Source organism: Eikenella corrodens, from assembly GCF_003990355.1.
Lineage (GTDB): Bacteria > Pseudomonadota > Gammaproteobacteria > Burkholderiales > Neisseriaceae > Eikenella > Eikenella corrodens_B.
The window spans coordinates 2,322,524-2,435,941 of sequence record NZ_CP034670.1 but is presented as its reverse complement, the minus strand read 5'-3'; the positions used below and the strand labels follow the sequence as shown (position 1 = coordinate 2,435,941).

The following is a 113,418-nucleotide window of genomic DNA, read 5'->3' as shown; positions in this document are numbered from 1 at the left end:
CACGTGCCGCGACAGGGCAAACAGCAGCGTGATGCCGCACAGGGTGGAGGCCAGCATCATGGCGGGCATGATGCGCGCGCTGCCGTCGTGCAGCTGGGTGGTGAGGAAGCCCACGGCGGCGGCAATCAGCACTTGGCTGGAAATCAGCACGCCGTTGGCGCTGCCGCCTTCGGCTTTGAAATAGCCCATAAAGCAGGCCTGGGTGTTGGCCACCACCAGCCCCTGCGTGCCCACCGACACCATCACCAACGGGGCAAACAGCCACAAGGGCGGCACGGCTATAGATTGGGAGAGCAGCATCAGCAGGAAGTTGGCGCAAAACTGCACGGCGATGCCGATGAGCAGGATATTGGCCGGCTCGCTGCCGCTTTTCAGCCGCCAGGCGGTGATGCGGTTGAAGAAAATCATGGTCACGATATTGAGGCCGAACAGCAGGGTGTAGCAGCCGTTACTCAGGCCGTAGAACTTCATATACACCGAAGGCGATTCGGTGAGGAACACAAACATGGAGGAAAAGCTGAATGACTGGAAAAACAGAAACCCGAGCGATTGCGGCTTGCCAAATACGCTGCGGTAGCCCGTGAAAATAATCGAGAGCGGCGAACCCGCCGGCTTGGCGGCGGGGCGGTTGGCCGGCAGGAAACGCCATTGCAACAGCCACACCAATGCGGCATAGCCCAGCAGGAAGCCGAACACCGCGCGCCAGCCGCCGATTATCTGCATCAGCCAGCCCACCATCGGCGCCAAAATTGGCGCCGCCATCATAATCACGCCAATCAGCGCAAACATCTGCGCCGCGCGGCGGCCTTCGTAGTGGTCGCGCACAATCGCCCCGCCGCTCACCGCCACCGTGCCCGCGCCAAAGGCCTGCAACATACGCAGCAGCATCAGCTGCGGCAGGGTTTGCAGCAAAATCAGCCCTAAGCTGGCCACAAGGTACACCCCCAGCCCGGCCAGCACCACCGGCCGCCGCCCTTTAAAATCGGAAAACACCCCGCCCAGCAGCACGCCTGCCGACTGCCCCACCAGAAAAATACTCAGGCTTTGCTGAATATCGGTTTCGCCCACGCCCAAGCTGGCCGCCATCGCCGGCACGGCGGGCAGATAGGTATCAATCGAAAACGGCATCACCGCCGCCATTGCGGCCAAAAGCAGCGCCATTTGTTTATCGGAAAGGCGGGAAGGAGCAGGAGAGTTCATCAGAATTAACGCAATAAAAAATTAAGAAAAATCAGCGGATAAAATAATAGGCCACATAGCCGCCGAATGCGGCCAACGGCAACAATTGCAGCAAAGCGCACCGCTTGGCTGCCGCATCCTGGCGCAAATGCGCCGACACCAATGCAAACAGCACATATTTCAGCAAAAACACACAGGCGCAGCACATCACCACCCCGTGCAGCAAATAGCCCGTGGCATCGTGCGCCGGATTCAGCGCAAACCACAAGGCCAGCAACAGCGGCAGCAGGCACACGGCCAGCCAGCTTTTCAGATGAGAGGACATAAAGATTCCTTTTGATGTGGGCTTAAAGGCTACCTGAAAAAGAATAGGTAGCCCGACCGCCTATATGCGCCAATGATAACGCTTTTTCTGCTCGCGGTAGTGTTCGCGGTCGAACCGCATACTGCGCAATCCCGAATCGCCATACCAGCCGGAATGTGCCAGGCGAAACGCCATCAGCAACGAGAACAAGGTAAAACCTACCCGCTGCCACCCGCTCCCGCCGACAAAGCCCAGCGCAAACGCCGCCGCAGCAGCCAACAACAGCAGCGTGCAGGAGAAAGCCAGCAGGCGGCGCAGCCATTTCCAAGCCGTGGCCAGCACGATTTCTGTGGCGCTGGCCTGGTGGGATTGGCGGGATTCGAAGTACCACACCAAACCACAAGGCAGCGAAAAGGCCAGCCAAAACAACCAGCCGTCGAGCTTGGCAAACCCACCGCCGGAGCTCACGATCACCGCTATTGCGGCGGGTGCCATCAGATGAGGGAACAGTTTGCGCATGGTATTTCTCCGATTAGGCTACCTGAAAACAGCCAATGCCCGTTTTATAGTGAATTAACAAAAACCAGTACGGCGTTGGCTCGCCTTGCCGTAACGTGTGTACTGTCTGCGGCTCGCCGCCTTGTCCTGATTTTTGTTAATCCACTATAACTGCGTGGCAGTCCTGCTTTCAGGTAGCCTCAATTATATCCCCGATTGCCCGAGCCGATTGGTTATTCGATTGGACAAGCTATATAATTCCGCCAGTTTCACTGCACCCCCCGCCCGTTATGAGCCTGATTACCCACCTGCGTCCGGCACGCATCCAAGATTGCGAGCACATCTACAACGCCCACCAATACGCCGTGCGCTACACCTGCGCCCGCAACTACAGTGAAGCCGTGCTGCAAGCCTGGCTTGCCCTGCTCAGCCCCGACAGCTACCTCGACACCCTCGAAGACGAACGCAAGCTCTTGTGGGTGATCGAATTTAAGCACCACATCCAAGGCTTTTTCCAGCTTAATCTGCAAGAATCCCAGCTCGATGCCCTGTATGTGCACCCCTTCGTGCAGCGCCAAGGCCTCGGCACCGCCCTGCTCGGCCGCGCCGAAGAGCTGGCCTGCCAACACGGGCTGGGCATGCTCAAGCTCTACGCCTCGCTCAATTCCGAACCGTTCTACCTGCTCAACGGCTACCGCCCCCTTGGCGAAGCCATGCTGCCGCTGAATCAAGAAATCGGCATCGAATGCCGGCTGATGCGCAAGCTGCTCACCGACTGCCGTTAATATTTCATCATCCCAAACAAGGATATAAAATGAAAAAACGCCTTCTCGCCGCCCTCTTGGGCAGCTTCCTGCTCGCCGGCTGCCTGCCCAAACCCACCGTGCTCACCATGGATCAAATCCGCCGCATGGACTACGGCAGCTACCCGCGCAACCACGAACAACTCATCAAGCGCCACCTCGCCCAAACCCTGATCGACCCTAATTCCGTGATGTACGGCGGCTTCTCCCGGCCGCGGAAATATCTACAAGTGCATAAAAACCAATATGTCGCCGCCGGGCAGATCAGCTACTACCCCTCCTATATGGTGTGTGCCCGCGTGAATGCCAAAAACAGCTACGGCGGCTACACCGGCTGGCAGACTCATGCCTTCTTCATCAAGAACGGAGAAGTGATCAACAGCGACCAAAACCCCTTAAAATGCGACAGCCAAGACGAAATCGTGTTGGATATCGAAGCACTCGCCAATGTGGAAGTGCAGCCGTAAACCGCATACAGGCTACCTGAAACCGCCCGCAGCTTTCAGGTAGCCTGCTCCTCCCGCTGAAAGAACCGCCATGAAAATCCCGCCATTCCTGATTGCCCTGCTCGCCCTCCCCGCCTGCACCTATCTCGACGGCCCAAACGGGCGGTTCTTCTCGCTCGATCTGCCTGTGGAAACCACACACACCGTGCACAAAACCGTGCGCGTGGACGCCGTCCCGGGCACCACCGTCATCATGAGCGAAAGCTCCCCGCTTGATGGCTACTACCGCCCCGTGCCCAACAACGGCCGCCGCACCCTGCTGCGCCAGGCCGCCGACAACTCCTGCCTCAGCCTCGAACGCAGCGGCATGCCCGCCTACCTGGTCAGCCAGCCCTGCCACGGGCGCAACAACCAGCAATTCATGTTCGACGGCCCGCGCCTCAACATCAACGGCTTGTGCGCCGAAGCCACCGGCGACGCCGGCAGCCCCGTCATCGCCACCGCCTGCCAAAACAGCCGCAGCCAGCATTGGATTGCCGAGGGCAGCCACATCCGCAGCGCCGCCAACGGCCTGTGCTTGGACGGCAGCGGCGGTGCGGTTCGCCTGCAATATTGCAACAATAGCATGGGGCAGCGGTTTTACCGATAGCTTGGTGGAGGATGGCATGGAAATATAAAAGGCTACCTGAAAAACCGTATGGGCATAAATGTTTATGCTACAGCTGTTTTTCCCATGCTACACTTGTATAACTTTTATTCTAAAGGGTTAAAAAATGGCTGTTTCGATTAAACTGAAAAGGCGCTGGGATGTTTATACAACCTTGGAAGAAATATTGTCGGTTACCCAAAACCTAAGTGTCTCGCCGTTCGGTTTGACGGAAGAAGGCTTACAAGACTTTCGCGGGATTAAGCTGATAGGGAAAATAGAAGAAGTTTCTATTCCTGCACAGGGTGGAACAAGGTGGATAACCAAAACAGAAAATATTCATGCCTCCCTGTCTTATGCCGACTTCTCAGGCTCGCTGTGGCAGGATTTTGCGATTGAAGAAACCGAGGGTTTCACCGCCGTGATCGACCACGTTATTTTTGACGAAAGCGTGTTTGATTTAAGCACACCTGCTATTTGCGGACGTGGCGCTACTTTCTTGTCGTGTAGTTTTGCAGGCTGCAAATACAAATGCGGGAAGTTTATGAGGGCTACATTAAAGAACTGCCGCTTTAACCAAATCAAAAAAAATATCCGTTTGTATTTCAGCTGCGAACTATTGGAAAATTGTTTCTTTAGCGGAGAGATCCACAAGGCGCTTTATTTGGTCTTCCAATCTGAAAAACTGTACCTTTGAAGGGCTGTTATACGACTGCTCTTTTCACGGGGTAGAAAAGATAGGAAACCTGCGTGAAGGCGAGATTATACCGCCTGAAAAAGTGAATAACAGAATGGACGGCGTGGATTTTTCTAAAGCGGATATCATCATGTGCAACTTTTGGTCATTTTGTTATTTGGATAAAGTGAAACCCTCAAAAAATAATTGCATATTTAAGGTAACCGATGAATTTTACAAGTGTTTGCTCACTGCTATTGAAGGCAGTGATAGCCCCTTAAAAGAAGGGTTGATAGGAAAGGCAAAATTATTCTACGCTCCACATAACACAACCCCTTACGAAGTGGCACATCCCGATAATCTTTCATTCAAACACCCGGAAGAAGCAGAACTGAGCCAAGCAATTTACGATTTTGTCTGCCGAGCCGCTGAAGCTACGGGATGTCGGATCTATTAATAAAGCGTAGTCCGCCTGTGTAGTAGGTAGCAACTGCATTTTTTACCCGTCGGGCAAAAATACAGTTGCTACTTTTGCTTGCTGTTATTTGGACGGTGTGTAGGGTGCGTGCGGAACGCACGCACGCGGGTTCTGTTGAATTCCACGCTTTCAGGTAGCCTTTCCCCTTTCAGGTAGCCTTTCCCCTTTCAGGCTACCTGAAAAGCCGTAGATCGGATTCTCAAGTCCGACCTACGGCTGCTTCATTAAGCAAGCGTAGTGTGGCAACAAGTTGCCGGCTTTGTGCAAGCCATATAAAGGCTACCTGAAAAAACGTAGGATGGTTTTCAGGTAGCCTTTTTACCGCTGCGGGCACTTAGTGCCGGTAGTTGATTTGGATATTACCGCGCACGGGCGATACCGGCCGCCAGTTGCCGGTGCAGATGGTGGAGCCGGCGCTGGTGTGGCAGTTGCGGTGTTCGGTGTAGCCGATGCCGCCCCGGCTGTATTGCTCGGTGGTTTGGATTTCGCCGCCGCCGTATTGGTTGGAGCCGTTGTAGAAATAGTAGCTGCGGCTGGGGTAGTAGCCGGAGTAGTTGTCGTAGCCGCCGTAGTAGTAATCGGCGGAGGGGTTGATTTGCAGGCTGATTTGGGCGCTGGTTTCGGCTGCTGCGGCGGCGCTGAAGAGGGTGGCGCAGAGGAGGAACAGAGTTCGCATAATGGGTCTCCCGAAAGGTGGCGGGTGGAAACGTTCGGCCTGCTTCGTGCCTATATCTTGTCTTCGGGCGCAGGTTGGAACGATAATTGCTATGTTAATTATAGCGGGCGCGCACGGCGCTTTGCCGATGGCGGTATTGCCATTATAGCGCTGATTTCTTCTAAGCAGCTGTTTGTTTACACAGCATTTTCATTCAATTTCCTTTTTCAGGTAGCCTTATGCCGAACCAGCCCACCATCCTTTGCCGCGAACTGAGCCTGCTGGCGTTCAACCGCCGCGTGCTGGCGCAGGCGCGGGACGAAGGCGTGCCGCTTTTGGAGCGGTTGCGCTTTTTGTGCATCGTTTCTTCTAATTTAGACGAATTTTTCGAAGTGCGCATGGCCTGGCTGAAGAAGGAAAGCCAGCTCAACCCGCACACGCTCCTAGATAACGGCACCACGCCCGCCGAAACCATGGCGGCCGCGGCGGCCGAGGCCAAAAAATTAATTCAGGAGCAATACGAGCTGTTCAATAAGGAGCTGATTCCCGCGCTGCGCCAAGAGGGCATTTTCTTCTATCCGCGCCGCCAGTGGACGGATCAGCAGCGCGCCTGGATTGAAAGCTATTTCGACCGCGAGCTGTTGCCCATCCTCACCCCGCTGGGGCTCGATCCGGCGCACCCTTTCCCGCGCCTGCTCAACAAGTCGCTCAACTTCGTGGTATCGCTTTCCGGCAAAGACGCTTTCGGCCGCGCTTCCGGCATGGCCGTGGTGCAGGCGCCGCGCATTTTGCCGCGCGTGGTGAAACTGCCGGAAGAGCTCAGCGAAGGGCACGGTTTCGTGCTGCTTTCCTCCATTTTGCATGCTTATGTGCACAAGCTCTTCCCCGGCATGGATGTGGAGGGCTGCTACCAATTCCGCCTCACGCGCAACAGCGAGCTCACGGTGGACGAAGAAGACCTCACCAACCTGCGCGCCGCCGTGCAAACCGAGTTGCGCGAGCGGCAGTATGGCGACGAAGTGCGGCTGGAAGTGGCCGACAACTGCCCGCCGCATGTGGCCGAATTCCTGCTCGCGCAATGCAATTTGAGCCCGAACGAGCTCTACCAAGTGGTCGGCCCCGTGAATTTGGTGCGGCTGATGGCCGTGCCCGATATGGTGGACCGGCCCGATTTGAAGTTTGCCCCCTTCTCGCCCGGCCTGCCCAAAGACGTGCGCAAAGACCAGCCCATGCCCGAAGTGCTCAAACAGCACGACGTGCTGCTGCACCACCCCTACCAATCCATCGCCCCCACCGTGCGCTTTATCCAAGAAGCCGCTGCCGACCCGGATGTGGTGGCCATCAAGATGACCATCTATCGCACCGGTACCCATTCCGACCTCGCCCGCGCCCTGATTGCTGCCGCCAATGCGGGCAAACAGGTAACCGTGGTGGTGGAACTGATGGCGCGGTTCGACGAAGAAAACAACGTCAACTGGGCGCGACGTCTGGAGAGCGCAGGCGCGCATGTGGTGTACGGCGTGTTCGGCTACAAAGTGCACGCTAAAATGGCGCTGGTTATCCGCCGCGAAGGGGGCTACCTGAAACGCTATGCCCATCTCGGCACCGGCAACTACCACCAAGGCACTTCCCGCATCTACACCGACTTCGGCCTTCTCACCGCCGACGAAGCCATCACCGCCGACGTGAACGCCATCTTTATGGAAATCACCGGCTTAGGCCAACCCATGCGGCTCAACAAGCTTTATCAAAGCCCCTTCACCCTCAGTCCCATGTTGCTGGAGCGCATTGCCGCCGAAACCGCCGAAGCCCGCGCCGGCCGCCCCGCCCGCATCATTGCCAAGATGAATTCGCTGATCGAGCCCGGCATCATCCGCGCCCTATATGAAGCCAGCCGGGCAGGCGTGCAGATAGATTTAATCGTGCGCGGCATGTGCACCCTGCGCCCCGGCGTGCCCGGCCTTTCCGAAAACATCCGCGTGCGCTCCATCATCGGCCGCCTGCTCGAACACTCCCGCGTGTTCTACTTCCACAGTGGCGGGCGCGAAGAGCTCTTCATCGCCAGCGCCGACTGGATGGGGCGCAACTTCTTCCGCCGCATCGAAATCTGCACCCCCGTGGAAAACCCGGCCATCAAACAGCGCATCATGCGCGAAGCCCTCACCCTCGCCCTGGCCGACAACCGCAAAGCCTGGCTGATGCAGCCCGACGGCAGCTATGTCCGCGCCACCGCGCAGGAAGGGGAAGAAGGACTGGATATGCAGGAAACGCTGTTGAACGAATATCGGCGCTGATAACACGGAAGCTAAAGAGGCTGCCTGAAAGTTTCAGGTAGCCTCTTATGGTGGTGTTTTATTTTTAACTGGTTTGTAGCTAAAAAATTAATTCTTATTATAGTGGATTAAAATAAAAATGAGACAAGGCGGCGAGCCGCAAGGCGTACAGGTGGTACATCAAGGCGAGCCAACGCTGTATCATTGCGATTTTAATCCACTATATATGGAGTTGTTCATATAAGCATGTCTAAGTAATGATGCCTATACTTGAGCTAAATATTATGGATATAAATTATTTTTCAACCTCATCTTTAATATTGACGGGATTATTTATTTTTTCATTGTTTGTTTCTTCGCGCCTTTTAAGTAAGATGAATCTTATGGATGGGGATGCTGCCCGTAGAAACTCTCCACTGGATGGGTTGCGTGGCGTTTTGGCCTCAGCTGTAGTTGTTCATCATTTTTATATTAATTATATTATGTATACAACGGGTGAGTGGGTGCGACCAACAACGCAAATATTAAATAATTTTGGAGCAGTGTCCGTATCATTTTTCTTTTTAATTACTGGGTATTTATTTTTTTCTAAAGTACAGAAAGGTGATATTTTATGGAGGCAACTTTATTTGTCTAGAGTTCGTCGTATTGTGCCGTTGTATTTGTTTGTATTTATTTTTATTGTATTGGTAACTTTATATTTTAGGCCGCTAACGTTAGAAAATCTACCTGGTTTCTTTAAATGGTTGCGCCGATGGCTCTTGTTTCTTGGTGGTAATTTTGAAGATTTTCCAAGTGGCATAGTAATTGCAGGGGTTAATTGGACATTGATTTATGAATGGGGATTCTATTTTTCATTACCAATCTGGTATGTATTGTGGCATAGAAGATTATTTTCAAAATGGTATATAGTATTGCCATTATCGTTGTTAGTGTTTCTGTATATATGGAAACGAACAGATTATCATGCGTATTTTTTATTTTTGTTGGCATTACCATCTGTATATTTTAAAGAAAGAATTCGGGAGATATTAGATAGAAAAACAATATTATTTGATATTTTTCAAGTAACCTTGCTGATACTTATTATTGTATTTTCTAATGGATATACTGTAATTCAGATGGTAGGTACGGCTATACTTTTTTCTTTTATTGCTAATGGGTATAGTTATGGAGAAGTTTTGAATAATAATGGTTTGCGGAAGCTGGGGGAAGTTAGTTACAGCATATATCTCACGCATGGAATAATATTATATGCGTTAAGAAGTTATATGCATAATGGCAAAATACAGATTGGGATTAATGCATTTTCATTGGTATTCCCAATAATTTTTACCTTAGTAATATTAATATCTATCGCTACTTATAGATTCATAGAATATCCTTTTATTTGTAAACGTAAATTGGGGTAGGACAATACTTTCGCAATGATGTGCTTGTGTGCTAGGACTATCGGAAATCCCACACTCCCCACTCGACGAATTTTCAGGTAGCCTTCCCTTCCCGCTATAATCCTGTATTTCTTCCTAATCCTACACTCCCCATGACCCAGCCCAGCCCCGAATACACCGCCCAGCTGCAACAAAAAGCAGGCTACCTGAAACAGCGTTTTGCCGAATTTTCCCCGCCGGAGTGGCAGGTGTTTGCTTCGCCTGAAAAGCATTACCGGATGCGTGCCGAATTTCGGGTTTGGCACGATGGCGACAGCATCAGCTATGCCATGTTCGAGCCCGGGCAGAAGGCCGGTTCGGCCTCGTTGCGCCGGATTGATTCCTTGCCTGCCGCTTCTGCCGCGATTAATGCTGTGATGCCCCGGCTGTTGGCTGCCGTGCAGGCCGATCCGCTGTTGCGGGAACGGTGGTATCAGTGTGAATTTTTGTCCACCCTGAGCGGCGATATGCTGGTGGGCATGATTTATCACAAGCGGCTGTGCGGGCAATGGCAGGCTGCGGCGGCGCGATTGCAGCGCGAATTGGGCATCATGATTATCGGCCGCAGCCGCGGGCAGAAGCTGGTGTTGGCGCAGGATTTCGTTACCGAACGCCTGCATGCCGACGGGCGCGATTGGTTCTACCGCCAATACGAAGGCGGCTTCAGCCAGCCGAATGCGCCGGTGTGCCAAAAAATGCTGGATTGGGCCTGCGGCGCGGCGGCGGGGTTGGGCGGCGATTTGCTGGAGCTTTATTGCGGCAACGGCAATTTCACCCTGCCGCTGGCGCGTTATTTCCGCCGCGTGCTGGCCACGGAGTTGTCGAAAACTTCGGTGCAGGCGGCGCAGTGGAATATTGAGGCTAACGGCGCGGCCAACATCCGCCTGGCGCGGCTTTCCGCCGAAGAGTTCACCCAGGCCTACCAAGGCGTGCGCACCTTCCGCCGCCTGCAGGAGCAGGGCATCGGGCTGGCGGATTACGCGTTTTCCACCGTGTTTGTCGATCCGCCGCGCGCCGGCATAGACGATGCCACCCTGCGCCTGCTGCAGAATTTCGACAACATCATCTACGTTTCCTGCAATCCGGAAACCCTGCACGCCAACCTCGCCACGCTCACACAAACCCACCGCATCGAACGCGCCGCGCTGTTCGACCAATTCCCGTTTACGCCGCATATCGAGAGCGGGGTATTGCTGCGGCGGCGGTAGGGCTGTTGCGGCAAAAGGCTACCTGAAAAGGAGAAATCTTTTTCAGGTAGCCTTTTTGATATGGCGGGGTGTGGTTGTTTGCAAGGCGGGATGCTGCATGATTGAGAAGTTAAAGAGCAAATGGGCGGACACCGAACACGGGGCAATCGGCGCGGGCTGGAGAAAGGCTACCTGAAAACGTAGCGAAGCGAAGCTAAAACGTCGTGCAGGAAAGTTCTGTGCAGCTAAATTTTCAGGTAGCCTTTTTATAGTGGATTAACAAAAATCAGGAAAAGGTGGCGAGCCGCAGACGGTACACACGTTACGGCAAGGCGAGCCAACGCCGTACTGGTTTTTGTTAATCCACCATATCTTTATCGGGAACGATTAGGATGCTGCGGCATTGGCTTGTTGCCTTGCCCTATGCTGATTTTCATCCGCTAGGGCGGATTCGGATTTGAAGTGCAACTTTCCCTAACAGAAAAAGGCCGGTATGCGGTAGCATACGGCCTTTCCTGCAAGAAAGATTGCCATGGGCTACACACAACTGACCCAAGACGAACGATACCCTATCCAATACCTGTCACGCCACTGCACCGTCACCGAAATCGCCAAACAGCTTAACCGCCACAAAAGCACCATCAGCCGCGAAATCAGGCGGCACCGCACACAAGGGCAGCAATACAGCGCCGAACAAGCCCAACGGCAAAGCCGGCTGACCAAACAGCGTCGGCGAAAACCCTATAAGCTCCACTCGCAGCTAATCCAATACATCCACACCCTTATCCGCCGCAAACTCAGTCCCGAACAAGTATGCGCCTACCTGCGCAAACACCACCAAATCACACTCCATCACAGCACCGTTTACCGCCACCTTCGCCAAGACAAAAGCAACGGCGGCACTTTGTGGCAACATCTCAGAATATGCAGCAAACCCTACCGCAAACGCTACGGCAGTACCCGGGCCGGAGGCAAAGTACCCGACCGCGTCGGCATAGAAAACAGACCCGCCATCGTCGACCAAAAATCCCGCATCGGCGATTGGGAGGCCGATACCATCGTCGGCAAGGATCAAAAGAGTGCATTATTGACCTTGGTCGAACGCACTACCCGCTACACCATCATCTGCAAATTAAAGAATTTAAAAGCCAAAGACACTGCCCGGGCAGCCGTTAGGGCATTAAAGGCGCATAAAGGCAGGGTGCACACCATCACCACAGATAACGGCAAAGAATTCTACCAACACACCAAAATAGCCAAGGCATTGAAGGCGGAAACCTATTTTTGCCGTCCTTATCATTCTTGGGAAAAAGGGCTGAATGAAAACACCAACGGACTCATCCGGCAATACTTCCCCAAACAAACCGATTTCCGAAACATCAGTGATCGGGAGATACACAGGGTTCAAGATGAGTTAAACCACCGGCCAAGAAAAACACTTGGCTACGAAACGCCAAGTGTTTTATTCTTAAATCTGTTCCAACCGCTGGTGTCCGAGTGTTGCACTTGAAATCCGAATCCAAGTAGCGTGTGTGCGGGGTTATGCCAAGTCAAAGCAGCCGACGGTTTCGACGTGGGCGGTTTGGGGGAACGTATTGACGATGCCGGCGTTGCGGAATTGGTAGCCTTTGCCCACGAGTACGGCGGCATCGCGGGTGAAGGTGGCGGGGTTGCAGGAAACGTATACGATGCGGCGGGGGAGGTAGGGGGCGTGCAGGGCTTGGACGAGGGCGTAGGCGCCGCTGCGGGGCGGGTCGAGCAGGATTTTGTCGAAATAGCCCCAGCCGGCGACGGTGTGTTCGGTGGTTTGGAAGAGGTCGGCACTGTGGAACTGGGCGCGTTCGGCGAGGTGGTTGAGGCGGGCGTTTTGGCTGGCGCGCTCGGTGAGCGCGGGCGAGCCTTCGATGCCGATGACTTGTGCGCCGGCGGCGGCGATGGGGAGGCTGAAGTTGCCGAGGCCGCAGAAAAGGTCGGCGATGCGTTCGCCGGGTTGGGGTTGCAGCAGCTGGATGGCGCGGGCAACGAGCAGGGCGTTGGCGTCGGGGTTGACTTGGGTGAAGTCGCCGGGGCGGTAGGGGAGGGTGAGGGCGTATTCGGGCAGGCTGTAGCTGAGTTGGGGGCTGTCTGGCAGGAGGGGTTGGGCGGGCCGGTGTGGGGTTTGCAGCCAGATGTGCCAGTTGGCGGGCAGGCTTTGGGCGTGTTGGATGAGGTGGGTGCGGGCGGCTTTGGGGAGGTGTTCGGTGTGTAGGGTGAGGCTGTTGGCGGCGGGGCTGTGGTGCACTTCGATGGTTCGGACGGGGGTGTGCAGGCGGTTTAGCTGCTGGATCAGGGCGCGGGTGTTGCCCAGTTGGTTGGCAAGCTGGGGGGCGAGGATGGGGCATTGTCGGATATCGACAATGCGGTGGCTGCTGCGGCTTTGGAAGCCGAGGATGGTGCGGCCTTGGCTGTGGTGGGCGCTGAGGCGGGCGCGGTGGCGGTAGCCCCAGGCTTGGCCGTAGATGGGGGGCAGGAGGTATTGGGGGCGGACTTTGCCGAGGCGTTGGAGTTGGTCTTCGAGGATGCGTTGTTTGTAGGCTACCTGAACGTTGCTGTGGACGTGTTGGAGGGTGCAGCCGCCGCATTGGTTGTAGTGGGGGCAGGCGGGGGTGGTGCGGTAGGGTGAGGGGGTGAGGATGCGGGTGGCTTGTGCTTCGTCGTGGTGTTTTTTGCTGCGGGTGATTTGATAGGCAACGGTTTCTTGGGGCAGGGCGCCGGTGATGAAGGTGGTTTTGCCGTGGATGCGGGCTACGCCGCGGCCTTCGTGGTCAATACTGTGGATGGTGGCGGTGTTCATGGTGTGGGGTGTGGATAGATTGAGGCTATATGAAAGCGGGATTGGGGTTTCAGGTAGCCTCTGTCGATTATTCGTGGTCGCCAATTTGTGGCGGAGCCTCTTCCTGGCTGGGGATGCGGTAGCTTTCGTCGGCCCAGGTGCCCAGGTCGATCATTTTGCAGCGTTGGCTGCAGAAGGGGCGGTAGGGGCTGTTTTCGTTCCAGAGTACGGGCTTCTGGCAGGTGGGGCAGGATACGGTGGGCTGGGTCATGGTTTGTCGGCAATGGGGTCGAAGCTGCACATTTTGAGCTGGAAGGGGATGTCGGTGTCGATCTGCTTTCCGCGCGGGCTGTCTTGGGTGGCTTGGGTGAAGCGGATGTGGGTGAAGTATTTGTTGGCGGAAATCTCGGGCAGGGTGTGGTGGGATTGGGCCACATCTACGGTGAGCATGTGGATGTTGTTGCCGAGCTTGGTGTTTTGATAGTTGCCTTGGCGGGCGAGGCATTCAAGGCGGATGCTGTTGCGGCGCAGGATGCGCAGCAGCAGGGAGATGGCGTCGCCGGTGGGGGTGAGGGAGCGAATCCAGCAGCCGAGGTCGGCCACGCGCTGCTCGAAGGGCAGTTGCAGCCAGTAGTGATAGGAGGGGAGGTCGAAGGGGCTGGTGCCGCCGGACACGAGCATGCGCTGCTTTACGCCCATGAGCCATTCGTTTTCGCGCAGGTGTTGGCCGAATTTTTGCTGTACTTCTTGCAGATTTTGGGTGGCTTGATAGAGGTCGTCTTGCTCGGGGGTAGAGTCGTATTGCTCGCGTTCGGCCTGGGAAATCTGCTGGCGTTGGCGTTCGAGCTCTTGCAGGATGTCGAGCTTGAGTTCGGCGCGGGAGGCGCAATCCATGATTTCGAACAGGGTGCCGAGGGCGGCGTGGTGGGCCCAAGGTTCCGGATGGCTGACGGTGGTGTCGAAGCGGGAAAAGAGGTGCTCGAGGCGCAGGAAGTTGCGGATGCGTTCGGACAAAGGGTGTTCGAAGGTGATGATGGCGGACATGGTTCAACTACCGAATAATTGTTGGTAAATAAGGTGTTGCCGCTCCACGGCGGCGGCAAGCCCGGACAGGCCGGCTTCGTTGCTGATGATATCGTCGGCAATACGGCGGCGCTGTTGGCGGCCTGCTTGAACGGTAAGGATGCCTTTAATCATATCACGGGAGAGGCCGCTGCGTTCAATGGTGCGGCAGATTTGCGTTTCTTCACTGCAATCGATAACGAGGATGCGCCGGAGAATGCTTTGAAAAACAGGTTGCTCGGCAAGCAGGGGGATTTCGATGATGCCGTAGGCGGCTTGGGGGTATTGCTGCTGTTGCGCCCGGATTTCGGCGAGAATCAGCGGATGGAGGATGCTTTCAAGCTTGGCTTTGGCATCGGAGGATTGGAAAACGAGTTGGCGCAGGGCGGCGCGCTTGAGGCTACCTGAAAAATCGAATACGGCCTCGCCAAAGGCGGCACGGATGGCGGGGAGGGCAGCTCCGCCATCTGCGGTAAGGGCGCGGGAGACGGCATCGGCATCAATCAGCGGCACGCCGTGTTGGGCAAACAGGCGGGCAGCGGTCGATTTGCCGCTGCCGATGCCGCCGGTGAGGCCGACCCAGGCGGTCATATCAGATGAATCCGGATTTGTGCAGCCACCATTGGATGCCTTGCAGGATATAGCTGTTGGCAGCGAAAACCAGCCAGCCGGCAATGGCGAGCGCGGGGCCGAAGGCAATGGGCTGGCCTTTGGCGGCACGCATCACCAAGGCGGCAACCAGGCCAACCAAGGCGGCCACGAAAACAATAACGGGCAGGGTGCTAACGCCGAGCCAGGCACCCAGTGCGGCGAGTAGTTTGAAGTCGCCATAACCCATGCCTTCCTTGCCGGTGATGAGTTTGAACAGGTGGTACAGCAGCCAGAGGCTCAAATAGCCGACCACGGCGCCGAGCAGGGCTGAAGGCAGGCTGACGAAGCCGACCTGCCAGTTAAACAGCAGACCGAGCCAAATCAGGGGCAGGGTGAGCTGGTCGGGCAAGAGCTGGGTGTCGGCATCGATAAAGGTGAGGGCAACCAGCACGGCGGTGAACACGAGGCCGCCAAGGGTGAGCCAAGTGTAGCTGTAGCGCCAGGCGACGATGCCAAAGAGGATGCCGGTGAGCAGCTCGACGGCGGGGTAGCGCCAGCCGATTGGGGTGTGGCAGCTATGGCAGCGGCCGCGCAGCAGCAGATAGCTGATGATGGGGATGTTTTGCCACGGCTTCACCGGGCTGCCGCATTTGGGGCAGCGCGAGGGCGGGGTGCTGATGTTGAATGGTTTTTGGTCTTCTTCGTCCAGCGGCAGTTCGAGATGCTGTTTGGCCGCGATGCGCCATTGTTTCTCGAGCATGACCGGCAGGCGGTAGATAACCACGTTGAGAAAGCTGCCCACCAGCAGGCCGAGCAGGACGGCGAAGGGGATGTAGATTTCGGGATCAAGATTGGTCATAGGTGTGGTGCAGGTATGTTTTCAGGTAGCCTGAGGGAGGCTACCTGAAAGGTAAGATAGTTAAAGACAAGAGGATTTGGCTGTGAGGATATTAGCCAACTACGCTACCCAGGTTGAACAGTGGCAGGTACATGGACACTAGAATTACACCAATGATACTGCCCAAAACCACCATAATAATCGGTTCCATCAAGGAGGAAAGGGTAGCAACGGCAATATCCACTTCTTCCTCATAGAATTCGGCTGCTTTGTTGAGCATGTCGTCCAGCGAGCCGGATTCTTCACCAATGGAGGCCATTTGCAAAACCATATTGGGGAACAAGTCGGTTGAGCCCATGGCAGTGGTTAATGAGCTACCTTGGTTCACTTGGTTACGGATGCTTTTAGTAGCCTCTTCATAAATGATGTTGCCTGATGCACCGCCTACGGAATCTAGCGCCTCTACTAGCGGTACGCCGGCAGTAAACAGGGTAGCGGTGGTACGAGCCCATCGGGCAATTGTGCCTTTTTCCACGATGTTGCCGAAGATAGGCATTTTGAGCAAGAGGGCATCGATACGTTTTTGCAGTTCGAAGGAGCGTTTATGCCATTGAATGAAAGCCACTACGGCACCAATCATCGCGATGATTACGATCCAGCCGTATGCAACCATAAAGTCAGAAATACCCATCATGAATTGGGTTAGTGCCGGCATTTCGGCGTTCATGCCGTCATATACCTTTTTAAATTCTGGTAATACGAACATCATCATGATGATAACCAATATAATGGCTACTACCACTACTGCAATCGGATAGGTAAGCGCACTTTTGATTTTCTTTTTGATGGCCTGGGTTTTTTCCATATAGGTGGCCAGTTTATCCAGCAGGTTTTCCAGTACACCGCCTGCCTCACCGGCATCCACCAGGTTGCAATAGAAGTCATCAAAATATTTCGGATGCTTGCGGAATGCATTGGCCATAGAGGTACCTTGTTCGATGTCGTTGCGCACTTCCATCAAGAGCTTGGTCATGGAGGCGTTGGAGTGGCCTTTGGCTACAATATCAAACGCCTGCATCACCGGTAGGCCTGCTTTCATCATAGTGGATAGCTGGCGGGTGAATACGGTAATGTCGCCCTGGGTGATTTTCTTTTCGCGAACTTTTTTCTTTTTATGCAGGCTGATAACCTTGATTCGGCGGCGGGCAAGTTTGGCACGTGCGTCCTGCTCGTCTTTGGCAACTACCTCGCCACGGACGATTTGCTCGGACTCTAGGTGCCGGCCTTCAAATTCGTAGCTGGTTCCCGCCACTTTTTTATTGGATTGGTTTCGTTTGTTTGTAGCCATGATGATTCCCTTTTAAATGAAACGATCTTTATTAGTCGTTAGTGCTGGCAAGGATTTCTTCTAAGGTGGTAATACCTTGCATTGCTTTTAAAATACCGGCTCGGCGCAGGTCCACCAATCCATCAGCGTAGGCTTGTTGAGCAATATCCACTTCGGTACCGTTATTGATGATGATTTTCTGCATGGCATCGGTAACCGGCATGATTTCATATACACCGGCTCGTCCTTTGAAACCTTTTCCTCTGCACCGGTCACAACCCACTTGACGGTATAACTGCCAGGCGTCCTTGGCTAAGTCTTCTTCAGTGAAGCCGACCTTCAGTAAAGCTTCAGCTGGCGGACGCTCGATCGGTTGTTTGCAGGTACACAGCCGCCGCACCAAACGCTGCGCCATAATCAGATTAACCGAGCTAGCAATATTGAACGGTGCTACCCCCATGTTCAACATACGGGATAGTGTGGCCGGAGCATTATTGGTATGCAGGGTAGAGAACACCATGTGGCCGGTTTGCGCGGCTTTAATGGCAATATCGGCAGTTTCCAAGTCGCGAATCTCACCCACCATGATGATGTCCGGGTCTTGACGCAGGAATGCTTTCAATGCTGCAGCAAATGTCATGCCCTGTTTATCGTTTACGTTTACCTGATTGATACCGGGCAAGTTAATCTCGGCCGGGTCTTCGGCGGTGGAGATGTTTACACTGTCGGTATTCAAGATGTTTAGACAGGTATACAGCGACACGGTTTTACCCGAACCGGTCGGGCCGGTAACCAGCACCATGCCGTATGGGCGGTGGATGGCCTCCAGTAGTAATTCTTTTTGGAAAGGTTCGAAACCCAGTTGGTCGATATTCAACGTGGCAGCATCTGAATTCAGAATACGCATTACAATTTTTTCGCCGAATAGTGTAGGCAGCGTATTTACACGAAAGTCGATCGGCTTTTGGTTTTTATGGAACTGGATCTGGATACGGCCGTCCTGCGGTATGCGTTTTTCGGAAATGTCCATTTTCGACATTACCTTGATACGCGAAGCAATCTGCCCGCGGATGTTGAGCGGAGGCTGCACCACTTCGCGCAATTGACCGTCAGTACGGAATCGGATGCGTGCCATTTCTTCATAAAACTCAAAATGGATATCTGAGGCGCCGGTATTTAGGGCATCAGACAGCACTTTGTGAATGAATTTGGCAATCGGGCCGTCTTCTGATTCGCCGTCCAGTAATATTGGTTTGCCATCCGGATTCTCGGAAATTTCATCTAGGATGGCAGTGGAGGCTTGGCTGGCGAATTCCAGCAATCTATCCAGCTGCTCGTCATTGACCAGCACCAAATCGACGGACAAACCACTGGGAAAAACCAATTGTTGGTATATTTGCAACAGTGTGGGGTTGGATACACCTAAAAACAGTTTTTGCCCACGCTTGAATAAAGGGACACAACGGTACTCCAGCATCTGGGTATCATTAATGACATCCTGTACCAGCATCGAACGCGAGTAGCGGGATAAATCCATCATCGGATAATGGAACAATTTAGCCAGCAGCAACAGTAAATCTTTTTGTTGGATAATGCCTGCCTCAGCTAGCATAGGAATGATATTTTTGTTTTGATTAATGTTTTCTCGGTATTTTTCAACCTGATCCTGCCCAATCAACTTATTTTGAAACAGGACACGCAATAGTCCGACGCTCATATGTTTGCCTAAGTAAAGTAGAACGGAGTTTAAAATTTCGGGCGGATATTTGCCTTTAGGATATCGCCCGCAAGGCCCGCATTTAGTAAGAATGCTTTTACACTATTATAGTTTAAGGTGTGATTATAAGTTAAATCATGGTAAGAATACATCGTTTATGGAAAAGTGGTTATTTCCTGTGGCTAGCTGGCTATGTTGGTGTGCGTGAGAAAATAGAGTAAGAGTTTTGGCTGTGTGGTGTGTATTTAGCCTATTTCCCAGTGGTCGATGTGCAGTTGTAATTCATATTGGTTGCGCCATTGGTTGGCAACGGGGCGGTATACCGTGTGGATTTTGGCCGGAAGCTCTTCGGTGCAGCGGAAAAACATGGCTTCTACAGTGTGTCCGCCACAATTTAGGCCGGCTTTTTTATGACCGTTGCCTACTACCCGCTGCCACAATACTTCAAATTGGTTGTAGAAACATGGGGGTTGAAAGCCTTGTCCCCATACCTGCTTGGACAGCGTTTCGGCAGTATGCAGGGAAATTTCTTCCGGGCTCAGGCTGCCGTCGGTGAGGAAGGTGCGGGTGAGTGCGTCTTGATCCAGCAGTTCGGTTAGTACGCTTTCGAAAGCTTGTTGGAAGTGGGGAAAATCCTGCTCACGAATGGTGAGGCCGGCAGCCATAGCGTGGCCGCCGAATTTTAGAATTAGCTCGGGATGGCGTTTGGATACCAAGTCGATGGCATCGCGCAGATGTAATGAGGGAATGGAACGGCCGGAGCCGCGCAGTTCGCCATTGTCTGTGGGGGCAAACACGATGGTGGGCCGATGGAAACGGTCTTTGAGCCGGCCGGCCACGATACCAACCACGCCTTGGTGCCAATCGGGATGGAAGGCGGTAATGCCCAGGCTGTTGCCAACGATAATTTGATCGGCCAGGGCAAGGGCTTCCTGCAGCATGTTTTGTTCGATTTCCTGCCGCGCACGGTTCAGTTCGTTTAGCTGTTCGGCCAGTTCGGCGGCGGTGGCCGGGTCTTCGGCCAACAGGCAGGCAATACCGATTTCCATGTTTTCCAAACGGCCGGCGGCATTGATGCGCGGGCCGATGGTAAAGCCCAAGTCAAACGGCTTGGCCTGCCGCATGTCGCGTTGGGCTACCTGAAAAAGCGCCTGAATGCCGGGTCGGGTTTTGCCAATCTGCATTCGTTTAAGCCCCTGGCTAACCAAGATTCGGTTGTTGTAGTCCAATGTCACTACATCGGCCACAGTGCCCAAAGCCACCAAGTCTAAAAGTTCGGCCAAATTGGGTTCAGGTAGCCTGTGCGGATTGAACCATTGCTGTGTGCGCAGCAGGGCGCGCAGAGCAGTTAATACATAGAAGATTACGCCTACGCCGGCCAGATTCTTGCTGGCAAAGGCGCATCCCGGTTGATTGGGGTTAACGATGATGCATTCAGGTAGCGTGTCGCCTGGCAAGTGATGGTCGGTGATGATCACGTCCATGCCCAATGCTTGGGCGCGGGCTACACCGGCAGTGCTGGAAATGCCGTTATCTACGGTCAAGAGTAGCTGAGTGCCTCGTTCGGCAGCCAGATCGGCCAGTTGCGGGGTGAGGCCGTAGCCGTGTTTGAAACGGTCCGGCACTAAAAACTCCACCCGCGCACCCATGCGGCGCAAGCCTAAAATACCTACAGCACAGGCTGTGGCGCCATCGGCATCGTAGTCGGCCACAATTAAAATTCGCTCTTGCTCCCGGATCGCGCGAGCCAGCCGTTCGGCGGCAGCATCAATATTTTTCAGCGATTGATAGGGCAGCAGGCTGGCTAAATGGTTATGCAGCTCGGCGGGGGAGCGGACGTTGCGGGCTGCAAACAAACGTGCCAGCAAGGGCGGGGTGCCGGCGGCCAGTAGGGCCTGTTCGGCTTCGGGGTCGGCTTGGCGGGTATGGATAACGGCGTTCATAAAGCCATAGTGCGTGGTAAAGTAAATTATTTATTATATCTCAAACTGGTGTGTCGAGAGTTTTCCGGCTGTTGAAAAGAGAAAATTAGAAAAGTTTTTTCACTTTTGTAACAGTGTGTTGATATTTTATCGTAAATTTTTTGCAAGATAATGCTTGCAATGGTGTGGAGAGTTTGGTTTAATGCGCATCTTCTAGTGCTGTGCACGAAAACATGGGTGATTAGCTCAGTTGGTAGAGCGTCTGCCTTACAAGCAGAATGTCGGCGGTTCGACTCCGTCATCACCCACCATTTTTTTGCGCGCGGTGGTAGCTCAGTTGGTTAGAGTACCGGCCTGTCACGCCGGTGGTCGCGGGTTCGAGTCCCGTCCACCGCGCCATTTATCATTCAAACCCCTCTGCTGAAAAGCAGAGGGGTTTTAGCATTTCTGGTTTTAATATTCCATGTATCACTGCCGTGAAAAGCCGCTTGGTTTTATGGTATATTCGCCGTGGCCGGATAATGGGTTGGATTGCTTTTTATAGTATTTTCAAATCAATATGATGCAAAGGCTGCCCGCTTGGTTGCGCTGCTATTTGGAAGCAGCTATAGCCAGTTGGTTTTAATTTAGACATTTAACAAACTTCAGGAGTTACATGATGGAATTTCGCATTGAAAAAGATACCATGGGAGAAGTAAAGGTGCCGGCCAACCGGTATTGGGGCGCGCAAACCGAGCGCTCGCGCAACAACTTCAAAATCGGCCCGGCTGCTTCCATGCCGCATGAAATCATTGAAGCCTTTGCCTATTTGAAAAAAGCTGCCGCTTTTGCCAATGCCGACTTGGGCGTGCTGCCTGCTGAGAAGCGCGATCTGATTGCCGCCGCCTGCGACGAAATTCTAGCACACAAGCTGGACGAGGAGTTTCCACTGGTGATTTGGCAAACTGGCTCCGGCACACAGTCCAACATGAATTTGAACGAAGTCATTTCCAACCACGCCCATGTGTTGGGCGGCGGCAAGTTGGGCGAGAAAAGCACCATCCATCCCAACGACGACGTAAACAAATCCCAGTCTTCCAACGACACTTATCCCACCGCCATGCACATTGCCGCCTATCAGAAAGTTGTGCGGCACACCCTGCCCGCCGTTAAGCGCCTGCAGAAGACCTTGGCTGCCAAAGCCGAGGCATTTGCCGACGTGGTGAAAATCGGCCGTACCCATCTGATGGATGCCACCCCGCTCACCCTCGGCCAAGAATTTTCCGCCTACGCCGCCCAGTTGGACTACGGCATCCGCGCCTTGGAAAACACCCTGCCGCATCTGGCAGGACTGGCACTCGGCGGCACTGCAGTCGGCACGGGCTTGAACACGCCCAAGGGGTATGACGTGAAAGTGGCCGAATACATTGCCAAATTCACCGGCCTGCCTTTCGTTACCGCACCGAACAAATTCGAAGCATTGGCCACGCACGACGCGATTGTGGAAACCCACGGCGCATTGAAGCAGTTGGCCGTGTCGCTTTACAAAATCGCCAACGACATCCGCCTTCTGGCCTCCGGCCCGCGTTCCGGCATCGGCGAAATTCTGATTCCCGAGAATGAGCCCGGCTCTTCCATTATGCCCGGCAAAGTGAACCCCACCCAATGCGAAGCCCTCACCATGGTGTGCGCCCAAGTGTTGGGCAACGATGTGACGATTTCCTTCTCCGGCACACAGGGCCAGTTCCAGCTTAATGTGTTCAAACCCGTGATGGCGGCGAATTTCCTGCAATCGGCGCAGCTTTTGGCTGATGCCTGCATCTCGTTTGACGAACATTGTGCAGCCGACATTGAACCTAACCTGCCGCGCATCAAACAACAGCTCGACAACTCCCTGATGCTGGTTACCGCGTTGAACACCAAAATCGGCTACGAAAACGCTGCCAAAATCGCCAAAGCCGCCCACAAAAACGACACCACCCTGCGCGAAGAAGCCGTGAAATCCGGCCTGCTCACCAGCGAGCAGTTTGACGAATGGGTGCGCCCTGCCGATATGGTGGGCAGCTTGAAATAAGGTTGGTGGGGAAGAAAGAAGCGCATATTGGAAACAGTATGCGCTTTATTTCGTTTGCCGTTTGCAAGGCAAGAAGGCTACCTGAAAAATATTGCTTGGTTTCAGGCAGCCTTTCCATGCGGTGCGGCGGTAGGTTGGATACCGGCATCCAACAAAACCTTCAACGCCCCCGCCGTTGGAATCCGTTGCCGCGATGCTTGAAATGTCGGATTCGAGAATCTGGCCTCTGGTTTTTCAGGTAGCCCGAAAAGGAGAAAGGCTACCTGAAAAATATTTGTTCGGCTTTCAGGTAGCCTTTCCCGTTACGCAAAAAAGCTGCCCATTCAGGCAGCTTTTCTGTTTTTTGTACCGGATTAGCGGCGGCGTTGCTGGCGGTTGCCGCGAGTCGGAGCGGCGGCTTGGCGGCTCACTTGGCAGTTTTCCAGAACGGTTGAGAGGTTTACCGGGTTGCCGGCATTATCCAAACTCTGTGCCTGCAGCAGGCCGATGGCGTTGGTGGCGGCCACATTGGCGGGGGTGGCTTTGCCGGTTACCCAAATCACGCCGTTGCCGTAGTAGCTGTTTTGTTGCTCGCCGAGCGAGTCGTTGAGCACGCGCCACAGGCCGGGGGAAACTTTATCGTTGATTTTCAGCTGCGCCACCACCAAGGTGCCGCTCTTGATGCCGTACATGGCGCCCACTTTTTGCTGCTGGCCGTTGCCTGCTTGGCAGGTGTAGTGTACTTCCACGGTTTTTTCGATGTTGTCCACCTGGGCTACCTGAATTTTGCCGATGGCAGCGGTGGCTTCATCGCTCTGTTGTGCCTGTTGCTGGGTTTGCGGCTGGTTGCCTTCAGGGGCTTTGCTGCTGGAGCAGGCGCTCAGTGCCAATACGGCGATGGCGGCGGGGATGACTAATTTGCTGTTCATTGGGAACTCCTTAAATTGGTTGGAAAACGCGCTGCGGCAAACTTTTTGGCCGGCACGAACAGGCGGCATTGTAACAAAAGCCCGCCCTGCTTGCCCGCCTGTTCATGTTAATAAACATCAAATCATGTGGCGACAAGGCCTTAGCCGAACTTTTTGGGCTGCTTGGAGGCTACCTGAAAAATCTGCTGCGTATCTAAATCCAGCGCGGTGAGTTCGCCGCCCCACAGCGCGCCGGTGTCGATGGCGGCCACGCTTTCGCCGCGATAGAGGCCGAGTGCCGACCAATGGCCGAATACGGTTTGATAACCAAGGGTTTGCCGCCCGGACGCGCGGAACCAAGGCATGAGGTCGGATGGCATTTCGGGCAGGGTGGCTTTGTAGTCGAAATCCATGCGGCCGTCGCAGTACAGGGCGCGCATGCGGGTGAACACGTTGGTGGCAAAGCGCAGGCGTTCGGTTTCGTTATCGGCGCGGTCGGTATCGGGCGTGTTGCCATACATATGGGTGAAAAACCAATAGGGGCGGCTTTGCAGGGCGGCGGCCACTTCGGCGGCGCGGCTTTGTGCTTCTTCGGCCGTCCATTGCGGCCAAATGCCGGCGTGCACGATCAGGTTGTTGCCGTGTTGCAGCATCAGGGGCTGGTGCAGCAGCCAATCGAGCAGCGCTTGGCGGTCGGGGGCGGCGAGGATGTCGCCCACGGTATCGCTGCGCTTGAGTTTGCCGTGGCCGTGGGCAATGGCTAAAAGATGTAGGTCGTGGTTGCCGAGCACGGTGCGGATGCTGCTTTCGTGCTGTTTGATGTAGCGCAGGCAGTCGAGGGATTGGGGGCCGCGGTTGACGAGGTCGCCCACCAGCCAGAGGGTGTCGTTGCCGTGGCTGAAGCCGATGCGGGCGAGCAGTTCTTGGAATTCGGCGAAACAGCCTTGCAGGTCGCCGATTGCGTAGTGTGCCATGATGTTTGTGTTAGGGGTTATTTATAGCGGGTTGGGTAAAACGAAAGGCTACCTGAAACGCAAGCTGCAACAGTTTTCAGGTAGCCTTCTATATGCTTAGGCGTTCAGTACCACCACGCCTTCCACTTCCACCAGCACGCCTTTGGGCAGGGCGGACACCTGCACGGCGGCGCGGGCGGGGAAGGGTTCGCGGCAGTATTCGCCCATGATTTGGTTGAAGGTGGCGAAATTGGAAAGGTCGGTGAGGTAGGCATTGAGTTTCACCACATCATCAAAGCTGCCACCAGCGGCTTCAATCACGGCTTTGAGGTTTTCAAACACTTGACGGGTCTGTTCGGCAAAGCCGCCTTCCACCACCTGCATAGTGGCGGGCACCAGCGGAATCTGGCCGCTCAAATAAATGGTGTTACCGGCGCGCACGGCTTGGGAATAAGCGCCGATGGCGGCGGGGGCGCGGTCGGTATGGATGATGGTTTTGGCCATGATGAAACTCCTTTGTGTCGGTTGTTGGAAAGAGGCCTGATTATATCGCCAACACAGGGGGCAAACCAAACCGCAGCCGCAGCGCATACAAAAGGCTACCTGAAATCTTATAGTGGATTAACAAAAATCAGGACAAGGCGGCGAGCCGCAGACAGTACACACGTTACGGCAAGGCGAGACAACGCTGTACTGTTTTTTGTTAATCCACTATAGCTTCACAGAAACTTGCAAAGCTAAATTTTCAGGTAGCCTTTCTCTTATTGCTAAACCGCATCAACCCCGCAACCATGGCGGATTAGCGGCAACAGCGCGCTCGGCGGCGGGGCAGTCTTCACTGTGCGCACCTTTCAGGTAGCCTGTGCTCACCAAAAATTCGCGCACGATTTCGGGGCCGGTGAATTTGAAGGTACGGCGGAACAGCTTCACCCAATCGGCCAACGGCTGCGGGTGGTGGCCGTCTAGCCAGTTTTTGAACGAACCGAATGCCTGTTGCAGCTGCAAGATTTGCTGCGCATTGTGGATAGCGGCATTGATTTTCAGACGGTTGCGGATCACTTTCGCGTCGGCCAGCAGGCGTTGGCGGTCGGCCTCGCCGAAGGCGGCCACGGCAGCGATGTTAAAGTCGGCGTAGGCAGTGCGCAGGCCGGCGGCGCGTTGCAAAATCAGCGTCCAGCTCAAGCCGGCTTGGTTGATTTCGAGCAGCAGGCGGCCGAAGAGTTCGTTGTCGTCTTCGATGGGGAAGCCGTAGAGACGGTCGTGATAATGCTTGTTGGGATCGAGGCTGTCGGCGGGCAGACCGTTGGCAAGGGCGCAGTAGCTGTTCATGCGGCTAGTTTTTCAAGAAGGCAAAAGCGGGCGAGCCGATAAAGTACACCAGCACAACATAAGTGCCCACGGCATTCAGCGCCACGCTAAACCAAAAAGCGCGCACAAAGCGGATATTGGCGGTGTGTTGCTGATAACGCATCTGCGCCAACAGGCCGCCGGGCCAGCCGCCGAGCATGGCCAACAGGTGCAGTACACCGTCGGGCACGCGGGTGCGGCCGCTTTGGGCGCTGCGCTTATCCGTGCGGTAGAGGATAAGCAACAGGCAGCTGGCCAGCAAATAGGCCGCAGCCAGCGGCAGGGAAATAAAGGACACCGCTGCAAGGAACAGCAAAATAAACGTGCCGCCGAGCAGGCTTTCGCTGAAACCGCCGCCCAAAATCGTGCCCGAAGAAGGGCTTTCACGGTCGGCCCAGCCCAACTCGTAGCCTTGCGGAATCACACGGGTGGCCACCCATTCGCCGCGCCGCCTCCCCAGCACGAAGCTCACCTGCTGGTGGTTGGCCGGGCTTTTATCGCGGAACACAAAGGCCGATTGCGGGAAAAACACCCGCGCTTTGATGGACTTAACCTTGATATAGCCCGATTTTTCCTCTTCGTTCCAGCGCACCACCTTGCCCACATAGGTTTCGCCATTTACCAATTTATCTTGCCGTTTGGCCTGCTTGCGCTCCTTATGCAGCGCCTCTTCTTCTTCCGGGCTGCGCCGCTGCAGGCTGGACGTGGCAGCATCTTCCGCGCTGTCGAGCAGCCAATAGCCGCTAACAGGGTGGCTCTGCAACACACCGCGCAACACATCGCCCGGCTCGGGGGAAAGGTCGGTGGCGGCAAAAAGGTCGCCCACCAAAAACACGCTCAACGGCGGCTCGTCGCCATTGTTTACCACATCGGCCACACCGGTGCGTTCTGCAGCATCCCACACCCGCACCGCAGCATCCACAATCCGCCCCTCGCGCCACTTGCGCCCCGGTTCGGCAGCATCCTCACCGCCAACAGCCGCCGCTTGCGCAGAAATTTCCGCCAACACGGCAGCCTGCGACTCAGCCACTACTGTGGCAAGGGTTTCAATCGCAGCAGGCTCAATCTCAACCCCATCGGGCAAAGCTTGCAGCGCAATTTCGGGCAATTCGTTTTCGGTGTTCATGGCGGGCGGAGAATAGGATTTGGAAAAAGAGAAAGGCTACCTGAAAAGCACCCGCCTGCCAAGCAGCAGGCGGGTGTGGAGGGAATTTGCAGGTAATCTGTTGCAAGTATCGGCAAGAGAGCGAAGATGCCTCATCAAAAAGGCTACCTGAAACGGAGATTTGCAGTTTCAGGTAGCCTTTTAGACGATCTTGCAGACGATGATGCTGGCCACGTTTACCACCTACGCTATGGTTTAAATACCTTATTTCGATGCCACTCAAAATATTTTTCGCTGTCAGGGTGGATTTCTAATACCACATCAAGAGAGATACCAAGTCGGAACAAGTTTTTTTCAGAAAGCCTTTTACTAATACGAATTTTGCCATCAGATTCAAACGTAATCAGCCCACTATCAAACAAGGCATCAATATTCGGAGCAAGCATCAAGCCGTTGTACTGGTCAAGCCGTTCGTTATCATCATTGCAGTCACACCAAGGTTTGATATGGCTGGCAATCAGCAATTCTGGCATATCTACACCGCTGATGGGGCATTGCGGATACCGTTTCAATACGCCGTTTCTGAATTCGCCTTGACCTCTGCGGGTGGTAATCAGGCGTTGGATTTCAGTTTTAGTTTCTTCAGTTGATGCAGATTCTAAGCGTTGGTTAAGCTCATCTAGATCATCTTCTAAGGATTGTTGAGAGGCTACCTGAAAAGTAGGAGTGTATTCTCCCATACATGTTTTGCATGGAGTTAGGGCTTTGCGGTGCTCCTGCCAAGAATAGGCTTCCAGTTCGGCAATAGAATTAGAACAGACCTTGTAATAGTTTTGAGTAGTGTAATTTATCGTTTTATCACTGCTAACGTGATGGCATTTGGCAGCATGAATCATTGGGTACAAATGGTAATGGCTAAGCGCAATATTTAATACATAACCATCAGGATTTGTTGCCAGCCACTTGAAATACTCCACATCATTGGGCTCATTCTTAAAAACTTTCAACACAGTCATACCATTTCCTTTTCGGTTTTACCTGTTGGACATCAATGCTAGACATACTACCCCCCTGTACCTTTTCAGCCAGCCTCTCCCCCTTTCGTTACCATCCCCATCTTCAACCTTCTCAACACACTCTTCACCGTCTTAATTCTCATCTCCACATCCTCCATCTGAGCCGTAAACTTCAATTTATCCGCCCCGGCCAGCCGGTAGTTTCTATCGCTCCGAATCAGCAGGATGATTTCTGTCGGGTCGATTTGGTGGTGTTTGCCGAAGGTAACGGTAACGGCTTCGCTGGTGGCGTCGATGGCGTCTATGCCCAATTCTTTTGCGGCGAGCCGCAGGTGGTGGCTTTCGATGAGGGTTTTGACGGGTTGTTCGGGCAGGCCGAAGCGGTCGACGAGTTCTTCGTGTATGGCGTTGATTTGCTGCACGGTTTCGCAGACGGCGAGGCGTTTGTAGAGGACGAGCCGTTCGTGGATGTCGGGGCAGTAGCTTTCGGGCAGCAGGGCGGGGCTGTGCAGTTTGATTTCGGTGGTGATGCCCAATGGTGCGTCGAGGTCGGGCTGGCGGCCTTTTTTGAGGTCGCGCACGGCTTGTTTGAGCATTTCGGTGTAGAGCGTGAAGCCGACCTGTATCATTTCGCCGGACTGACCTTCGCCGAGGATTTCGCCTGCGCCGCGGATTTCCAGATCCTGCATGGCGAGGGTGAAACCTGCGCCGAGTTCGTCTGCCGCCGCGATGGCGTCGAGGCGTTTTTCTGCGTCTTTGGTGATGTATTCGGACGTGAGCAGGTAGGCGTAGGCTTGGTGGTGGCTGCGGCCGACGCGACCGCGAAGCTGGTGCAGTTGCGCCAGCCCGAATTTGTCGGCGCGGTTGATGATGATGGTGTTGGCGTTGGGGATGTCGATGCCGGTTTCGATGATGGTGGAACAGAGCAATACATTGAATCTTTGCTGCAAAAAGTCGCGCATGACTTGCTCCAGCTCGCGCTCGCGCAGTTGTCCGTGCGCCACGCCGATGCGGGCTTCGGGCAGCAGGGTTTCCAGCCGCTCGCGCATATTCTCAATCGTATCTACTTCATTGTGCAGGAAAAATACCTGCCCGCCGCGTTTGAGTTCGCGCAATACGGCTTCGCGCACGCTGCCTTCGCTGAACGGTTTGACAAAGGTTTTGACGGCGAGGCGGCGGCTGGGCGCAGTGGTAATCAGCGAGAAGTCGCGCAGGCCTTCGAGCGCCATGCTGAGGGTGCGCGGAATCGGCGTGGCGGTCATGGTGAGGATATCGACATTGGCACGCAGGCGTTTGAGCTGCTCTTTCTGGCGCACGCCAAAGCGGTGTTCTTCATCAATAATCACTAAGCCTAAGTTTTTGAATTTTATGTCGTCCTGAACCAATTTGTGCGTACCGATAACGATATCGACCGTGCCGTCCGCCATGCCTTCCAGCGCGGCTTTGGTGGCTTTGCTGTTGTTGAAACGCGAAAGGCTGGCGACTTTCACGGGGAAATCGGCGAAGCGGTCGGCGAAGTTTTGCGCGTGCTGCTCGACCAGAAGCGTGGTCGGGGCGAGTACGGCGACCTGTTTGCCGCCCATCACCGCCACAAACGCGGCGCGCAGGGCGACTTCGGTTTTGCCGAAGCCGACATCACCGCACACGAGGCGGTCCATCGGCTTCGCCTGTGTCAAATCTTTAATCACGGCGGCGATGGCGGCGGCCTGGTCTTTGGTTTCCTCGTAGCCGAAGCCGTCGGCAAACGCCTGATAGTCCAACTCGTTGATTTCAAACTTGTGTCCCGATTGGGCGGCGCGTTGGGCGTAGAGATTGAGCAACTCGGCGGCGGTGTCGCGCGCTTTTTCGGCAGCTTTGCGCTTCGCTTTGTTCCACGCGCCGCTGCCAAGCTTGTGCAGGGCGACGTTTTCATGCGCCTGGCCGGAGTAGCGGCTGATTAAATGCAGTTGCGAAACAGGGATATAGAGCTGCGCCTCGTTGGCGTATTCGAGTTGCAGCATTTCATCTTCGCCCATCAGCACCAGCCCGCGATACCGCCCGATGCCGTGTTCTTCGTGCACCACGGGATCACCGATGCTGATTTCCGCCAAATCGCGCAGGCTACCGTCCGACACGGCGGTGTGTTTCTTGCGGCGGCTGTGGACGCGCGAACGGGCAACGTATTGATACAGCTCGGATTCGGTAATGACGGCAAGGTGCAGGCTGCTTTCGGCGGAAATTTCGTTTGGGAAGGCGGGCGTTTTGCCCTCTCCCCAGCCCTCCCCCACGGGGGAGGGGGCGGGTTGCTGCCCGATTGAAGGGTGCAGGCTGCTTTCGGCGTTGGGGCTACCTGAAAGTTTATCCGCACCGTTTTCAGGTAGCCTTTCGGTGTGCAGGCTGCTTTCTGTTTTAGCTTCGCAGAAACCCGTTGCACCCGTTTTCAGGTAGCCTGAAGCCTTTGAGGTTTCAGCACTTTGTCCCCTCTCCTGCGGGAGAGGATTAGGGAGAGGGCTTGCTGCGGCGGCAGAAATTTCGGTTTGGGGCGCGGACGTGTTGCCCTCTCCCCAGCCCTCCCTCACGGGGGAGGGGGCAGATTGCTGCCCGATTGAAGGGTGCAGGCTGCTTTGTGCGTTGAGGCTGCCTGAAAACTCAGGTGCGGTGTTTTCAGGCTGCCTTTCGGCACGATTAAGCAGTACCAATTCAGCAGCTTGGCTTCCGCTTTCATAATGCACATGCAGAGGACGGGAATCACCTGATACGGCAAACTCGGCCAACACGCCATGCCTCGGTGTGTAGGCAAGGGTTTCGTCTAACCGGTAGGCAGACGAACCCTGCCCGAACACCAGCACAATCCGTCCTTCCCTGTTACCGACACGCACCCGATCGCCAAGCCTTATCTGGCTGCCATCAGCATAGCGGATGGTGTTTTCAGGCTGCCTTTCGTCTGCATTGAGGCTACCTGAAAATCCGTCCGCAGCCTTTTCAGGCTGCCCGCCCAATTGGAAGCCTTCTGCCAAGGGCGTAACCGTGATGCACAGCGGCGCGTTGTCATCTAAAAACGCCTGCCAACCGGCTACAGGTTTGGGTTTCAGGCCGTGCTGGGCGAAGAAGCCGAGCATGGTTTCGCGCCGGCCGGCGCTTTCGGCGCACAGTAAAATACGGCCGCCAAAGGCTGCCTGAAAATCTTGCAACGCAGCCAGCGGCTGTTCGGATTGGCGGTTTACCGCCACATCGGGCAAAGCGTGGGGCGAGGCGGCGGAAAGATCGGGCCAGATTTGCGGATAGGCTTTCAGGCTACCTGAAAATCGGTCGGCAGCAAGATACAAATGCTGCGGGTGCAGAGGCGGATAGCTTGGGTCGCCCTGCGCCAGCGCGTAACGCGATTTAATTTCGCCTTCGAAGCGCACGGCTTCGGCGTGCACATCGCCCACGCATACGGCCAGAGCGTTTTCGCCGATGTAGTCGAACAGGCTGGCGCAGCCGTCTTCAAAAAACAGCGGCAGATAATATTCCACGCCCGCGCCGAACTGTCCCTTGCCCACGGCTTGGTACACGGTCGCCTCGTTCGGATTGCTTGGAATTTCCTCGCGGAAACGGTTGCGGAAGATTTTTTGCGCGTCGGCATCGGTGGGAAACTCGTGCGCGGGCAGCAGACGGATTTCGGACACGGGCGCGAGTGTGCGCTGCGTATCCGGGTCGAAGGTTTTGATGCTGTCGATTTCATTGTCAAATAAATCAATGCGATAGGGGAAATCCGCGCCCATGGGGAACAGGTCCACAATCCCGCCGCGCACAGCAAATTCGCCCGCCGCCACCACGTTGGACACGGCGGCATAACCCGCTTCCACCAGGTTTTCGCGCAGCCTGTCCAAATCCAGCATCTGTCCCGTTTTCAGCCAAAACGTGCGCCCCATCAGGAAAGACGGCGGCGCAAGCCGCTGCATGGCGGTGGACACGGGCGCGAACAGCACGTCCGCCGCGCCGTTTTTAAGCTGCCACAGCACGGAAAGCCGCTCGGACACCAAATCCTGATGCGGCGAGAAGCGCTCGTAAGGCAGCGTTTCCCAATCGGGCAGGAACAGCGCGTTGTCCTGCGGGCGGAAGAATTGCCACGCGGTTTGCAGGCGCAGCGCGGTTTCGGCATCGGGCGTGAGCACGAGCTTGAGCGGTTTTTCCGGCAGGGCGGAGGTAAGGAAATAAGGCAGGCTGCCGGCGGAAAGCTGCGGCCAGCGGGACTTTTGTGCGGGTTTGGGCAGAGGAAGATTCATAGTGTACCGACATAAGGGGCGCGGCAGCCTGAAGCAAGTTCGGGCTGCCGAGTGTTTATCGTTATCCAAATAGAAACAATATGGCATTGGCTCACTGCACGGCCTGGTTTCTATTTTGAGCAACTGTTGTTTGGATTGATGAAAAAACGGATTTTAGCAGATTAAGGCTACCTGAAACTTTAGTTTCGTAGCAATTCACACCACTTATTCTCACTGCGTTGCAGCTTGCGTTTTAGCTTCGCAGAAACTTAGCCTTGGCTACGCCAAGACATCGTTTTAACTTCGTTGAAGCTAGCACTTTCAGGTAGTCTTTATATACCGCGCCCAAGGCGGCTAATCCACCGCCACTTCCACCGGTTGTGCATTCAGCGCGGCGAGCGCGGGGGCGGGGGCAACGGTTACAAACAGGCCGCGGCCGCCGCCGTTGATATACATCAGCGGCAAATCCCAGATGCTGCGCTCGGCATACACCGGCAGTGCGGTGCGGCAGCCGAAGGGGCTGGTGCCGCCCACAAAATAGCCCGTCCATTTATGCGCCTGATCGTGCGCGGCCAGCTCCACGTGTTTCATGCCGAGCTGGCGGGCGAGGTTGCGGGTGGAGATTTGGCGGTCGCCGTGCATCAGCACAATCAGGCCTTTTTTGTGTTCGTTAATCAACACGATGGTTTTGACGATTTGGTGTTCGTCGATGCCGAGGCACTCGGCGGAATGCGCCGTGCCGCCGTGCTCTTCATAGGGATACTGCATGGCGGTGTGCTCGATTTTGTGCGCGCGCAGAAAACGGATTGCGGGGGTAACGGGATGGTGGGGTTTACTCATGAAAGGCTACCTGAAAGTGCTAGCTTCAACGAAGTTAAAACGATGTCTTGGCGTAGCCAAGGCTAAGTTTCTGCGAAGCTAAGGTGCAAGCTGCAACGCATTGACGAATAAATGAAGCGGCAACAAAATTAAAATGGAAAATAGCTATGGCGTATGAATCAAATGGTTTCAGGTAGCCTGCCGTTTGCCGTGAGGCTACCTGAAAATTATTTGGCAAACGGCAGCCAGCGCCGCGCCAGCACATACATCACCACCCCGCCCACGGCGAACAGGGCAAACACGATGCCCTTTTTGCGCGCGTTCGGGCACAGCCAATACACGGCCAGGCTGAAGCTGAAAAACAGCAGCGACACCACCCACACCAGCTGTTTGTCTTTAAAGCGGTTGAGGGTGTAGCTTTCGGTAAGCATCACATACAGCTGCCAGAATCCGGCAAAGCAAATGCACAGCACGCCGGCGGGCAGGAAAATCAGGCCGAGGTCTTGATGGGTCATGGTGTGGGTTCTTTGAAAAATTGGCGCAGGCAGCATTATAAGGCTACCTGAAAACGGAGCGAAGCGGAGTTTCTGCGAAGCTAAAACGGAGCGGAACGAAGTCTTAACAGCTTACAATAAGACAATATGTCTAAAATTAACCCTGTTTTGCCCGTAAAACAGCCAATTCTAAATTTCTTGTCTAAAAAAGCTGCCAAATTGTCAAAATTCGGGTAGTATTGCCACCCGATACGACAGCGCCTCCCACCCTATTCCCGCTATGCCCGCCCGCCGGCAGCGGCCACAAGCCCGCCAGCCCGCCGCACCGCATACCGGCCGCGCCGTCCGCCCCGTTTAACCGAATCCAAAAAAGGAATCCACATGCAAGTTTACTACGATAAAGACGCCGACCTCTCCCTGATCAAAGGCAAAACCGTAGCCATCATCGGCTACGGTTCGCAAGGCCATGCCCATGCCGCCAACCTGAAAGACTCCGGCGTAAACGTGATTGTCGGCCTGCGCCAAGGCGGCTCCTGGAACAAAGCCCAAGCTGCCGGTTTCGACGTGCGCAGCGTGGCCGATGCCACCAAAGCCGCCGATTTGGTGATGATCCTGCTGCCGGATGAAAACCAGCCCGCCGTATACCGTGCTGAAATCGAGCCCAACCTCAAGCAGGGCGCCGTATTGGCCTTTGCCCACGGCTTCAACGTGCACTACAACCAAATCGTGCCGCGCGCCGACTTGGACGTGGTGATGGTTGCCCCCAAAGGCCCCGGCCACACCGTGCGCAGCGAATTCCTCAAAGGCGGCGGCGTGCCCTCGCTGATTGCCGTGTATCAGGATAAAAGCGGCAAAGCCCGCGACATCGCTCTCTCCTACGCTGCAGCCAACGGCGGCACCAAAGGCGGCGTCATCGAAACCAACTTCCGCGAAGAAACCGAAACCGACCTGTTCGGCGAACAGGCCGTATTGTGCGGCGGCGTGGTGGAACTGATCAAAACTGGTTTCGAAACCCTGGTGGAAGCCGGCTACGCGCCCGAAATGGCCTACTTCGAATGCCTGCACGAAATGAAGCTCATCGTGGATTTGATCTACGAAGGCGGCATCGCCAACATGAACTACTCCATTTCCAACAACGCGGAATACGGCGAATACGTTACCGGCGTAGAAGTGATTAACGAAAAATCGCGCGAAGCCATGCGCCACGCGCTCAAACGCATCCAAACCGGCGAATACGCCAAAATGTTCATCCTCGAAGGCGCCACCAACTATCCGAGCATGACCGCCCGCCGCCGCCTCACCGCCGACCACCAGATTGAAAAAGTCGGCGCGCAACTGCGCAGCATGATGCCTTGGATCGCCAAAAACAAATTGGTAGACCAGAGCAAAAACTAATCATCAGCAAGCAGTTGCCTAAAAACAGGCTACCTGAAAACACAGCTTCACGCCGCCCAGCGGGTTTCGGCGAAGCTGGAATTTCAGGTAGCCTTCTTATTCGCTGCCATGCCGTTAAACCCAGTGGGCAGGGCAGGCCTCCATTTCCTGCGTATCGGCCGTTTGCCCAAAAGAACGGGCTACCTGAAAACGCCGTGCGGCGGATTTCAGGTAGCCCGTTTTGCCGTTGCCTATAGCGGGGCACGGTTAGCGGGCGAAGATGTCGCGGTTGCCCACGAATACCTGGCTGCTGTATTTGCAGCCGGATGCGGTTTTGCAGCCGGGAATGGTTACGCTTAAGGTGTAGCGGCCGGTGCGGGCGGGGCGCACGCTGAACATGGGGGCGTCGTCGGATTCGGTGTCGGATTCGACTTCACTGCCATCTGCCGATTTGAGGGTGAGGTCGATGTTGTCGCAGTTGTATTCGCAGGCGGCGAAGAAAGTGTAGTATTTTCCGGCGGTGAGCTGGACCTGGTGGGTTTTGGTTTCACCTGTTTTGGCGCTGCCTTGGAACAGGTTGGTTTGGCGGGCGCTCGGATCTCTCTCCTTTACAACTCGTTTGTGAAGCTCCTGAGCTGCAGGCAGATATGAACCGGCGGGGGCGGCCAGGACGGGAGCGGCCAGCAGGGCGGCGAGGCCGAGGATAACGGATTTTTTCATGTGTTTCCTTCTACTAAATTATGTTAAACGGACGGGCATTGTAGCAAACCCAGGGCGGCTGTTCTACTGCCGGATAACGAAGCGGCTACCTGAAAAGCCGCCCCATTCCGGATAATTGGTTTCAGGTAGCCCACCATTCATTATGAATCCCATTCATTCTCCCGCGCCGATTTTTCAGCCAGCCGCCCTTGCCTAAACCCCCGCTGCCCGCTACCGTATCGCCTTTCTTCCGAATTTATTTTCCCCACCATCATGCAACACAATACCCTCAGCTTCGAATTTTTCCCCACCCGCACGCCCGAAGGCCGCGAAAAACAGAAAATCACCCGCAAACAACTCTCCCAATACCAGCCCGAATTTTTCTCCTGCACCTCCGGTGCAGGCGGCACCACCCGTGAAGGCACCATGCAAACCATCCGCGACATCCTTGCCGAAGGCATGGCCGCCGCCCCGCACATCCCCTGCGTAGGCCTGGATGCCGGTGAGCTCACCGAGCTCTTGCAGGAGTACAAAGACTTAGGCATCCGCCATGTGCTCGCCCTGCGCGGCGACATCCCCTCCGGCATGGGCTTGGGCGCCACCGGCCTGCACCACGCCAACGAGCTGGTGGAGCTCATCCGCCACCGATTCGGCGACTGGTTCCACATCGAAGTGGCTGCCTACCCCGAATACCATCCGCAATCGCGCAGCGCCGAAGACGACATCCAAAGCTTTGTGCGCAAAGTGAAAGCCGGTGCCGATTCCGCCATCACCCAGTTTTTCTTCAATGCCGATGCCTACTTCCGCTTCCTCGACGACGTGCGCGGGCGCGGTGTGGAAATCCCCATCGTGCCTGGCATCATGCCGATTGCCAACTTCTCCAAGCTGGCCCGCTTTGCCGATATGTGCGGCGCCGAAATTCCGCGCTGGCTTCGGCTGAAGCTGCAATCCTATGCCGACGACACCGCCTCCATCAAAGCCTTGGGGCTGGACGTGGTAACCGAAATGTGCGGCCGCCTCCTGCGCCACGGCGCTCCCGGCCTGCATTTCTACACCCTCAACCAGGCCGGATTGTCTTCCACCATCTGCCAACGCTTGGGCTACTAGGCCTTTCAAGCAGGAAATTAAGACTACCTGAAACTTTCAGGTAGCCTTTTTCGTTTTAGCGGATTTCTTCGCCGAACACTTCGCGCCACAGTGCGGCCACTTGTTCGTAGTGTTCGCGCAGGGTGTCGTCCACTTGCACCGCGCCCGCGCCGTGCAGCTGCTGGCGGTGTTGCACTTGGCGGTAGTGGCGGTAGGCGGCGGCGGTGCGTGCGGCGGCATCTTGGCTGAGCAGGCCGCGGCGGGCGGCCATATTGAGCAGGGCGATGTTGCCGTAGTTTTCCAACAGCTCGGGATACTGCCGGGCATGGAGCAGCACGAAGAATTGCACGATGAATTCCACGTCCACCACACCGCCGCGGGCGTATTTCACGTTGTCTTCGTGGGCGGGGTGGGTGGGCAGCATTTTGCTGCGCATTTGGGCGATTTCCTGCCGCAGCGGGTTTTCTTCGCGCGGCAGGCTGAGGATTTGGCGGCGGATGATTTCAAATTTGCGCCCCACTTCGGGGCTGCCGACCACGAAACGGGCCCTGCTGAGGGCTTGGTGCTCCCAAATCCAGGCATTTTCGTGCTGATATTTGGCGAAGGCTTCGAGGCTGTGGGCTTGGAAGCCGCTGTCGCCGTTGGGGCGCAGGCGCAGGTCGGTTTGGTAGAGGCTGCCCGCGCCGGTGTTGCCGGAGAGCCAGGTGGTGAGGCGGCGGGCGTATTTGCTGTAGATGTCGGCGGCTTCGGGCGCGCTGTCGTCATACAGATACACCAAATCCAAATCGGAGCCGTAGGCCAGCTCTTTGCCGCCGAGCTTGCCGTAGCCGATGATGGCGAAGCGGGGGATGGGGCGGTGGGTTTTGGGCATGGCCTGCCACACTTGCCACATGGTGTGTTCGAGCAGGATGTCGGCCAAGTAGGAGAGCTGGTCGCTCAGGGCTTCGAGCGGCCAGCAACCGGCCAAATCCTGCACGGCCAGGCGGAAGGTTTGTGCGTGTTTGAAGCGGCGCAGCACGTCCATTTTGGCTTCGGGGTCGCCTGCGGCCTGGAGGCTACCTGAAAGCGCGCCGATAAATTGCGGCCAGTTGGGGTGTTCCATTAATTGGGCGGACAATAATTCGTCCAGCAGCACGGGGTGTTGCTGCAAATATTCGGCCAGCCAGGGGCTTTGCGCCATGAGTTCGGCCACTTGGGCGAGCGCGGCAGGGTATTCCTGCAAAAAGGAGAGGTAGGCGGAGCGGCGGCTGATGCTGTCGAGAAAGTCGAGCAGGCGCGGCAGGGCGGCTTCGGGGCGGCTGCTTTCGGCGGCGGCGGCCACCCCGCGCGGCAGCACGGCGTCGAAACGCTGCTGGGCGCGGGCCGACAAATGCCGGTAGCGGCTGCTGCTGCGGATGTGCGCCAGCCGCTCGGCGGCTTCGGCTGCGTTGGCAAAGCCCAATTCGGCCAGCTGCACCGCCCATTCGGCTGCTGCGGCATCGTCTTGCCACAGCCCGGCCAGCGGCTGTTCGGCTTCGCTGTCGTTCTCTTCGGGGCTGCTTAAGGTTTGGTTGAACTGGGCGCTTACCTGGGCGCGTTGTGCGTTGAGGCTACCTGAAAATTCTTCGTAATCGGCAAAACCCATGCTTTCGGCCAACAGCTGCTGCTGTTCGGGGTTTTCAGGTAGCGTTTGGGTTTGTTGGTCATCCCAGTATTGCAGGCGGTGTTCGAGGCGGCGCAGGAAGCGGTAGACTTCGAGCAGCCGGGCGGCGGCTTCGGGCGCGAGGATGCCGGCTTCGGCCAGCGCGGCCAGCGTTTCCTGCGTGCCTTTGAGCTGGAGGCTGCGGTTTTGCCCGCCGCGAATCATCTGGAACACCTGAGCGATAAATTCCACCTCGCGGATGCCGCCCGCGCCGAGCTTGATGTTGCCGGCCATGCCTTTTTTGCTCACTTCGCTGCGGATTTGGCGGTGCAGCCCGCGCAGGGCTTCGTAGGCACCGTAGTCCAGATATTTGCGGAACACGAAAGGCTGCACCACGCTGCGGATGCCGTTGGCGTGCGGCGTGACCACGCGGCCTTTGCACCAGGCATAACGCTCCCACTCGCGCCCCTGCGCCACCAAATATTGCTCCAGCGCAGTTTCGCTCAACACCAGCGCGCCGCTGTCGCCGTCGGGGCGCAGGCGCATATCGATGCGGAACACTTGGCCGTCGGCGGTGATGTCGTTCAACAGCGCAATCAGCTTCTGCCCCACCTTGGTGAAAAACTCCTGATTGCTGCGGCTGCGCCGCCCGTCGGTTTCGCCCGATTCGGGATAGACGAAAATCAAATCCAAATCAGACGACACGTTTAATTCAAACCCGCCCGCCTTGCCCATGGCCACCACGCTCAAATGCTGCGCCGCACCGCTATAGCGGCCGATGGGCGTGCCGTAGAGCGCGGTGTAGTGCGCTTCGGCAAAAGCGAGCGCGGTGTTCACCGCAAAATCGGCCAGATGCGTGATGGAAGCCGTTACCTCCGAAAGCTCAGCCGCGCCGCACAAATCGCGCACCATAATCTGCGCCAGCACATAACGGCGCAACAGCCGCAACTGCCGCGCCAGCTCGGCTTCATCCGCCGCTGCCGCGATGTCTGCCCACGGCGCGAAGGCCGCCAAATCCTGCGGCTGCAAAGGCTGCGCGAGCATGGGCTGCAAACGTGCAACATCGATTTGCCCGCCATCCAGCTGGCGCGACAGCCAAGGGGAAAAACGGCGGGCATGAGCAATCATATCGGCAGGCATGGGGATTCCTTGTGTACAGAGGGTGGTATCACGGATAAAAATGGCAATGCTGCGGCCTTGGTATCGTTTCTGTTTTAATCCGCTATATGAATCAAACGGGCAGATTATAGGCTACCTGAAACTTTCAGGTAGCCTGATCAGCTTGCAGGCAGTTTGGCGTTACAACCCGAACACCGCAGTATCGCCCGCGCCTTGGCGGATAAGCTCGGTGCCGTCGGTCATGTCGATTACCGTGGTCGGCTCGGTGCCGCACCAGCCGCCGTCGATGATTAAATCCACGGCGTGTTCGAGCAGGTTGCGGATTTCGTAAGGGTCGGTTTGCGGCTCGGTTTCTCCGGGCAGCATCAGGGTGCAGGAGAGCATGGGCTCGCCCAGCTCGGCCAAAAGGGCGAGGGCGATTTGGTTGTCGGGTACGCGCAGGCCGATGGTTTTGCGTTTGGGGTGCAGCGTGCGGTTGGGCACTTCTTTGGTGGCGGGCAGGATAAAGGTATAGGCGCCGGGGGTGGCGGCCTTGAGCTGGCGGAATTGGCTGTTGTCCACTTTGGCATAAGTGCCCAGCTCGCTCAAGTCGGCGCACATCAGAGTGAGGTGGTGTTTCAAATCGATTTTGCGGATGGCCAAGATGCGCTCCATGGCTTCTTTGTTGCCCATCTGGCAGCCGAGCGCGTAGCAGGAGTCGGTGGGATACACGATCACGCCGCCCTGGCGCACGATTTCGGCGGCTTGTTTCACCAGCCGCTCTTGGGGGTTTTCGGGGTGGATGGCGAAGAATTGTGCCATGGCTATCTCCTGCTGGAAAAGTGAATATTTTAAGCCTTTATGCCATGCCTTGTCCTGAATTAAATGGAATTCACGCCGCTTAAAGCCCGTTGTGCTTTTCAGGTAGCCTGTTTACCTGTTTAAACCTAAGCCAACAACCTGTGTGCCTGCTGCTTGATATAATGCCGTATCGGTTCATATAGTGGATTAATTCACTATCGCCAACCTGCTTAACTTTCTCCACCGCGTTGGTTCGCCTTACCGCACCGGCTGTACTGTCTGCCGTCGCCGCCTCGGCAAGAAACCCTATTAGCTTGTTGTATAAAGGCATCCGATGGTGTATGGGGAATTAAACGCTTTAGCAATACACACCAAGTTTATGTTTGAAAAATTAGCCCATATTGTTCTACCCGGCTTTTTACTGCTGGCTTTCGGCATCAGCGCCGCCACCGAAACGCCCGCCACCCGAAGCGAAACCGCTCCGGCCGAAATTTCCTACCTCTGCCAGCTGGCCGACGGGCGCAGCGTGCGCACTGCCCTGCCGCAAGGCCGTTGCCGCCCCGTGGCCAAATCTTTGGCCGATAAAGAAGCCGATTCATCTAAGCAGGCCGCTGCAACTCCCGCAGTTGCCGCCTCCGGGCCGGCTCGGCAACCGGCCGACAAAGCCGATGCCGACAGCAGCGAATTGCCTGATGTGTGGCAAGAAGCCGTAGCTGCCGCCAGCGATGTGGAAATCAGCAAACCCGTGCCCATCCGCGTTACCCTGCGCCGCCAGCCCGAACCGGAACGCCGCAGCATTCCTGTCGTGCGTCCTGCGCCGGTGATTGCTGCCGCCAAACCGCTCACGCCCAAGGAAATCATCACCCGCGACATCCGCCGGGAAGAGCGCGCCTTAGCGCAGGCCGAACGCGAGCTGGCCACCGCCCGCCGCAACAATCAGTCTGATCGCGCCGGCAACCTGCAAGTGCAAATCGCCGACCGCCGCTCCGGCTTGCAGTCGCTGCGCCAAGAGTTGCGCCGACATCAATAGGCTGTGTTACAGCGGACATATTGAAAGGCTGCCTGAAAGGTTTCAGGTAGCCTTTAAATTTGGAAAATCATCGCGCTGCTTACACCTTCTGTCGCAGACAGCTTTCGTTTTTATAGTGAATTCACAAAAACCAGTACAGCGTTGTCTCGCCTTGCCGTAACGTGTGTACTGTCTGCGGCTCGCTGCCTTGTCCTGATTTAAACTTAATCCACTATACTTAAACAAACTTTAGGTATCGATAGCCAGCGTATAAAAGAATGGATACATCAATCCTCATATGATCTGAAATGGGAACCGAAGCCCGCCATAAAAATACTCCAACTCTCATGCACTGCTATAGGAAATTGCCGTATTGTTTGCAATTTTTCCACATCGGACAGTTTTTGTTCTTTCTCAAATGCTTCTTAGGCAGCTGCCCGTCATGATCAAGGACAGAGCGGGTTCCTCGTATCTATTGGCATTCTTGATCATGCCGAATAGCTGGCCAATCAGGTTTTCAAGCAAAAGCCGGGGAAGTGTAAACAACGCTGTTAATTTTCACATGCAGGGCAATTTTCCCGGTTCTATCGGTATTTGTCACGATACCAACCAGCAGCTAAATCAGGCCTCCAAACAAAAGCCGGAAGTGTAAATTAAATAATGCTGTTGCTTTCCACAGAAAGGCTACCTGAAACTTTTCAGATAGCCTTAGATGTTTGCATATGCATATAAATAAAGAAGAGAGCCGGAAACCACGGCTCTCTTGTAATACCAAACGATTAACGTTTGGAGAACTGTTTGGCACGACGTGCTTTGCGCAGACCGAATTTCTTACGCTCCACTTCACGGGCATCGCGGGTAACGAAGCCGGCTTGAGAGAGGGCAGACTTCAAACCTGCATCATAGTCGATCAGGGCACGGGTAATACCGTGACGGATGGCGCCGGATTGGCCGGTTTCACCACCGCCGCACACGTTTACCATAATATCGAATGCTTCAGCATTTTCGGTCAGAACCAAAGGCTGGCGCACCACCATGCGGCTGGTTTCGCGGGCAAAAAATTCGTCAACGGGGCGGCCGTTTACCACGATCTGACCGGAACCCTTTTGCAGGAACACGCGGGCTACAGAACTTTTGCGACGGCCGGTGCCGTAGTAGTATTTACCGTTCATAAAAATGGTGTCCTTAAATTTCCAATGCTTTGGGTTGTTGGGCGGCATGCTGATGTTCGCTACCGGCGTACACTTTCAGCTTGCGGATCATGGCGTAGCCCAAAGGGCCTTTGGGCAACATGCCTTTAACAGCTTGCTCCAGGGCGCGGCCGGGGAATTTATCTTGCATTTCACGGAAAGTGCGTTGGTAGATACCGCCGGGGAAACCGGAGTGACGATAGTAGATTTTGCCTTCGTTTTTATCACCGGTAACACGCAGTTTGTCGGCATTAACTACAATGATGTAGTCGCCGGTATCTACGTGCGGGGTGTATTCGGGCTTGTGTTTGCCACGCAAGCGACGGGCGACTTCGGCAGCCACGCGACCCAGAACTTTATCTTGGGCATCAATGACATACCATTCGCGCTTCACCTCGTGCGGCTTGGCTGAGAAGGTTTTCATAGCAGGAAAATCCAAATTAATATAAGAAAGCTTTAATTTTAAAGATTAAGCGGTTTACTGTCAATGTTTATCCTGAGCGGGAACAGAATTTATGGCGCAATCCCTATACATTGTTGCAGTAAGGCAAGATAGGGAGGAAAGCCGTATATTTAGATAAGCTGCCAATTGTTGCTACCGCTTGACATTGTTCGGCCGGGTGTTAGTGGATAAAAAACATATATTTTAGATGATTATACTTATTCCATGCCGATTTAATTGACGCATGTGAGACGCAACAAAACGTGTAGAGGCTACCTGAAAACCGTCTTGCCCGTAGCGCCAAGGATATTAGCTATCCCACAACATTTCCTGCATCAGCCGCATGCCCCATTGCCAGCCGCCCAAGCGCTGGTTGAGATGGCCGGGCTGCGGTGCGCGCAGCAGCCTGGCTTGCCACCTGGCGGCGGTATCGCTTGCCCATTTGGCCGGGCACAACGGATTTTCATCTTGCCCAATCACCAAGGCGGCTTTACAGTTGGTACGGGCACGTTGTAGCGTGTGCCATTCGTCATCCATACAGGCAGATCGCAGAGGGGAAACCAAAATCATGCCGCGGATGCGTTGCTGGCCGCGCATACTATTTTGGAACTGCCAAGCCATCACAGCCGGTACGCCTGCGCCGTGTGCCACAATCATGGCCTGGCCGGGAATAAGCCGCCACGCTGTGTTGATTTTACTTTGCCATTGGGCAATGCCTTCGTCGGCAGCGCAGGCTACCTGTTGCACCAGCGGATAACTGCGTGCCCAGATATCTATCCACATTTCCGGCTCGGCAGCGTCACGCACGAGGAGCAGGGTAAGGTCTTGAGCGGCAGACATAGGCGGTAGGGTGGAGTAGGGGAAGTCGCCATTGTAATGTATGGCTACTCCAAATAGGAGTGAGGCGAGCTGAATCCACGCTGTTATTTCCATTTGGGCTGTGTGCTGCCGCCTTTCAGGTAGCCTGCGGCATGATAGAAGCCGCCGAATGCCGGTGCTATAATCCGCCACTTCATATTACGCTGCTTCCATTAAAATAATTTTGCGGTAGAATCAGCTACTCTATTAAGTCAAAACAAAAGGTTATCTATGCTTTCCAACTCCACCATCCTCGTAACCGGCGGCACCGGCTCGTTCGGCAACACTTTCGTGCCTATGACCCTGGCCAAATACAATCCCAAAAAAATCATCATCTTCTCCCGCGACGAAATGAAACAGTGGGAAATGGCGAAAAAATTTCAGGGCGACAAACGCGTGCGCTTCTTCATCGGCGATGTGCGCGACAAAGACCGCCTCTACCGCGCGCTCGACGGCGTGGATTACGTCGTCCATGCCGCCGCCACCAAAATCGTCCCCACCGCCGAATACAACCCGTTCGAGTGCGTGAAAACCAACATCAACGGCGCGATGAACCTGATTGATGCCTGCATCGACAAAGGCGTGAAGCGCGTCGTTGCCCTGTCCACCGACAAAGCCAGCAGCCCCGTCAATTTATACGGCGCCACCAAGCTCGCCAGCGACAAACTCTTCGTGGCAGGCAACGCCTATTCCGGCGAACACGGCTGCCGCTTCGCCGTGGTGCGCTACGGCAACGTGATGGGTTCGCGCGGCTCGGTAATCCCGTTTTTCCTCACCCAGCGCGCACGCGGCACGCTGCCGATTACCGACCCGCGCATGACCCGCTTCATGATTTCGCTGGAACAGGGCGTGGAGCTCGTGTGGCACGCGTTTGACGACATGGTGGGCGGCGAAATTTATGTGAAAAAAATCCCGTCGATGAACATTTGCGATTTGGCCGCCGCCGTCGCCCCCGAATGCGCGCAGGAAACCGTCGGCATCCGCCCCGGCGAAAAACTGCACGAGCAGATGATTGGCGCGGAAGACTCGTTCCATACCTACGAATATCCCGAACACTTCAAAATCCTGCCCGCCATCAACGGCTGGGACAAAACGCCCGAGCGCATCAAAAACGGCGTGAAAGTGCCCGAAGGCTTCGTGTATGCCAGCGACAACAACACGGAATGGATGACGTGCGAGGAATTGCAGGCATGGATTGAGGCGAACAAAGAGAAAATCGGCGCGATTTGAGTGCTGTTGTAAAAGTGCAGGCTGCTTTTGAAACGGGTTTCAGTTTCAGGCAGCTTGCAACTGTATGGCATAAATACCCGCCCTACAGCTGCTCCGCCCATGCTCCGCTTGCTTTGCCCATAAATAATTATTGGAGATATATATCATGCATTGCTTTATCTGTGCAGATGATGAAGATTTTCTATTTTTCATTAATAATTTCATTAAAGAAAATAATCTCTATGCCTTTAATGTTGATATTCAAGAATGGAGCTCGTTTATCGCTCATAAAGATGGTTCTCATTTGTCATCTATGCTATTTTGCTATCTACTAGATGAGCAGAGTTACATAGAAATAAAAAATATCCCATATAATTATAAAGATTTTTCTAATTATATACGAATACAAAAAATGTTTGATGTAGGAAATGACATATCTACTGCTGATATAGCATGTTCTAATAAAAGTAGCTTAAAACAAATTTTCCTGAAACTTAAACGTAATGCAGTAAAAAAATTCAATAAAGGAATGAAATGGAGTAATGGAGAAAATAATACTTTGCTCTCTACTTATTTATGGTCAAGTAAAATTGATCCAAACAAGAAGCTATATCCAAGTGGCGACATTGGCGGGAAAAATCGAATTACCCCAATAAATAACAAATAATAAGGTAGCAAGAGTAGCCTGTTTGAGTAGTGTGTGTGCGAAACGCACGCACACAGTTTCTCAATTTTCAGGTAGCCCCTATCAGGCTGCCTGAAAACACAGCTTCAACGCAGTTAAAAAGTGCAAACTACCTTTTAACGGCTTCAAAACCCTAAAAAGCAGCCTGCACCCTACCTACCAAAACAGCGACGAACCCTGGCATACGTCTTCTACAACAACAGACTAGAAACTCTGCCCGCCTTACTGGCACACTAACCAAATCAGCATACTGAGGAAAGAGAGCAACTAGTTCGGCAACCTGCTGTGGTTAGGCAAAAGAGGTTAAAGGCATTCAACAATATATTAGTCAAGTTAAGTCGAAAGATAGTTTGCGATTTTGAGGAGGTAAGTATAATTTTTCCTTTTTCCTCAGCAGAAAAGGCTAAGGACCTACGATTTAGTACAGAAGACTTGAAGGCAATGGGTATTTCGAAAAAAGGCTGCATAATAAACACATGAGGGTTGGTAAATGCGAACAATTTAAGGAGCATACAGAATGAATGTAGATGAAATGAGTAATGCGGTATATGACCGTTTTGATAAATTACATTTGTGGATCGGATTTACTAGAAAAAGTGAATATTCTTATGAAGAATATTTTGAACAAGATGATTTGCCAGAAGGAAAATATTGTAAATTTTGTCAAGATATTGGTTTAGATGAAGAGTATGATGAAGATTTTATTGGAATATTGCCATTATTAGAGGAGCCTGTAGAGCTTGATGAAATTATTGAAGAAATTCCCATTCATGAGGATGATGCCCCTCTGCTAAAAAAGAGATGTCACGAACTAAATATTAATAAAGTCAATGCTATTTTTGGTATTCAGATCCAGATCTTAGATTTAATCATGATAAAAAATTTAATGGAATAAAATATATCGGGATATTCAAAGCAGAATAAGCAAACGTAGTTCGCCTGTGTGGTGTGTATACGCTCCGCACCCACGCGGTTTTTAGTTTTCAAGTATCCCGAAATCCATGCGCAACTTTATTTTCCTAGTTTTCCTCGCTCTTCTCCCCCTCCCCGCCCTTGCAGGCAGCGATGCTGCGGAAGCCTATGTAACCGGCGTTTCTGGCAGCCAAGGCAGCTATCGGTTTGCCGTCCGCCAAACAGGGCGAACCATCCGTGCGGACGGCTGCACGCAATACCGCGTCCGCATCACTCCGCCCCAGCGCACGTTTTGGGACAAACTCAATATAGGCACCGGCGGGCTTGACCCCAGCCATCCTACCGCCGAGCAAACCCGAGCCGCCGTATTGCTGCAACGCCATGCCTCCGAACAAAAGCCCCTGCAAATCGGCTATCTCGGCAGCAGGCTTGCCCCCGACCCGCCGCAAAAATGCCTGTATCACGGTACGGGCATGGCGGTTGAGGCAAGCGATACGGTGATGGTGTATCAAGACGGGCGTGAAGGACTCTGTCCGTATTTATCCAATCCTTAAGATGGCAGATTTTCAGGTAGCCTGCATCCGCAAAAGGCTACCTGAAAATCCTCGGCGGTTCTTTATAGAGGTCAGCGGAACGGCATTGGCTCGCTTGCCGTATTGCTTGTGCCGCCCGCAACCCAACCCGCACTACCGAAAACTTGCATGCCCGCCGAGAACATGGCAGGCTACCTGAAAATCCTTCATGAAAGAGAAACCATGTTTCAGGTAGCCTTTTCTTTTGCCGGCCGGAGGTGCGCATGAGCCGACAAACCATCGTAATTATCGGCGGCAGCGGCTTTATCGGCCGCCATCTGGCCGCGGCGTATCAGGCTGACGGGCATCGTGTGATTATCGTTAGCCGCCATCCGGCTCGTGCGCGGGAGGTGGATAAGCGTTTTGAATACATCGCCGCGCTGCACCACCTCTACGACAGCATCCGCCCCGATTTGCTGATTAACCTGGCGGGGGCGTCGGTGGGCGAAGGCCGCTGGACGGCGCAGCGCAAGCAGGAGCTGTTGCAAAGCCGCTTGCAGCCGGTGCAGGCTGTGGCCGACTGGCTGCGCCGCCACCCGCAGCCGCCGCGCCTCATCATCCAGGCTTCCGCCGTGGGCTATTATGGCAACGGCAGTGCGGATGGCTGGCCGCCGTGCATGGAAAATGCGCCGCCGCAACATGTTTTCCCTTCGCAGCTGTGCCAGCAATGGGAAGCGGCGATACAGCGCGTACAGCAGGAGAGCGGCGTGCCGGTGGCCGTGTGCCGCTTTGGCGTGGTGCTGGGCAGGGACGGCGGCATTTTGTCGCAGCTGCTCAAACCGGTGCGCTACTGTGCAGGTCGGCTTGGTAGCGGTGAGCAGCCCCTGCCGTGGGTGCATATGGATGATGTTGTGGCCGCCATCCGTTTTCTGGCCACACAAACACACAATGGCTTTCAGGCTTACAACATTACTGCCCCCAAGCGCACCACCCAACTCGACTTTGCCCGCGCCGCCGCCCAACGGCTGCGCCGCCCGCTGTTGTTTTCCGTTCCCGAGCAGATGTTGCGCCTGATGCTGGGCGAGCAGGCCGATTTGGTGTTGGACGGCCAATTTGCCCCGCCGAAAGCCTTGTTGCAGCAAGGATTTGAGTTTGCTTTCCCCGCCATTGAGTGTGCGCTTGACAACCTGCTGAATTAGGCCGCCCAATTCAATCCTTAGCTGCTGCTTAAAATCAGGTAAAATAGCGTTTTCCTGTTTTAAATTTTTCCCCGAAAGAGTGCCATGACCCAATCCCTCAGCTACCGCGATGCCGGTGTCGATATCGATGCGGGCGACCAACTGGTTGAAAACATCAAACCCTTTGCCAAGCGCACCATGCGCCCCGAAGTGTTGGGCGGCTTGGGCGGCTTCGGCGCACTGGTGGAAATCAGCAAAAAGTACCAAAACCCCGTACTAGTGAGCGGCACCGACGGTGTGGGCACCAAGCTGAAACTGGCGTTTGAATGGGATATCCACCACACCGTGGGCATCGACCTGGTGGCCATGAGCGTGAACGACATCCTGGTGCAAGGCGCAGAACCGCTGTTTTTCCTCGACTATTTCGCCTGCGGCAAGCTCGATGTGGCGCGTGCCGCCGATGTGATTAAAGGCATCGCCGCGGGCTGCGAACAATCCGGCTGCGCCCTGATTGGCGGCGAAACGGCCGAAATGCCCGGCATGTATCCCGAAGGCGAATACGATTTGGCCGGCTTCGCCGTGGGCGTGGTGGAAAAAAGTAAAGTCATCAACGGCCGCAGCATCCGGCCCGGCGACGTGGTGCTCGGCCTCGCCTCCAACGGCGCGCACTCCAACGGCTATTCCCTCGTCCGCAAAATCATCGAGCGCAGCAATCCCGATTTGGATGCCGAATTCGACAGCGGCAAAACCCTGCGCCAAGCCATCATTGCGCCCACCCGCCTGTATGTGAAACCGATCTTGGCGGCACTGGAAAAATTTGAAATCAAAGGCATGGCACACATTACCGGCGGCGGCCTCACCGAAAACATCCCGCGCGCACTGCCCGAAAACTGTGTGGCACAAATCGATGCACAATCCTGGCCGCTGCCCAAGCTGTTCCAATGGCTGCAACAGGTCGGCAACGTGGAGCAGCAGGAAATGTACCGCACCTTCAACTGCGGTATCGGCATGGCCGTTATCGTGCCTGCCGAACAGGCTGAGGCAGCGCAAGCCTTCCTCGCCGAACAAGGCGAAACCGCATACCGCCTGGGCATAATCCGCGAACGCGCGGGAAACGAACATCAAACGCAGGTGGCATAAATAGTTTCAGGTAGCCTCACTTAAAGGCTACCTGAAAAATCCAAGTATTTCTTATTTATTAAGATTAACAAGGAGAAGCAATGGGCGTCTATCGCTGTAACCATTGTAAACAACTAGGAGAACATCCTGCACAGGAAGGTGCCGTATGCCAAAAATGCGGGCAACCCGTTATCGTTTACGATACTGTGTATTTCATCAGCCAGCTGATTAACCGATACGTTGCTGTTATGCGTGAATTAAATGCGTTGAAAGAGCAGGAAAGCGAACAGGTTTCTAATTCAGCAAATGAGGCCACACAATCAAGTGATGCCAATCCGCTGCACGGTATTAAATTGTCTGATACCGAAGTTCTAAGCACCGCACAACAGCATTTCGGATTGGCACAATGGTTCGTCGACAAACAAATTACCCCAAACTTCGACTATTCCGCCGTGGATATGAGCGGCTATTACGATGAGGCTGCTGAGCGTATCGGGCAGCATTACAACGTATTCAAAGACATTATCAGCAGAATTACCTGGTCATACCGCAATAGTCATAGCGGGCTGAATGTGGATTTGAAGAAATATTCGCAAAAAGAAGCACAGCAAATTAACAATATTTGTCGCGAGTTTTATAGCCACACTCTGTTTTCCCGTTATTCTTATCAAAAACAAGATAAACTCATCCACTTGAAGCTACAAAGTGCCTCACCTATCCGCCAATTTTTTAGCGGTGAATGGCTGGAATGGTACGCGCTCGGGCAGATATTGAAAGAAGCCAAGCAACGGGGGAAAACTTATTCTTTCTCTTGCGCCAGAAGCTTAGAAATTCGTTTCGCGAATGAAGACCTGCATGAACTGGATGTCGTCTTTCTGCCTGCTGGCAGGCAGCCTTTGGTAATCGAATGCAAAACCGGTGAATACCGTCGTGATTTGGATAAATACCTTACCCTACGTAAACGGCTGAATATTCCTGCCGAAAACTTTATCTTACTGGTTACCGACATAGACGAAGCACAGGCCAAGGCTTTCAGCAGTATGTATGAATTAACATTTCTGACCCTGCCCATGCTACCTGAGCACATTAAGGTGCTAATGTAGGCAGAAGTACAAAAAACCATTTCTACCAATTAACAAATAAAGGCAACAACATCATGGCAAAAAATATCGTAGTAATCGGCGCGCAATGGGGCGACGAAGGCAAAGGCAAAATTGTAGACTGGCTGGCCGAAGAGTGCGCCGGTGTGGTGCGCTTCCAAGGCGGCCACAATGCCGGGCACACGCTGGTGGTAAACGGCAAGAAAACCGTGCTGCGCCTGATTCCCAGCGGCATCCTGCATGAAAACCTGCATTGCTACATCGGCTCCGGCGTGGTGGTTTCCCCCGAAGCCCTGCTCGGCGAAATCGACGAGCTGACTGCTGCCGGCGTGAAAAACGTGGCCGACCGGCTACACATCGCCCCCACCTGCCCGATGATTCTGCCCTACCACATTGCGCTCGATCACGCCCGCGAAGCCTCCAAAGGCACTGGCAAAATCGGCACCACCGGCCGCGGCATCGGCCCGGCTTATGAAGACAAAGTATCCCGCCGCGCCATCCGTTTGGGCGATTTGGCCAATACCGAGCTCTTGTCCGACAAACTGCGTGCCAACCTTGAAGTATATAACGTGCAGCTGCAACACCTGCATGGCGCAGAGCCCGTGCAGTTTGATGACGTGATGGCCAAAATCAACGCCTTCAAAGAACGTATTCTGCCGATGCTCGCCGACGTGTCGCTCAGCCTGCATGACACCATCCGGCGCGGCGAACGCCTGCTGTTTGAAGGTGCTCAAGGCACGCTGTTAGATATCGACTACGGCACTTATCCCTTTGTTACCTCCTCCAACTGCTTGGCAGGCGCTGCCTCTGCCGGGGCGGGCGTGCCGCCGCAGGCCTTGGATTATGTGCTCGGCATCGTGAAAGCCTACACCACCCGCGTCGGCTCCGGCCCCTTCCCCACCGAGCTGTTCGACGACACCGGCAAAGGCCTGGCCGAACGTGGCAACGAATTCGGTTCGGTAACCGGCCGTGCCCGCCGTTGCGGCTGGTTTGATGCCGCCGCACTCAAACGCTCCATCCAAATCAACGGCATCAGCGGCCTGTGCATCACTAAGCTTGATGTGATGGACGGCATCCCCGAAATCAAAATCTGCACCGGCTACACCCTGCCCGACGGCAGCACCACCGATATCCTGCCCTTCGGCAGCGATGCCGTGGCCGGCTGCACCCCGATCTACGAAACCTTACCCGGCTGGACAGAATCCACCTTCGGCGTACAAAGCTTTGACCAGCTGCCGGAAAACGCCAAGGGCTACCTGAAACGCATCGAAGAGGTGTGCGGCGCGCCCATCGCCATCGTCTCCACCGGCCCCGACCGCGTGGAAACCATCGTGCTGCAGCACCCGTTCACCAGCTAACCGGCTTCTATGGGATGAAGAAAGGCTACCTGAAAATTTTCAGGTAGCCCTTTTGAATGCCCTCAATCTCACTCGCTCGGCAACCGCCACATCCATACTGTTACCAACAAACACACCACCGCCATACCCGCCCCCGCCCACCAACGTTCGGGAAAACGGTACAGCATCCACACGCACGAGCAAGCCATCATCAGCGCCGACAACACCTTGCCCTTCAAAGGAATGGCCCGTTTGCGCTCCCAATTGCGCACCATCGGGCCGAAATGGCGGTGTTCGCTCAGCCAACGGTGGAAACGCGGCGACGTGCGCGACCAACAGCCTGCCGCCAGCAGCACGAACGGCACAGTCGGCAAGCCCGGCAAAAAGATGCCGATAATACCCAAGAGCAGCGCCAGCCAACCCGCCAGCCACACAAAAGGCCGCCACAGCGGCAGGTAAGAATCGCGGCCGGTTTGCCGGCGATGCCGTATCCACGCCACTCCCGCCGCCAGCCCGGCCGCCAAAACCGCAATCATCCACTCCGTTCTACCCATTATTGCCAATTCTCCCGCAAGATTTGGCGCGATTGTATCATTTGGCGAAGGGAATACGACTTATTCTTAATTGATGCGCTACGAGAAGTATTTCTCCCAATATTGGACAACCCCAAGGGCGGTTAAAGATTTAACCGACAATCCATCAGACAAATATCAACTACCACTGCATGATTAAAGGCTACCTGAAAACCCATCCGGCCGTTTTCAGGTAGCCTGAGGCATTGGCAAACCCTAACCTTTTGTCCGTTCCAACAGCATCAACATCATCAGCGACAGCGTAACCAATTCATCATGCGCGGCCGTGCCGGTTTTGTGCAGGCTGAAGCGCCGTTCCATGAGCGAAGGCTCTTTCTTCAGCAGATACGCCTCCTGCCCGGCGGCATCGGTTACTCCAAAGCTTGGGTTGAGAAAATAATAAACATGCCCACAACCGGAATCTCGCCCACCAGCGCATCCCAAAATGCCAATCACGGGTTTTTCTCGCGCACTTCATACAGCAGCCGGCTGCCGGCATCGTATATCTGGTAGGAAATACGCCACAGCGAGCGCATGCCGTTGCGCCGTATCGAGCCGAGCTCCTCGCCGTTTTCGTTCACAATCCGGTAGCAGGCGTTGAAATCTATAGTGGATTAACAAAAATCAGGACAAGGCGGCGAGCCGCAGACAGTACACACGTTACGGCAAGGCGAGCCAACGCTGTACTGGTTTTTGTTAATTCACTATATGATGCGGTCGGCCTGTATGCGGTATAGCCGCGTGCGGCGTGAGGCATCGCTAAAAATCTCCACGGCTTCCTTCAGCTTGAATATCTTCTGCCGCGTGTAGGCCACTTCCCTGCCTTCGGCATCCACCACGCTGAAATCGTTGGATGGCGTGGAGATTTTGAAATGGAAATGTAGCGGCAGTTGCAGGTTTTGCATCATCATTCTTTCTTGAAAGGTTGAAACAGAATTGGAGATAAGTTTCAGGTAGCCTCAAACCGTGTGCTTGCAGGCTACCTGAAAATGTATATATAAGATACAAAGGCGGCAAGCCCTACTCTTCCCGCTCCGCATCCGCAGCGTCGTAGGCATCTACAATTCTCTGCACCAAGGGATGGCGTACCACGTCTTCGCTGGTAAAGGTGTGGAAATAAATGCCATCGATGCCGTGCAGTTTTTCCCGCGCGTCTTTCAGGCCGGATTTAATGTTGCGCGGTAAGTCGATTTGGCTGATGTCGCCGGTAATCGCTGCCTTGGCGCCGAAACCGATACGCGTGAGGAACATCTTCATCTGTTCCGGCGTGGTGTTCTGCGCCTCGTCCAGAATCACATACGAGCCGTTCAGCGTGCGCCCGCGCATATAGGCCAGCGGGGCAATCTCAATCAGCCCGCGTTCCAGCAGCTTGGTAACGCGGTCGAAGCCCATCAAGTCATACAGTGCGTCATACAGCGGGCGCAGATAAGGGTCTACCTTCTGCGCCAAATCGCCCGGCAGGAAGCCGAGTTTCTCCCCTGCTTCCACAGCTGGGCGCACCAGCACAATACGTTCCACTTCGTGCTTGCTCATGGCGTCCACCGCCGCCGCTACGGCCAAATAAGTTTTGCCTGTACCCGCCGGACCTAGGCCGAACACAATATCGTGGCTGAGCAGCGCGCGGATATAGCCGTTTTGACGCGGTGTGCGCCCGCCCAGCTTGCCGCGCCGCGTTTGCAGGAAATACTGATGCCCGGCCTCGTTTTTCGGCACAAAAGCTTCATCTGCCGTTTTGGCTTCCACTGCCGAAAGCTGAATATCGTTATCGTCCAAATCCCGCTGCTCGGCCAGCTCGGCCAGCCTCAAAAGCGCCTCCCTTGCCGCATGGGCATGGTTGCCGATAAAGGTAAACTCAGCAAACCGCCGTCCGATTTCCACTTCCAGCGCTTTACCCAGCTTTTCCAAATTTTCTTCCAGCGGCCCGCACAGCCGTTGCAAAACCGTGTTGTCGATCTCTTCAAATTTCAGGTGTACAGTGTGGCTCATAAGCTCTCAAATATTCGTTGCAAACCTCCGGCTCCGCCTCTCTCAGCCTGCCGGAACAATATAATTTATAAGATGATAGGCCGTATCGCCCGCCAGGGCAAATCCCCTGCCGGACAAGCTTTAAACGGCATAAAGCCCAGCCCCTGCATAGCGCCACATTGTTGCATAAAGCATACAATTTAGCCCGCATCTGCCGTTTTGCCCGCGATAGGATTTGTTTTTTTGCCGCCGAACAATTATATTGCAGTCATGAAATCGCTAATGCGGCGATTGCGTGAGAGCTTAAATAAAGAAAGACGAAGTTTCTTTTTTAAGTGTGTATTTTTAGTTTAGACATAGATAAAGGAATGCAGCATGAAAAAAACCCTGATTGCATTAGCATTGGTTTCCTTGCCGGTTGCCGCTTCTGCAGAAGTTATTCTGTACGGTAAAATCCGTGGCGGTGTTGAATTTACTCGTGAAGGCACCTCTGCCCAGCTGAAGAGCGAAAGAAACGCTTGGGGCGTGGTTGACTACGGTAGCTACGTTGGCTTCAAAGGTTCTGAAGACCTGGGTGGCAACCTGAAAGCTATTTGGCAAGTTGAATCTAACGCCAGCTTGGACGGCGGCAGCTTTGTAAACAACCGCGACAGCTTCGTTGGTTTGGAAGGTGGCTTCGGCACCGTTAAAGTTGGTCGTGTAAGCACCCCGCTGAAACAAGCCCTGGATGCCCAAGACAACTGGGAATACAGCAACGAGGCTTTGGGTCTGTCCCGTTATACCCGTTTCGGTGCTCGTCGTACTAGCTTGAACTATCAGTCTCCTGACTTCGGCGGTTTCGACTTCGCTTTCCAAATGGCTCCCGGTACTAACGTACATGGTGATCGTACTAACGACGGCAAACCGGTATTCGGTTTGGGCTTGGGCTACAAAAACAGCGGCTTCTTCGGTCGTTATGCTGTTGAATATGCTCGTAAGACCCACACTGAAACAACTGCTACTGGTCTGAAAGACAGCCATGTTCACAACCTGAGCTTCGGTTACGACGCTAACAACCTGTATGTTGCAGCTGGTCTGCAGTATGGCAAAGGTGTAGCTGGCGACTTCACTGGCCGTGATACCTTTGATATTGCCAATTACACTCCTGCTGTTGCACCTGTTCCTCCTGCTACCACTGGTACTCCTGCTGACGGCGGTGCTGGTACTGACAAAACCAAAGAGGCTCAGATTTCTGCAGCTTACACTTTCGGTGCCGTTACTCCTAAAGTCTCTGTAGCATACGGTAAATCTGATAATCTTGGTGCCCGTTATACCCAAGCTATCGTTGGTGCAGATTATGCCTTCTCCCGCCGCACTACCGGTTTGGTATCTGTAGGTTGGTTGCGTGAGAAAGAAAATAGCCGCGCTAAAAACGTAAACAACTGGGGCGTGGGCACTGGCGTGGTACACAAATTCTAATTTGTGGCTAGCCTAGTCTAGTAACCCAACAAAAAGGCTTGCTTCGGCAAGCCTTTTTTGCTTATCGCCATCCATCCGCCTAGCCCGGCAAAGGCTACCTGAAAGCTCCAACAATCCAAACAACGGAGAAACCCCAAAAATGATCCCCTACGGCCGCCAAACCATTTCTGAAGCCGATATAGCCGCCGTCGTGCGCGTGCTCCAATCCGACTTCCTCACCCAAGGCCCGCAAGTGCCCGCCTTTGAAAACAGCCTGAAAGCCTATTGCGGCGCAGCGCACGCCGTTGCCGTCAATTCCGCCACCTCCGCCCTGCACCTCGCCTGCCTGGTTCTCGGCTTGGGACAAGGCGACAGCCTGTGGACCTCTCCCATCACCTTCACCGCCTCCGCCAACTGTGCCCGTTATTGCGGCGCGGATGTGGATTTTGTGGACATCGACCCGCACACACTCAATATGTCTCCCGCCGCGCTGGAAGTCAAACTGAAAGCGGCCAAAGTTTCAGGCTGCCTGCCCAAAATCGTCGTGCCCGTCCATTTTGCAGGCGAACCGTGCGATATGGCAGCCATTCACGCGCTCTCGCAACAATACGGCTTCAAAATCATTGAAGACGCTTCCCACGCCGTCGGTGGCAGCTATCAGGGCGGCAAAATCGGCAACTGCCGATATAGCGACATCACCGTATTCAGTTTCCACCCCGTCAAAATCATCACCACCGCCGAAGGCGGCGCAGCCCTTACCAACAGCCCAGAGCTTGCCGCCAAACTGGCCCTGTTGCGCAGCCACGGCATCACCCGCAATCCCGAAGAAATGAGCCAAGAGCCGGACGGGGCTTGGTATTACCAGCAAATCGACCTCGGCTACAACTACCGCATGACCGAACTGCAAGCCGCCCTCGGCGTGAGCCAGATGACCCGCATCGACGAATTCGTCACCCGCCGCCACGAACTTGCCGCGCGCTACGACCGCCTGCTTGCCCACCTGCCGCTTATCCTGCCGCAGCGCAACCCGCAAAACTGCTCCGCCCTGCACCTCTATCCCGTGCAAGTGCGCGCCGATAGCGGCAAAACCCGCCGCCAAGTGTTTGACTTCCTGCGGCAAAACGGCATCGGCGTCAATGTGCACTACATCCCCGTCCACACCCAGCCCTACTACCGCCAACACTTCGGCTTCAAAACCGGCGACTTCCCCCATGCCGAAGCCTATTACGCCGGCGCAATCAGCATCCCGCTGTATTTCGGGCTGACCGAAGCCGAACAGGATAAAGTAGTGGATGTGTTGGCGCACGCTTTCGGCTAGTGCACACCAATACGACAAAGGCTACCTGAAAACTGGTTTCAGGTAGCCTTTTTATAGTGGATTAAATTTAAATCAGGACAAGGCGGCGAGCCGCAGACAGTACACACGTTACGGCAAGGCGAGACAACGCTGTACTGGTTTAAATTTAATTCACTATAACCGCACGGTATGCCGGCTAAATCGAATAATCATCTTTCAATAAATGCTTATACGCGTGCAGATACGAGGCCGCCACAAACGCCGTGCCGCCGGCCACATTGCCTAGAAACACGGGAATCATATTGGCAAAAAACTGCCCCCACGACACATTCGCTCCCGCAAAAATGCCGGCCGGAATGATAAACATATTGGCCACAAAGTGTTGCAGCCCAATCAGCACAAAGGTCATCACTGGAAACCACATCGCCAAAATCCGCCCCGAAGTCTGCTTCGCGCCGAAATAAAACCAAATGCCCATGCACACCATCCAGTTGCAGGCAATGGCCGACACAAACGAGCGGCCAAAACTCATGCCCACCTTGGCTTCGGCAATGGCAACGGTTTTCGCCGCCGCCACGCCTTCGGTCAAGCCCACGAAATGCCCGAGAAAATACGCCATACACAAAGCCCCGGCCAAATTGCCCAAGCTCACGATCAGCCAGTTGCGCATCAGGTTGGCCACATTGATTCTTTTGCCAAACCAGCCCAGCCCCATCAGCATCATATTGCCCGTGGCCAGCTCGCCGCCGCCAATCAGAATACAAATCAGGCAGATAGGGAACACGGCCGCGCCCAGCAAGTTGGCCAGCCCCGACCATTCGGGCGGAATGCCGGTCACCACTTTTAAAAACGCCAAATAGCCGAAACCCACGTAACCGCCGCCCAAAAAGCTTAAAATCGCCAGCGTTTTCAGGCTCGAACCTGATTTGGCCTGAGCCTTTTGCAGGGAATCCTGCAAAATTTCATGGGGGTAGAAGTCGCGCAAATGTTCGGGTTTCACAAAATCCATGGCTTGTCCTTATCGGCAGTTCAACGGTGGCGAACTGTATCAAGCACTCAGTATTTTGTGAAAGAATGATTGCTTTTATGGAAATTGCCGCCGGTTATAAGCCGGTTTGTTTATGGCAAGAGCGAGCAATCTAATCTTGCGCCATCTCGTGAAGGCTTGCGTTTTCAGGTAGCCTAAATGGAACAATGTGTGCAGAAAACCGACCGTACATAGCAAATTGACTTCAATACAAGCCGGTAAGCTGCAAACAGTATGGAAATACGGCAAAGCGAACTAACACTGCAGAGAAAGCCCAATTGCTTTGCTGTATAGTAGGGGTTGTTTGCTTTAGCGCATGGTTTATTCGGAAAGCCTGTTTCTACCCTTGCTGGCGGTTATATGGGTGTAGTATACTGTTTACACTATAGTTTTTCGGCAGGATGTGCCTGAGGGGGAGCTGTGTTTTACCAAATTGTTGCGCTGCTTTTATGGAGCAGCGCTTTTATTGCGGCCAAATATACCTACACGATGATGGAGCCGGAGCTTATGTTGTTGTTTCGGCTGATGATTGCCTCTGTTCTGGCCTTGCCGCTGTGTTTGCGCTATTGGCGACAGATTGATGCGCGGTATTGGCGGGGTTTGCTGTGGCTGTCGTTTTTGAATTATGTGATGGTGATGATACCGGAATTTGTGGGGGTGAAATACACGTCGGCGGCCAGCGCCACCACGATTATCGGCTTGAGCCCGATTTTAACGGTGTTTATCGGCCACTTCTTTTTCTGCGACCGGGCGCATTGGTTTGTGTGGCTGTGCGGCGTGGCGGCGTTTGTCGGGGTGGCGCTGCTGATTGCGGGCGGCAAGAGCAGCGGGGAAATCAGCCTTTGGGGCTGCACGTTGGTGATGTTGGGCAATACGGTGTTTTGCGCGGTATTGCGCCCTTCGCAGAAGATGATTGAAAAGGTGGGGGTGCAGGCGTTTACTTCGATAACGATGGCAGTGGCGCCGCTGCTGTGCCTGCCGGCAAGTTTGACGCTGGCCGACAGCCTGCATATCGATTGGAATTGGCGCGGCACGCTGGGGCTGGTGTATTTGGGGGTGTGTTGCAGCTGGCTGGCCTACAATTTATGGAATATCGGGATGAAAACGGTGTCGGCGAATTTTTCAGGCATTTTGTCGGCGCTGGGTCCGATTTTCGGGGCGTGGCTGGCGGTGTTGATTTTGGGTGAGCAGATTTCGGCACTGTCGTGGCTGGGGATTGTGTTGGTAGTGGCGGCTACTTTGGCGGCGGTATTTGTACCGAAATGGTTGAGGCGTAGGGAGGTGGTGCAAGGGGTTCGTTATGTGGAATAAATAGGCAAGGAAAAGGCTACCTGAAAACGTGTGTGGCAACGAAGTTTAAACGCAGCACAGCGAGCTCTAAGGTTTCAGGTAGCCTCATCCGCAAAACAGGCCGCCCCATTTTTGGAGCGGCCTGTTTGTTTACAACCTAAGGCTTAGTGATGGCAACCGCAGGCTTTCATGTCGATAACCATACGGCCTTGGATTTTGCCGTCGCGCATTTCTTGGAAAATGGCATTGGCTTCGTCCAGTTGGCGCAGCTGCACCACGGGCACCACGATGCCTTCGGCGCCGAATTGGAAGGCTTCTTCCAAGTCTTTGCGTGTGCCCACCAGTGAGCCCACTACTTCGATGCCATCCAGCACTAGGCGCGGAATCGACAAATCCATGGTTTCTGGCGGCAGGCCGACGGCTACCACGCGGCCACAGGCGCGTACGCAATCTACGGCGGAATTGAATGCAGCACGAGACACGGCAGTTACCACGGCGGAGTGTGCGCCGCCGGTTTTCTCTTGAATGAACTTGGCCGCGTCTTGTTTGGCCGGGTTCACAATCAAATCAGCGCCGGATTGTTTGGCCAGAGCCAGTTTGTCGTCGTTGATGTCTACGGCGATCACGTGTGCGCCGAATACTTTCTTGGCGTATTGCACGGCCAGGTTGCCCAAGCCGCCGGCGCCGTAGATGGCAATCCACTGACCGGGCGCAGCGCCGGCCACTTTGATGGCTTTATAAGTGGTTACGCCGGCACAGGTGATGCTGCTGGCCTGGGCGGGATCGAGGCCTTCGGGCACTTTCACCGCATAATCGGCTTTCACCACGCAGTGAGTGGCCATGCCGCCGTCGGCGGTGTAACCGGCGTTCAGCACGCTGCGGCAGAAGGTTTCGCGGCCGGTGATGCAGTATTCGCAGTGGCCGCAGCTGGCAAACAGCCAGGCAATGCTCACGCGGTCGCCCACTTTCAGGGTGGTTACATCCGGCGCAACCTGTTTCACGATGCCGATGCCTTCGTGGCCGAGCACGCGGCCGGGTTTTTTACCGTAGTCGCCGGCGGCCACGTGCAAGTCGGTGTGGCACACGCCGCAGTATTCCACTTCCACCAGCGCTTCGCCCGCGCCCACGGCAGGGATGTCGCGCTCAACGATTTCTACGTTACCGTCGCATTGGGGGGTAACAACAGCTGCTTTCATCTTCATGGCTATGATCCTTGTGCTGGTTGATTGGTAAGTTCGGGGTTGCCCTCGGAGGCTACCCGGGTCAGAGTATGCACTCCGCCGGGAGTTGCCGTCAAGGCTTGGGAATAAAATAACTATTTGATTTAAATCATGTTACATTATAACCCTAAACCGGCTTGGGCTACCTGAAAACCAAAGTGGCCGGCAAGCCGAGCGTTGTCGCGGCCATGCCGCCCGCCCGAAGCCTTTCAGGTAGCCCGCTTGCTGTTTCATTTGCTAGAATGCCCGTTCCCCAACCACTTTGCCGCGATGCCCGCCATGTCTGTTTACACCAGCGTTTCCGATCAAGAAATCCGCCAGTTTTTAGAAGACTACGACTTAGGCAGCTTCGTGTCGCTGCAAGGCATTGCCCAAGGCGTAACCAACAGCAACTACTTCCTCGACACCGACCGCGGCCGCTATGTGCTCACCATCTTCGAGGTGCTCACCCGCGAAGAGCTGCCTTTCTTCATGGAGCTCAGCCAGCACCTCAGCCGCAACGGTGTGGCCTGCCCCGCGCCCATTCCCCGCCGCGACGGGCGCTTCGACAGCACGCTCGCCGGCAAACCCGCCTGCCTCGCCACCTTCCTCAACGGCCGCGACACCGCCGTGCCCGATGCCGCCCAATGCTTCCACACCGGCGCCATGCTTGCCAAAATGCACATCGCCGGGCAGAGCTTCGGCCAAAGCATGCCCAACCCGCGCCACGCCGCCTGGTGGGAAGCCGAAAGCCGCCGCCTGCTGCCCTGCCTGAGCAGTGAAGATGCCGCGCTGCTGCAAGACGAAATCGCCTTTCTCGCCGCCCACCCCGACAGCCACCTGCCCCACGGCATCATCCATGCCGACCTGTTCAAAGACAACGTGCTGCTCGACGGCATTCAGGTAGCCGGCTTCATCGATTTCTACTACGCCTGCAACGGCAGCTTCATGTACGACCTCGCCATCGCAGTAAACGACTGGGCGCGCCTGGCCGACAACCGAATCGACCCGCAGTTACAGCAAGCCTTTATGCGCGGCTATCAAAGCGTGCGCCCCCTCACCCCCGCCGAACAGGCCTACCTGCCCATCGCCCACCGCGCCGGCTGTATCCGTTTCTGGGTGTCCCGCCTGCTCGACTACCACTTCCCGCAGGGCGGCGAAATGACCTTCGTGAAAGACCCCGACGTTTTCCGCGACCTGCTGCTCTATTTCCGCCAAAGCCCAGCACCCGCCGCTGCCGAGCAAGCCTCGTTCAACCTCGACGGCAAAGTGTTCCAACCCGCCGAAGCAGGCCATGCAGGCGAAACACCCGAACGCTGCCGCTTCCGCCAAGACGGCGACACCGTGTGGGCGGAATACCAAGGCGGCGGCATCCGAAAAGGCTTCCTGCTCGGCCGCTACACCGACCGCAGCAGCATCGCCTACACCCGCCAACACCTCACCCTCGCCGGCGAAGCCCACAGCGGCAGCGGCCGCCTGCGCATCGAAACCCTGCCCGATAGCCGCCTGCGCCTGCATTTGTTCGGCGAAGACGGCGAAGCGGTGTGGGAGGAGTGTGCGCCGTAAGTCGGGAGGGATAGGGAAAGGCTACCTGAAAACGTAGCGCAGCGAAGTTTCTGCGTAGCTAAAGTTTCAGCTAGCCTTGAACAGGGTGTTGGATTCGAGAATCCGGCCTATGGCTTTTCAGGTAGCCTGAAAGAGGGAGGGCTACCTGAAAAATGTTGGGTTGCTCAACCCAGTATTTATAGTGGATTAAATTTAAATCAGGACAAGGCGGCGAGCCGCAGACAGTACAAACAGTACGGCAAGGCGAGACAACGCTGTACTGGTTTAAATTTAATTCACTATACTACTCACTGCGCCAGTTTTGGCTGCCTTTGTTAATAAAGGTAAAACCTGCCGCTAGAATTGTAAGCCTAGGCTCGGATGATTGATAATAAGTTCGGCTGAGGCGGCAAACCGCCGCAGGCAGGTTTGCCGCCTCAGCCCCCGCTGTGCAGCCCCCGCTGTGCAGCCCTTTTTTTCGGGCTTTTGCAGCATCGTTCATTTTCCAAACAAGGAGACCGAATTATGCAGAAAACCCTACTCGCCCTTTCCATCCTTTCCTTCGCCGCCGCCGCATCCGCCGCGCCCGATTCCCAAGAAACCCCGCTGCACCCGATTAAAGACGGGAGATATACCGTTACCACCGGCTACGAGCATCTCAATTCAAAAGTCAACGTTATCAAACAAAGCAGCGATGGCTTTGTTCTACGGGGTCGTGCCGATATCCCGCTGGCGCAACAGCACGCCATCCGTGCCGAGCTGACATATAGCCGCCGCAGTTCCGATATGAAAGAAAACGGCGTAACCACGGTGGACGGCGGCAAATCCGACGGCATCGACCTGTATGCGGGTTATTTGTACTCCCCGTCCGGTTTCAAGCAGGGCGGCCTGCGCGTGGGCGGCGGGCTGGGTTACGGTTATACGGATAGCAACGCCCGCGCACACCGCACCGTCCATGCCCCGAATGCTGTGGACCATAATTCAAGCAGCCTATACCTGAAAGCACAGGTAGAATACGAGCAGGACTTGGGCGGCGGCTGGAGCATCACCCCTTGGGGCGAAGCCACTGTCAGCGTGCGCCGCCGCGAGGAAACCAAATGGTCGCAGGCTTTTGCCGTACCCGATGAAACGCATAAAAACAGTAGCTATGGCCTAGGATTGGGTGTGGACGTGCAGAAACAATTTACCCCGAATCTGGCGCTGACCTTCGGCCCCTACTACCAATACGAGCATTACAAAACCCATGCCCGCGACCATGTCGGCGGCCATATCGATTCGTCCACCAGCCACGGGCACAACTTCGGCATCCGTGCCGGCCTGCGCTTTTAAACCGCCGCGCCTGTCTGCAATGCAAAGGCTGCCTGAAAACGTAGCGCAGCGAAGTTTCTGCGTAGCTAAATTTCAGGTAGCCTTTCTTCATCCGATTTATCGGCTGCTTGGGGGCGTGTAGGGTGTGCGCCGCAGGCGCGCACGCCGTTGTCCGTTATGCCAAGTTGACCGTGTTATTCCAAAGCCGCATGCGTGCGTTCCGCACGCACCCTGCATGGCTGCAATGGAAAGGCTACCTGAAATTTCAGGTAGCCTTTTTTGATTGCTGCCAGTATTACACCGCCACTTGTGCTTTGATGTGCGGGTGCGGGTCGTAGTTTTGCAGTTCGAAGTCTTCAAAGCGGAAGTCGAACAGGTTTTGCACTTCGGGGTTGAGCTGCATTTGCGGCAGGGCTCGCGGCTCGCGGGTGAGCTGGAGGCGGGCTTGCTCGAAGTGGTTGCTGTAGAGGTGGACGTCGCCGAAGGTGTGGATGAATTCGCCGGGCGCGAGGCCGCACACTTGCGCCATCATCATGGTAAGCAGGGCGTAGCTGGCGATGTTGAAGGGCACGCCGAGGAAGACGTCGGCGCTGCGTTGGTAGAGCTGGCAGGAGAGTCGGCCTTCGGCTACGTAAAATTGGAACAGGGCGTGGCAGGGGGGCAGGGCCATTTCATCGACGAAGGCGGGGTTCCAGGCGGATACGATGAGGCGGCGGCTGTCGGGGTTGCGTTTGATTTGCTCGACAACGTTGGCGATTTGGTCGATATGCCGGCCGTCGGGGGCGGGCCAGGAGCGCCATTGGTAGCCGTATACGGGGCCGAGGTCGCCGTTTTCGTCGGCCCATTCGTCCCAGATGGATACGTTGTTTTCTTTCAGGTAGCGGATGTTGGTGTCGCCTTTGAGAAACCAAAGGAGCTCGTGGATGATGGAGCGCAGGTGGAGCTTTTTGGTGGTGAGCAGGGGAAAGCCTTGGGCGAGGTCGAAGCGCATTTGGTGGCCGAATATGGAACGGGTGCCGGTGCCGGTGCGGTCGGATTTGTCGGTGCCGTGGCTGAGGATGTGCTGCATGAGGTGGAGGTAGGGTTGCATGGTGTTAGGGGCGGGATGTCGAAATGGGGTATTGTACACGTTTGGGGATGTGGGGGAGCAGCCATAGGTCGGATTCCCGAATCCGGCGCTTCCGGCATAACGGTTTTGTCGGATACGGGTATCCTGGCTACGGGTTCCGGCGAAGTGTCCGCCCGGCCAAAGTTTCAGGTAGCCTTTTTGTTTGGTGTGGGCGATATGAGCTTATGTGGGGGTGGGGTGGCGTGATTACCCCGTTGTTTGGTTTGCCGGTTCTTTCGAATTTTCAGGTAGCCTTGAACGGCAGGGTTGTGCTGTACCCGATGGTTTGAACTTCATTGAAGTTATAGTGAATTAACAAAAACCAGTACGGCGTTGGCTCGCCTTGCCGTAACGTGTGTACTGTCTGCGGCTCGCCGCCTTGTCCTGATTTTTGTTAATCCACTATATGTTTTCAGGTAGCCTCAATTGTCAGCTTGCGGTGTTGTTTCGGGCAGCCCTTCGTTTCCGTTGGTGGGCGGTTGGGGTGGGTGGTGCTGGAAGAGGCCTTGTTCGGTAATCGTCCAGAGGGCGGCGTCGGCGTGCATGGCTTTGAGGGCGTTGTTGGTCCAGGTGTTGCAGGTGTAGAAGAGGTTGTAGCTGCCGACGGCTTCGTAGAAGGCGTCGTTTCCGCCGTAGACCATATCGGTGGGAATGGGGATGGTACGGTCGTGTTGCCATTGCAGGCTTTGGCGGATGTAGGCGATGAGGCGGCGGTATTGGGCGCGGCTGATGCGGATGGGGGCGCAGCGGGTGCAGCCTTCGAGGCTGTGGTAGTAGGTGGCGTGGACGGCGTTGCTGGATAGGCCGGCGGCGGCTTTGAGGGCGGTGCTGGGGCGGAGGTCGGCCCAGGTGGGGGTGGTGAGGTAGAAGTTTTTGTCGCCCAGGCCGATGGCGAGCCAGGGGGCGTATTCTTGGCTGCGGGTGTGCTCGGCGGGGAAGACGGCCCGCCAGTCGGCTTCGCTGCTGAAGGTGGGGACGACGATGTCGGTGTGCACGCTGTTGGAGAGCAGCCATACGGTGATTTCGGGCTCGCCTTCGGGCCGGCCTGGGCTTTTGATATGGGGCAGCAGCCAAACGGCGGCGCCGTAGAGCAGGAGGAGGGCGGCCAGGCTGAGGAGGCTGCGGCGGATGAGGCGGGAAAGTTTGGGCATGGTGGTGTGCGGTTTGAGGCTACCTGAAAGTTTGGGCTTCGCGGGGCTTGGCTTTCAGGTAGCCTTTGCTTATTCGGGTTGGGACTGGTAGTTATCCAGCAGCTGCTCGATTTGTTGGGGGCAGGTGAGGGGGCGCAGTTGGGTGAAGAGGTGTGCGGCTTGGGGGTGGGCGGTTTTCATCATGCCGAGCCATTGTTTGAGGCGGGCGGCGGGGTAGGGCGTATCGCCGGCGTGTTCGCGGCAGAGTTGGAAGAAGCGGCGTATCCATACGAGGTAGTCGGCGAAACCGGCGGGCTGGGGCGGGAGGCCTTGGTTGTGGCGCTGAATTTGGCGGGCAAGGTCGGGGGTGATGACGGCGCCGCGCCCGAGCATCACATCTTGGCAGCCGCTGGTTTGGCGGATGGCAAGGTAGTCGGCCAGGCTGAATACGTCGCCGTTGGCGATCACAGGGATGCTGAGTGCTTGGCGGATGGGGGCGATTTGCTCCCAATGGGCAGGCGGGCGGTAGCCTTCGATTTTGGTGCGGGCGTGCACGGCCAGCGCGGAGGCGCCGCCTTGGGCGATGGCTTGGGCGCATTCGAGGGCGAGGGAGCAGTCTTCGTAGCCGAGGCGCATTTTGGCGGTGAGGGGGATGTTTTCAGGTAGCCTTTGGCGCACGGTAGCGACGATTTGGCGGATGCGTTCGGGCTCGCGCAGGAGGATGGCGCCGCCTTGGTGTTTGTTGACAGTGGGGGCGGGGCAGCCGAAGTTGAGGTCGATTTTTTGCGCGCCTGCGGCCACGGCGGCTTGGGCGTTGGCGGCCATGTTGTCGGGGTCGCTGCCGAGCAGCTGGAGGGTGCAGGGGGTGCCGGCGTGGGTGCGGCAGCCGTGATCGATTTCGGGCATGTGCCGCCGCCAGGTGGCGCGGGAGTGCAGGGTGTGGGTGATGCGGACGAATTCGGTGATGCATTCGTTGTAGCCGCCGATGTCGGTGAGCAGGCGGCGCATGACCGGGTCGAGCAGACCCTGCATGGGTGCCAGAATCAATATGCTTTTTTCTTTGTAAACATTCATTTAATTGTTTTTAATGTATTTTATAGCAGCCTGAAAGCCTTAGTTAGTAGTTTACAGGCTATTTTATATGCAGTTTCTTAATTCATTAGGGGCTTAGGAAGCAAAATCACAAAATATAGTGATAAGCTTCTGAAATGGATTTAAAAAACAAGTACCAAAAGTGCAGTAAAATTACCGAGGCCAAATTCCGTCAGATCCTGCGGCTTTTCGCCTTAGATTTGACCGCTTCCGATACCGCCAAACTGACCGGAATCAGTGTCAGAAGCGTCAACAGCCTGTACCTGAAATTGCGCCGGCGTTTGGCTGACGAATGCGGGAGGCAGGCACCTTTATACGGCATTGTAGAATTGGACGAATCCTATTTTGGTGCCAAACGTATCAGGGGCAAACGCGGGCGCGGTGCGGGTGGGAAAACTATCGTTTTCGGTATTTTGAAACGTGGGGACAAGGTTTATACCGAGATTGTTCCCGATGCTTCCAAAGCGACGCTGCAAAAGGTCATTAGAGGTCGTGTCGGTATCGAGAGCGTCATCAATACCGACGGTTGGCGCGGTTATCAGGGATTGGTTGACATGGGTTTTGCCAAACATTTCAGGGTACATCATGGTGACAATGAGTTTGTCCGCGGTACGCGGCATATTAACGATATTGAATCTTTTTGGAGCTACGCCAAGCATCGCTTGGTGCAATTTAACGGGGTGCCGAAGCATACCTTTTACCTGCATTTAAAAGAAACCGAGTTCCGCTTCAACCACCGGCATGATGATCTGTATAAAGTGCTATTGAAAATGTTGCGGGAAAACCCTTTAAAATGAATTTTGCTTCCTAAGCCCCTTCATTATATGCTTAATCATTATTTATCAGGTATCCAACATACTCTTTCTTTTAAATTTTCATAATATTCTTGGTTGCTATTTATTTTGGTAAAAACAGGTGGCTCTGAACTAATAATCTCAATATATGATTCGATAAAAAAGAAAACATATAGTTTTTCATAATCTTTTAATGGGAAATAGTGATCTTCAATAACCCATTCAGTATATTTTTTATCAGTAACTTCAAAGAATCTATCTCCTTGGTCAAATAATGGGCTTACGTTACCATCACTTAATGAAATCATTTCAGAAAAGTATTAATTTTGTATGAATCATCTGTTCTTTGGAAATGAATAGCCCAATCTATAGATATTTCTGTTAAGTCATTTCTATCTTTATTGTTTGAAAATAAAATACTAATTTTCCCTTCATCCATAAATACGCACTCCAAAAAGAAACCTTGACCTTTTGGAGCATTAATAGATTTAATTGTACTAAACATTATTTATACCTATACCTAATTTTAATATTCTCATCATTGCTATGCTGAATTTACAGTGTAGGAGCACTATTTCCTGAACTATAATTACGAACATTAACTTCTCTTCCGTCAGGTAATTTCCCTGTAATCACACCATTAGATCTTACTTGAACATTCTGTACACCCAAGGAATTAAAAACGGCTACCGCATCATTGTAATTTCCTGATTTGTATATTTCTACGTATGCTTGCTGCTTGTACGCGTGCTTCAGCAGGATCAGGATGATAGTAGTTACTGTTTAAGGTAGGTTTCCCACCGCTGAATTGTTTACTGCTCCGCGATGTAGGATTGATACGCTCTCTCATTATATGCCGGTTGTCCCGAACTCCAGTATTGTGGGAGAGCATATCGGCAGATAAGAAGCAAACTTGTTGCCAAAGTGGCATGCCAGCTAGTTCAAAAGTCGGCCTACTATATAGAGGATACCTGAAAAATTTGTGGTGAAGGTATTCCATGCCATTACCGTTTGTTGGGCGTCGGCAAAATCTGCACGAGTCGTACGCGCCCTGATTGGGCGGCTAGAGGATTTTCTGACTGCCTTCGAATACTTGGATGCTGTAATCGCACACGCGGTCGATACAGTTGGGCATGGTGAGGGTGAGGGTGTATTGGCCGCTTTGGCGGGCATACCAGCCGAACATGGGGGAGGCATGGGGATCGGTATCGGCGATAAGGGTGCGGCCGTCGTGCAGCAGGGTGAGGTCGATGTTGTTGCATTGTCGGCTGCAATCGGCAAAGAAGGTGTAATGTTTGCCGGCACGCAGGTTGATTTGCTGAGGTTTGGATTCGCCTTGGGACAGGCTGCCACGGAAATGTTCGTGCAGCCGGGCGCGGCGGTCTTCTTTGCGCACGATTTCGCGGTTCATCCGCTGCGCTTGCGGCAGCCAGTTGTCGGGCGCGGCTTGGGCAGCGGCAGACAACAGCAGAATAGACAGAAGCGGGATAAGGCGGCGGGTGGGCATGGTGGTGGGAACTTGCTGAAGGGGAAAACGGCAGGCTACCTGAAAGTGGAAGAGGGTGCGATTGAAAATAGCTATGAAGAAAAGTTACTTTGGTAAATGCTGGTGTTTGTGCGCATTATATTGGCATAAAAATCCCGTTATATTGGTATTTATTATAGTTCATGCCAAATTTTGGTTGAGCAGCCTGATTCGGAAGAGAGGGTGCTGGATCGTATCCAGACTGTTGGCAAGCCAACGTTGAGTGTTTCTTTGAGCATTCTGTTATAACAAACCGCCCGGGCTGTGTGGCTCGGGCGATTGGGCTATGCAGGATTGGATTATTCCATGGGGCGGGTGAAGGTGGCGTATACACGACGGGTGCCTTCGAAAGCATGAACGGTGGCTTTGCAGCCGTTGGCATCGTCGCAGTCTTTCATGCTCAACACGATGCGGTAGTTGCCGCTGCTGGGAGCTTGGAAGGTGAACAGTGGCTGGTTGTCCGGCAGATTGTCGCCGGCTACGCGGGCGCCGTTGGCAGCCATCAGATTCATGTCCATGTTGTTGCAGTTGTCGTCGCAGTCGCCAAAGAAGGTGTAGAACTTACCGGCACGCAGGGTTACGGGCAGGGTGTGGGTACGGCCTTGTTTCAGGGTAACCGGGCGCAAGAACAGCTCGCGGGCAGCGGGGTCGGCCGTGCTGACTACTTCGCGGTTGGTAGCGTGTTCGCTTTCGAAGTTGTTGGCCAGGACGGCGGCAGGGGCGGCCAGGGCGGCGATCAGAGCCAGGGTGGTGAGTTTCTGCATGGTGTCTCCTTAATTGGTTGATGAGTTGTGCTACTTGGGAAGTTTCACCAAAGGCTACCTGAAAACGGTTTGGCTGTTTCAGGTAGCCTTGGGGGAAAGATTAGCGAATGATACTACGTTGTGAGTCGGCAAGGAAGTCGCGCAATACGGCCAGCTCGGGCGCGGTTTCGGCGGCTTGGGCGATCTGGCTGCGGGCTTCTTCGTACGACAGGCCTTGGCGGTAGAGGGCTTTGTAGGCGTTTTTCACATTAGTGATCTGTTCGGGTGTGAAGCCGTTGCGGCGCATACCTTCACTGTTGATGCCGGCGGGTTCGGCGCGGTAGCCGTCGGCCATGAAGTAGGGGGGGACGTCTTTGTGTACGCCGGCGGCGAAGGTCGTCATGGCGTAGTTGCCGATGCGGCAGAATTGGAAGACGAGGGTGTAGCCGCCGAGGATAACGTAGTCGCCGATAGTAACGTGGCCGGCTAGGGAGGCATTGTTGGCGAAGATGGTGTGGCTGCCGATCACGCAGTCGTGGGCGAGGTGGCAGTAGGCCATGATCCAGTTGTCGTCGCCGATGCGGGTTTCGCCGATGCCGGTTATGGTGCCGAGGTTGAAGGTGGTGAATTCGCGGATGGTGTTGCCGTTGCCGATAATCAGACGGGTGGGCTCGCCGCGGTATTTTTTGTCTTGCGGTATGGCGCCCAGGCTGGCGAATTGGAAAATGCGGTTGTTTTCGCCGATGGTGGTGTGCCCTTCGATAACGGCGTGCGGGCCGATTTCGCTGCCGGCACCGATTTGCACGTTTGGGCCGATGATGGTGTAGGCGCCGACTTTAACGCTGCTGTCGAGCTCGGCTTTGGGGTCGATAATCGCGGTGGGGTGGATTAGGGACATGGGGTTTCCTTGTGGCAGCGGGCTTTGCAGGGGGTAAGGGCTACCTGAAAATGGTTTGTGCGAAATGCGGCGGCGGTTTGGCGGGGGCTACCTGAAAAAGGGCGTTGCCCGGCTGCCGGTTTATTTGCCCACTGCGCGTTTGGCGCACATGATGACGGCTTCGGCGGCAATTTGGCCGTCTACAGTGGCGGTGGCTTTGAATTTGCCGATGTCGCGCTTGTGGGTGATGACGTCTAGATGAATCTGCACTTGGTCGCCGGGCACGACTTGGCGTTTGAAGCGGGCTTCGTCGATGCCGACGAAAAAGTAGATTTCGTTTTCCTGCCGCTCGCCCCGGCTGAGGATGGCGAGCACGCCGGCGGCTTGTGCCATGGCTTCGATAATCAGCACGCCGGGCATCACGGGAAAATCGGGGAAGTGGCCTTGGAAAAACGGCTCGTTTACGGAAACGTTTTTAATGGCAGTAAGGCTTTTTTCTTTTTCAAAGCCGATTACGCGGTCCAGCAGCAGGAAGGGGTAGCGGTGCGGCAGCAGGCGTTGCAGGGTGCGAACGTCCAGCGGGAGTTCGATGTTTTCGATTTGCATGGGTTATTCCTTGTTTTCGGGATAGTTGATTGTGTTTTCCAGCGTTTTCACGCGGCGGTGCAACTCGTTGAGCCGGCGCAGGTGCACGGCGTTTTTCACCCAGTCGCGGTGGGTTTGCAGCGGATAGGAGCTGGCGTAGTAATCCGGCTGGTTGATGGAGGCGGCCACGAGGGTGCCGCCGCCGATGAAGGTGCGGTCGGCCACGCGGATGTGGCCGACAAACATGGCGGCGCCGCCGATTTGGCAGTAGGCGCCGATATGGGTGCTGCCGGCAATGCCCACGCAGGCGGCGATGGCGGTGTGGGCGCCGATGTGCACGTTGTGGGCGATTTGCACGAGGTTGTCGATTTTCGCGCCCTCGGCGATGACGGTGTCTTCGATTGCGCCGCGGTCGATGGTGGTGTTGGCACCGATTTCCACGTCGTTGCCGATTTCCACGCCGCCCACTTGCGGGATTTTGTACCAATGGTCTTGCGCCCAGGCATTGCCGAAGCCGTCTGCGCCGATTACGGTGCCGGAGTGGATTTCCACGCGATCGCTGAGGCGGCAGCCGGCGTAAACGGTTACATTGGGGTGCAGCACGGTATGCTCGCCAAGCACGCAGTTGGCCTCCACCACGCAGTTGGCCAGGATGCGGCAGCCTTCGCCCAGCACAACGCAGTCGCCGATATAAACGTTGGCACCGATTTCGCAGCTGTCGGGCACGATGGCGCTTGCTTCCACCACGGCGCTGGGATGAATGCCGGGATTGGCGGCGGGGGCGGGGTGGAACAGGCGGGCGGTTTGTGCGAAATAGAGTTGTGGGTTGTCACACGCAATCAGATTGCGGCCGGGCAGTTTGTCAGCCAATTTGTGGTGCACAATCAGCGCGCCGGCTTGGCTGGCCAGGGCTTCTGGCAGGTGTTTGGGGTGTGAGACGAAGCTGATGTCGTCTTTTTGTGCGGTATGTAGCGGAGCAATACGGCTGATGGCGATGTCTTGCCCGGCAAGCGTGCCGCCTAGGGCGGTGGTGATTTGGGAAAGGAGTTTCTGCATTTTCAGGTAGCCTGTGTTGCTGCAAAACAGAGAGGCCGGAATACCGATTTCGTTGAAGCCCGCGCTTTCAGGTAGCCTTGTGGCGGATTGATGCGTTTCCGATAGGGCCGATGCAGTATCGGAAGGCAGCCAACCCGTCGTCGGCCTATTGGCTGTTGAGGGCGCGGATAACTTGGTCGGTAATATCGAATTTGCTGTTTACGTAGATAACGTCTTGGATAATCAAGTCATAGCCGTCGCGCTGAGCCAGCTCGGTAATCACGCGGTTGGCATTTTGCTGCAGGGCGGCGAACTCCTCGTTGCGGCGCAGGTTGTATTCTTCGGTAAGCTGTGCGGCTTGGCGGCGCAAATCCCCATCCAGGGCAATCAGCTGCTGCTCGATGCGGCGGCGTTCGGTGGGGCTCAGGTGGCCTTGGTCGAGCCGGGCTTTCAAGGCAATGCCTTGATCGCGCAGCCGTTGCAAAGCCTGCTGGCGCGCGCCGAATTCGTTTTGCAGGGTGGTTTGGATGCGCTGTGCCTGAACGGACTGCTGATACACGCGCTCGGTATCGATGAATCCCAGCTTCTGTACGCTGTCGGCAACAGCGTGCGATGCGAGCAGCACCGCAGCGGCTGCCGCTGCCATACGGGGAAGATTAAGCTTCATTATCTGCTTTCTTAGAAAGTCGTACCCAATTGGAATTGGAAACGTTGGATTTGGTCGTTATCCCGCTGCCGCATCGGGTGGGCAAAACTGAATTTCATCGGGCCCAACGGGGAAATCCAAGTCAGCGCCGCGCCTACGGAATAGCGCAGTTCGTTGCTGAAAGAAGAACGGTGGTCTTTGCTGTAGTAGCCGTTGGTGCCGTAGGGGTTGGTAGCGCTGTATGCTCCGGTATTGTAGGTTTTGCCGTCCCACACGCTGCCGGCATCGGCGAACACGCTCAAGCGCACGGAACGTTGGTCTTTTATGCCGGGGAAGGGGAAGAGCAGCTCGGCAGAAGCATAGGCTTTGTAAGTACCGCCGTAGTTTACGGTATTACGGGTATTGCCATAAATTTCATATACCTTCGGACCCAAAGAACCGTTTTCGTAACCGCGCACGGAGCCTAGGCCGCCGCCGTAGAAGTTGTTGAAGAAGGGTACGGAGGAGGTGCCGCCGTAGGAACCGGCATAACCCACTTCCCCACCCAGCATCAGGGTGAAGCTCTTGCTTAAGGGGAAGAACCAGCGTTGGTCGTGGGTGAGGATGTAGTATTTCAAACCGCCGCCGGGCAGGCCGAGATCGGCGTTGACGCTGGTGGTGTAGCCGCGGGTCGGCCACAGGGCATCGTCGGTTTTGTTGCGACCCCAGCCGATATTGCCTTTAACAATCCAGTTTTTCTCGCCGTGTTCTTGGATGAACTGGCGGTAGCGGTAGGGTTGATAATTTACGTCGCCATGCAGCTTCACGTTCAGGTGTTCCACTGCGAGGCCGAAGTTTACGCGGTCGTATTCGGTAACCGGCACACCCATGCGCGCACCTAGGCCGATACGAGTGGTTTCGTAGTTGTTGGAGCTGGAGCTGGAGCTGGATTTGTAGGGCATGAAGCCGCGATAGTAGATATCGTAGCCCAAGCTCACGCCATCGGGGGTGAAGTAGGGGTCGGTAAACGACAGGGACGCGGTATTTTGGGTTTTGCCGCGCGCAATGCGGAGGTTGGCGGATTTGCCCGTACCGAACAGGTTGTCTTGTGCCACGCCGGCAGAGAGCACCAAGCCGGTGTCTTGTACCCAGCCGGCAGCCACTTCTACCGAGCCGGTAGAGCGTTCTTTCACGGATACATCCACATCCACTTGGTCGGGCGTATCGGGCAGTGGGCGGGTTTCCACTTTCACGTCGTCGAAATAGCCCAAGAGCTGGATACGGTCTTTAGAGCGGTTGAGCTTGGCCGAATCGTAGGGGGCTGCTTCGGTTTGTCGCATTTCGCGGCGGATAACGGCATCACGGGTTTTGTTGTTGCCGGAAATGTGGATTTGGTTCACATAGTATTTGCGGCCGGGATTCACCGTTAAAACGAAATCCACGGTGTGGTTGGCCTGGTCGGGCTGCGGCTGCACGCCCACTTGAGCCAGCGCATAGCCGGCCTGCCCCATACGGTCTTGGATGGCCTGCAGGCTTTCTACCATCTGCGAGCGGTTGTAGCGGCGGCCTTCGCGCATTTTCAGCAGGGCTTCCAACTCTTCGCGCGGCACTTCGCGGGTGTCGCCTTCGATGCGTACTTTGCCCCAGCGGTAGCGTTCGCCTTCGTGTACTTTAATCCACAGCGTCTGTTCGGTGCGGTCGGCGTTGTAGCGCACATCGGCATCCTGTACCCGGCCTTCAAAGAAGCCTTCGTTTTGGTAGAAGTCGGTGATGGATTGCAGGTCTTGGCGGAATTTTTCGTCGGAGAAACGGTCGTCTTTGGAGAGCCAGCTCAACATGCCGTGGCGATCCATCTGCATTTGGTGGCGCAGAGTGCGGTTGGAGAAGTGCTGGTTGCCTTCAAAGTCGATTTCTTTGATGTGGGTGGTAGGGCCTTCGTCGATTTTCAGTGTGATGTCCACACGGTTACGCGAGAGGCGGGAAATCTCGGGGGTGATGGTGGCGGAGAGTTTGCCTTGGTTGGCATATTCCTGCTGCAGGCCGGCCACGGCTTGGTTGAGGATCGCTTGGTTGAATGGCTGCGATTGGCCCAGGCCGAAGCTGTCGAGATTTTTCTTGATGGCGTCGCTGGGCAGGGTTTTGCCGCCGATAACGGTAACCGTGTTGATGATGGGGCGCTCCACCACGGTCAGCAACACTTGGTTGCCCATGGTTTCTACGCTCACGTCGTCGAACAAGCCGGTGGCATAGAGGTTTTTGATGATTTGTTCGCCTTCGCCATCGGTGAAAGTCCCGCCCACTTTAACCGGCAGGTAGCCCAATACGGTGGAGGGGTCGGTACGCTGAAGGCCCTCGATGCGGATATCTTGGATGGTAAACGGTGCGGCGGCCAGCGCCCAAGAAGACAATCCGGCTGCAAACAAAGAGAAGGTAAGTTTGTTCAGTTTCATGCTTTATCCCAGTAAGCGGGTGATATCGTTGAAAAAAGCCAGCAGCATCAGCATCAGCATCAGGGAGAGGCCGAGGCGCAATCCCCACATTTGCACATTGGCGCTAACGGGCTTGCCGCGAATCCATTCGGCGGCATAATACATTAAATGGCCGCCATCTAAAACAGGAATCGGCAGCAAATTCAAAATCCCCAGGCTGATGCTCACCACGGCGAGGAATTCCAAATAATCCTGAATCCCGGCGGAGGCGGTTTTGCCGGCATAGCTGGCGATGGTAATCGGGCCGGAAATGTGGCTTACGGAAGCCTGGCCGGTAAGCAGGCGGGCAAACAGGCGGCCGGTGAGCGCGGTGTAGGAGGACACGCGCTGCATGCCCATTTCGGCGGCGCCCAGCCAGGTGGGCTGGTAGCGGTAGGTGGAGAGCGACATCCATTGCCGGTCGACTTCTGCTTCAAAACCGGCATAGCCGTAGCGTTCGCCGTTGCGGTCTTCACGGCTGTCGGGGCGCAAGGCTACCTGAAGCGGTTTGCCGCCGCGCAAAATATCGATTGTCAGTTTGTCTTGCGGGTGTTGGCGGATGGTGGTGGTTAAATCCGGCCAAGTGTGCACGATTTGCCCGTTCACGGCCACAACGCGGTCGCCTTTGCGCAAACCTGCGCGCTCGGCGGGGGAGCCGGGCTGGATAGAGGCGAGCGTGGTGTTCAGGCGCAGGGCGGTGATGCCGAACCAGCCGCCGCGTTTGGCCACGGCTTCCGCTTCCGGCGTACCAGCGGCATCGATGGTGCGCGTGGTTTGGCTGCCGTTGGCCTCGCGCACGGCTACCTGAACCTTACCGGCTTCCAAATTCAGGATGATTTCCGATTGTGCGTCGCCCCAAGTGAGCACCTGCTTGCCGTTTACAGCGGTGATGGTGTCGCCCGGTTGGAAGCCTACTTTGGCGGCCAGTGTGTCGGGCATCACCATGCCCACCATCGGGCGCACTTCCTGCACGCCGAAATAGCCGAAGGAGAAGGTGTAGAGCAGTACAGCCAGCGCTAGATTGGTGAGCGGGCCGGCGGCCACCACCAGCATGCGTTTGAACGGATGTTGCTTATCGAAGGCGTAGGGCAGGTCGGCCTCGGCCACGTCGCCTTCGCGGGTGTCGACCATTTTCACATAGCCGCCAAGCGGAATCGGCGCCAGGCACCATTCGATATTGCGCCAGCGTTTGTTGAAAAACGGTTTGCCGAAGCCCACGGAAAAGCGCAGCACTTTGATGCCGCACCAGCGCGCCACCAGCAAATGCCCCAGTTCGTGCAGGCTGACCAAAATCAGGATGGCAACGATAAACGCGCCGAGTGTGTGCAAAAGAAACAAACAAGAAGCTCCTTGAAGCAGGCGAATCGAATGCAGGCTACCTGAAAAAGGGAATGCCGTATTTTCAGGTAGCCTCAGCCGCCAATCGGCTGCAGGAAGAAAAACGTAATTGTAATGGAAACAGAGGTTCCCGACAAAGCCTACGCCAATAGCGAAGGCCTGTCATATTGGCTCGGCCTGCCGCATTATTCATGCGGCTTGCTGCACAAACGCTTCTGCGGCGCGTCGGGCAGCGGCATCCAAATCCAGCAGGCCTTCCAGGCTGTGGTGGCTACCTGAAAAATCCTGTTCCAGGCAATGCCGCACCGTGTGTGCGATGTCGGTGAAGCGGATGCGGTTGGCCAGAAAGGCGGCCACGGCGATTTCATTGGCGGCATTGAGCACGCAGGGCACGCCGCCGCCGGCCTGCATGGCCTGATAGGCCAGTTCCAGGCAGGGGAAACGGCGGTAGTCGGGCGTTTCAAAGGTGAGCGCGGAGAGGGCGGCGAAATCCAGCGGCGGCACGCCGGAGGCGATGCGTTCGGGCAGGCCGAGGCAGTAGGCGATGGGCGTGCGCATATCGGGCGTGCCCATTTGCGCCAGCACCGAGCCGTCGGCATAGCGCACCATGCTGTGCACCACGCTTTGCGGGTGGATAACGGTTTCCAGTTTTTCCGGCGGGCAGTTGAACAGCCAGTGTGCTTCTATCAGTTCCAGGCCTTTGTTCATCATGGTGGCGCTGTCCACCGAAATTTTGCGCCCCATCTGCCAGTTGGGGTGTTTGACCGCCTGTTCGGGTGTGATGGCGGGGAAGTCGGCCAAGTCGGTGTGCAGGAAGGGGCCGCCGGAAGCGGTGAGGATGATGGATTGCACGCCGTTTTGTTTCAGGTAGCCTTTTCCCGGCGGCAACACTTGGTAGATGGCGTTGTGTTCGCTGTCTACCGGCAGGATGCGGGCGCCGGATTGGGCGGCGGTTTGCATGAAGAGGCTACCTGAAACCACCAGCGTTTCTTTGTTGGCCAGGTAGATGGTTTTGCCGGCGCGGGCGGCGGCCAGCGTGGGCGGCAGGCCGGCGGCGCCGACGATGGCGGCCATTACGCCGTCGGTTTCCGGCGCGGCGGCAATGTCGCACAAGGCTTGTTCGCCGTGCAGCACTTCGGTTTGGCAGCTAGCGGCGGCCAGGTGCGCGCGCAGCTCGGCGGCTTGCGCCTCGTTGGCGGTTACGGCGTATTGCGGGCGGAAGGCAAGGCATTGTTCGGCCAGCTTGGCGGTTTGGCTGTGGCCGCTGAGGGCGAAGATGCGGAAGCGTTCGGGGTGGCGGGCAACCACGTCGAGCGTGCTGGTGCCGATGCTGCCGGTGCTGCCGAGGATGGTGAGGGATTGGGTCATGGTTGGTGTGTTTCGGGTAGCTTTTTTTGCTTATATAGTGAATGAACAAAAACCAGTACAGCTTTGGCTCTCCTTGCCGTAACGTGTGTATTGTCTGCAGCTCGCCGCCTTGTCCTGATTTTTGTTAATCCACTATAGTGATTCATTTTAAACCGGCATGGCGTTGGCTTGTTGCCTGATTCTGCTTAAATTTAGGCCACGATATCACGGTATTATGGAAGGGCAGGGAGGCAGAGTTCTTTTTCAGGTAGCCTTCAATGCGGGCGGCAGGCTACCTGAAAATGTTGGGGGAAACAAGCCGGGTTTTGCAAAGGCCTTGGTTTACCGGGCATGGCAGCCGTAGGGAAATGCCGCTAAGCCACCCACAATATTCAACGGCAGCGGAAAGGCGGTTTCCGGCTGCCGTTTGGTTTGCTGCTTCAGGAGCGATATTGCGCCATCAGTTCGCAGTAGTTTGGGTAGTGCTCTTTGCTCACAAAGCCGCGTATCAGGCTCATGGTTTGGTAGATGCCGCGCCGTTTGGCGTTTTCGTCCCAGCAGCCGATGTGCTGGGAGTTGTCGAAGTCGAACCAGTATTTGGTGAGCAGCCACACGTTCAGGCCGAGCTCGCGCAGGGCTTCGTCGTCGGCTTCGATGATGCCTTTGTCGCGCAATTCGATGAAGAGTTTCACTAAAAGCGGGGAGATTTTCTCGTGGGTGAATTCGTTGTGTTCGCCCAAAAGCTGCTTGCTGCGGGCGAGCAGGGTGTTGACGTCGCTGAATAGGAAGCGGTATTCCCAAAGGATGTCGTACACGCCCTGTAGGTATTCTCCCATTTTGGCCATGCTGCCGGGCAGCTCGGTTTGGCGGATGTAGTCGAGCAGTTTGTTGCTGTAGCGCTGGAACAGCTGAACGATGATTTCGTCTTTATTACGAAAATGATAGTAGAGGTTGCCGGGGCTGATGCCGAGGCGCTGGGAGATGTGGTTGGTGCTGATGTTGCGCTCACCCTCTTCGTTGAACAGTTGGAGGCTGATGTCGATGATTCGGTTGTAGGTGTTGGGTTTGCCGGGCTTCCTGGGCATGGTGATCTCCTTTGGCTGAAACACAAATTCTGCCTGCGCGAGAGGCTACCTGAAAATCTTTTGGCGGGGTCATACAGGTATTTTAATACATTATTGATTGTGCTGTCTCACTCCACCCATACCGGCTCGGGCTCAAGCTGCACGCCGAAGCGTTGGTAAACGCTGTTTTGAACGTGTTCGGACAAACGGCGTACGTCTTGGGCACTGGCGCCGCCGAGGTTAATCAGCACCAGGGCTTGTTTTTGGTGTACGGCGGCATGGCCTTCGCGGTGGCCTTTGAGGCCGCATTGGTCGATGAGCCAGCCGGCGGCGAGTTTGGCCTGACCGCCCGGCTGGGGGTATACCGGCAGGGCGGGGTGCCGCTGTTTCAGCGCGGCGGCCTGTTCGGCGGAAACGATGGGGTTTTTATAGAAGCTGCCGCAGCTGCCGGTTTCGGCGGGGTCGGGCAGTTTGCGGCGGCGGATGCGGCACACGGCTTCGGCCACGATGGCGGCGGTGAGTGGCGCGCCTTGAGCTAGGGCTTCGGCTTCGGTTTGCACGTCGCCGTAGTGCAGCTTGGGTTTGAATTCGCTATCCAGCACGAACGTTACTGCCGTAATCACGAAGCGGCCGCCGGATTGTTTGAACACGCTGTCGCGATAGGCAAAACGGCAGTCGGCATGGCTGAACGATACCGGCTGGCCGCTGTCTAAATCCCAGGCGTGCACGGTTTCGATACAGCTTTCGGCTTCCACGCCGTAGGCGCCGATATTCTGCACCGGCGCGGCGCCCACTGTGCCGGGAATCAGGCTGAGGTTTTCCAGCCCGCTCAAACCCAGCGCGATGGTGTGCTGTACGAAATCATGCCAGTTTTCGCCGGCCTGTGCGGTGATGCGCATTTTGCTGCCGCCGGCCGGCTCTGGCGCGGAAATGCCTTTATTGGCCATGCGTACCACCAGCCCGTCGTAGTCCTTCATCAGCAGGATATTGCTGCCGCCGCCCAGCCACAGGGTGTGCCCGCGGCGGTATTCGGGCAGTTGGAAAATTTCAGGTAGCCTTTCGGCTGTGTCCAAGGTGTAGAGCGCGGCGGCGCGGGCGGGGAGGCCGAAGGTGTTCAGCGTGGTTAAATCGGCATCGTATTGCAGTTTATTCATCGTCTTCATGTTCCAACATTTCTTGGCTGACTGTTGCCAAACACCACAAGAGGGCAACGGCGGCACAACCCAGCGACAGCACCAATGCCGCCCAGAAGCCGTAAATCCCCATGCTCGTACCGAAGGCCAGCAGGCAGCCCAATCCGAGACCGACCACCCAGAAGGCGATGCCGTGAATCACCATCGGCAGCTTGGTGACCTTATAGCCTCGCAAGGCGTAGGAGGCGATACATTGGATGGCGTCGGCCAATTGGAAGGCGGCGGCAAACAGCAGGATGGTGGCGCCGATACCGATAACGGCCTGGTCGTCGGTGTAAACGCGCATAATCGGGTAGCGGAACAGCAGGGTGAGCACTGCGGTAACGATGGCCAGGGTTGAGCCGCAGGCCAAGGCCACGCCGGAGGCATAACGCGCTTGGAAATAGCGGTCGGCACCGATGGCATAGCCCACACGCACGGTAACCGCCGCGCCGATGCCTTGCGGAATCACATAAATCAGGCTGGTGATGCTGTTCACTACTTGCTGTGCGGCCACATGGTCTTCGGCATTGCCCGGCAGTTGGGCGATCAGCATCATCATCACGGTGAACAGGCTCACTTCGAGGAAGAAAGACAAGCCGATCGGTACCCCCAACTTGGTGATTTGGCGGAAAATTTTGGCGCTGGGTTTGGAGAAACGGGCGAACAGGCCGAAGCGTTGGAAATATTTCTGTTTGGCAATATAAGCCCACAGTGCGGCGGCGTTAAACCAAAACACTAAAGTACTGGCCAGGCCGCAGCCCGCACCGCCCAAGGTCGGCATGCCCAAATCGCCGTAAACGAAAATATGATTGAGCGGGATGTTTAAAAATAGGCTGATCCAGCTCATCCACATAATCGGCTTGGGCTTACCCAGGCTGGAAGCAAAGGCGTGCAGCGCACGATGAATCATGGCAGCCGGCATAGAAAGGGCAATCAGACCCACATACAGGGCAAATTGCCGTTTCACTTCGGCATCTAAGTCGAGAAAACCGTTGATGGGCTGAATCATTAGCCAGAGCAGAATCATGCCCACGATGCCCAGCATCAGGCCATACCATATGCCCTGACGGCCCAACTCGCCCACTTTCTCGGTTTCGCCTGCACCGTGCTCTTGGGAAATCATCGGATTGAGCGCGGTCATCACGCCGAGGAAAGTCAGATAAACCGTAACAAACGCACTACTGCCCAAGGCTACAGCAGCCAAATCGGTTTTGCCTGCACCGCCAGCCATCACCGTATCCACAAACCCCAGCCCCACCTGTGCAATCTGCGCCAGCAGCATGGGTACTGCCAAGGCGCCCAATTTTGAGGCTTCTTTGCGGAAAACAGCGGGAGAATAACGGTTTAGGTCGAGCAGCATAATTAAAAGCAAGAGTGGAACATAAGTGCGATTTTAGCATAAAAGCAACATAAGTTGTAGTAACGCAACACTTACTGCCTGGGTTTTATGAATATATTCTGCAATAGTAAGCTTGATTTCTTGGGGAAAATATTTTTTTCTGTGTTGCGGATTTTGCCGGGCAAAATCCGACCGGATGCTGTTTTTAGATTAGAGTAGACAAATAGGCAAAAAATGATGCTAGCCGGGTTTCGGTGTAAAGATTGCTAGTATTCTGGTTTCTATAGTAGACCTCTTGCGAAAGTATCCTGAAAATTTACCATTCCCAAATGAAATACGAAAACCTCATCCAAAGAAGCGATAGCGAATTCAAACGGCTCACAGGTGTAACGCCCGTCCTTTTTCACGAAATGCTGCAAGTCACCACAGAAGCAGAAAGCCGGAAGGTCAAGTCGGGCAGGCCGCATACGCTCGGTTTGGCAGACCAACTGCTGCTTACCCTAAGCTATCTGCGCCATTACCATACCCAACTCGAATTGGCCGCCATCTACGGCCTTTCCGAAAGCAATGTCTGCCGCACCATCCGTAAAACCGAGGACGCCCTCATCCGTTGCAAACGCTTCTCCCTGCCAAAGCACAAGAATCCGGGCGACCAAACGGTCATCATTGACGTTACCGAAAGCCCGATTGAACGTCCCAAAAAAACAGCGGCAGTATTACAGCGGCAAGAAAAGGCGGCACACGGTTAAAATCCGGGTCATATACGGCAGGGAAACGGAAAAAATCATCAGCATCCGGACGGGGATGGGTGCCCGGCATGACATGCGTTTAGCCAAGAGGCACCTTGCAGAGCTTTATCCCTACAAAATAGTCATCGCGGATAAGGGTTATCAAGGATTGGCCAAAACCGGATTACAGACCCCGAAAAAGAAATCCAAACGTCATCCGCCGGACAAACAGGATAAAGAGGCGAACAGGCGGTTAGGCAAACTCAGAACCGTCATCGAGCACATCAACAGGAAACTGAAGATATTCAAAATATTGTCGCTGCCTTACCGCAACAGGCGGAAACGGTTCGGGTTAAGGGCAAATCTGATTGCAGGACTGGTTAATGCGATGGGATGAATATTTTCGCAAGAGGTCTAATGGATTAACAAAAATCAGGACAAGGCGGCGAGCCGCAGACAGTACACATGTTACGGCAAGGCGAGACAACGCCGTACCGGTTTTTGTTAATTCACTATAAAAAGGCTACCTGAAACGGTTGAACCGGTTTCAGGTAGCCTCATGTTTTGGTTGTCATGCAGTGCCGGGCTCAGGCTGTGCCGATCGGGCGGCAGGCGATCATGTAGTTGACGTCTGTTCGTTGGTAGAGGCGGTAGCGGCGGGTGAGGGGGTTGTAGGTGAGGCCGCTGGTGGCGGTGATGTTTAGCCCGGCTTGGCGGCAGAGGCGGGCAAGATCGGCGGGGTTGATGAAGCGCTGCCAGTCGTGGGTGCCTTTGGCTACGAGGCCGAGCAGGTATTCGGCGGCGATGATGGCTTGGGCGTAGGATTTGGCGGTGCGGCTGAGGGTGGAGAAAAAGAGGCTACCGCCGGGCTTGACCAGTTTGGCGCAGGCGGCAATCACGGAGGCGGGGTCGGGCACGTGTTCCAGCATTTCCATGCAGGTAACCACGTCGTAGGCGGCGGGCTGCTCGGCGGCGAGCGCTTCCACGCTGATACAGCGGTAGTGCAGGTTGGCCAGGCCTTGTTGTTCGGCATGGGCTTGGGCTACCTGAAGGGATTTTTCGGCCATGTCGATGCCGGTGGCCTGCGCGGTTTCGCGGGCAAGGGCTTCGCTGAGGATACCGCCACCGCAGCCCACGTCGAGCACGTTTTTGCCGACCAGCCCGCCGCTGTGCTCGCGGATGAAGCCCAGCCGCAGCGGGTTGATTTCATGCAGGGATTTAAATTCGCCCTCGGGATTCCACCATTGGGCGGCTAGGCGGCTGAATTTGTCGATTTCGGCAGCATCGACATTTTGGGCGCTGGTGTTCATGTTTTCTCCAAAAAAGGGGTTTCAGGTAGCCTCAATTTAAGCGTGAGGCTACCTGAAAAATGCAGCGGCAAAAGGTTTAGCGGCGGTTGCTGTTGTAGCGTTGCAGGCTGCGCTGCACGGGGGTTTTGATGGATGCGCAGTATTGTTGCTGGGATTTGCCTGCGGTTTGGCTGTCAAGAAAGGTACGAACTTCGGCTTCGTTCAATAGACTTTCGCAGTTGGCTTGTTCAAACTGCTGCTGAGCAGCGTTAAAGGCATTTTTGTAGCGTTCGTCTTGGGCTGAGGCGGGCTCGCAGGCAGAGACGTGGATGACGATTTGAAAGCCGTCTTTCAAATAGCCCAGGCATTGTTGTTTGCTGGCTTGGGCAGGTGCGGCTTGGGCAAGAGCGGGGAGGAGGGCGGCAGTAAGGAGGGCTAGGGCGCAGAGTTTCATTGGAGGAGTTCCTTGTATGTGGCTGGGAAGAGGAGGCTACCTGAAAATTGCTTTTCGGTTTTTCAGGTAGCCTGTGGGTTATTTGACGTTGCGGTAGCGGTGGGCAATGCCTGGCAGTTCGTCTTTGACGGCAGGGCAGAACAGTCGGCTGGTCTGGCCGAGCCACTGGAGTTCAAGATTGATGGCGGCTTGGGCTTCGTCTTCGCTGACGATGTCTAGGCAGCTGTCGTGCTCGAATTGGGTCTGGGTGTTTTTGAAGGCGGTTTGGTAGCGCTCGCTGGTAGCGGAATCGGGACGGCAGGCTTCGGTAAAGGCGGAGAGGTTGTTGCCATCGACAACGTAGCGCAGGCATTGGGCTTTTGCGGCGGCGTATTCGGCAGCTTGAGTGCTGTCTTGCGGGCTGTTGTCTTGCGGCTCGGGGTTGGGCTGCGGGCGCTCTTGGATGTGGGCGGGTTGTTCGTTTTCTTGCTGGCGGGTTGGCCGGCTGTGCCGATTTTGGGATTGAGTGGCGTTGTGTCCGGTATCGCGCTGCTGACGGGCGTTGGTGCGGGTGTTGGCAGGTTTGGTTTCCTGTTGTTGGCGTGAGTGTACACGGCCGTTGGCGGATCGGTTGTTGTCGTGCTCCCTGCTTTGGCTGTTGCGACCGCGGGCGGGTTTGGCATCCTGCTGCTGGCGCGAGTTGGCGCGGCCGTTGGCTGGTTTGTTGCTGTCTTGGGTTCTGCTTTGACTATTGCGGCCGCGCTGAGGTTTGTTGTCTTGCGGTTTGGAAGATGAGTTTCTGCCGGAGGAAGTACGCTCTTGAGACCTGCTCTGCGCGGGTTTGGATTGGGATGCACGGCCGGATGAGGGTTTGGCTGGGGAGGCGATGGCGAGTGCGGGAAGGACGGCGGCGAGGGTGGCGAGGGTTTTGAGTTTCATGGAGGTTGCTTTATGACGTTGTGGGAAATGGGTTTGAGGGATTTCAGGTAGCCTGTCAGCTATTTGGCTGCCCCCTAATCTACCGGATTGGGGCGCGGGGAGGCATATATCTGGCTACGGCCGGGCAGGATATCGAATCATAGCGCAAGGCCGATGAGAAGGCGATAGTTATGATGGCTGTGCCCGTTTGAATTTTCAGGTAGCCTTTAAATTATTCTTCCCGCTGCCACAACACAAATGCCTCGTGCTTTTCGCGCTGGCGGTTGGCGCTGGCGAGTTCGGCGGCATCGGGCACGGATTCGTGGCGCAGGGTGGCGACGAAGCGGCAGTTTTCGCCTAGGGGGTGGCGGCCGTATTCCTGCCAGGCGTGGCGCACCACGGGGTGCTGCGCGGAAACGCAGGCATCGGCCGGCAGCTCGGCTTCCAGCCGCTGCACTACGGGGCGGTAGCTTTTGGCCGCGTCCAGCCAGGGCAGGAACAGGGTGAGGATGAGCGACCAGCACAGCGTGAGCCCGGCCGCCCAGTTGGTTACCGCCTGCCGGCCGCGCACGTATTTGCGCGTAATCGCCAAGAGCCACACCGGCGTGAACAGCACGGCCACGATAACCGGGAAATAATCGATATCCCGTTGATAATACGGGCTGAAATAAGCCGCGCGCTCGGCCAGCTTGGTCGGCCAGCCGAAGTTCATGGCGAAAAAGCCGAGCCACACAAACAGCGCCAGCGAGCCGAAAGTCATGATGCCGAACCAGTTGAAAAACGCCGCCGCGCCGCGCCGCAGCTGGTCGGCCTGCGCCGCTGCCGCCAATACCAAAGGCGGCAACAGCAGCATTAAATTGTCTTCCGCGTGCTGCGGCGAAGCGGCCAGCATCAGGCCGAACACCGCCAGCCAAATCAGGCACAGGCTGTTCCAGCCGTGGCGCGGCAGGCGGCGTTGGCGGTAGAGTGTCCACAAGGCCAGCGGCCAGGCCGGGAAGGCAAACCACAGCAGGTTTTTCAGATAATACGCGGTGGAAAAACCAAAATCCAAGCGGGCAAAGCCGCCGAACGGCGCAAGCACGTGATACCGCCACCATTGCAGGAAGGCCTCGTGCGATAAGCCGTTGAGCACCAGCGGCCACACAAACAGCAAAGGCAGCGTCAGCCCTGCCGCTGCCAAAAGCGTTAGCCAAAAACGCTTGTTGTGCCAATGCGAATCCAGCGGCAACAGCGCCGTAGTGAGCATCACGCCCAACAGCGGCAACAGGCTACCTGAAAGCGACAATACCGTCCAACCCAAAAGCGTGAGCACAATCGCCTTCACCGTTTTCTGCCGCGCCATCGCCAGCGCGTAGAAACTCAGGCTTAAGCCACACAGGGTAACGATTTGCCCGCCGATGAAGTGGCTCATCATCAGCAGACCCGGGCAGCCGATCAGCACCAGCACCGCCGTGCGCCCGTTGCGCCGCCCCAAAAGCATCTGCCCCGCGCCGCCCATGGCCGCGAGCGACACCGCCGCGAGTAAGGCGTTCACCATGCGCACCGCCTCATACGGCGGCAAATGGCCGAACAGTTTCAAAAACAGCAGGGAAAGCCACATATACAGCGGCGGCACATCCCAAAACAGCGCCCCGCCATCCTGCGGCAGCCACCACTGCCCGCTCTCCGCGGCCTGACGGATGACTGCATACACCAAGGGTTCGTCTTGCCACAAATCGTGCGCGAACACACCCGGCCACAGCCAGACAAAAGCCAGCAGCAGCAAGAGCCAGGGCCGCTCGTAAGTGGGCGGTGCGGGGCGTTGCTCGGGCGGAACGTAGGTTAGCATGGGATGGTTGGCGGGAAATTCAAATTGGGCGCTATTGTATAGCAAATGCGGGGTGGATAGGCGGAAGGCTACCTGAAAACGGGGCAGCCGCGAAGTGAGGATATGGCAGGGCAGGGTGGTGTTGTGCCGCCGTTTGGCGTGGCTGTTTACCGGCTTTCAGGTAGCCTGCCGGGTTCAGTTGGCACGGCGCAGGTAGGTGGCGAAGCGGGGCGTGCCTTTGACGGTGAAGCCGCGGTATTTGTAGGTGATGCGGCTGCCGATTGGCGGCGGGTTGCGGCGGTCGGCATCTTTGAAACCGGAGCCGATGCGGAATTCGCCGGTTTCGTTGCGGCAGGACACGGCGCCGAGCAGGCCGGCGTTGCGGCCTTTGCCTTCGTGGTGGGCGGTAACGGTACATTCCGCGTCGTGCGCGCTTTTGAGTTTGAGCAGGTTGTCGCTGCGGCCGCCTTGGTAGGGAATATTGGGGTTGCGCAGCATCACGCCTTCGCCGCCTTGGGCTTCGATTTGGCGCAGGAATTGTTGGGCATGGGCGGCATCGCGCACGGGGGTTTGCGGGATAACGGCGATTTTGGCCTGCGGGTGGGCGGCAAGGTGGCGCTGCACGAGGGCGAGGCGCCGATACAGGTTGCCCGGGGCTTGGGGCACGTCGAAAACGTGCAGTTTGATGCCACTCCAATCGCCGTTGGCGCTGCGGACGGCGGCGGAAATCTGCTCGAATGCGCCGCGCCGGCTGTAGAGCTCGCCGTCGAGCGGATAGGGCGGGAAATCGCGGGTGAAACCGGCGGGCGGGGAGAAGGGGTGGCCTTGGCGGCTGATGAGTCTGCGCCCGTCCCAATAGGCGCGCACGCCGTCGAGCTTTTCGCTCATCGCCCAGCCGGCAATGTTTTGGCCATTGTATTCTTTGGCCAGGATAAGGTTGGGCGCGGCGTACAGGGTAGGAGCGAACAGAAGGGTGGCGAGGGTGAGGAGGAGTGGTTTCATGGCAGATTTTGTTTGGGCGGGGTGGTGGAGGCTACCTGAAAGCTATCGGTTTGGGTTGGACAGAAAGCGGTTTTATGGTTTTCAGGTAGCCTGAAGGGGTATGCGGCAGAAAACGCTGCTGACTTGCGTGGCCGGAGTGGGGTTTTTAGGGCGCAGGCTGCTTTTGGGCGGCCTGCTGCTTCAGGTATTCCTCTGGCGTGGGCGGCGCGGCGTAGCTGTATGTTAGGGTTTCGGGCATGGGTTGCTTTGTTGGATGAATAATAAATTTAAATTCGCCGACGGTAAGGCAAATCTAATGTAATCATAGCCGAAATTAGGAATAAAACAAATAGATAGGGCAGCTTGCAAAGGCTGGCAAATAGCAAAGGGCGGGAAACGGAGAGAGTTATTGATTTAAAAAGCCAAAAGCAATAAACCCTTACTGTTGCTCAGTAAGGGTTTATTCAAAATCTGGCACGCCCACGGGGAACCATATATTTATTTAGAGTCAAAAAATTAAATTCGAAACAATGCAAAATGCCGCACCATAAATCTTAAGGCACCCCCACAATCAGAACCAATCTGACAGAATATAGCCAAATTTTCATACTTTTACAAGAAACAATGCTGATAGGCGACCTTATGGCACAAGAATGCTACTATAAACTTTGGTCTGTAGAAACCAACCGCGTTGTTTAACTACAGGTTGGGAATGAAGCCTGCAACACCTCAAACGGCGTATCGCCGTTCAAACTGCGGTGCGACTTCACAGTGTTATAGAAATTAACAAAGCGACACAACTCCTTTTGCCGATGTTCCGGACTGTCAAACGACTGTTTCTCATGCCACATCTCCATCAGGGTGCGGATAACCCGCTCAGCTTTACCGTTGGTCTGCGGACGGGCAACCCGGGTAAACTTTTGACCAATCCCGTTCTCGTAACAGGCTACTCCGAAAGCATGGTTGGCCGAGCCTTTGTATTCCGTACCGTTGTCGGAGTAAACGCACTCAATCAGGTAGGGACAGGGATCAATCAGGTGTTCGGTCAGAAACTTGGCGGCGCTGTCTGCGGTTTTGTCCGGCAGGATGGCGGCGTACAGCTCCCTTGAGAAATCGTCGATGGCGACAAACAAGTAATCCCGCTTATCGGTGGCTTTCTGCCCTTTAAGCAGCGGCAGCCGTTTGGTATCGAGATGCACTAACTCTCCGGGATAGGATTTATTGTAGCGTTTGGCCTGCTTTTTGAGTTTTTCCTGAATGCTGCGTTCTACCTTGGCCAGGCGTTTCATTCCGTACTTTGCCTGTTTGAAACGGTTGTTGGTACTGGTTTGGGGTTTGAGCAGCCTGCCCCTTGCGGCTTTCAGTGCGCGGTAGATGGTGACGCGGCTGACTTGGTAGCGGCGGGCCAGGGAGGTGACGCTTTCCTTCTCCTGGAAATACTGTAAACAACGCTACTGGTTTCTACAAGTGAGCAATTCTGCTATGAGTTCTTGCCTGAAAACTACGAACCGCAACCGCCGTTTTATTCAGGCCACTATCGGTTTGCCAAGCACTTTTTCCCAGAAATTGAAAACATATAGTGGATTAAATTTAAATCAGGACAAGGCGGCGAGCCGCAGACAGTACAAATAGTACGGCAAGGCGAGTCAACGCTGTACTGGTTTAAATTTAATTCACTATAACAGCACAGGGTGAAGAGTTTGACTGTGCCCAGATTATTGATACGCTACCTGAAATCAAATACTGGATACGTAACTCCGACTTAGGCAAACGTGGTTTTTGGCTGCCCTTGTCCGGTATCCGCGGCAACAGCTTTTTCCCTGATTTCATCTGCGAGCTGCAAGATGGGCGGATTTTAGTACTAGAATACAAAGGCGAGACCTATAAGACCAACGACGATAGCAAAGAGAAATGCTTGATTGGTTAGCATTGGGCACAGATGAGCGAAGGACGGTGTTTGTTCACCATGATTGTGGAGCGAGATGAGCAGGGTCGGAATATGTGCCAGCAAATCTTGGGTGCGATCCAGTCTTAGCAACCTTGTTGCAGTACTAAGTCAGCAATAGCAGGGTTCTATATCCAGGCTGCCTGAGCACATCAGGTAGCCTGGAATTTTATCTGCAACACATTTAGTAATACCACCAAGTTTCCCGCATAAAATGAATGATCTCGTTTAACGGCACGGGCGAAAGCGTAAACTGCTTGTCCCCTTTCCCACAAATTCAATCCGTGCTCATGCCGCCAAGAGTATTCGTGGTCAATAAAACTCTCAGTTATCGTAACCTCTGCAAACCCGCCCCTGGCTTTAGTTTCATACACGTCAATCGCTTCCGGTGTTGGGTATCCCTGATCGGAAACGACGCGGTTGGTGGTGATCGGAGAAGCAAAAACTCTGTTCTTAAAAGTAACGCCTTTGATGGTCAATGGCTTGAACATATGAGGATATTTGCAATGCATACAACTGCTCCTTAATTTTGGTAATGACTTAACTCTATTAGATATTCTTTAACTCCATAATAGTTTGCCACTCTACTAGTTTAAAAAAATGTACTTGGTAGGAGACAAATGTATGGCCACCTGAAAAGTGCGATTAGTCTTGCATAAGTTGCTTTAACATCATGTTATTAAAAGCTGCTGGCAGTTTTCAGGTAGCCCTTTCCCATTGTTGTGCAATATGTTGTATTGTAGTCTGTTCTACACTCGTTCAAACAGTGCGGAGAAGCCTTGCCCACCGCCGGCGCAGAAAGTGATCAGGCCGGTGTTTACGTCGCGGCGTTCCATCTCGTATATTCGGTGCATTGAAGTCCACGGTGTTATTCATGGTAAACGCCCAGTCGCCGGTGAAGTAGGTAAGGGCGAGGTTGGGTTGCAGGGTGTAGTAGCGGTTGGCCAGATTATCGGTATCAGTGGTATAGCGGCCTTCGGCTGCATTGTAGGTGTAGCTGTGTTTGCCATTACGCAGTACCACCGCAGTGCCGGCACCCAGATGGAAGCCACTGCCCAAATCCCACGACAGCATGGCCGGCATCAATACGGTGCTCATGGCGCCATTGCTGCGGTCGGTTTGACCGTTGATGGTGACTTCGCCGAATTTGTAGGGCTGAGCGATGCCTATGGCGTAATTCCCGCCTAGCACTTTGTATGGTGTTGACCAAATTAGCGAGGCCACCATGCTGGTGTTGCCGGTTTCAAGGTCGATGCCGGCTTTGTCGCCACTACCGTTACGCAACTTGCCCCATTCGTAGTCTACATCGTAGCCAAAATACAGACCGGGAGGCGGCAGCGCGCCGGTGTGTGAGCCGGTGGTCGCGCCGGGCTGCATGGGGCTGACGCCTTCTTGAGCGTGTGCGGCGCCCAAGGGCAGTAAGAGTGCCGCTAGCAGGGAAAGTTTGAACCGCGTATTCATGTTTTGCTCCTCAATTTTATTTTCAGGTAGCCTGCTTGAGGCTACCTGAAACTTTGGTATTAGCGTTTTTTCAAGCCCAGAATGGCGCGGGCTTCATCTGGCATGGCCACCGCTTTATCGGCTTCGTTGATGATGCGGATGGCACGTTCGGTGAGAGAGAGATTGGTGGCGAGCACGCCTTTGGAGTAGTACACATTGTCTTCCAAACCAACACGCACATGGCCGCCCATGGCTAAGGTGGTCAGCAGAACCGGCAAATGGTCGCGGCCGATGCCGAATGCGCCCCAAGTGGCGTCTTTAGGCAGCAGGCTGCGCAGGTAAACCAAGTCTTCCACCCGTGCGGAAGCCGCGCCCAGCACACCCAGCACCAATTGGAAGTGCAGTGGTGAAGCGAGGAAACCTTTGGCTTGGAAGTATTTCACACAGGCGTGGATCATGCCGCTGTCGAAAATCTCGATTTCGGTTTTGATACCCAACTCCTGCATGGTTTGGCCGAGTTTAGACAAAAATTCGGGGCTGTTTTCAAATACACCGCCGGGAAGCCAGTTGAACGAGCCAGCATCAAACGAGGCGATTTCAGGCTGCACATAGGCCAAGTGTTCCATGCGCTGTTCGTAGGTGGCGCGGTGGTCGCCGGCAGTGGTTACATTGATAACGATGTCGCAGGTGTCGCGGATGCGGTCGATGGTTTCTTTGAATTTATGCTTGTCCATCGTACCCAAACCTTGGTCGTCGCGCATATGTAAGTGCACCACGGATGCGCCTGCCTTCCAGCATTTGTATGCATCTTCGGCAATTTCTTTTGGTGTAATCGGCACATTCGGATTCAATTCTTTGGGCGTTACTGCGCCAGTAGTGGCTACGGTGAGAATAACTTTATCGCTCATGGTCGGTACCTCTTCAGCTATAATTAAAGGAGATTGCAGATGACTCTGCAACGATGCTGTGAGACATTAAACACCAGTGTCTAAAGAAACTGAAATGCTATTTATGCGCCTGCTTATGTATTTTTTAGATAAGTGCCAACCCATTGGCGATACTAAGAGAGAAAGGTTTGTAGGCTACCTGAAAAAGTGAAACCGATGATCGGGCAAAGCTTGTTTGGCTTGCGGTAATCAAATTTGCCGTGGAGCAAGTCGATGCTGCATTGGCAGCATGAGCAGGATGACAGTACTCAATCTTCTGTAGCCAAAACACGTTGTTTCCTACAGTCTAAGCCTCCTCTGTACTGCTTTCAGCTCGCTGTCCTGTGTGAAACATAATCACTTTTGAGTATCGACCGAAGGTATGGCCCAAGCTGAAAAAGGCTACCTGAATCTGGTTTCAGGTAGCCTTTAAATTTGCGTAAATCGGCAGTATTCATCTAACAATAATAATTAACATGTTGTTTATAAAAAAGTATTCTTATATAGCATAACAAAAAACCGAAATAGAATTTCACAGCCGCAAGGGGTGAGCGTTAATCTGCCGCCACTTTCAGCGCAACGCCATTTTGTGTGTTGGTTTGCTGAAACCCGTTTCTTTTCCCACCCTGTTTTAGGAGCAATATTATGGCTATTAAAGGCAACTACGAAAACGATTCCGGCAAACGCAAAGAACTGTCCCACAAAGAGCTGAAAACCATTCCTCATATGCCCTTTGAGGAGTATTCCGAAATTCTGAAAGGCTGCATCCAAATGAAACGCGAACGCGGCATTTTGGAAGCCCGTATGCATACCAACGGCGGCCCCGTGCAATGGAGTGCTGAGCTGCATCAAGGCCTACACTATTTCTTCAACTGGGCCGGCCGCGATCCCGATAACGAAGTCATCATTTTGGGCGGTATCGGCCCGGATACCTTCAAAGGCATCGGCCGCACCAATGAAAAAGGCGAATGGCAGCCCGCTATCGAGTTTGCCTCCGATCCTGATGTGTCTTGGCGTATGTACGAATACCAATACTACGACGGCACCAACGACATTGAAGGCCAGATTTTCGATGTTGAGGTGCCCACCATCGGCGTATGGACCGGCGCCACCTTCCACTCTGACTTGGTATTATTCAGCGACATAACCCTCGCTACCGAAGATGCTTGGACCACTGAAATGCACTTCCGTACCAACATGGTGCCCGGTGACGGCGTACAAATCGCTTGGCGTGAACTGATGGGTCGCAAACGCTTCGCCTATGCAGAGCTGACTGGTGAAATCATCACTGCCCGCAAGGCACTGAAACTGGGCATGATCAACGAGATCTGCACCGACACCGAAGCTGCCTACAAACGCGCTTGGGAAATCGCCGACCTGATTATGCAAACTGGTACTCGTGTAACCCGCCGCATCACTACCCAGATTTTGCGTCAGCCTTGGAAAGAAGACATCGCCAAAGAACTGCGCGGTTCTTTCGCCACTGAAATGTTCGTAACTGCCACCGAACACTCTCCGCACGAAGCCAGCTTCTGGGATCAGGCCAAAGAAGAAGCTGCTCTGGTAATCGCTGCCGAGAAGAAAGGCAAAGTAATTCGTCCGCGCTTGAATGGTGGCCAAGAAGAGGACGAGATCAAGTAAGTTATTTACCTTGCTGAGATTATCGCTCTTCTGATTGAGCAAAATAACGGGGTTAGCTCAATAATGGGCACCCCGTTTTCACTTGGTATTTTTCAAATACTGCTATTTATACGGAAGCTGCATCATGAATACCGAAGCCAAACCCAGCCTCAATTTCGGCAAACAGGGCTGGACAGTCATCCTCATGCAGGCATGTATGTTTTGGGTGATGGCTGGTGCTTGTACACACGGCCTGAACGTAAGCCTACCAGAATTGTCCAAACTTTATAACCTGGATTACAAAGAACTGCTGTTTTATGTCACCCCTGCCTCATGGGCAGCCATTCCCGCTGCACCGATTTTTTCGTGGGCAATTGAGAAAAAGGGATTGAAATTTAATATAGTACTTTCCTGCCTGGCCTGTGCCATATGTTTTGGCCTGTTGGGTTACGCCAATTCCATCTTGAGCTTTGCGCTGTTGTTTGCAGGAGTGAGCTTTTTTGGTACTGGTGCGGCTTATGTGGGCGGTACAGGGCTGGTGGCAAACTGGTTTGTACGCAAACAGGCCTTGGCTCTGGGATTTATTACCTTCGGTCAAACTTTTTCCAGCGCGTTTTTTGTGCCGGTGTTGGCTGCATCGTTTGCCATGTTTACCGTACCACACGGCTTTTGGATTATGTCGGTGATTATGGTGGCTTTGGCCTTGGTAGTTGGTTTGCTGATTGCCAACAGACCTGAAGATGTGGGGCTGCTGCCCGATAACGAGCCTGCTCCGGTATCTGCCGAACCTGCACCAAAAGCCAGCAGTCTAACCAATGGCCAATTGATGAAAATGAAAGATATTTGGCTTATGGGTGTGTCTACCGGCATGATTTACATTATGTTGGTTGGCGTAGTTAGCCAGATGGTACCGCGCCTGTTAGAGCTTGGTTTCCCAATGGAAAAAGCAATTTTCTATATGAGCGCGTCTGCCCTGTTTGGTACGTTTGGTGCATATGGCTGGGGCTGGTTGAATAACAAAGTCGGTATTAAAAACGCTCTGCTGATTTACACCGTTTGGTGGATGGTGGCCATCGGCTTGAATATTACTAATAACTCCACCGTCCTGCTGCTTTTGTTGGCCATGATTGGCTTAGCACTACCCGGCGCTACCAATTACAGCACTGCTTTCGTCTCCACTAAATTTCCACGTGCTGCATATATTAAGGCTTTAGGCATTGTCCATCCCGTGCAATCGGTAGTGCGCTGTTGTGCTTTCTCCATCTTAGCGTTCGGGCTGACTGTGTTTGGCGGTTATACCGGTGCCTATATATTGCTGATTGCTATCGGCGCAATAACCTTGGTACTGATTTGGATGACCGATCTAACTCCGGTCAAAGAACAATAATTTTCACCTTAAATTACTTATAGAAAAAGGAAATATCATGAGATTGAAAGACAAAATTGCTATTGTTACTGGCTCTAGTTCTGGTATCGGCGAAGAAACCGCCAAACTATTTGCCCGCGAAGGTGCTACGGTCATCTTGACTGCCCGCAGCAAGGAGAAATTGGCAAATGTGGAAGCTGAAATTCGTGCTGCCGGTGGTAAATGTGCCATTGTTCCCGCCGACGTAACTATTGAAGCTGACTGCCGCCATCTAATTGAAGAAACCGTAAAAAACTTTGGCCGCATCGATATTTTGGTAAACAACGCAGGCATCGCCGACAAACATATGCCAATTACCAAATGCAGCACCGCATGGTGGGACGAGGTCATCCTTACCGATCAAACCTCTGTATTCTATCTAACCAAGGCAGCATTGGAGCATATGACAAAAGGGTCGATTGTAAACGTGTCTTCTATCGGCGGTGTATTCGGTTCAGCAGGCATTTCCTATTCAGCTGCAAAAAGTGCACTGCTTGGTATGACCAAAAATATTGCCATCCAGTTTGCGGGCAAAGGCATACGCTGCAATGCTGTTTGTCCAGGCCCTACCCCCACTCCGCTTAACACACCGGAAAAACTCGCCACCTTTGACGAGTTCGCTGAGCAATGCGCCCAACACATGAACATGGGCTTGCCACATACTCCTGCTATCCAGCAGGCACAGGCAATTTTGTTCTTTGCCTCTGACGAATCCGATGGTACGACCGGGCAAGTATTGGTAGTGGACAACGGTATTACTTTGTAAATTTTTGGCTAAAAGGACATTGGGGATAGTTTTTCATTCCAAATGTCCTTTTATCTTTGTTGTAGTATTAAACGACTGCTGTTGAAATTAGTGCCAACATCATCAGCTTCCAAGTATTCAGCTGACATGGCAACCAGCTTGCTGCCAGCCGTGACGGGAACATCCTCGACACCAGTGAACTGCTGAATAAATAATGGGGCTGTACTAGATTAGCCCTAAATTCCACACCAATCCCGCAGGATTTTAAGCTGCTGGGATAGTGTGCCGAAGTTAAACCGAAATTCGCATTCTTTCAAGAACGGCGGGAAGAATTTGCAATCGATTCCGTTGTATTTGCGTAAGACGCGTTTTGCCTGAACCAATATTAACCAAACCTCTAACCAATAAAATAAGCCGCCCTGATTTGGGCGGCCTTTTTGTTATCGGGTGGACAGATACATCTCGCGAATCTGTTCTGGGGTAGGTTTGGCTAATCCCCATTGGTCATTAGTACAGTGCAGGACAGACTTCCTGCTTCGGCAAACATAACGTTCCATCCGCCAACTCGCATACATCTCCATGTCGGCGTACTCGACTATTTCCCTTTTCACCATTAGCCCACCTACCAACCCGACGACCATTGAGCCGAACCCGATGGAAGAAAATCAGCTTCGCCCTCGCTCGGTTGAGACCGAGCTCAGAGTATGCCGACGGGCTTCTCACCGAATCCCGTCTCGACAACCCGACGGCCATCGTGTTAAACCCGATGGAAGAAAACCAGCTTCGCCCTCGCTCGGTTGAAACCGAGCTCAGAGTATGCCGACGGGCTTCTTACCGAATCCCGTCTCGCCAACCCGACGGCCATCGTGTCAAACCCGATGGGGAAAGTCAGCCAAAATTTCCAAGATCACCGATGTATATATACTATATATGATATATATATTCTTATAATAGGTACTTATATATTATATATAAATATAAGTATGCGCTTTAAACAAAAAAAGCAATCTCTAGGACATATCATAGCTCCACTTTTCCTAGATCCCACCACGCGCACTTGAGCGCGTTCCTTTTGGCCTATGTCTCTTACAGCCGCGACTTGGGGCATAAAAATGATTTGACCGATAGGAACGGACAAAAAACCGACAGCGGTACCCGCAGCTACGGTGCGCATTATTCGGTACCGTTCGGCAATTGGCTCTTGGCCTGGAACGCCGGCGATTTCGGCAACGGCTTGGCCGCCATGCGGCAGTTTCAGGCAGCCTGCAACGAGGCGGGCAAAGCGTGATTGCCGACAACGGCTTTGACTGAGTGTTTTACGTGATGGGCAACCACGAATATTACGGCGACGCGCTGCACAAAGTGGTCGGACGGATTCAGGCGGCTCTGGACGGCAGCCCGATACTGAAAGCGCACATGAGCATCCTGCATAACCAGTGCGCTATGCTCGACAACGGGCGCGTGCAAATTATTGGCGCACCGTTTTGGTATCAGGTGGCGCATGGGGACGAATATGCGGTGGCACAAAGGTCGAGCGACTACCGCTACATCAAGGTTAAACGCGGCAACCGTTACGCCAAACTGCTGTAAGCGGTAAATTCGCGGTTTCATTGAAACTCCCTCTGACAATAATGGCAGATTAGGCGGTTTGCGCATGACAAAACAGGGGTATTTTTGGCAAAAGAAAAGCGCCCCAAAGGGCGCCAAAAGAAGATGTCGGAATAACCGGAACTAGGAGATTTTAAACTGTACCTACCAGGGCTAAGGCTTCCTGCTCACTCAGATTGTGTACGTCAAGATTGGCTTGTATATAGCACTCGTCCCACCAATAACCGGATTCGCTGTAGTCCCACTGCCGGGTATGCCGATTGAAGAAGGCGCATTCGTAAATATTGCCGTCTTCATCCTCATCACCACGAATAATGATGTCCGGGTTGCCGTCTACTTTCCAATATTGATGTTTCATCGTATCCCTGCTTTCGTTTGAATCGTACTGATGCCGGGCGGGGTCGGGATTTGCCTGCTTAATTCTACCATCTGACGCTGCAATTCGGCACGTCTTTCCGTACTGGTGGAGATTTCCCGCGCCTCTTCGTAGAGTTTGTGCAACTCGTTATTTTTCAAATTGAAGCTCTGCTCGGTATGGAATTGCAGCTCGAATACCTGTCCATTTTTGATGATGGTCGTATTGATGCCTTTATACACCGCATTTTTACGCCAAGTATTCGACACCTTGTTGGTTTGGTAACCGCTGGCTGCCAGTTTCTCCTGCAGCTGCCAATACTGGCTGACAAAACTCTCCCCGTCCAGCAACACCGTATATCTCAACACATCCGTAATATTAGCGGCGGCACGGGCCGGTGTTACATCACGTCGCCATGTTTTGCTTTCAATCTTGCGAATTAGGGATTCGCGGCCTTTGAAACGGTAATCCAACCCGGCCATACGCGCTTGCACGGCGGCAGCCATCCGTTGTAAGTCGCCCGTTATTATCGGCTCGATGGCGGCGGCCCGTTTCAACAACCCATCCGCTTCCGCAGCGATCTCGGTTTGTACTTTTTCCACCGTAGGGTTCAGGCTGCCGATTTCGTCCCGATACACCGCCTCGGTGTAACTAAAGGTATTTGGATGTGCCGGCCACGGGCATTCGTCCACCGGATACACGCCCTGACCCAGCCCGTATAAATCCGCTGCCGCATGCTCGTCGCAAATATCCACCCGTGGATGGCGCGGTGATGGCAGATTGCGCCGCCTCGCTATTGATACGGGGAGGATTTGGTACGATCGAGACCGCCGGATTGGCTAGGGCGCTTGTGCGGTTTGTGCCCCGGTTGCCGGCAGCGAACAATTCGCGGCGCAGCTGCTGTTGCCGAGTGACTTCACCCAAAATGCTGGGCTCTTTCAGCAGCCGCATATAGGCCAAGACATAGCCGTAGCGTGTCTGTGCCAGTTGCTGTTCGGCATCGGCGGCAGCCTGTTGTGCCTGCAGTTCTTCCAATAGGCTGCGCACGCCCACTTGCCGCCCCAAACGGGTGGATTCCAGTTTGGCGCGGTTGCTTTCCAACAGGCGCTGCTGGGCGAGGATGCGGTATTGGTGGCCGTAGGCATCGAGGTAGGCTTGGCGCACCGTCTGCCGAACTTGGCGCTCGGTGGCGGTAAGCAATTCGTGCTGTTGCAATTCGCGGGCAGTGGTTTCACGGATACGGCTGTTGGTTTGGCCGCCGTCGTATAATGGATAAAACCGCTCACATCCAACTTGTCGTAGCTGCCCAGACTATCGGTATAAACAATACTGTCCGGCATGATTTTCTTTTTAATGACAGGGAGTAACGTTTCAGACTTGGCATTATCCACCACAACGGTATAGACCCGTCCGTTGCGTTTCAGGATGCCAAAGACAACCACTTTTCCTGCCGCACTGCGACCACGTCTGCCTTTACGCCGTCCGCCGAAATAGCTTTCGTCCAACTCGACGGAGCCCTCGAAAACCTCATCGGCAGCCAAGGCCAAATGATGGCTGATGACCATACGGATTTTGCGGTAGAACAGAATGGCGGAGTTAGGCTGAATGTCTAAAATATCGGCAGCGGAACGGGCGGTAACTTCGAGTACAAAAAATTCAAGTAGTTTCTTTTGAACTCTCTTGCTTAATTTACAATTGGTTATCTGCATTTTTGTAGACTAACATAACTGCTAATCTACGTTAGCCCCAAATCATTTGTCACCTAGCAAACCCAAATTTGCTAGACACTTTAACAAGCTCAGAATTTGGGTGTGAATCATAACAAACAGAGTTTTATTCTAAACTACACAAATACTTTATCATCATAAAAAAATTTTAAATATTTGATAAAAAGTGTTTTATAATATAAATACTTATATTTTATAAATGCGAGCAATTTAATGTGGTCAGATACTGAATCTAAAGAAGACTATCTCAATTTTGGCGAAGTGTCGCAAATTGTTACTGAAATATTAGAAACTGAAGCTATGCTTCCCGTTTCGATAGGTGTTTTTGGCAACTGGGGGGCAGGCAAGTCCTCTCTATTAAATTTAATTGAGCAACAAATCAAACCTGATGAGTGGATTATAATTAAATTTGATGCTTGGCTCTATCAGGGATTTGATGATGCCAGAGCGGCGCTTTTGGAAACTATTGCAAGCCATTTGATTCAGGCCGCCAAAGATGAAGAAACCATCTTGCAAAAATCCAAAAACTTATTTGCAAGAATTAATGGTTTGCGTTTGCTTGGTTTAATGGCCGAAGGAGCTGCGTTGGCTGCAGGAGTGCCAACTTTTGGCTTAATTTCCAAAACATTTGAAACAGCAAAAGAATCATTGGATGGTGTTCAAAATGAAACAGAAAGTAAGCAAATTGTAGAAGTAGGGAAAAATCTTGTTGATTCAGGGAAAAATCTTATCAAGCCAAAAGAGAAACAAACACCACCACAACAAATCGATGAGTTTAGAAAAGAATATGGCGAAATATTGCAGGATTTAGGTAAAAAGCTGGTTATTGTGATTGATAATCTTGACCGTTGTCTGCCTGCTAATGCTATTCAGACATTGGAGGCGATTCGTTTATTTTTGTTTTTAAATCGGACGGCATTCATTATCGCGGCTGACGAGGAGATGATTCGCCATTCAGTTGCCGAACATTACAAAGATTTGTCGTATCGTCATCAAATTGATTATTTGGACAAGCTCATTCAGATTCCTATTCGTGTACCCAAAGCAGGTGTGCTTGAAATTCGTGCATATTTATATATGCTGTACGCCATTCATCAAAAAATACCAACCGAAAAATTAGCAAGCTTACGCCAATTTTTAGAAACTCATTTGCAACAATCTTGGAAAAGTCAATCTTTAAGTCCAGAAGAAGTGGCCAAAACTATTGAAGAGCAACATAATCAAGCTCTATTGTCAGATTTTGAACGCGCAAACAGAATAGCTCCTTTATTAGCAAATTCACCTAATATTCACGGTAATCCTAGAATTGTAAAACGTATTTTAAATATCATTAAAATGCGTGTTCAAATCGCAAACAAGCGTCAAATACCGTTAGAGGAAGCGATTATTACCAAATTGGTGATTTTTGAGCGATGTGTGGATTCTGATGTGGTAACAAATTTTTATCAGCGTATTAATGAAGAAGAGGGTAAACCTGAATTATTAAAAGAGCTGGAAAATAACAATGAGCAAAATTTATCAAAACTCTCTGAAAATAAGCCTACTCAAGCATTTATCAAAGAATGGGCAAAGTTAGAGCCAAAATTATCCAATGTTGATTTGCGCACAGCGATCTATTTATCCAGAGAAACCATACCGCTAAATACTTATACCGCTCAACTTTCTCAAAAAGCCCAAGATGCTTTAAACATTTTACTTACAACCACATCAAGAACAGGCTCACAAGGTACCAAAGATACCATTCAACAACTAACAATGGATGAACAAATCTCTGTTATGGACGCGTTAGTGGAACAATTAAGAAAAGTGGATAACTGGGCTAAAAGTCCAAATGGTTTTATGGGGGCTTGTTTGTTAGCTAAGTTTTCAGAAGGCGGTGCAAAAATTTTAAATCGTTTTATTATTGAATTGAAAAATAAAGGTTTTAATTATCCGTGGTTTAATGCAAGATTAAAAAGCGAAACTTGGTATCAGGAGTAAGCAATGGGTACTTCACAATCTAGCGTAGGACCAAATGGTCGTTCACCTTTGTTACCGGCTTGGGTTGATGACAGCCAAGCAACGACTCAAACGCCAGATCCACAGAGATTAAGGGGAGTGCGTCAAGCAATCGGTAGGGCTGTACGAGGCGGTGGACGTGATGATGTATGTAAAGCACTTGGTCATTATGCACGAAAAGCCAGTGGTGGTAAGCATACAGCCGTCCAAAAATTGGGGAAAATTACCCAAGCAGGTTCGGGTTTATTTGGTATTTTTTCAGGCAGCCAGCAGCAACAATATTCGGTTAATTTACATAGTTTAAATGGTCAGCATTGTGATCAAGTCATCAACCAAATTACCGAACTTTTGGCTGGTCATCACGGTGACTCAGACAAAATTCGTTCTGCAATGAATATTGCTTTATCAGAAGCATTGGAAGGAATGACAACTTTTGATGAAAACAGTATTTCAGTTGAAGTTATTGCTAAGATGATGATTTGTTATTTAACTGAAAGTATTTTTCTGCAAATTGTACACGATGCTGGTAAGGCGTGGAATAAAGGTAACGATCTTGTTCAAATTTCAAACGTTGAAAATGATTTGAGACAATTAGTTCATGAGGTGGTGGATATTACGCTTGCCCCTAAATTTACGGATGATGTTTGTCAGTTAACAACCGAACAAATGCAAGAAATTCAAAACCAAGCTATTTTGGAAATTTGGGAAGAATGGGAGAATTATTGATGAATCAATTATTTTTTCACCACGATATTGAGCAATTAAAAAATTTGCCTAATGGTGTTTTACCTATTCGTCTTTATGGTACGGGCAATAAAAGTTTACAAATTGCTCATATTGGTAATATGGTTTTGGATAGAGTAAGAAGATTAGGTGTTGAACTCAATAATCAAGTAATGGATTTTCTAACTATTGCTATGGCAGTTACAGCAGCAGATACTTTTATTTTGCGAAAAGATACTGCAAATGGCTGGTGTCGTTCCTTTTCTATTACTTTACCATTGTGCCAGCCAGATATTTGGCAAGCAAACAAAGTTCATTTAGAACAGATTTTACACTTTTTAAGTGGTGATATTTGGCAATTTGATTTTCAGGCAGGCGGACAATTACCTCCACAGCCCTATAAATTAAGTGGCAGAACTAAATTGGTAGATTTAAGAAATAAAGACTGTGTTTGTTTATTTTCAGGTGGGTTGGATTCAGCAATTGGGGTAATTGATTTATTGGAGCAGGGACATTCACCGGTTTTAGTTAGTCATTCTTATAAAGGTGATAAATCACGTCAGCAAGCCATTATTCAGCAACTTAACCAAAATGGTTATATTAATCAATTTTCCCAATTTGATGCGATTGCACAACCACATTTAAATAATGAAAAAAGCACTGAAATCACAATGCGAACTAGAAGTTTAAATTTTTTGGCATTTGCCATTGTATCAGCTTATGCATTACAGGAAGTCGCGCAAAAAAAGATTGATATTTTAGTGCCTGAAAATGGGGTAATTTCAATCAATGCACCTTTAACAGTACGCAGAGTAGGCGCTTTAAGTACCCGTACCACTCACCCTTATTTTATCCAAGAAATACAAAAATTTTTCACTGCGGTCAATATTCCTTTCACTTTAAGAAATCCTTATCAATTTAAAACCAAAGGACAAATGATAGCAGAATGCAAAAATTTACTATTATTACGGCAAATTATCCCTGATACTGTTTCGTGTAGCCATTGGAAACGCAAAAATCAACAATGCGGGGTTTGTGTTCCATGCCTGATTCGTAGAGCGTCATTGCATTATGCAGGCATTACCAATGATACCCAATATGAATTTAATGACATTCGGCAAATTTTAATAAATCAGGATAGAAGAGATGATTTATTTGCTTTAATGAGTGCTATTCGTCAAAAAGATTATCGCAACATCAATCAATGGGTTTTACAAAGTGGTCCACTACCCATTCAACAACTAAATCAGTTTGCAAATGTTTTTATGACTGGTTTGGATGAAGTGGAGCAACTTTTAATAGAGAACCAAATATTATGATGGATATGCATTGCCATTTGGATTTATATACCAATCCACAATACGTTGCAAAACGATGTAAAGATGAAAATATTTATGTCTTATCTGTTACAACCACACCAAAAGCGTGGTATGGAACAAGTTCATTAGCAAAAGATTGTCCTCGTATTCGTACCGCCTTGGGATTGCATCCGCAACTGGCTCACGAACGTTGGCAGGAGTTGGATTTGTTTGATGCATTATTAAATCAAACTCGCTATGTGGGTGAAATTGGGCTGGATGGCGGAAAAAAGTTTAAAACACATTGGGCAACCCAATTAAAGGTTTTTCGCCATATTTTAAGAAGCTCAGCAAAATCTGGAGGAAAAATATTAAGCATACATTCTAGAATGAGTGCAAATGCTGTACTAGATGAATTAATTCAAGTAAATGGTAATTTACCAATCCTTCATTGGTTTTCAGGCACAAAACAACAGCTAAAACAAGCGATTGAAATAGGCTGCTATTTTTCTGTAGGACCTGCGATGTTAAGTAGTAAAAAGGGTTATGAGTTGGTTCAACTCATACCAATAGAAAAAATATTAGTTGAAACTGATGGCCCTTTGGGGAATTTTAAAAAACAAGCTTTATTCCCATGGAATGCCAATGTTGCCATTGCAATATTGGCAGATATTTGGGGGAGGAATATTTCGGAAGCTGAAAATATATTGAGGCAAAATCTATTTAGCTTAGTTGCAAAATATATATAAACTACAACCCATCCTTATCTTATAAATTCTCCTTTGGATATATCTATACAAAATGGTTTTCCTATAATGATGGCTTATGTCGTGTTTTAGAATAGAAAATCTATCATTAATTTGGTTTAATATTTGCAAGAAAAAAGAAAACTTTTAGGAGAAAATTATCATGAAATTTATTTTCTCTGGATAATAAAAAATCTTCAGAAGCTTTAATATTTTTATGTTTCTCAATATGAGACCAATTATTAAAACAAACAATTAAAATAAAACTCAAGGGAACAAGGGAAATTGGGCCTCACACTCTTTTGGCCAGATACAACTAGAAAAAGAAACGCAACATACCCTATTTTGGCTATTGTTATTGTTCAGAACTACCCAGCTTTCCCTGGCAGTAAACCGCCTAACTGAAAAACGTATTTAGAAAATTTTCTTTTTCAATGCCCTAGCTTTTTTACTATCCAATCAGACAATCAAAATTGGCTTAAAGAACAAAATGGATGGTATTTCATCTCTTTTATTCTTCAAGCCAATTTCTCAGGTAGCCTCCTCATCTGCCCGCCTGCCGGCAAACCGTACGATTCTTGCTTTGCCCGGCCCTGACCGGTGGTACAGGGCGTAGGCTTTCGGCTGTTTGGAGAACAGATAGCGCTGAGTGAGGGTCTTCATCTTCAGACTGTCGCCGTATGGGGCGAACCAGTCGACAATCCATATCCGGCTGCCGCTTTGCCAATTGGCGGGGGTGTGCAATACGCTGTCGGATTGCAGGTATTGTGCTTCTGTTTCCGGACTGAGCATCGCCCAAGAGAAATAGCCCAATATACTGCCTTGTTCGGCAAACAGGGCGAATTGGCCGTTATCCAACGCGGGCAGCACGTATCTGCCCAGTTCCATCAGCGGTGCTTCGCTGTAGGGCGGGGTGTGCAGCCACAGCCAAGTGATGGCGCCCAATACCTCCGCCCGGTTCCAATGCTCATGGGGAAACAGGGCGGGGCTGATGATGTCGATTCCTTCAAATTGCATAGCGGCTAGAACGAGTAATTCAGGTTGAAGCCGAAAACGGGCTTGTCGGCCGGGAAGTGGGTGGGTTTATGCAGCGAGCGACCGGCAAAGATATCGTAATACAGATTGCCGCCCAGGTTGAATTGGCCTTTCAAGCCCAATACGCCACCGGCCAACGTTTGCCCGAGCAGCCACTCGGCTGAGGGGCCGGACACATGGCCGACATCGGCACCGATATACACCTGATGGCCGTTGCGGTATTGCCAAGCCAGGGTGTTTTGCCAATACCAGCCGCGCTCGGCGGATAGGGAAAGCTCGCCATCGAAACCGCGCACGGTGTAGCGGCCGCCGATGGCCAGTTTGTCTTGCGGGGTGAGCGGGCTTTTATTCCACTGGGCGTGAATGGAGGTATCATAGGCAAAGGCTTGCCGGCCGATTTGGAAGGGCTGGTTGAAATCGGCGGTGGCGCTGATGATTTTCATGCGGGAAGTGCCCTCGCCGAATTTCTCTTCCGGAGCCCGCAGCGCATCCTGCATGCCGGTGCCGCGCTTGTAGTTAATGGCCAGGTTTAAGATGGCGCTACCGAAGTATTCTCTATGAGTGAGGCTGGCAGACCAGCCTGCAGTACGGCGACGCTGAACGTCGATTTCGGCATCGTTCACGAAACTCTGTGATTCTCGCCACCATACTTTCATGCCAAAATGGGTTTTACGGCGGGCATCACGGTAAAGCAGCCGGGTGAAACCGATGTCGGTATTATGGCTTCTACCGTTGTAATCATAGTTTTCCGATAGGCCGGCTACTGCCTGATGGTAGCGATAGCCATTGTGGTTCACTGCCCAGAGCCACTTGCCGAAGGGAAAGGAATAATGCAGGGCATAGCTGCTGGTGCCGCTGCCGGTGCGTATGCCGCTATAATCGGTCAGGGTATTCTTATGCCCCAGATCGCGGCCATAGGAAACATAAAACAAATCGCTCAGGCCAAGCGGGTTATCCAACGACAACGTAATATTGCCCTGATATTTCCCCGTGGCCTTGCTGCCCGAATCATCCGCTCCGATACTCAGCCGAAACGGCAACAGGCGCTGCCGCCATACGATAACCACATCGCTTTCGTTTGGCTGTGCGCCCGGTTCAATCCGGATATCCGCCTCGGCGCTGGGTATCCGTTTGAGGTTTTCCAGCCCTTGCTCCAAATTGCGCAGGTTGAGGATATCGCCTGCCGCGGTGGGGAACTCATTCTGAAACGCACTAATCCTTTCGGCATGGGTGGTTTCTTGATTAGCCAATTCAACCCGTATGCTGCTAATTTTCCCGGCAATTACCGTGAGTTCCAGCCTACCCGATTTTAAATCTTGCGGTGCGGCCAAAATACGTGTGGTGGTGTACCCCCTGCCGATTACGGCGTTCTGTGCCAAGGTCATAATCCGGTTGATAGCTTGTGCACCCAAACAATCTCCCGGTTGGAAATTGCTTTGCCGCAAAGCCGCATCCAAAGCAAATTGAAACTTCTCGGCGGATTCGCCCACCAAGGAAACTTGCTGAATTGGGAAACACAGCTCATCGCTAGCCGGCTGGGCATCTGGTTGCGCCTGATTATGTTGTGTGGAATCTAAAAAGACATCTTGCGTTGGCTGCTGTTGCTGCTGCAATTGTTGTTGCTGTTGTTGCTGCAAAATATTCTGTTGGGTTTGCTGCTGTACGGAGCGGTCAATCACCTCTTGCGGAAAAGGTGTGGCCAAAACAGAAGGGACGGATAATGCGGATAGAGCAAGGAAACAGACACTTTGGCTAAAAGGGAAGGATTTCATATGGCGCTGATGTGTTGATGTGGAAATAAAATGATATACGTTTGATTATTGAGCTGAGCACAGGCGGATTGTACCGAACTCCCGACATTGATGGAGAGCATGGCGGCAAATAAGGAGCAAACTTGTTGCCAAAGTGGTATGGCAGCCGGTTCAAAGGCCAACCTGATAGAGGCTACCTGAAAATTTCTTCCCTACAAGCAAGACATTATTTGGGCTGGATAGCATGATCAGCCATGGTAGCTGACGGAATTTGTTCAGTTGTTACCTGTTTGGGTAGTATTGGGAAAAGGCTACCTGAAAATTTTTCAGGTAGCCTTTTTCTAAGCATATTGTTCCATCAGTTCTATAATTTCTTTAAAGCCTTCTCGTTCGGAACGATAGTGCTTGGTAAAAGCCGATAGCTCCATCCCGCTATTTGCATTGGGGTAGTGCACATCCCCGCCGTTTTCCAGCATCTTTTTCAATACGTCCAGCCGATGCGGCATGGCGCCCATCATGCCTAAGGGAATCACATTGTCCTGGTTAGGGATGTTGGGATTGGCCTGAATATCGATATCCTGTGCCGCTACGACGTCGGCCACCTGCTGTACGTAGTTTTCACCGGCATGCATGCGTACGCTGCCGTTCAGGCTGCCGAGCTGGCTGCGTACCTGCTCGACCTGCTGTTGCCGCTCTTGGCGGGTGTGTTTCATCCAGCCGTTGAAGTGCTCGGTGTCGGAAATGACGGCCGAACCGATGCCGCTGCTGATCTCGCGCTCGCTGCTGCGGCTGCTGTTTTGGCTGGACAGCAGGCGGATGTCGCCGCCGGCACGGAGGGTGAGGTCTTGTTCGGCTACGGCACTGCTGCCGATCAGGCTGATGTCGCCCCGTTCGGCCTGCAGACTGGCCCGTCCGCCTGCCGACAGTTGGGTGCCGGTGAGGCGGCTCAGCTCGGCATCGCCCTGTGAGCGGTCGTTGAAGGTGCCGCCGGCAGTGAGGTGGTCGCGGTTGTCGATGGAGAAGCCGCTGCGCCGGCTGCGGGAGTGTTGGCTTTGCTCGTCGGCGGCAAAGCCCAAGCGGATGTGCTCGGCTGCCTGCAGCACGGCGTCGCCTTCGGCACTCAGCTTGGCCCCTTGGCTGTTGATGCTGCCTTGTGTGGCGACGATGTTCAGGTTCTTACCGGCGGTGGCGGAGGTGACGACGGCTTCGCTGTGCTGCCGGGATTTTTCCGAAAGGGAGCGGCTGCGCCCGCCGGTCACCACCACCGGGGTGCTGGCGGCCATAACGGCTTTGCTCATGGCGCTCTCGTGCTGCATCCATTTGCCTACCCAGCTGTTGCTGTAGCCGCCGTTGCCTTTGGTGCGCTCGTAGGCATTTCTGGCTGCAGTGTAAACATCATAAGTGAAGCCGACGGCAAAGCCGGACTGTTTGCTGCGTTGCTCGGTCTGCCGGCTGCTGCTGACATGGCCGGCATCCAGGTTGACTTCTTTGCCTTGCAGGTGCAGGTTGCCGCCGGCAGCCAAACGCGCGGCTTGGGCATCCAATTCCTGTCCGGCGACGATGACGGTATCGCCACGGATACTGCCGACCTGGGATAGGGTCAGGCTGCGGTGTTGTGCGTTTTGCTGCAGGCTGTTGTCGGATTTGCTGTAGCCGATGCTGGCCACGCCGTCTTTGAAACCGCCCACCAGGCCGGAGCGCTGCTCGCGTTCGTAAGTTTGGCTGGCGGCGGTGTTTTCTGCGGCACGGATCTGGATGCGCCCGTCGGCGGTGAGCCGGTTTTGCTCGTTAGCAATCACTTGGCTACCTGAAACGGTCATGTCCCGACCGGCATGCAGTTGGAGATGGTCGGCCAATACGCTGCTGCCGACGGCGGTTTGCGCTTCGGTGCGAATGTTGCTGGTATTGGTTTGTTTGTAATAGGCAAGCAATCGGATAGAGGCTACCTGAAAAGTTTCAGGTAGCCTTTGCTGGTTCCGAAACGGTTGGTATTGGGTTGTTAAAGAACGGGAGCAGTAAGGATTATGGAGGAAGAGAGATTTTTCAGGTAGCTTTGAAGTCATCGAGGCTCATAGAGGCTACCTGAAAAATATCCGTACCCGCCCTTGGTTTTCGGAGGAGAATTTCCCCAACCATATCTTCCGACTAACGGAATTGGTTCAATGGTTTCCATCCAAGACAAATTTATTGGAAAGGCTACCTGAAAGCGTTGGCTTCTGAGAAGCAAAAAAGTTTCAGGTAGCCTTGAAGGTTGATCCTGTTTTACTGCAAACCGAGTATCGGTTTGAAGGTGTGTTGGATGGCGAAGAAATCGTCGAAGAAGAGTAGCGGGTTATCGTTGAAGATGATATACACGCTGTCGGCCGTGGAAGGCTACCTGAAGCAGACATTCCGTGCGTAGCGTTACCACGCACTTTGCACGCAGGCTACGCTAACTTTTGGTTTTGTAAAACCAGGTTGAGATCTCTCATAAATTCCTTCTCTCTTCCATCCCAAAGTCAGAAATGAGATTTTCAATATCATGCTCTCTAAGTATCTCCTTTATTTTTCTTAACCTCATCTTGTGATATGTATAATTTCTTCCTGCATGTACTATTATAGAAATAACGTACCACATTAAATATTCAATTGGCAATCTAAAACAGCATTCAAAATCATAATCAGCATAACCATATTCCGTTTCATTATCCACCCATTTATCTACTTTGCCAAGATGGAATTTGCTAGCACATGCATCAAATGCAATTAACATGTAATCCTGCTTTAGCTCTATATAATTTCTACGTTTTTCCATGTCCTGTCCTATCTTTTAGGAATAATAAGCTGACTAGAGTTATCAAATATTTTAACATCAATATTTGGGTATCTTTGCTGAAACTGTTTTGCAACATTTAAGCAACTGGCACAAGCTGACCTTTCCGTAAATATAGTAACTGTTCCACGTGCATATCTATTGTTTCCTAATTGATCAGATAAGTTCGATAGAATTTTATATTCTGAATCCGTATTTCTACCGGCAGAGTAGCGGCTGCCGCGGTTGTGGTCGGTCAGGATGTCGATGCGTTTGGCGTCGATCCCGATGTCTTGGGCGGCTACGACGTCGGCCACCTGCTGTACGTAGTTTTCACTGGCATGCATGCGTACGCTGCCGTTCAGGCTGCCGAGTTGGCTGCGTACCTGCTCTACCTGCTGTTGCTGCTCTTGGCGGGTGTGTTTCATCCAGCCGTTGAAGTGCTCGGTGTCGGAGATGACGGCCGAACCGATGCCGCTGCTGATCTCGCGCTCGCTGCTGCGGCTGCTGTTTTGGCTGGACAGCAGGCGGATGAAGGAGGGAGAGGCTACCTGAAATTTTTCAGGTAGCCTTTGGGTACTCAGAATAATGGTGAAAGCTGGGTTGTTAAGGAACGGGAGAAAAGCGAACAGGCGAATAAGAAAAGAGGGAGTTTTTCAGGTAGCCTTCTACGGGTGGAACGGAGAGGCTACCTGAAAAGTGTATTCTGATACAGATAAGTATTGATTATACGCGTAGGTAACAGTACCCATCCTTTGGATACTCTATCCATGCCACGATTACTTATTCATCCTCGCGATCTATATAACTAATAAATAACCTTGCACTATCTAAAGGCATCCTAACCCCATTTATAATTTCTAATTTTCCGTCTGTAACACTCATGGGGTAAAATTCCATAAATCCACCTTTCCCAAATACAGCCTCATGTATTATTTCTTTACCAAACTCATACATGGCTAATCGTGAGGAAAAATCCAAACTTGCATATCTATTAGCTTCATTAACCGAGACGTGTAATTGATGTTTATCTTCCTTTATAAATCTATCAGAAGGCATATCATCTCCTTCTTCTGTTAATATAATATTATCATCAAGTTGATACTTCATTTTCTGATTACTCCATCTTTACCCCACCAAGTAAACCCACCTGATGAGTTAGGGACAATATGTAGGTTCTCAATTACTCTTACTCCTCCTCTAGCCTTTGGAATTTGCACTTCAATATTGTAGTGATCAATACTTCCTTTCCCTGGAAATATATTTCTAAGCGGATGCCGAGTGCTTGGGCGGTGGTACGTTCGCCGCCAATGCAGATGTCTCCTTCGCTTAATGGAGAGGCTACCTGAAATTTTTTCAGGTAGCCTCTGAATCTCTTGTTGTGGTTGGGTTGTTAAAGAGCGTAGGAAGTAGCCGACTGATTAAGAATAGAGGGTGCAGGTAGCCTCTTCGGCCTGGAGGCTACCTAAGAAGTTTATTATAATCTTGAAATATTTTATTCTCCCCAGTTAGCACACTTCTCTACGGATGCTTTACTCACCCTACATTGGCTGAAATATCTAAATATGCCAATATTGTATTTTAGCTAGGCAATATACTTAGCCATGTCTATTACAAAGGATAAATTGGATATTTATTATTAAAAATCCAATAATTATCTGTACAAATATTTCTAACAATATTCTCCTCTCCCGCAATCAGAAGATTGTATCCAGATGACCATGGTTTTATAATTAATAAGTTATCCATATTAAAGAGTAAACTACTCCATAGAGTATACTCCTCATCTGGTGATAATATTGTCTTCCAGTCTTCTAAATTATTATCAAACTTATAAACTATAATCTCATATGGAGAGATATTAAACAATCTGTCTAGATTCAAGCAAAAAAATTGTGATTTTTTAGATAGTGATATAATTCTAGATACTTCATCTTCCTCTAAAAATGATCCGTCTATAGCAGCATATATCCACCCATTTCTTATAAGGCTTTCTTCATTAAAAGAAAAATCAAGTGTTTTTTTGTCGAATTGCAAATAACTCCTTATCACTTCTTTGCATATATTATCATTAATTTTAGTTGATTCTCTAAAGATTGCCATATCTAATCTCCCTTATTATTCTTCCATTCGGTTTTGAAATTTCAATAGTCCACCTATTACGGCCTCCATCATTACTTGGCCTGAGTTTGACAGTGTTTCCATTTTCTAACTGTCCCATTAATATTCTACCATCTGCCGAACTATGCAAATTACGAGGTCTGAGGGCATCTAAGTCCTGTTTGGCCATTGTTATGTGTGGAAATCAACAGCGTTGTTTACACTTCCAGCTTTTGCTTGAAGAGCCGTTTGAGCAGCTATCCGGCATTGTCAAGAATGTCGATAAACACGGGAAAACCGCTCTGTTCTTGATAATGACGGATAGCTGCCTAAGAATCATTCAAGCAAAAACAAAAGCTATCCGCCATAGAAAAAGTGTAAACAACGCGACGATTTCCTACACTTATCATGATTGAAACGGATAGGCTACCTGAAAATATTTTCCCATTAGATATTTAAATGCTATGTAAGCAGTAGATTACCCTTCCTGTTCCTGACTAAGATGGGAAATTATCAGATTGTTGGAAATGGGTATATAAATAATGCACATTATATTCATCTTGCCTATCAAAAAAATAGATAAAATCATTTAGGAAATCATTGAAATTAAATTCAAACAAGTATTTATTTTTAATATCTGATAATATTATTTGTATCTCAAATAATTCTTCAAATATATGGCGTGATTCATCAAAATTAACCTGTTTTAACGAGTTGATTAGCTCTGTAATTTTTGCCTGACACGCTCGTAATAGCATGTCAATTTGCTGTTTGGTGTAATAAAACTCAGAAGCTCTTTCTACTAATTCTTTCATAATTATCATAATAGCAATATCACCTTTTATTTAATCTTTGTGGTTGAATGTGCCAAATTTCTCCAGTTCTAGGATTGTAAATGAGCTCTAATCCTGATCCTTCATATCTAAAAAAGCCTGGTTTTCTATCTGGAAGAATATTTGGGTTATTTTGTAAAACTTCACGAGCTTGTAAGAATGGTGCTGGTCTTCCTCCTCTTTGCCAAAGTCTATTATAGTATTGTTCTGATATCTTCATACCAGAAGCTTCGTAATATCCATTGTGCAATCTAATAGGGATTGGCTTACCAAAATCTATTGGTTTATTAGGAGTTGTATGATATGTAGTAAAACTATTTTTTAGCTGAGTTGATGGAGCTCTTATTGCCAGTGGGG

General features: G+C 53.3%; 107 protein-coding genes, 2 tRNA genes and 5 pseudogenes (2 of these 114 only partly in view). 41 read left to right on the top strand and 73 right to left on the bottom strand.

Translation table 11 applies throughout. The features are described from left to right. The 3 genes from ELB75_RS12310 to ELB75_RS12300 form a co-directional block, all read right to left on the bottom strand. On the bottom strand, positions 1-1,161 hold the 5' portion of the coding sequence (locus ELB75_RS12310) for a multidrug effflux MFS transporter (RefSeq protein ID WP_126984309.1). It extends 24 nt beyond the left edge of the window; only the first 1,161 of its 1,185 coding nucleotides appear in the window; its start codon is at positions 1,159-1,161; the stop codon falls past the left edge of the window. 70 nt (positions 1,162-1,231) lie between these two features. Then, the gene (locus tag ELB75_RS12305; protein ID WP_126984140.1) at positions 1,232-1,504 is read right to left on the bottom strand and encodes a hypothetical protein; all 273 of its coding nucleotides are present in this window, start codon (positions 1,502-1,504) and stop codon (positions 1,232-1,234) included. A gap of 60 nt (positions 1,505-1,564) precedes the next feature. Continuing rightward, complete coding sequence (locus tag ELB75_RS12300; RefSeq protein WP_126984139.1) at positions 1,565-2,002, bottom strand: hypothetical protein; 438 nt, start codon at positions 2,000-2,002, stop codon at positions 1,565-1,567. Between the two features lie 269 nt (positions 2,003-2,271). Here ELB75_RS12300 and ELB75_RS12295 point away from each other — a divergent pair, with 269 nt between their 5' ends. The 5 genes from ELB75_RS12295 (at position 2,272) to ELB75_RS12765 (ending at position 5,009) form a co-directional block, all read left to right on the top strand. Next, the gene (locus ELB75_RS12295; RefSeq protein WP_126984138.1) at positions 2,272-2,766 is read left to right on the top strand and encodes a GNAT family N-acetyltransferase; all 495 of its coding nucleotides are present in this window, start codon (positions 2,272-2,274) and stop codon (positions 2,764-2,766) included. Between the two features lie 29 nt (positions 2,767-2,795). Further along, positions 2,796-3,251: a hypothetical protein gene (locus ELB75_RS12290; protein ID WP_126984137.1), complete on the top strand. Its 456-nt coding sequence runs from the start codon at positions 2,796-2,798 to the stop codon at positions 3,249-3,251. 70 nt (positions 3,252-3,321) lie between these two features. Further along, on the top strand, positions 3,322-3,879 hold the full coding sequence (locus ELB75_RS12285) for an RICIN domain-containing protein (RefSeq protein WP_126984136.1): 558 nt from the start codon (positions 3,322-3,324) through the stop codon (positions 3,877-3,879). A gap of 124 nt (positions 3,880-4,003) precedes the next feature. After that, positions 4,004-4,573 carry a hypothetical protein gene (locus ELB75_RS12770; protein ID WP_206501465.1) on the top strand — a complete coding sequence of 190 codons (570 nt, stop codon included), beginning with the start codon at positions 4,004-4,006 and terminating at the stop codon, positions 4,571-4,573. A 94-nt stretch (positions 4,574-4,667) separates the two neighbouring features. Then, positions 4,668-5,009, top strand: a complete 342-nt coding sequence (locus tag ELB75_RS12765; protein ID WP_206501464.1) for a hypothetical protein — start codon at positions 4,668-4,670, stop codon at positions 5,007-5,009. Positions 5,010-5,364: 355 nt separating this feature from the next. Here ELB75_RS12765 and ELB75_RS12275 read toward each other — a convergent pair whose 3' ends face one another. Beyond that, positions 5,365-5,706 carry a hypothetical protein gene (locus tag ELB75_RS12275; RefSeq protein WP_126984135.1) on the bottom strand — a complete coding sequence of 114 codons (342 nt, stop codon included), beginning with the start codon at positions 5,704-5,706 and terminating at the stop codon, positions 5,365-5,367. Positions 5,707-5,924: 218 nt separating this feature from the next. On the opposite strand from ELB75_RS12275, the gene ppk1 reads away from it, so the two are divergent. The 4 genes from ppk1 (at position 5,925) to ELB75_RS12255 (ending at position 12,085) form a co-directional block, all read left to right on the top strand. Continuing rightward, the gene (gene ppk1 / locus ELB75_RS12270) at positions 5,925-7,979 is read left to right on the top strand and encodes a polyphosphate kinase 1 (RefSeq protein WP_126984134.1); all 2,055 of its coding nucleotides are present in this window, start codon (positions 5,925-5,927) and stop codon (positions 7,977-7,979) included. Between the two features lie 263 nt (positions 7,980-8,242). Further along, the gene (locus ELB75_RS12265; protein WP_206501463.1) at positions 8,243-9,370 is read left to right on the top strand and encodes an acyltransferase family protein; all 1,128 of its coding nucleotides are present in this window, start codon (positions 8,243-8,245) and stop codon (positions 9,368-9,370) included. Between the two features lie 131 nt (positions 9,371-9,501). Beyond that, positions 9,502-10,596: a tRNA (uridine(54)-C5)-methyltransferase TrmA gene (gene trmA, locus ELB75_RS12260; protein ID WP_126984132.1), complete on the top strand. Its 1,095-nt coding sequence runs from the start codon at positions 9,502-9,504 to the stop codon at positions 10,594-10,596. A gap of 511 nt (positions 10,597-11,107) precedes the next feature. Then, positions 11,108-12,085 carry an IS30 family transposase gene (locus ELB75_RS12255; protein WP_126984131.1) on the top strand — a complete coding sequence of 326 codons (978 nt, stop codon included), beginning with the start codon at positions 11,108-11,110 and terminating at the stop codon, positions 12,083-12,085. 30 nt (positions 12,086-12,115) lie between these two features. Here ELB75_RS12255 and rlmD read toward each other — a convergent pair whose 3' ends face one another. From rlmD to recJ, 8 genes are all read right to left on the bottom strand, one after another. After that, entirely contained in the window at positions 12,116-13,408 is a 1,293-nt protein-coding gene (rlmD, locus tag ELB75_RS12250) for a 23S rRNA (uracil(1939)-C(5))-methyltransferase RlmD (protein ID WP_126984308.1), read from the bottom strand. Positions 13,409-13,475: 67 nt separating this feature from the next. Continuing rightward, complete coding sequence (yacG, locus tag ELB75_RS12245) at positions 13,476-13,658, bottom strand: DNA gyrase inhibitor YacG (protein WP_126984130.1); 183 nt, start codon at positions 13,656-13,658, stop codon at positions 13,476-13,478. Beyond that, entirely contained in the window at positions 13,655-14,431 is a 777-nt protein-coding gene (gene zapD, locus ELB75_RS12240) for a cell division protein ZapD (RefSeq protein WP_206501462.1), read from the bottom strand. The genes yacG and zapD overlap by 4 nt, the downstream gene beginning before the upstream one ends. A 3-nt stretch (positions 14,432-14,434) precedes the next feature. Then, on the bottom strand, positions 14,435-15,040 hold the full coding sequence (gene coaE / locus ELB75_RS12235) for a dephospho-CoA kinase (protein WP_126984129.1): 606 nt from the start codon (positions 15,038-15,040) through the stop codon (positions 14,435-14,437). Position 15,041: 1 nt separating this feature from the next. Then, the gene (locus ELB75_RS12230; RefSeq protein WP_126984128.1) at positions 15,042-15,899 is read right to left on the bottom strand and encodes a prepilin peptidase; all 858 of its coding nucleotides are present in this window, start codon (positions 15,897-15,899) and stop codon (positions 15,042-15,044) included. Positions 15,900-15,990: 91 nt separating this feature from the next. Further along, the gene (locus tag ELB75_RS12225) at positions 15,991-17,226 is read right to left on the bottom strand and encodes a type II secretion system F family protein (RefSeq protein WP_126984127.1); all 1,236 of its coding nucleotides are present in this window, start codon (positions 17,224-17,226) and stop codon (positions 15,991-15,993) included. A 31-nt stretch (positions 17,227-17,257) separates the two neighbouring features. Next, positions 17,258-18,922, bottom strand: a complete 1,665-nt coding sequence (gene pilB / locus ELB75_RS12220; protein ID WP_126984126.1) for a type IV-A pilus assembly ATPase PilB — start codon at positions 18,920-18,922, stop codon at positions 17,258-17,260. A 245-nt stretch (positions 18,923-19,167) separates the two neighbouring features. Beyond that, positions 19,168-20,865 (bottom strand): single-stranded-DNA-specific exonuclease RecJ, encoded by a 1,698-nt coding sequence (recJ, locus tag ELB75_RS12215; protein ID WP_126984125.1) that lies wholly within the window; start codon positions 20,863-20,865, stop codon positions 19,168-19,170. 214 nt (positions 20,866-21,079) lie between these two features. Between recJ and ELB75_RS12210 the strand changes: the two genes are divergently transcribed. The 3 genes from ELB75_RS12210 (at position 21,080) to fumC (ending at position 22,897) form a co-directional block, all read left to right on the top strand. Beyond that, positions 21,080-21,155, top strand: a tRNA-Val gene (locus ELB75_RS12210). 11 nt (positions 21,156-21,166) lie between these two features. Then, positions 21,167-21,243, top strand: a tRNA-Asp gene (locus tag ELB75_RS12205). 259 nt (positions 21,244-21,502) lie between these two features. Beyond that, positions 21,503-22,897: a class II fumarate hydratase gene (fumC, locus tag ELB75_RS12200; RefSeq protein ID WP_126984306.1), complete on the top strand. Its 1,395-nt coding sequence runs from the start codon at positions 21,503-21,505 to the stop codon at positions 22,895-22,897. Positions 22,898-23,250: 353 nt separating this feature from the next. On the opposite strand, the gene ELB75_RS12195 is transcribed toward fumC, so the two are convergent. The 9 genes from ELB75_RS12195 to ELB75_RS12155 all read right to left on the bottom strand — a co-directional run bounded on the left by ELB75_RS12195 (position 23,251) and on the right by ELB75_RS12155 (position 33,765). Next, on the bottom strand, positions 23,251-23,805 hold the full coding sequence (locus ELB75_RS12195; RefSeq protein ID WP_126984124.1) for a hypothetical protein: 555 nt from the start codon (positions 23,803-23,805) through the stop codon (positions 23,251-23,253). A 140-nt stretch (positions 23,806-23,945) separates the two neighbouring features. Further along, a complete protein-coding gene (locus ELB75_RS12190) occupies positions 23,946-24,758 on the bottom strand; it encodes a symmetrical bis(5'-nucleosyl)-tetraphosphatase (RefSeq protein WP_126984123.1) in 813 nt (270 codons plus the stop codon). Between the two features lie 96 nt (positions 24,759-24,854). Further along, a complete protein-coding gene (locus tag ELB75_RS12185; protein ID WP_126984122.1) occupies positions 24,855-25,241 on the bottom strand; it encodes a RidA family protein in 387 nt (128 codons plus the stop codon). Positions 25,242-25,514: 273 nt separating this feature from the next. Continuing rightward, positions 25,515-26,066 carry a DNA-3-methyladenine glycosylase I gene (locus tag ELB75_RS12180; protein ID WP_126984121.1) on the bottom strand — a complete coding sequence of 184 codons (552 nt, stop codon included), beginning with the start codon at positions 26,064-26,066 and terminating at the stop codon, positions 25,515-25,517. 4 nt (positions 26,067-26,070) lie between these two features. Next, the gene (locus ELB75_RS12175; RefSeq protein ID WP_126984120.1) at positions 26,071-27,210 is read right to left on the bottom strand and encodes a DUF1294 domain-containing protein; all 1,140 of its coding nucleotides are present in this window, start codon (positions 27,208-27,210) and stop codon (positions 26,071-26,073) included. A gap of 227 nt (positions 27,211-27,437) precedes the next feature. Further along, a complete protein-coding gene (locus ELB75_RS12170) occupies positions 27,438-28,205 on the bottom strand; it encodes an HNH endonuclease (protein WP_126984119.1) in 768 nt (255 codons plus the stop codon). A 65-nt stretch (positions 28,206-28,270) separates the two neighbouring features. Further along, entirely contained in the window at positions 28,271-32,452 is a 4,182-nt protein-coding gene (mfd, locus tag ELB75_RS12165) for a transcription-repair coupling factor (RefSeq protein WP_126984118.1), read from the bottom strand. Positions 32,453-32,785: 333 nt separating this feature from the next. Next, the gene (locus ELB75_RS12160) at positions 32,786-33,271 is read right to left on the bottom strand and encodes a YbaK/EbsC family protein (RefSeq protein ID WP_023887707.1); all 486 of its coding nucleotides are present in this window, start codon (positions 33,269-33,271) and stop codon (positions 32,786-32,788) included. Positions 33,272-33,477: 206 nt separating this feature from the next. After that, positions 33,478-33,765: a hypothetical protein gene (locus ELB75_RS12155; RefSeq protein WP_064089006.1), complete on the bottom strand. Its 288-nt coding sequence runs from the start codon at positions 33,763-33,765 to the stop codon at positions 33,478-33,480. Between the two features lie 360 nt (positions 33,766-34,125). Here ELB75_RS12155 and ilvC point away from each other — a divergent pair, with 360 nt between their 5' ends. Then, a complete protein-coding gene (gene ilvC, locus ELB75_RS12150; RefSeq protein WP_126984117.1) occupies positions 34,126-35,139 on the top strand; it encodes a ketol-acid reductoisomerase in 1,014 nt (337 codons plus the stop codon). A 246-nt stretch (positions 35,140-35,385) separates the two neighbouring features. Here ilvC and ELB75_RS12145 read toward each other — a convergent pair whose 3' ends face one another. After that, positions 35,386-35,838, bottom strand: coding sequence for a hypothetical protein (locus ELB75_RS12145; RefSeq protein ID WP_126984116.1), 453 nt, complete (start codon positions 35,836-35,838; stop codon positions 35,386-35,388). 252 nt (positions 35,839-36,090) lie between these two features. Between ELB75_RS12145 and metF the strand changes: the two genes are divergently transcribed. Then, positions 36,091-36,924 carry a methylenetetrahydrofolate reductase [NAD(P)H] gene (gene metF, locus ELB75_RS12140; protein ID WP_126984115.1) on the top strand — a complete coding sequence of 278 codons (834 nt, stop codon included), beginning with the start codon at positions 36,091-36,093 and terminating at the stop codon, positions 36,922-36,924. A 55-nt stretch (positions 36,925-36,979) separates the two neighbouring features. Here metF and glnE read toward each other — a convergent pair whose 3' ends face one another. Beyond that, the gene (glnE, locus tag ELB75_RS12135; RefSeq protein ID WP_126984114.1) at positions 36,980-39,664 is read right to left on the bottom strand and encodes a bifunctional [glutamate--ammonia ligase]-adenylyl-L-tyrosine phosphorylase/[glutamate--ammonia-ligase] adenylyltransferase; all 2,685 of its coding nucleotides are present in this window, start codon (positions 39,662-39,664) and stop codon (positions 36,980-36,982) included. Between the two features lie 159 nt (positions 39,665-39,823). Then, positions 39,824-40,444 carry an L-threonylcarbamoyladenylate synthase gene (locus ELB75_RS12130; protein ID WP_126984113.1) on the bottom strand — a complete coding sequence of 207 codons (621 nt, stop codon included), beginning with the start codon at positions 40,442-40,444 and terminating at the stop codon, positions 39,824-39,826. Positions 40,445-40,802: 358 nt separating this feature from the next. Here ELB75_RS12130 and ELB75_RS12125 point away from each other — a divergent pair, with 358 nt between their 5' ends. Further along, positions 40,803-41,453 (top strand): hypothetical protein, encoded by a 651-nt coding sequence (locus ELB75_RS12125; RefSeq protein ID WP_126984112.1) that lies wholly within the window; start codon positions 40,803-40,805, stop codon positions 41,451-41,453. A gap of 758 nt (positions 41,454-42,211) precedes the next feature. Here ELB75_RS12125 and rpsI read toward each other — a convergent pair. The 3 genes from rpsI to ELB75_RS12110 all read right to left on the bottom strand — a co-directional run bounded on the left by rpsI (position 42,212) and on the right by ELB75_RS12110 (position 43,904). Beyond that, positions 42,212-42,604, bottom strand: a complete 393-nt coding sequence (gene rpsI / locus ELB75_RS12120) for a 30S ribosomal protein S9 (RefSeq protein ID WP_003822527.1) — start codon at positions 42,602-42,604, stop codon at positions 42,212-42,214. A gap of 13 nt (positions 42,605-42,617) precedes the next feature. After that, a complete protein-coding gene (gene rplM / locus ELB75_RS12115; protein ID WP_126984111.1) occupies positions 42,618-43,046 on the bottom strand; it encodes a 50S ribosomal protein L13 in 429 nt (142 codons plus the stop codon). Between the two features lie 327 nt (positions 43,047-43,373). Beyond that, complete coding sequence (locus ELB75_RS12110) at positions 43,374-43,904, bottom strand: alpha/beta hydrolase (protein WP_126984110.1); 531 nt, start codon at positions 43,902-43,904, stop codon at positions 43,374-43,376. 249 nt (positions 43,905-44,153) lie between these two features. Here ELB75_RS12110 and pseB point away from each other — a divergent pair, with 249 nt between their 5' ends. The 8 genes from pseB to ELB75_RS12070 all read left to right on the top strand — a co-directional run bounded on the left by pseB (position 44,154) and on the right by ELB75_RS12070 (position 51,995). Beyond that, positions 44,154-45,152, top strand: coding sequence for a UDP-N-acetylglucosamine 4,6-dehydratase (inverting) (gene pseB, locus ELB75_RS12105; protein WP_126984109.1), 999 nt, complete (start codon positions 44,154-44,156; stop codon positions 45,150-45,152). 145 nt (positions 45,153-45,297) lie between these two features. Next, entirely contained in the window at positions 45,298-45,798 is a 501-nt protein-coding gene (locus ELB75_RS12100) for a hypothetical protein (RefSeq protein ID WP_126984108.1), read from the top strand. Positions 45,799-46,333: 535 nt separating this feature from the next. Beyond that, positions 46,334-46,711 (top strand): immunity 22 family protein, encoded by a 378-nt coding sequence (locus ELB75_RS12095; RefSeq protein WP_126984107.1) that lies wholly within the window; start codon positions 46,334-46,336, stop codon positions 46,709-46,711. A 106-nt stretch (positions 46,712-46,817) separates the two neighbouring features. Continuing rightward, a complete protein-coding gene (locus ELB75_RS12090; RefSeq protein ID WP_126984106.1) occupies positions 46,818-47,282 on the top strand; it encodes a hypothetical protein in 465 nt (154 codons plus the stop codon). Positions 47,283-47,524: 242 nt separating this feature from the next. Next, complete coding sequence (locus ELB75_RS12085) at positions 47,525-48,439, top strand: TIGR01777 family oxidoreductase (RefSeq protein WP_126984105.1); 915 nt, start codon at positions 47,525-47,527, stop codon at positions 48,437-48,439. Positions 48,440-48,523: 84 nt separating this feature from the next. Further along, positions 48,524-49,558: a phosphoribosylformylglycinamidine cyclo-ligase gene (gene purM / locus ELB75_RS12080; RefSeq protein ID WP_126984104.1), complete on the top strand. Its 1,035-nt coding sequence runs from the start codon at positions 48,524-48,526 to the stop codon at positions 49,556-49,558. 80 nt (positions 49,559-49,638) lie between these two features. Then, entirely contained in the window at positions 49,639-50,640 is a 1,002-nt protein-coding gene (locus ELB75_RS12075; protein ID WP_126984103.1) for a ubiquitin carboxyl-terminal hydrolase, read from the top strand. A 53-nt stretch (positions 50,641-50,693) separates the two neighbouring features. After that, the gene (locus ELB75_RS12070) at positions 50,694-51,995 is read left to right on the top strand and encodes an adenylosuccinate synthase (protein ID WP_126984102.1); all 1,302 of its coding nucleotides are present in this window, start codon (positions 50,694-50,696) and stop codon (positions 51,993-51,995) included. 68 nt (positions 51,996-52,063) lie between these two features. On the opposite strand, the gene ELB75_RS12065 is transcribed toward ELB75_RS12070, so the two are convergent. The 5 genes from ELB75_RS12065 to ELB75_RS12050 all read right to left on the bottom strand — a co-directional run bounded on the left by ELB75_RS12065 (position 52,064) and on the right by ELB75_RS12050 (position 54,532). Continuing rightward, complete coding sequence (locus ELB75_RS12065) at positions 52,064-52,423, bottom strand: YbaN family protein (RefSeq protein ID WP_164726943.1); 360 nt, start codon at positions 52,421-52,423, stop codon at positions 52,064-52,066. A gap of 339 nt (positions 52,424-52,762) precedes the next feature. Beyond that, positions 52,763-53,002, bottom strand: coding sequence for a hypothetical protein (locus tag ELB75_RS12760; protein ID WP_206501461.1), 240 nt, complete (start codon positions 53,000-53,002; stop codon positions 52,763-52,765). Next, complete coding sequence (locus tag ELB75_RS13080) at positions 52,999-53,127, bottom strand: hypothetical protein (RefSeq protein ID WP_277600821.1); 129 nt, start codon at positions 53,125-53,127, stop codon at positions 52,999-53,001. Before ELB75_RS13080 ends, ELB75_RS12760 begins: the two co-directional genes overlap by 4 nt. A 123-nt stretch (positions 53,128-53,250) precedes the next feature. Beyond that, on the bottom strand, positions 53,251-53,457 hold the full coding sequence (locus ELB75_RS12055) for a hypothetical protein (protein WP_241236091.1): 207 nt from the start codon (positions 53,455-53,457) through the stop codon (positions 53,251-53,253). A 109-nt stretch (positions 53,458-53,566) separates the two neighbouring features. Then, complete coding sequence (locus ELB75_RS12050; RefSeq protein WP_126984100.1) at positions 53,567-54,532, bottom strand: PhoH family protein; 966 nt, start codon at positions 54,530-54,532, stop codon at positions 53,567-53,569. Between the two features lie 354 nt (positions 54,533-54,886). Between ELB75_RS12050 and ELB75_RS12045 the strand changes: the two genes are divergently transcribed. After that, positions 54,887-55,969, top strand: coding sequence for a porin (locus ELB75_RS12045; protein WP_126984099.1), 1,083 nt, complete (start codon positions 54,887-54,889; stop codon positions 55,967-55,969). A 139-nt stretch (positions 55,970-56,108) separates the two neighbouring features. Continuing rightward, entirely contained in the window at positions 56,109-57,266 is a 1,158-nt protein-coding gene (gene pseC, locus ELB75_RS12040) for a UDP-4-amino-4,6-dideoxy-N-acetyl-beta-L-altrosamine transaminase (RefSeq protein ID WP_126984098.1), read from the top strand. A 175-nt stretch (positions 57,267-57,441) separates the two neighbouring features. On the opposite strand, the gene ELB75_RS12035 is transcribed toward pseC, so the two are convergent. After that, positions 57,442-58,254 (bottom strand): formate/nitrite transporter family protein, encoded by an 813-nt coding sequence (locus ELB75_RS12035; RefSeq protein WP_126984097.1) that lies wholly within the window; start codon positions 58,252-58,254, stop codon positions 57,442-57,444. Between the two features lie 438 nt (positions 58,255-58,692). Between ELB75_RS12035 and ELB75_RS12030 the strand changes: the two genes are divergently transcribed. Next, positions 58,693-59,583 (top strand): DMT family transporter, encoded by an 891-nt coding sequence (locus ELB75_RS12030; protein WP_126984096.1) that lies wholly within the window; start codon positions 58,693-58,695, stop codon positions 59,581-59,583. A 143-nt stretch (positions 59,584-59,726) separates the two neighbouring features. Here the strand turns inward: ELB75_RS12030 and adhP are convergent, their stop codons facing one another. Further along, positions 59,727-60,764 (bottom strand): alcohol dehydrogenase AdhP, encoded by a 1,038-nt coding sequence (adhP, locus tag ELB75_RS12025; RefSeq protein ID WP_126984095.1) that lies wholly within the window; start codon positions 60,762-60,764, stop codon positions 59,727-59,729. Positions 60,765-61,061: 297 nt separating this feature from the next. On the opposite strand from adhP, the pseudogene thrB reads away from it, so the two are divergent. The 4 genes and pseudogenes from thrB to ELB75_RS12015 form a co-directional block, all read left to right on the top strand. Further along, positions 61,062-61,967 (top strand): annotated as a pseudogene (gene thrB / locus ELB75_RS12020) (homoserine kinase); the annotation flags it as partial. Positions 61,968-62,030: 63 nt separating this feature from the next. Then, on the top strand, positions 62,031-62,327 hold the full coding sequence (locus tag ELB75_RS13315; protein WP_488782856.1) for an avidin-fold protein: 297 nt from the start codon (positions 62,031-62,033) through the stop codon (positions 62,325-62,327). A 177-nt stretch (positions 62,328-62,504) separates the two neighbouring features. Further along, positions 62,505-62,629: pseudogene (locus ELB75_RS12755) on the top strand (IS5/IS1182 family transposase); the annotation flags it as partial. 202 nt (positions 62,630-62,831) lie between these two features. After that, entirely contained in the window at positions 62,832-63,635 is an 804-nt protein-coding gene (locus ELB75_RS12015) for an outer membrane beta-barrel protein (protein WP_126984094.1), read from the top strand. 274 nt (positions 63,636-63,909) lie between these two features. Here ELB75_RS12015 and ELB75_RS12010 read toward each other — a convergent pair whose 3' ends face one another. The 3 genes from ELB75_RS12010 to ELB75_RS12000 form a co-directional block, all read right to left on the bottom strand. Next, positions 63,910-64,704: a thymidylate synthase gene (locus ELB75_RS12010; protein WP_126984093.1), complete on the bottom strand. Its 795-nt coding sequence runs from the start codon at positions 64,702-64,704 to the stop codon at positions 63,910-63,912. 440 nt (positions 64,705-65,144) lie between these two features. Then, positions 65,145-65,873, bottom strand: coding sequence for a TIGR02117 family protein (locus ELB75_RS12005; protein WP_126984092.1), 729 nt, complete (start codon positions 65,871-65,873; stop codon positions 65,145-65,147). Positions 65,874-65,942: 69 nt separating this feature from the next. Beyond that, positions 65,943-66,926 (bottom strand): tRNA dihydrouridine synthase, encoded by a 984-nt coding sequence (locus ELB75_RS12000; protein WP_126984091.1) that lies wholly within the window; start codon positions 66,924-66,926, stop codon positions 65,943-65,945. Between the two features lie 134 nt (positions 66,927-67,060). Here ELB75_RS12000 and ELB75_RS11995 point away from each other — a divergent pair, with 134 nt between their 5' ends. Then, the gene (locus ELB75_RS11995; protein WP_126982624.1) at positions 67,061-67,741 is read left to right on the top strand and encodes an IS1595 family transposase; all 681 of its coding nucleotides are present in this window, start codon (positions 67,061-67,063) and stop codon (positions 67,739-67,741) included. A 38-nt stretch (positions 67,742-67,779) separates the two neighbouring features. Here the strand turns inward: ELB75_RS11995 and ELB75_RS11990 are convergent, their stop codons facing one another. The 13 genes from ELB75_RS11990 to ELB75_RS11925 all read right to left on the bottom strand — a co-directional run bounded on the left by ELB75_RS11990 (position 67,780) and on the right by ELB75_RS11925 (position 81,880). After that, a complete protein-coding gene (locus tag ELB75_RS11990; protein ID WP_126984090.1) occupies positions 67,780-68,046 on the bottom strand; it encodes a hypothetical protein in 267 nt (88 codons plus the stop codon). Positions 68,047-68,801: 755 nt separating this feature from the next. Then, on the bottom strand, positions 68,802-69,245 hold the full coding sequence (locus ELB75_RS11980; protein ID WP_126984089.1) for a hypothetical protein: 444 nt from the start codon (positions 69,243-69,245) through the stop codon (positions 68,802-68,804). Positions 69,246-69,562: 317 nt separating this feature from the next. Beyond that, on the bottom strand, positions 69,563-70,027 hold the full coding sequence (locus tag ELB75_RS11975) for a hypothetical protein (RefSeq protein ID WP_126984088.1): 465 nt from the start codon (positions 70,025-70,027) through the stop codon (positions 69,563-69,565). 100 nt (positions 70,028-70,127) lie between these two features. Beyond that, positions 70,128-70,904 carry an acyl-ACP--UDP-N-acetylglucosamine O-acyltransferase gene (gene lpxA, locus ELB75_RS11970; RefSeq protein ID WP_126984087.1) on the bottom strand — a complete coding sequence of 259 codons (777 nt, stop codon included), beginning with the start codon at positions 70,902-70,904 and terminating at the stop codon, positions 70,128-70,130. A gap of 120 nt (positions 70,905-71,024) precedes the next feature. Beyond that, positions 71,025-71,489 (bottom strand): 3-hydroxyacyl-ACP dehydratase FabZ, encoded by a 465-nt coding sequence (gene fabZ, locus ELB75_RS11965; protein WP_126984086.1) that lies wholly within the window; start codon positions 71,487-71,489, stop codon positions 71,025-71,027. A 3-nt stretch (positions 71,490-71,492) separates the two neighbouring features. Next, complete coding sequence (gene lpxD / locus ELB75_RS11960; RefSeq protein WP_126984085.1) at positions 71,493-72,524, bottom strand: UDP-3-O-(3-hydroxymyristoyl)glucosamine N-acyltransferase; 1,032 nt, start codon at positions 72,522-72,524, stop codon at positions 71,493-71,495. 145 nt (positions 72,525-72,669) lie between these two features. Then, positions 72,670-73,149, bottom strand: coding sequence for an OmpH/Skp family outer membrane protein (locus ELB75_RS11955; protein ID WP_431306063.1), 480 nt, complete (start codon positions 73,147-73,149; stop codon positions 72,670-72,672). A 32-nt stretch (positions 73,150-73,181) separates the two neighbouring features. Beyond that, the gene (gene bamA / locus ELB75_RS11950) at positions 73,182-75,578 is read right to left on the bottom strand and encodes an outer membrane protein assembly factor BamA (protein ID WP_126984083.1); all 2,397 of its coding nucleotides are present in this window, start codon (positions 75,576-75,578) and stop codon (positions 73,182-73,184) included. Positions 75,579-75,581: 3 nt separating this feature from the next. Beyond that, positions 75,582-76,925 carry an RIP metalloprotease RseP gene (rseP, locus tag ELB75_RS11945; protein ID WP_164726941.1) on the bottom strand — a complete coding sequence of 448 codons (1,344 nt, stop codon included), beginning with the start codon at positions 76,923-76,925 and terminating at the stop codon, positions 75,582-75,584. Positions 76,926-77,123: 198 nt separating this feature from the next. Beyond that, a complete protein-coding gene (gene ispC / locus ELB75_RS11940; RefSeq protein ID WP_126984081.1) occupies positions 77,124-78,302 on the bottom strand; it encodes a 1-deoxy-D-xylulose-5-phosphate reductoisomerase in 1,179 nt (392 codons plus the stop codon). A gap of 419 nt (positions 78,303-78,721) precedes the next feature. Continuing rightward, positions 78,722-79,366, bottom strand: a complete 645-nt coding sequence (locus ELB75_RS11935; protein WP_126984080.1) for a TetR/AcrR family transcriptional regulator — start codon at positions 79,364-79,366, stop codon at positions 78,722-78,724. Positions 79,367-79,473: 107 nt separating this feature from the next. After that, the gene (gene murB, locus ELB75_RS11930; protein WP_164726939.1) at positions 79,474-80,499 is read right to left on the bottom strand and encodes a UDP-N-acetylmuramate dehydrogenase; all 1,026 of its coding nucleotides are present in this window, start codon (positions 80,497-80,499) and stop codon (positions 79,474-79,476) included. Then, complete coding sequence (locus ELB75_RS11925; protein ID WP_064088987.1) at positions 80,492-81,880, bottom strand: MATE family efflux transporter; 1,389 nt, start codon at positions 81,878-81,880, stop codon at positions 80,492-80,494. The genes murB and ELB75_RS11925 overlap by 8 nt, the downstream gene beginning before the upstream one ends. A 308-nt stretch (positions 81,881-82,188) precedes the next feature. Between ELB75_RS11925 and ELB75_RS11920 the strand changes: the two genes are divergently transcribed. Then, a protein-coding gene (locus tag ELB75_RS11920; protein ID WP_126982325.1) for an IS5 family transposase occupies positions 82,189-82,984 on the top strand; the annotation gives its coding sequence in 2 pieces (ribosomal slippage) (positions 82,189-82,554 and positions 82,556-82,984; 795 coding nt in all). Between the two features lie 190 nt (positions 82,985-83,174). Here ELB75_RS11920 and ubiG read toward each other — a convergent pair. The 9 genes and pseudogenes from ubiG to ELB75_RS11875 form a co-directional block, all read right to left on the bottom strand. Next, a complete protein-coding gene (gene ubiG / locus ELB75_RS11915; protein ID WP_126984078.1) occupies positions 83,175-83,897 on the bottom strand; it encodes a bifunctional 2-polyprenyl-6-hydroxyphenol methylase/3-demethylubiquinol 3-O-methyltransferase UbiG in 723 nt (240 codons plus the stop codon). A gap of 76 nt (positions 83,898-83,973) precedes the next feature. Next, a complete protein-coding gene (locus ELB75_RS11910; RefSeq protein ID WP_126984077.1) occupies positions 83,974-84,330 on the bottom strand; it encodes a hypothetical protein in 357 nt (118 codons plus the stop codon). Between the two features lie 78 nt (positions 84,331-84,408). Further along, positions 84,409-85,248: a hypothetical protein gene (locus tag ELB75_RS11905; RefSeq protein WP_126984076.1), complete on the bottom strand. Its 840-nt coding sequence runs from the start codon at positions 85,246-85,248 to the stop codon at positions 84,409-84,411. A 211-nt stretch (positions 85,249-85,459) separates the two neighbouring features. Continuing rightward, entirely contained in the window at positions 85,460-87,055 is a 1,596-nt protein-coding gene (locus ELB75_RS11900) for an ArnT family glycosyltransferase (protein WP_126984075.1), read from the bottom strand. A gap of 174 nt (positions 87,056-87,229) precedes the next feature. Beyond that, complete coding sequence (locus ELB75_RS11895) at positions 87,230-88,036, bottom strand: DNA ligase (RefSeq protein ID WP_126984074.1); 807 nt, start codon at positions 88,034-88,036, stop codon at positions 87,230-87,232. Positions 88,037-88,627: 591 nt separating this feature from the next. After that, a pseudogene (locus tag ELB75_RS11890) lies at positions 88,628-89,460 on the bottom strand (integrase core domain-containing protein); the annotation flags it as partial. Between the two features lie 652 nt (positions 89,461-90,112). After that, a complete protein-coding gene (locus tag ELB75_RS11885; RefSeq protein WP_126984072.1) occupies positions 90,113-90,472 on the bottom strand; it encodes an oxidoreductase in 360 nt (119 codons plus the stop codon). Positions 90,473-90,719: 247 nt separating this feature from the next. After that, positions 90,720-91,421 carry a transporter gene (locus ELB75_RS12750; protein WP_206501460.1) on the bottom strand — a complete coding sequence of 234 codons (702 nt, stop codon included), beginning with the start codon at positions 91,419-91,421 and terminating at the stop codon, positions 90,720-90,722. A gap of 59 nt (positions 91,422-91,480) precedes the next feature. After that, positions 91,481-92,308, bottom strand: a complete 828-nt coding sequence (locus tag ELB75_RS11875) for a beta-keto acid cleavage family enzyme (protein WP_126984070.1) — start codon at positions 92,306-92,308, stop codon at positions 91,481-91,483. 663 nt (positions 92,309-92,971) lie between these two features. Here ELB75_RS11875 and ELB75_RS11870 point away from each other — a divergent pair. The 3 genes from ELB75_RS11870 to ELB75_RS11860 all read left to right on the top strand — a co-directional run bounded on the left by ELB75_RS11870 (position 92,972) and on the right by ELB75_RS11860 (position 96,117). After that, positions 92,972-93,967, top strand: coding sequence for an enoyl-CoA hydratase/isomerase family protein (locus ELB75_RS11870; RefSeq protein ID WP_126984069.1), 996 nt, complete (start codon positions 92,972-92,974; stop codon positions 93,965-93,967). A 124-nt stretch (positions 93,968-94,091) separates the two neighbouring features. After that, positions 94,092-95,333 carry an MFS transporter gene (locus ELB75_RS11865; protein ID WP_126984068.1) on the top strand — a complete coding sequence of 414 codons (1,242 nt, stop codon included), beginning with the start codon at positions 94,092-94,094 and terminating at the stop codon, positions 95,331-95,333. A 37-nt stretch (positions 95,334-95,370) separates the two neighbouring features. Then, a complete protein-coding gene (locus tag ELB75_RS11860; RefSeq protein ID WP_206501459.1) occupies positions 95,371-96,117 on the top strand; it encodes an SDR family NAD(P)-dependent oxidoreductase in 747 nt (248 codons plus the stop codon). Positions 96,118-96,332: 215 nt separating this feature from the next. Here ELB75_RS11860 and ELB75_RS11855 read toward each other — a convergent pair. Continuing rightward, positions 96,333-96,473 (bottom strand): annotated as a pseudogene (locus ELB75_RS11855) (IS1595 family transposase); the annotation flags it as partial. Between the two features lie 680 nt (positions 96,474-97,153). On the opposite strand from ELB75_RS11855, the gene ELB75_RS12575 reads away from it, so the two are divergent. Next, positions 97,154-97,384: a ShlB/FhaC/HecB family hemolysin secretion/activation protein gene (locus tag ELB75_RS12575; protein WP_164726903.1), complete on the top strand. Its 231-nt coding sequence runs from the start codon at positions 97,154-97,156 to the stop codon at positions 97,382-97,384. Between the two features lie 35 nt (positions 97,385-97,419). After that, positions 97,420-97,686, top strand: a complete 267-nt coding sequence (locus ELB75_RS11845; protein ID WP_241236090.1) for a metallophosphoesterase family protein — start codon at positions 97,420-97,422, stop codon at positions 97,684-97,686. A gap of 151 nt (positions 97,687-97,837) precedes the next feature. Here ELB75_RS11845 and ELB75_RS11840 read toward each other — a convergent pair whose 3' ends face one another. The 4 genes and pseudogenes from ELB75_RS11840 to ELB75_RS11825 all read right to left on the bottom strand — a co-directional run. Continuing rightward, positions 97,838-98,062, bottom strand: coding sequence for a hypothetical protein (locus ELB75_RS11840; RefSeq protein WP_126984065.1), 225 nt, complete (start codon positions 98,060-98,062; stop codon positions 97,838-97,840). Continuing rightward, complete coding sequence (locus ELB75_RS11835; protein ID WP_241236089.1) at positions 98,059-98,760, bottom strand: hypothetical protein; 702 nt, start codon at positions 98,758-98,760, stop codon at positions 98,059-98,061. Before ELB75_RS11835 ends, ELB75_RS11840 begins: the two co-directional genes overlap by 4 nt. Further along, positions 98,711-99,274 (bottom strand): TolC family protein, encoded by a 564-nt coding sequence (locus ELB75_RS12745; RefSeq protein ID WP_241236088.1) that lies wholly within the window; start codon positions 99,272-99,274, stop codon positions 98,711-98,713. Before ELB75_RS12745 ends, ELB75_RS11835 begins: the two co-directional genes overlap by 50 nt. A 53-nt stretch (positions 99,275-99,327) precedes the next feature. Continuing rightward, a pseudogene (locus ELB75_RS11825) lies at positions 99,328-99,768 on the bottom strand (IS1595 family transposase); the annotation flags it as partial. 231 nt (positions 99,769-99,999) lie between these two features. Here ELB75_RS11825 and ELB75_RS11820 point away from each other — a divergent pair. Genes ELB75_RS11820 through qatD form a run of 4 tightly spaced genes read left to right on the top strand, consistent with a single transcriptional unit; the run spans position 100,000 to position 104,554 of the window. Further along, positions 100,000-101,766, top strand: coding sequence for a KAP family P-loop NTPase fold protein (locus ELB75_RS11820; RefSeq protein WP_126984063.1), 1,767 nt, complete (start codon positions 100,000-100,002; stop codon positions 101,764-101,766). A gap of 3 nt (positions 101,767-101,769) precedes the next feature. Continuing rightward, positions 101,770-102,510 (top strand): hypothetical protein, encoded by a 741-nt coding sequence (locus tag ELB75_RS11815; protein WP_126984062.1) that lies wholly within the window; start codon positions 101,770-101,772, stop codon positions 102,508-102,510. Then, on the top strand, positions 102,495-103,826 hold the full coding sequence (qatC, locus tag ELB75_RS11810; RefSeq protein ID WP_241236087.1) for a Qat anti-phage system QueC-like protein QatC: 1,332 nt from the start codon (positions 102,495-102,497) through the stop codon (positions 103,824-103,826). Before ELB75_RS11815 ends, qatC begins: the two co-directional genes overlap by 16 nt. Further along, the gene (qatD, locus tag ELB75_RS11805; protein ID WP_126984061.1) at positions 103,823-104,554 is read left to right on the top strand and encodes a Qat anti-phage system TatD family nuclease QatD; all 732 of its coding nucleotides are present in this window, start codon (positions 103,823-103,825) and stop codon (positions 104,552-104,554) included. The genes qatC and qatD overlap by 4 nt, the downstream gene beginning before the upstream one ends. A 528-nt stretch (positions 104,555-105,082) precedes the next feature. Here the strand turns inward: qatD and ELB75_RS11800 are convergent. From ELB75_RS11800 to ELB75_RS11760, 9 genes are all read right to left on the bottom strand, one after another. Continuing rightward, positions 105,083-105,568, bottom strand: a complete 486-nt coding sequence (locus ELB75_RS11800) for a toxin-activating lysine-acyltransferase (RefSeq protein WP_126984060.1) — start codon at positions 105,566-105,568, stop codon at positions 105,083-105,085. 5 nt (positions 105,569-105,573) lie between these two features. Continuing rightward, a complete protein-coding gene (locus ELB75_RS11795; RefSeq protein ID WP_126984059.1) occupies positions 105,574-107,358 on the bottom strand; it encodes a ShlB/FhaC/HecB family hemolysin secretion/activation protein in 1,785 nt (594 codons plus the stop codon). Positions 107,359-107,678: 320 nt separating this feature from the next. Next, positions 107,679-109,400, bottom strand: a complete 1,722-nt coding sequence (locus tag ELB75_RS11790) for a hemagglutinin repeat-containing protein (protein ID WP_126984058.1) — start codon at positions 109,398-109,400, stop codon at positions 107,679-107,681. A 404-nt stretch (positions 109,401-109,804) separates the two neighbouring features. Then, complete coding sequence (locus ELB75_RS11785) at positions 109,805-110,131, bottom strand: hypothetical protein (RefSeq protein ID WP_126984057.1); 327 nt, start codon at positions 110,129-110,131, stop codon at positions 109,805-109,807. A gap of 8 nt (positions 110,132-110,139) precedes the next feature. Next, entirely contained in the window at positions 110,140-110,556 is a 417-nt protein-coding gene (locus tag ELB75_RS11780) for a deaminase domain-containing protein (RefSeq protein WP_126984056.1), read from the bottom strand. 355 nt (positions 110,557-110,911) lie between these two features. Beyond that, on the bottom strand, positions 110,912-111,238 hold the full coding sequence (locus tag ELB75_RS11775) for a hypothetical protein (RefSeq protein ID WP_126984055.1): 327 nt from the start codon (positions 111,236-111,238) through the stop codon (positions 110,912-110,914). A 501-nt stretch (positions 111,239-111,739) separates the two neighbouring features. Continuing rightward, complete coding sequence (locus ELB75_RS11770; RefSeq protein ID WP_126984054.1) at positions 111,740-112,231, bottom strand: hypothetical protein; 492 nt, start codon at positions 112,229-112,231, stop codon at positions 111,740-111,742. Positions 112,232-112,725: 494 nt separating this feature from the next. Beyond that, positions 112,726-113,043 (bottom strand): hypothetical protein, encoded by a 318-nt coding sequence (locus tag ELB75_RS11765; RefSeq protein ID WP_126984053.1) that lies wholly within the window; start codon positions 113,041-113,043, stop codon positions 112,726-112,728. Between the two features lie 19 nt (positions 113,044-113,062). Beyond that, positions 113,063-113,418, bottom strand: partial view of a hemagglutinin repeat-containing protein gene (locus ELB75_RS11760; RefSeq protein ID WP_126984052.1) — the 3' portion only. Its footprint extends 8,401 nt past the window's final position; only the last 356 of its 8,757 coding nucleotides appear in the window; its start codon lies off the right edge, out of view — the gene reads right to left on this strand; it ends in the stop codon at positions 113,063-113,065.

What these genes read in the sequence shown, in the direction of transcription:
- ELB75_RS12305 (WP_126984140.1), bottom strand. Translation starts at nt 1,504, where the DNA reads ATGTCCTCTCATCTGAAAAGCTGGCTGGCCGTGTGCCTGCTGCCGCTG.
- ELB75_RS12300 (WP_126984139.1), bottom strand. Translation starts at nt 2,002, where the DNA reads ATGCGCAAACTGTTCCCTCATCTGATGGCACCCGCCGCAATAGCGGTG.
- ELB75_RS12295 (WP_126984138.1), top strand. Translation starts at nt 2,272, where the DNA reads ATGAGCCTGATTACCCACCTGCGTCCGGCACGCATCCAAGATTGCGAG.
- ELB75_RS12290 (WP_126984137.1), top strand. Translation starts at nt 2,796, where the DNA reads ATGAAAAAACGCCTTCTCGCCGCCCTCTTGGGCAGCTTCCTGCTCGCC.
- ELB75_RS12285 (WP_126984136.1), top strand. Translation starts at nt 3,322, where the DNA reads ATGAAAATCCCGCCATTCCTGATTGCCCTGCTCGCCCTCCCCGCCTGC.
- ELB75_RS12770 (WP_206501465.1), top strand. Translation starts at nt 4,004, where the DNA reads ATGGCTGTTTCGATTAAACTGAAAAGGCGCTGGGATGTTTATACAACC.
- ELB75_RS12765 (WP_206501464.1), top strand. Translation starts at nt 4,668, where the DNA reads ATGGACGGCGTGGATTTTTCTAAAGCGGATATCATCATGTGCAACTTT.
- ELB75_RS12275 (WP_126984135.1), bottom strand. Translation starts at nt 5,706, where the DNA reads ATGCGAACTCTGTTCCTCCTCTGCGCCACCCTCTTCAGCGCCGCCGCA.
- ppk1 (WP_126984134.1), top strand. Translation starts at nt 5,925, where the DNA reads ATGCCGAACCAGCCCACCATCCTTTGCCGCGAACTGAGCCTGCTGGCG.
- ELB75_RS12265 (WP_206501463.1), top strand. Translation starts at nt 8,243, where the DNA reads ATGGATATAAATTATTTTTCAACCTCATCTTTAATATTGACGGGATTA.
- trmA (WP_126984132.1), top strand. Translation starts at nt 9,502, where the DNA reads ATGACCCAGCCCAGCCCCGAATACACCGCCCAGCTGCAACAAAAAGCA.
- ELB75_RS12255 (WP_126984131.1), top strand. Translation starts at nt 11,108, where the DNA reads ATGGGCTACACACAACTGACCCAAGACGAACGATACCCTATCCAATAC.
- rlmD (WP_126984308.1), bottom strand. Translation starts at nt 13,408, where the DNA reads ATGAACACCGCCACCATCCACAGTATTGACCACGAAGGCCGCGGCGTA.
- yacG (WP_126984130.1), bottom strand. Translation starts at nt 13,658, where the DNA reads ATGACCCAGCCCACCGTATCCTGCCCCACCTGCCAGAAGCCCGTACTC.
- zapD (WP_206501462.1), bottom strand. Translation starts at nt 14,431, where the DNA reads ATGTCCGCCATCATCACCTTCGAACACCCTTTGTCCGAACGCATCCGC.
- coaE (WP_126984129.1), bottom strand. Translation starts at nt 15,040, where the DNA reads ATGACCGCCTGGGTCGGCCTCACCGGCGGCATCGGCAGCGGCAAATCG.
- ELB75_RS12230 (WP_126984128.1), bottom strand. Translation starts at nt 15,899, where the DNA reads ATGACCAATCTTGATCCCGAAATCTACATCCCCTTCGCCGTCCTGCTC.
- ELB75_RS12225 (WP_126984127.1), bottom strand. Translation starts at nt 17,226, where the DNA reads ATGGCTACAAACAAACGAAACCAATCCAATAAAAAAGTGGCGGGAACC.
- pilB (WP_126984126.1), bottom strand. Translation starts at nt 18,922, where the DNA reads ATGAGCGTCGGACTATTGCGTGTCCTGTTTCAAAATAAGTTGATTGGG.
- recJ (WP_126984125.1), bottom strand. Translation starts at nt 20,865, where the DNA reads ATGAACGCCGTTATCCATACCCGCCAAGCCGACCCCGAAGCCGAACAG.
- fumC (WP_126984306.1), top strand. Translation starts at nt 21,503, where the DNA reads ATGGAATTTCGCATTGAAAAAGATACCATGGGAGAAGTAAAGGTGCCG.
- ELB75_RS12195 (WP_126984124.1), bottom strand. Translation starts at nt 23,805, where the DNA reads ATGAACAGCAAATTAGTCATCCCCGCCGCCATCGCCGTATTGGCACTG.
- ELB75_RS12190 (WP_126984123.1), bottom strand. Translation starts at nt 24,758, where the DNA reads ATGGCACACTACGCAATCGGCGACCTGCAAGGCTGTTTCGCCGAATTC.
- ELB75_RS12185 (WP_126984122.1), bottom strand. Translation starts at nt 25,241, where the DNA reads ATGGCCAAAACCATCATCCATACCGACCGCGCCCCCGCCGCCATCGGC.
- ELB75_RS12180 (WP_126984121.1), bottom strand. Translation starts at nt 26,066, where the DNA reads ATGAACAGCTACTGCGCCCTTGCCAACGGTCTGCCCGCCGACAGCCTC.
- ELB75_RS12175 (WP_126984120.1), bottom strand. Translation starts at nt 27,210, where the DNA reads ATGAACACCGAAAACGAATTGCCCGAAATTGCGCTGCAAGCTTTGCCC.
- ELB75_RS12170 (WP_126984119.1), bottom strand. Translation starts at nt 28,205, where the DNA reads ATGACTGTGTTGAAAGTTTTTAAGAATGAGCCCAATGATGTGGAGTAT.
- mfd (WP_126984118.1), bottom strand. Translation starts at nt 32,452, where the DNA reads ATGAATCTTCCTCTGCCCAAACCCGCACAAAAGTCCCGCTGGCCGCAG.
- ELB75_RS12160 (WP_023887707.1), bottom strand. Translation starts at nt 33,271, where the DNA reads ATGAGTAAACCCCACCATCCCGTTACCCCCGCAATCCGTTTTCTGCGC.
- ELB75_RS12155 (WP_064089006.1), bottom strand. Translation starts at nt 33,765, where the DNA reads ATGACCCATCAAGACCTCGGCCTGATTTTCCTGCCCGCCGGCGTGCTG.
- ilvC (WP_126984117.1), top strand. Translation starts at nt 34,126, where the DNA reads ATGCAAGTTTACTACGATAAAGACGCCGACCTCTCCCTGATCAAAGGC.
- ELB75_RS12145 (WP_126984116.1), bottom strand. Translation starts at nt 35,838, where the DNA reads ATGAAAAAATCCGTTATCCTCGGCCTCGCCGCCCTGCTGGCCGCTCCC.
- metF (WP_126984115.1), top strand. Translation starts at nt 36,091, where the DNA reads ATGCAACACAATACCCTCAGCTTCGAATTTTTCCCCACCCGCACGCCC.
- glnE (WP_126984114.1), bottom strand. Translation starts at nt 39,664, where the DNA reads ATGCCTGCCGATATGATTGCTCATGCCCGCCGTTTTTCCCCTTGGCTG.
- ELB75_RS12130 (WP_126984113.1), bottom strand. Translation starts at nt 40,444, where the DNA reads ATGGCACAATTCTTCGCCATCCACCCCGAAAACCCCCAAGAGCGGCTG.
- ELB75_RS12125 (WP_126984112.1), top strand. Translation starts at nt 40,803, where the DNA reads ATGTTTGAAAAATTAGCCCATATTGTTCTACCCGGCTTTTTACTGCTG.
- rpsI (WP_003822527.1), bottom strand. Translation starts at nt 42,604, where the DNA reads ATGAACGGTAAATACTACTACGGCACCGGCCGTCGCAAAAGTTCTGTA.
- rplM (WP_126984111.1), bottom strand. Translation starts at nt 43,046, where the DNA reads ATGAAAACCTTCTCAGCCAAGCCGCACGAGGTGAAGCGCGAATGGTAT.
- ELB75_RS12110 (WP_126984110.1), bottom strand. Translation starts at nt 43,904, where the DNA reads ATGTCTGCCGCTCAAGACCTTACCCTGCTCCTCGTGCGTGACGCTGCC.
- pseB (WP_126984109.1), top strand. Translation starts at nt 44,154, where the DNA reads ATGCTTTCCAACTCCACCATCCTCGTAACCGGCGGCACCGGCTCGTTC.
- ELB75_RS12100 (WP_126984108.1), top strand. Translation starts at nt 45,298, where the DNA reads ATGCATTGCTTTATCTGTGCAGATGATGAAGATTTTCTATTTTTCATT.
- ELB75_RS12095 (WP_126984107.1), top strand. Translation starts at nt 46,334, where the DNA reads ATGAATGTAGATGAAATGAGTAATGCGGTATATGACCGTTTTGATAAA.
- ELB75_RS12090 (WP_126984106.1), top strand. Translation starts at nt 46,818, where the DNA reads ATGCGCAACTTTATTTTCCTAGTTTTCCTCGCTCTTCTCCCCCTCCCC.
- ELB75_RS12085 (WP_126984105.1), top strand. Translation starts at nt 47,525, where the DNA reads ATGAGCCGACAAACCATCGTAATTATCGGCGGCAGCGGCTTTATCGGC.
- purM (WP_126984104.1), top strand. Translation starts at nt 48,524, where the DNA reads ATGACCCAATCCCTCAGCTACCGCGATGCCGGTGTCGATATCGATGCG.
- ELB75_RS12075 (WP_126984103.1), top strand. Translation starts at nt 49,639, where the DNA reads ATGGGCGTCTATCGCTGTAACCATTGTAAACAACTAGGAGAACATCCT.
- ELB75_RS12070 (WP_126984102.1), top strand. Translation starts at nt 50,694, where the DNA reads ATGGCAAAAAATATCGTAGTAATCGGCGCGCAATGGGGCGACGAAGGC.
- ELB75_RS12055 (WP_241236091.1), bottom strand. Translation starts at nt 53,457, where the DNA reads ATGATGATGCAAAACCTGCAACTGCCGCTACATTTCCATTTCAAAATC.
- ELB75_RS12050 (WP_126984100.1), bottom strand. Translation starts at nt 54,532, where the DNA reads ATGAGCCACACTGTACACCTGAAATTTGAAGAGATCGACAACACGGTT.
- ELB75_RS12045 (WP_126984099.1), top strand. Translation starts at nt 54,887, where the DNA reads ATGAAAAAAACCCTGATTGCATTAGCATTGGTTTCCTTGCCGGTTGCC.
- pseC (WP_126984098.1), top strand. Translation starts at nt 56,109, where the DNA reads ATGATCCCCTACGGCCGCCAAACCATTTCTGAAGCCGATATAGCCGCC.
- ELB75_RS12035 (WP_126984097.1), bottom strand. Translation starts at nt 58,254, where the DNA reads ATGGATTTTGTGAAACCCGAACATTTGCGCGACTTCTACCCCCATGAA.
- adhP (WP_126984095.1), bottom strand. Translation starts at nt 60,764, where the DNA reads ATGAAGATGAAAGCAGCTGTTGTTACCCCCCAATGCGACGGTAACGTA.
- ELB75_RS12015 (WP_126984094.1), top strand. Translation starts at nt 62,832, where the DNA reads ATGCAGAAAACCCTACTCGCCCTTTCCATCCTTTCCTTCGCCGCCGCC.
- ELB75_RS12010 (WP_126984093.1), bottom strand. Translation starts at nt 64,704, where the DNA reads ATGCAACCCTACCTCCACCTCATGCAGCACATCCTCAGCCACGGCACC.
- ELB75_RS12005 (WP_126984092.1), bottom strand. Translation starts at nt 65,873, where the DNA reads ATGCCCAAACTTTCCCGCCTCATCCGCCGCAGCCTCCTCAGCCTGGCC.
- ELB75_RS12000 (WP_126984091.1), bottom strand. Translation starts at nt 66,926, where the DNA reads ATGAATGTTTACAAAGAAAAAAGCATATTGATTCTGGCACCCATGCAG.
- ELB75_RS11995 (WP_126982624.1), top strand. Translation starts at nt 67,061, where the DNA reads ATGGATTTAAAAAACAAGTACCAAAAGTGCAGTAAAATTACCGAGGCC.
- ELB75_RS11990 (WP_126984090.1), bottom strand. Translation starts at nt 68,046, where the DNA reads ATGATTTCATTAAGTGATGGTAACGTAAGCCCATTATTTGACCAAGGA.
- ELB75_RS11980 (WP_126984089.1), bottom strand. Translation starts at nt 69,245, where the DNA reads ATGCCCACCCGCCGCCTTATCCCGCTTCTGTCTATTCTGCTGTTGTCT.
- ELB75_RS11975 (WP_126984088.1), bottom strand. Translation starts at nt 70,027, where the DNA reads ATGCAGAAACTCACCACCCTGGCTCTGATCGCCGCCCTGGCCGCCCCT.
- lpxA (WP_126984087.1), bottom strand. Translation starts at nt 70,904, where the DNA reads ATGTCCCTAATCCACCCCACCGCGATTATCGACCCCAAAGCCGAGCTC.
- fabZ (WP_126984086.1), bottom strand. Translation starts at nt 71,489, where the DNA reads ATGCAAATCGAAAACATCGAACTCCCGCTGGACGTTCGCACCCTGCAA.
- lpxD (WP_126984085.1), bottom strand. Translation starts at nt 72,524, where the DNA reads ATGCAGAAACTCCTTTCCCAAATCACCACCGCCCTAGGCGGCACGCTT.
- ELB75_RS11955 (WP_431306063.1), bottom strand. Translation starts at nt 73,149, where the DNA reads ATGGCAGCGGCAGCCGCTGCGGTGCTGCTCGCATCGCACGCTGTTGCC.
- bamA (WP_126984083.1), bottom strand. Translation starts at nt 75,578, where the DNA reads ATGAAACTGAACAAACTTACCTTCTCTTTGTTTGCAGCCGGATTGTCT.
- ispC (WP_126984081.1), bottom strand. Translation starts at nt 78,302, where the DNA reads ATGACCCAATCCCTCACCATCCTCGGCAGCACCGGCAGCATCGGCACC.
- ELB75_RS11935 (WP_126984080.1), bottom strand. Translation starts at nt 79,366, where the DNA reads ATGCCCAGGAAGCCCGGCAAACCCAACACCTACAACCGAATCATCGAC.
- murB (WP_164726939.1), bottom strand. Translation starts at nt 80,499, where the DNA reads ATGAATAAACTGCAATACGATGCCGATTTAACCACGCTGAACACCTTC.
- ELB75_RS11925 (WP_064088987.1), bottom strand. Translation starts at nt 81,880, where the DNA reads ATGCTGCTCGACCTAAACCGTTATTCTCCCGCTGTTTTCCGCAAAGAA.
- ubiG (WP_126984078.1), bottom strand. Translation starts at nt 83,897, where the DNA reads ATGAACACCAGCGCCCAAAATGTCGATGCTGCCGAAATCGACAAATTC.
- ELB75_RS11910 (WP_126984077.1), bottom strand. Translation starts at nt 84,330, where the DNA reads ATGAAACTCTGCGCCCTAGCCCTCCTTACTGCCGCCCTCCTCCCCGCT.
- ELB75_RS11905 (WP_126984076.1), bottom strand. Translation starts at nt 85,248, where the DNA reads ATGAAACTCAAAACCCTCGCCACCCTCGCCGCCGTCCTTCCCGCACTC.
- ELB75_RS11900 (WP_126984075.1), bottom strand. Translation starts at nt 87,055, where the DNA reads ATGCTAACCTACGTTCCGCCCGAGCAACGCCCCGCACCGCCCACTTAC.
- ELB75_RS11895 (WP_126984074.1), bottom strand. Translation starts at nt 88,036, where the DNA reads ATGAAACCACTCCTCCTCACCCTCGCCACCCTTCTGTTCGCTCCTACC.
- ELB75_RS11885 (WP_126984072.1), bottom strand. Translation starts at nt 90,472, where the DNA reads ATGCATTGCAAATATCCTCATATGTTCAAGCCATTGACCATCAAAGGC.
- ELB75_RS12750 (WP_206501460.1), bottom strand. Translation starts at nt 91,421, where the DNA reads ATGAATACGCGGTTCAAACTTTCCCTGCTAGCGGCACTCTTACTGCCC.
- ELB75_RS11875 (WP_126984070.1), bottom strand. Translation starts at nt 92,308, where the DNA reads ATGAGCGATAAAGTTATTCTCACCGTAGCCACTACTGGCGCAGTAACG.
- ELB75_RS11870 (WP_126984069.1), top strand. Translation starts at nt 92,972, where the DNA reads ATGGCTATTAAAGGCAACTACGAAAACGATTCCGGCAAACGCAAAGAA.
- ELB75_RS11865 (WP_126984068.1), top strand. Translation starts at nt 94,092, where the DNA reads ATGAATACCGAAGCCAAACCCAGCCTCAATTTCGGCAAACAGGGCTGG.
- ELB75_RS11860 (WP_206501459.1), top strand. Translation starts at nt 95,371, where the DNA reads ATGAGATTGAAAGACAAAATTGCTATTGTTACTGGCTCTAGTTCTGGT.
- ELB75_RS11845 (WP_241236090.1), top strand. Translation starts at nt 97,420, where the DNA reads ATGGGCAACCACGAATATTACGGCGACGCGCTGCACAAAGTGGTCGGA.
- ELB75_RS11840 (WP_126984065.1), bottom strand. Translation starts at nt 98,062, where the DNA reads ATGAAACATCAATATTGGAAAGTAGACGGCAACCCGGACATCATTATT.
- ELB75_RS11820 (WP_126984063.1), top strand. Translation starts at nt 100,000, where the DNA reads ATGTGGTCAGATACTGAATCTAAAGAAGACTATCTCAATTTTGGCGAA.
- ELB75_RS11815 (WP_126984062.1), top strand. Translation starts at nt 101,770, where the DNA reads ATGGGTACTTCACAATCTAGCGTAGGACCAAATGGTCGTTCACCTTTG.
- qatC (WP_241236087.1), top strand. Translation starts at nt 102,495, where the DNA reads ATGGGAGAATTATTGATGAATCAATTATTTTTTCACCACGATATTGAG.
- qatD (WP_126984061.1), top strand. Translation starts at nt 103,823, where the DNA reads ATGATGGATATGCATTGCCATTTGGATTTATATACCAATCCACAATAC.
- ELB75_RS11800 (WP_126984060.1), bottom strand. Translation starts at nt 105,568, where the DNA reads ATGCAATTTGAAGGAATCGACATCATCAGCCCCGCCCTGTTTCCCCAT.
- ELB75_RS11795 (WP_126984059.1), bottom strand. Translation starts at nt 107,358, where the DNA reads ATGAAATCCTTCCCTTTTAGCCAAAGTGTCTGTTTCCTTGCTCTATCC.
- ELB75_RS11790 (WP_126984058.1), bottom strand. Translation starts at nt 109,400, where the DNA reads ATGACTTCAAAGCTACCTGAAAAATCTCTCTTCCTCCATAATCCTTAC.
- ELB75_RS11785 (WP_126984057.1), bottom strand. Translation starts at nt 110,131, where the DNA reads ATGGAAAAACGTAGAAATTATATAGAGCTAAAGCAGGATTACATGTTA.
- ELB75_RS11780 (WP_126984056.1), bottom strand. Translation starts at nt 110,556, where the DNA reads ATGAAACACACCCGCCAAGAGCAGCAACAGCAGGTAGAGCAGGTACGC.
- ELB75_RS11775 (WP_126984055.1), bottom strand. Translation starts at nt 111,238, where the DNA reads ATGAAGTATCAACTTGATGATAATATTATATTAACAGAAGAAGGAGAT.
- ELB75_RS11770 (WP_126984054.1), bottom strand. Translation starts at nt 112,231, where the DNA reads ATGGCAATCTTTAGAGAATCAACTAAAATTAATGATAATATATGCAAA.
- ELB75_RS11765 (WP_126984053.1), bottom strand. Translation starts at nt 113,043, where the DNA reads ATGAAAGAATTAGTAGAAAGAGCTTCTGAGTTTTATTACACCAAACAG.